Origin of the sequence: Paenibacillus sp. Soil787, assembly GCF_001429545.1 — a bacterium.
GTDB lineage: Bacteria > Bacillota > Bacilli > Paenibacillales > NBRC-103111 > Paenibacillus_E.
Map to the genome: position 1 here is coordinate 57672 of NZ_LMSP01000002.1, position 115016 is coordinate 172687.

Below are 115016 nucleotides of genomic sequence, written 5' to 3' on the forward strand. Positions count from 1 at the left end.
CGTCTGTATCCTTGGCCCAAGCGGCTCAGGCAAAACGACGCTGCTTCGCTGCATCAATTACTTGGAGAAGCCGAATCAGGGTGAGGTAACGATTGGGGATTTCACCATCAATTGCAAGCGTCCGAGCAAACAGGATATTCATACGCTGCGCAAGAAAACGGCGATGGTATTTCAACATTACAATTTATTTAAGCATAAAACGGTGTTGGAAAATGTGATGGAAGGCCTTGTCATTGTGCAGAAGCAATCCAAGGAGACTGCACGGCAAACAAGCATTCAAATGCTGGAGAAAGTAGGGCTGGGCAGTAAGCTGGACGCTTATCCAAGCCAACTGTCAGGCGGACAGCAGCAGAGGGTGGGGATCGCCCGTGCGCTGGCCCTCAATCCAGAAGTGATTTTGTTCGATGAACCAACCTCCGCACTTGATCCTGAGCTGGTCGGTGAGGTGCTGGAGGTTATCCGGAAAATCGCCAAAGAAGGTATTACGATGATCGTTGTTACGCATGAAATGGGCTTTGCTCGAGAAGTTTCGAATCATGTTGTTTTCATGGACCAAGGTGTGATTGTGGAAGAAGGAAGGCCTCAGGATATTTTTGGCGATGCGAAAGAAGAGCGTACAAGACAATTCCTGAAACGAATTACGCCGGAGTACACGTATAACATTTAAATTTACAGCGAATACGGAGTGGATGATATGGGGATCAAACTTAGTATTTTGGATCAAAGCGTTATTTTCCCGGGGGAGAATGCGGAAGCCGCTCTGCGGCATACAATTGAACTTGTGCAATTAGCGGAAAAGCTTGACTATCACCGCTTTTGGGTATCGGAGCATCACGATTCCGATCAATTGGCCGGTTCTTCACCCGAGGTGCTAATCTCTCATTTATTAGCGAAAACAGCGCGCATTCGCATTGGCTCTGGCGGCATCATGCTGCAGCACTACAGCCCGTACAAAGTAGCCGAAAACTTTAATGTCCTTGCAACATTAGCACCTGGAAGAGTAGATCTCGGTATCGGAAGAGCGCCAGGCGGGCTTCCTCGTTCTACGAAAGCTCTACAGCAAGGCATCACGGAGCCAGCTACTTTATCGGAGAAATTGAAGGAACTCAAACAATTTGTTCATAATCGCTTGGATGCTGATCATCCGCTTACAGGACTTCGGGTATCTCCGATTCCAACGCAACCAGCGGATATCTATCTGCTTGGCGCCACTGCGGCCAGTGCAGAATTAGCTGCTGAATTAGGGCTTCCCTATGTATTTGCCCAATTCATTAATGGTGATCATGCTGTGGCAGCTGCTGCTTTTAAAGCGTATCACAATGGATTTAATCGAGAACATGGCGGACAGCCGAAGGCGATCCTGGCACTGTCCTTAATTGTGGCTGACACAGAAGAAGAGGCCAAAGTGCTGGCTGGCGAGTATAAGAATGTCAAAATTCATTTGGAAAACGGTAAAACACTGACGGTTGGAACGCTTGAACAGGCCGAGGAGTATGGACGGCAAACACAAGCTAAATTCACCGTAGAAGAGAAGGAAGCGGAGATAACGAAAGGGACCAAAGAATCCGTCCGCCAAAAGCTGCTGGACATCCAGCAAACGTATGGGGTAAATGAGTTTATTGTTACCACGTCGGTGAAAGATTTCGCCAAGCGTTTGCGGTCATTCGAATTGCTTAGTGAGGCGTTCTCGGAGCTGCTTGTGTAGCTAAAAAGCCATACGTTTTTTTGAGGGGGGAATAAGCATGAGCGAAGTGCTGTCGGAACAATCACAGTCGGCATTTGAGCAGAAGCTGATCGCGATTCGGCGCCATCTGCACCAAAATCCGGAATTATCGAACGAAGAAGTTCAAACCACTGCATCGATCCGAGGCTGGCTGCAGGAAGCGGGTATCCGAGTGGCTAACTTTCCGCTGAAAACAGGTCTTATCGCGGAGGTTGGAGGTCTGCACGAAGGCCCCGTTATTGCGCTCCGAGCCGATATAGATGCTTTGCCTGTCCAGGAAGCTACTGGACTGGCTTATGCCTCATTGGTTCTGGGCACCATGCATGCTTGCGGACATGATTTTCATACCGCAGCCATTCTGGGCGCCGCTTTCTTATTAAAGCAGCAAGAGAAGGAGCTGCGGGGTACGGTTCGCTTCATTTTCCAACCGGCAGAGGAGAAAGCGCAAGGAGCGGAGCAGGTCATCAGAAGTGGAGCCTTAGAGGGGGTTCGTGCGGTATTTGGGATGCACAATAAACCCGATCTTCCTGTGGGCACAATCGGTATTAAACCGGGACCTCTCATGGCTTCTGCAGACGGGTTCGTTGTTGAAATCGAAGGAAAGGGTACACATGCTGCGATGCCTGAAGCGGGGATAGATCCCATTGTAACCGGCGCACATATCGTCACAGCACTCCAAGCGATTGTAAGCCGGAATGTTAGTGCGCTGCAAAGCGCTGTGATAAGCGTCACCAAGATGCACAGTGGAACAGCTTGGAATGTCATTCCGGATAAAGCTGTCTTAGATGGAACAGTTAGGACATTCGATGAGGAGGTTCGAGCCACGGTTCTGAACAGGTTCGATCAAGTGGTTCATGGTGTAGCGGCTGCTTATGGGACGAAGGCATCTGTCCGATGGATCAAGGGTCCGCCAGCCGTGCAGAACGATGCGGGGTTAGCGGAATTAGCAGCACGAGCTGCGGATTTTGCAGGCTTGAAAGTCTTCGCGCCTACACCATCTCTAGCAGGGGAAGACTTTGCTTTCTATCAGAAGAAGGTGCCAGGTATCTTCTTATTCATGGGCACATCGGGTACGCAGGAGTGGCATCATCCTGCTTTTGATCTCGATGAGCGCGCGCTGCCAATCAGTGCCAACTATTTTGCCATATTAGCGGAGCAAGCTCTTAAGCAAATAAGCTCTGAATTCGAAGTGGAGGTTTCAGGATGAGCCAACTTGTAATCGATATTGGGCCTTATTTAGATACGAATAAACAGTTGAGATCAGCGATTGAAGGTCTTACGGAAGAGCAGTTGAAATGGAAGGAGAACGCGGATAAATGGAGTGTGACGGAAGTTCTATCTCATTTGACCGATCACAACATCGTTGTTTCCTTTCGCATTCGCGAGATCATTTCTGGATCCACGGTCCAATTGCCTGCCTTTGGGCAAGATGCTTGGGTAAGCAGTGCCAAGGCGAATGAAGGCACAGCGGAAGATATTTTGGACGCTTTCCAAGCGTTGTTGAATTATAACAGCCTATTATTGCGAAGATTATCCCCCCAAGACTGGGAGAAAACGGGTGTTAACTTCAAAGGACAGACGTTAGCATTGACGGATGTCGTTCAATCTTTTACCGCGCATGTTCAGGTGCATCTTGCCCAAATTGAGCGGATTAAACAAGCTAAGCAAGCAGCGGATCTTTAATGATATAAAACCGACTGAACCTATATGGGATAGAAAGAGGTGTAGGGAAATGAGTACAAATAGGATTGGGATTCGTGAAGCTCGTACGGAAGACCGTGAGGTGATCAGACAGCTTCTTATTGATGCCTACAGTCAGTACGAAGATGATCTTACTGCCGAAGGATGGCAGCAGTACAAAGACAACATTCTTGCCTCTGTAGATGGCGACGCTCCTACTGTACGACTAATTGCCGAAATCAATGGGGAAATCGTGGGCAGCTCCCTTTTGTTTCTGTCTTCCCAGGTTGCCTATGGACTTCCTGAATTAGATATCCATACGCCGATTATTCGCTTATTGGCTGTTTCCCCGCAAGCTAGAGGCAAGGGAATCGCTACTGAGCTTATTAAAGAAAGCGCCCGCCGAGCGCTGGAATTGGGCGCGTATACGCTGCATCTGCACACTTCCGATATGATGGAATCTGCCGTGAAGCTTTATGAGCGTTTAGGCTTCGAACGGGCATTTGATAAGGATATTCTTAAGGGCGAAAACCTAGTAAAAAGCTATCGTCTGCAGCTCAAAGAAGCAGCGATTCTTCAATAATAATCATAAGGACGTGATGACGATGTCAAAACAAAAGCAATTGAAGCTTGGAGCTATCATTCATGGAGTCGGTGGAAACATATCAGGCTGGCGCCATCCTGAGGCGATTACAGATGCCAGCGTCAACTTTGGCTTTTATAAACAGCAGGCCCAGAAAGCTGAAGCCGGTAAATTCGATCTGGTTTTCATTGCGGATGGTTTGTACATTACTGAGAAATCCATCCCTCATTTTTTGAATCGGTTTGAACCGATTACGATTCTTTCGGCGCTGGCTGCTGTCACTTCCAAAATCGGTCTCGTTGGTACGCTTTCGACCTCCTACAGCGAGCCCTTTACAGTGTCCAGACAATTCGGCTCGATTGATCTGATCAGTGATGGGCGTGCAGGCTGGAATATCGTGACTTCTCCTCTAGAGGGATCGGCTAGAAATTATAGCAAAGACCAGCACCCTACACATCCAGAACGATATAGAATCGCGAATGAATTCTTGGAAGTGGCGCGTGGACTTTGGGATTCCTGGGAAGACGATGCCTTCGTCCGCGATAAAGAAAGCGGCGTATTCTTTGATCCGAGCAAGCTGCATACGTTGAACCACAAAGGGGAGTTTTTCTCTGTGCAAGGGCCACTCAATATCGCGCGTTCGAAGCAAGGTCAGCCAGTTATCTTCCAAGCCGGAGCCTCTGAGGATGGTCGGGCTTTCGCGGCTAAAGTCGCTGATGCCATATTTGCCGGACACGAAACGATTGGGGAAGCGAAGGCTTATTATCAGGATATTAAAAGCAGAGCGGTGGCTTATGGCCGTTCTGCTGAACATGTCGTTATTCTTCCTGGGATTAGCCCGATTATCGGACACACGGAAGAAGAAGCGGAGAGCAAATATCAAGAGATTGCTAATTTAGTTACGATTGATAAAGCACTGGATTTTCTGGGGCGCTTCTTTGAGCACCATGATTTCTCTCAATATCCGATTGATGAACCGTTCCCGGATCTCGGTGATTTCGGCAGCAACAGTTTCCGCAGCGGTACGGATAAAATCAAGCAAACAGCGAAAGAGAAAAACCTCACGCTTCGTCAAGTTGCGCTTAGTGTGGCAACTCCCCGCAATGAATTTACAGGAACACCTGAACAAGTGGCGGATCGTGTCGAGCTCTGGTTCAAAGAAGAAGCGGCAGACGGCTTTATTATTGCTGCAGCTCTACCCAGAGGATTGGACGATTTCGTTGACCTCGTTGTGCCGATCCTGCAAGCGCGGGGTATATACCGGAAAGAGTATGAATCTGACACGCTAAGGGGAAATCTAGGTGTACCGATTCCGGTGAATCGCTACTCGAAGGTAGAGGCTACTATTTAATAGTTAGAGAGTATTTGTACTCATTTTCATTTTATATATTCAGTCTATCCAGCCGCCCGGTTCGGGCGGTTTTATGGCGTTTTGGTTGAATGATTTCCCAAAGTATCTTCGAAATTCCAATATTTGAAAACATATGTCTAATCGTTTAAACTGTGAACATAGACTATTGTGGAGAAAAATGTAGCCTATAGTCAAAATGTGTTACTAAATCTTATAGGTGGTGCTGAAATGAGTACGTTTAAATCATGGTTTTCAAGTGCAAAATCAGGCTTGTCCGACCAAGTCAAAAAATTTCAAAACAAAGATTTTCTGGATGCCGTTGTAGCGGGTTGTGCGATTGTAGCGGCAGCTGATGGCAGCATTGGTAATTCCGAAAAAGAAAAGATGATTGGTTACATCAGCCGTAGCGAAGAGCTTAAAGTATTTGATGTTAGTAATGTCATCGCTCGCTTCAACCACTTTGCCGGCAACTTTGAATTTTCAAACATTGTAGGCAAGCAGGAAGCGCTTAAAGTTATTTCCAAGTTCAACAATAAGCCTGAAGTTGGACGAATCATCATTGCGGTATGCTGCGCAATTGGTGCTGCAGACGGAGATTTTGATGAGCAAGAGAAGAAGGTTGTCAGAGATATTTGTACAGCGCTGAACCTCAATCCTGGCGAATTTAGTCTTTGATCGTCGATTTACAAAACATTTAATTGGAAAAATGAAACGTGTTCGAAACTCATCCGTATCAAATGAAAGAGTACAAATACAGGATATGAGAGGAGGTGACCTCGTTGACAATTAGTTTGGTCAAAGGTCAAAAAATTGATTTAACCAAAGGGAATGCAGGTCTTTCCAAGGTTGTAGTTGGACTAGGTTGGGATCCTGCGGTTGTTGAGAAGAAAGGTTTCTTCGGATCCAAAAAAACAACTGTTGAAATTGATTGCGACGCTTCCGTCATCTTACTAGATGAGAATGGGAAATTGACGAAAGAGAAGAATGTTGTTTTCTTTGCTAACTTGCAAAGTCCTGATGGCTCGGTCGTTCACTCCGGTGATAACCGCACAGGTGAAGGTGATGGCGATGACGAGCAAGTATCTGTGAATTTAGGACAAGTTCCTGCGGATGTTAGTAAAATCGTCTTCGTTGTTAATATCTACGACTGTGTGAATAGAAAACAAGACTTCGGTCTCGTTCAATCCGCTTATATCCGTTTAGTGAATGATTCGAATAACCAAGAATTAATTAAATTTAATTTGACTGAAGATTATTCCGGTAAAACGTCCCTGATTGTTGGTGAACTTTATCGTCATAGCGGCGAATGGAAATTCAACGCGATTGGTGAAGGCAGCACGGATACAACAATTGGACAGTTAGTTAAACGATATCAATAACAGCTACACCAAATCCCCTAAAAAGCGAGGTTATTTCAATGGCAATTTCACTATCCAAAGGTCAAAAAGTAGATTTAACAAAAACAAACCCAGGTTTAACTAAAGTTATTGTTGGTTTAGGTTGGGACACGAATAAATATGATGGCGGTAAAGATTTCGATCTAGACGCTTCCATTTTCGCTGTTAATGCTTCAGGTAAAGTAGGAACTGAATCTGATTTCATCTTCTACAACAACCCGAAGAATGCGAACGGTTCTATCGTACATACCGGCGACAATCGCACCGGTGCAGGTGATGGAGACGATGAGCAAATCAATGTTGATCTGAGTGCAGTTCCAGCAGAAACGGAAAAAATTGCTTTCTGCATTACCATTCATGATGCTGAAGCAAGAGCGCAAAACTTTGGACAAGTTTCCAACGCTTACGTTCGAATTCTTAATGAAGACTCCGGTGCAGAATTGATCCGTTTTGATCTTGGAGAAGACTTCTCCATTGAAACAGGCGTAGTCATCGGTGAATTGTACCGTCACGCCGGCGAATGGAAATTCAGCGCGATCGGCAGCGGCTATAAAGACGGTCTTGCAGGATTAGCTCGCGATTACGGTTTGCAAACTTCCTAAGTTTTTAATTAAAATGCTAGTTTTCTTGCAAAAACTCTAAGGTTATGCTTACGATGCTAGTTTTCTTGCGAAAACTCTAAGGTTATGCTTACGATGCTAGTTTTCTTGCGAAAACTCTAAGGAGATGCAGCAATGTCAATCAGCTTGTCAAAAGGTCAAAGAATTGACTTAACGAAGTCGAACCCTGGTCTCAGTAAGGCTATTATCGGTTTAGGTTGGGATACGAACAAATATAGTGGCGGGCATGCATTCGATTTGGATGCGTCAGCCTTCCTGCTGCATGCTGAAGGTAAAGCCAAAGGCCTTGAGGACTTCATTTTTTACAACAACTTGGTTGGTGTAAATGGTTGCGTACAGCATACTGGCGATAATCGTACAGGTGATGGCGATGGGGATGACGAGCAAATCAAAGTTGATTTCTCCAAAATCCCTGCGCATATTCACCGAGTAGGAATAGCTGTTACGATTCATGATGGAGCGAATCGCAACCAAAATTTCGGACAAGTATCGAATGCGTTCGTTCGCCTTGTTGATGAAGTAACGAATCGGGAGATTCTACGTTATGACTTGGGCGAGGACTTTTCGGTAGAAACGGCCGTAGTCATATGTGAATTGTACCGAGACAGCCAAGGTCAAGAATGGAAGTTCCAAGCTGTTGGAAGTGGTTTTCAAGGCGGTCTTCAAGCCCTATGTAAAAACTACGGACTGGATGCCCAGTAAAATTCAGAAACAGGTGGGTGATGCAAGTAAGGCATCACCCTTCAATTATGAAGTATGGAAGGGACAGCCCTTATGCATATATCTCTTGTCAAAGGCCAAAAGACGGATGTTACAAAAACAAATCCGGGACTCTCACAGATTGGTATTGGACTCGGATGGAACTCTCCTGCGAACATAGATCTGGATACTTCAGCATTCTTGTTAGGCGCTAATGGGAAGGCAGATAACGACGAACAGTTGGTATTCTACAACAATCCTACAAAAAGCGGTGTGAATTTCATCGATCAACCCTCTCAAGGGATTGATAAGAAGCAATTTACTATTCAATTTTTGGGCGTTCCAGCCAATGTTGAGAAAGTTGCTATCACACTAACCATCCATGAGGGTGAGAAGCTTAAGCAGCAATTCAGCCAAGTGACTCAAGCTTATTTACGGATTTTTCATCCTAGCACAGGGCAAGATATGTTGCGATATGATTTAGGAAATCAATTCTCCGTTGAGACAGCTATTGTTGTAGGGGAATTATATAGATACGGCACTGAATGGAAATTCAGTGCGGTTGGATCTGGCTTTTCCGGCGGGCTGAAAGCGCTGTGCGGTAATTTCGGAATCGAGGTTAAGGATGAACCTACACCTAGCCCTATACCTAATCCAATACCGACGCCTCCCCCTGTTTCAACTCCGGCGCAAGCGAGTAAACCTCCTCTTATCCCTCCAGCTCCAATTAATCTGAATAAGATTGAATTGAAGAAGAAGGGCGATCGCATTAGTCTTGAGAAGAAGACAACAGGAAATCTCGGGGAAATTGTCATTAATTTAAACTGGAATCAGAAGAAATCCGGTGGATTTTTTGGTAAAAGCAAAGTGATCGATCTGGATCTAGCTTGTTTATATGAATTAAAGAACGGTGAGAAGGGCGTTATTCAAGCGCTTGGCAACCGATTCGGATCACTCCATAGAGAGCCGTATATCGCCTTAGACGGCGATGATCGTACGGGCTCGGTAACAACAGGAGAGAACATTCGAATTAACGGGAATAAGCTTTCTGAATTTGAACGCATTCTAATTTTCACTTTCATTTACGAAGGTGCAACAACTTGGTCCGAAGCAGATGGCGTAGTGTCCATCAAGCAAGATAGCGGACCCGACATCGAAGTGAAATTGAATGAACACGATAATCGCCAGGGCATGTGTGCTATTGCATTAATTCGTAACCAAAATAATGAAACATTCAGCATTGAGCGGCTTGTTCAATATTTCTCCGGTCACAAGGCGCTAGATGAAGCCTTTGGATGGGGAATGAGATGGGTTGCAGGAAATAAGTAAATAATTAGCGAAATATTCAGGAGGGTCAAGGCATGTCAGATTTTCTTCAAAGTTTTATTAACAACTTCCTTAACTTTTTCGACTGGGAAGTGCTTTCAACAACACTTTCTGATCCGGTTAGCTGGGGAATTATCGGGACATTAGTTATCTTAGAAGGTCTTTTATCCGCTGACAACGCATTAGTATTGGCAGTTATGGTAAAGCATTTACCGAAGGAGCAGCAGAAAAAAGCTTTATTCTACGGACTTCTAGGTGCCTACATTTTCAGGTTCTTAGCTATTGGTGTAGGTACGTTCCTTGTTCAAATTACTTGGATTAAAGTGCTCGGCGGCGCCTATCTCCTTTGGATTGCCATCAGTAATCTTTTCTTCAAGAAGCATGAAGAGGAAGGGGAGGTTCAGAATAAAGGACTTTCCTTCTGGCGTACTGTTCTTGCCGTAGAAGTCATGGATATTGCTTTTAGTGTCGATAGTGTACTAGCTGCCTTTGGTGTGAGTGACAAGGTTTGGGTATTGTTCCTTGGTGGTATCATCGGTGTACTTATGATGAGAGGCGTGGCGCAAGTCTTCTTAAAGCTCATTGACAAGATTCCAGAGTTGGAGAAAGCGGCTTTCATCCTTATTATCATTATTGGTCTTAAGATGATTGCCGGCGCATTCGGTGTTCATATTTCACATGTTCTCTTCTTCTCAACCCTTATTGTCATATTTGGAGGCACGATTGTTCTTAGTTTACTTCGCAAAAAGGACAAGCAAGAATCAGCTAACTAATAGTACCGACTATACAATGACAATCCCCCCCTTTACGGGGGGATTTGTTTCTTAAACGAAAGAGGGAGGAATCGGGAATGAGATATTTTAATTATTTAACAGCGGATGAAGAGAAAGCTCTATTTTATTTACCTCCGACTTCCTTCCATAATCATTCGCGCAAAGAAATCCTTGCTTATTCCATTGGTGCTGCTCTTTATATGCCGGCTACACGTCCCACGTTCGCGGAAGATATCGCTTTTGGTAAAATTGAAGGTCTTGTTTCCGTTATTCTTGATTTGGAAGATGCCGTTGGTGAAAATGAGGTTCATGACGCAGAAGAATCCTTAGTGAATCAAATGAATAAGTTAGCTACCTTCATCGAGGTCGGAATTCTTCATTCGGACAATCTTCCGCTTTTATTCGTACGAGTAAGAAGTGTGAATCAGTTAAATTATTTGATCGAAAGATTAGAAGAGAATGTAACCCTTTTAACGGGATTTGTATTTCCGAAATTTACTGCAGACAATGGCGGAGCTTATTTTCAAATACTAGAAAATTATAATGATGAGAAACCGCCTTCCGCCCCAATGCTATATGGTCTGCCAATTCTAGAATCTGGACCTGTTATTTATAAGGAAAGCCGTAGCTATACGCTTCAAACGATTAAAGAGATTCTAGAGCAGTATAAGAATTTGGTCCTCAATGTAAGAATTGGTGCTACGGATTTCTCCAGCTTATTTGGTTTGAGACGCAGCTCTGACATGACCATTTATGATATAACGCCGATTCGAGATTGTTTAGCTGACATTATTAATATATTTGGGCGTGTTGACGCCTCTTACGTTATTTCCGGACCCGTATGGGAATATTTCCCTCAAAAGGGTTTGGTTCGCGAAGTGATTATGGATAAAGAGAACGGCATGATTGGCAAGACAATTATTCATCCCACACATATTAAACCCGTTCAATCGCTATACGCGGTGACTCATGAAGAGTATACCGATGCTACAAGCATCATTACGAATAATAATGGCGATCATGGCGTTATTAAGAGCGCATATGCCAATAAAATGAATGAAATCAAACCTCATTTAAGCTGGGCTAGACGTATTCTCTTACGATCACAAATTTATGGGGTGCTGCATGAACAACAACAATATGACGGATTATTGCTCAAGCATAATCGAGCATACGTATAGGATCGCGGGTGATTTAGAGCTTCAAGTGAAGTTGACCTCTAATCCCTTTGAGATTCCCCTCGACTCTCTATTCGCCATGGCGGCAAGAATCAATAAGAAACGATCGTTTCTGTTTGTTAGCAAAGTGTTGGGTAAGCATATCCCTGTAAACCCGTATTCCTCCTTATTAAGCGGGGCTTCATTGGGACTACTTTTACAACAAGCCTTAAAAGGTACTATGCCGCAGCAGTTAATCCCTCAAGCCATTCAGAGCATTATAGATCCTTCTCAGGCCGAGGCGGCCTACAAAGAAATTATGTCCAATCGTCTAAGTTTACCGAACTCCGTTGCTTTTATAGGGTTTGCAGAAACAGCTACAGCCATCGGACATGCCGTTTATGAAACCTTTGGTCAGGGTGGCAGCTACATTCATACCACTCGTGAAGTGATCGAAGGATCGGAATCCATCATTAATTTCAGTGAGGAACATTCTCATGCGGAAGCTCATTATTGTTACGCGAAGGATCCTCAGATGCTTACGCATCCTGAGATTGTTGTCCTTGTAGATGATGAAATTACGACAGGCAAGACCTCTTTGAACATTATTCGAGATATGCAGGGGAAATTTCCGAAGAAAACCTATTACATCCTTGCTCTGCTTGATTGGAGAACCCCAGAGGATCAGCAGCAGTTTCTGAAGCTAGAACTGGAGTTAGGTATCTCCATTCATGTGCTTTCCTTAGTCAAAGGTGAGGTAAAAGTAACGGGTTCATCTGAAAGTTTAACTCCCCAAGTGCCTGTCCTTCCTATTCCAAATCAAATGGGACCCATTCACTTCACGTATATAGATCATCTATTCGCTCATGCACCTTACGAGTGCCAACATCCTTATTTACAGCATAGTGGAAGATTTGGTCTTACGCCGGAGGAAAGCGAACAATCCGATCATTCGATATCTCAAGCCGCCAAACAATTGAAACTTACTCGTACAGGTAAGAAGACGTTGTGCGTCGGCACAGGTGAGTTTATGTATATCCCTATGCGAATTGCCGCTGAAATGGGAGAAGGTGTGTCTTACCAATCGACGACGCGGAGTCCAATTCATACCATCGATACAGAGGATTACGCAGTCAAGGTAGGCTATCTGTACTCATCTCCGGAGGATCCGGGCGTAACTCATTTCCTATACAACATTCCAGTAGGTTTGTATGATGATCTCTATTTATTTATGGAAAGAGAAGCAGATCCAGCTTCAATACAGCCATTGCTTCAAATTCTTCAAACGCGAGGGCTGAAACAGATTCATATTGTCATTTTCTCTCCACAAACGGTTGAATGGAAGGAGAATGCAGCATGGAAGATTGGCGAGCTAAACCAATAGAGGAGCCTGTGCGCTTGGGCAGTTATCCAGCTTCCGATGTGACATTTCTGCTTAAGGATTTGAGTGAGGTTAAGCTGGAAAAGTCGCTGGATGCGAGAGAATTAGCCATTCAATCTGGTACTCATTATTCAGAAATGCTGCCGCAAGAGCATCTGCCAACGTCCGATTATTTACAATTATATCGAGAGACGCTGAAGATGTCGGCCAAGAAGGTTGCATTCGCAGTCGCTGCAACGGCAGAGCTTATTCGAACTAAGAAAGGACCGAACACGGTGCTGGTCTCTCTTGCGAGAGCGGGCACGCCGGTCGGTATTCTAATAAGACGTTACCTGCAAGAAGTACATCAGCTAGACTTGCCCCATTACAGCATCTCGATTATTCGAGGTAAAGGAATTGACGAGAACGCTTTGTTTTATATCCTGCAAAAGCATCCAGACGCGAAGCTGCAATTCGTCGACGGGTGGACCGGCAAGGGAGCAATCCGTAAAGGGCTTATAGAGGCTTGCAGCAAGCTAGAACGAGATTACGGGGTCAAGCTGGACGATGATCTTGCTGTGCTTGCTGATCCTGGCCATTGCACGGATATGTTTGGAACGAGAGAGGATTTCTTGATTCCGAGTGCATGCTTGAATGCGGTGGTATCCGGTTTAATGAGTCGAACGGTGCTGCGTGAGGATCTCATTGGGCCTCATGACTTTCATGGTTCCAAATATTATAAAGAGTGGTTGGACCAGGATCTCTCCAATCATTTTATTGCGGAGATTGTGCCTTTTTTTGGGGAAGTAGTGAAAGAAGCACAGCATAGTGCCTGGGAAACACTCCAGCATCCTCCAACGATTTCATGGAAGGGTTTGCGAGATATTCAAGCGATTCAAAGCGAGTATCAGATTGCGGATATCAACTTGATCAAACCCGGTGTTGGAGAAACGACCCGCGTACTGCTCCGTAGAGTACCATGGCGGATATTAGTAGACCGATTAGACAATCCGAATATACGTCATATCATCCTATTAGCTGAAGCCAGGGACGTACCAATAGAAGTGTACCCAGGTCTCACTTATTCCTGTTGTGGTATTATCAAATCCGTGAAAGGAGATGCCGAATGATATTTGCAAGCGATTTAGATCAAACGTTAATCTATTCACAGCCTTTAGAGCGCGCCGAAGAATTAGGCGATCAGATTATTACAGCAGAACTCATTGACGGTAAAGTAAGATCGTATATGTCTTCAAGTTCTTATCAGCTGCTTCAAAAGTTGATGACTGAGCTCCTTTTCATCCCGGTAACGACACGAACCATGCTGCAGTACAAACGTATACATTTAATTAGTCAAATGTTGAAGCCCGCCTATGCCGTTACAAGCAACGGCGGAAATATTCTGATAGATGGGCAACCCGATCTGGAGTGGCAAGCCTCTGTTGTTGCTCGCGTTAGTGAATCAAGTGAGCATGTGCAGGACGTCAGGATACTGCTAGATCGTGTCCTTAGTCCGGAATGGGTCATCAGCTCTAGCTATTGCGACGAGCTATTTTTTTCCCATATTATTGACCGAGCAAAGATGCCGCTGGAGGAAGTTACTCAGATGAGTGCAGAACTTCAGCGTATGGGCTGGAGCACTTCCGTTCAAGGAAGAAAGGTCTATGTCGTTCCGCAAGTCGTTAATAAAAGAGATGCCGTTCAGCATCTCAAGCAATTAACAGGAGAGAGACAAGTTGTGGCATCTGGCGATTCCCTCTTGGATCAGATCTTGATTGATTTCGCTGATTTCTCTATCGTCCCTAGGCACGGAGAATTATTTCGACAAGAGCAGCTTCAACCGACGGGGAACTATTCATTTACCGAGGAATCCGGGATTTTCGCTACGGACGAAATACTTAAGTATGTGGAATCCGTAAACATAGAGCAAACGAATCTATTTGTCATAAAGGAGTCCTCATGAAAAAAGTATGGTTTAACCGTTGGTTTTCGGTAGCTTTTCATTACATGAATAGCATTCGCAATAATGAAGATGGCGTCCAATTCAAAATGTACGCTACTCATCCGGACCGTACTCATATGGCTCTGCAAGCGGCTGATTACGCGGATACCGAACCTGTTTTAGGCGATGATGATTATGTGGAGTTTGCCCTGGATTTTTGCAAAAAGCATGGCATTGATGTATTCATTCCCAGATTGCATATGTATGCCATTGCGAAGCAGATTGATTTGTTCGAAAAAGTTGGAACGAAAGTAACGGTTTGTCGCGACCTTGAGCTTTTAGAGAACTTATTGGAGAAACAAAAGTTTTATGAAGCCATCAGGGAAAAGAACATTATTGCAATCCCTGATTATCATGTGGTCAATACGGCAGATGAATTTATGACTGCCTATGAGGCGCTCGTAAGAGCAGGCCATCAGGTTTGTATGAAGCCAACGAATGCTGAGGGCGGTATGGGCTTCAGAATCATCAGTAATGGGCGGGATACATTAAGTGACCTATTCGGCACAGTTACTCCCTATCTCACTACGGAACAGGTCTACAAGACCTTATCATCCGTAGATCGTTTCGATGACTTGATGGTAATGGAACTATTAAACGGCTTTGAGTACAGCATCGATTGCTTAGCATCGGCTTCTGGGGAATTACTTGCCGCTGTGCCGCGTCGCAAAGCGGACGGACGGTTAAGGCTGCTGGAGGAAGTGCCTGAGCTGATCGAGATCGCACATCAGGTTGCTGCCACTTACAGGATCCCGTTTAATTACAACATTCAAGTGAAGTACAATCAGGGTGTGCCTAAATTACTTGAGATTAATCCGAGAATGTCTGGCGGTCTGCATGTGACTTGTCTATCTGGCATTAATTTCCCCTATTTAGCAGTGAAATCAATTTTGGGTGAACATGTGGACATCCAAAAACCTAATTTTGGCACTCTGGCCAGTCATATTGAGAAATACGTTATTATGGATTTAAGCGAATAAAAGGAACCGTGCATCATATCTTTGAATATAGATGAACAAATCAGTCAAAGAAGGTGCACAGGATGATCATAAGCGGGATTATACTTTCTGGAATAATCATTGTGCTCATTGTCGTAGCAAGCGCTGAAAAAGCAGAATTTGTGTCTAAATTCATTGAAAAATAGTCTTCTATGAAACCTGAAAAGGTTTCTTTTTTTTGTTATGATTTGGTAGAATATAAGAATAGATTCGTAAGCTGGTGAGGGGGCTGTACGTTGCTGGATTTTACATTTGAGATTGTTGACGAGTCCACAATTAATACCAGAATTTTGTATGCCAACGAATGGTTCACTTTCAATATATATGAGAAAGATCATGTTTGGACACTTCATCCCTTTGATGGTATGTTAATACGGAATAAAGATATGTGTCAGCTTGTGATTAATGAGCTGCTCAAAAATAAATACTTTCATGTCATGTGCGCGAAAGAGAATATCCTATTGTCAGAGCTGCGGACGACGGTTGATTTAAGTAATAGAACGAGCACATCTACACCTATTCCTTCACCTAGAGATGATCGACTGGATGAAGAGCTTCCAGACGATATAAAGTCATTTATGGATTATCATACCTTGGATGAAATTATAGACATGGAGAAACAAATTATTCTTAAACGAATGACTTTTTACAAACAAATGCTAGAAGCCATGTTCATGCAAGGGGCCGGACCGGCGGACGAGGAATTTATCCAGATTCAATCCATTTATGTGATGTGGAAAGGATCGTATGAGAAAATGAGTGGGTTAAGCGATCAAGATTTGTCTGGTGGGAAGAAGAGATGGTAGTATAGAGGAAGCCCTAAATACCAAAGAGTAAATGTTCAAAAAGCCGTAAGGCTTATTTTTTTGTAGATAAGAAAGTATAAGTTTTATACTTTTGCTTCGCATCTACCTTGACAAACGCGCTCGTCCTAGAAGAACGACGGAGTCGTTTATCCTTGGCCCTATCACTTGATATAAAGGAGTACCAGATGAGCATTCCCAAAATAGAAACACCGAAGATCCCCAAAGAAATACCTGCCATTACACTGCCGAATGTGGAACTACAGCCGGAAGATAGTTTTCATACAGGCCTAATAAGTGATTGTATCATTGACAATCAGTCCGCATATAAAGTCGCGTTTGATAAAGTGATATTTCGGAATGTCACATTTACTCGGATATCGATGAAAGACATAGAGCTGACAGATGTTATTTTCGAGAAATGCGATCTATCCAACGTTGATTTTGGTGAAGCTACAATCCATCGGACTGAATTTAGAAACTGCAAAATCATGGGCATTGACCTGACAGAAGCAACCATCCGAAACGTCTTATTCCATACTTGCTTGGCCGACTATGCGACCTTTCGTATGGCTAATTTTAAGCAGATTATTTTTCAGGAGTGTTCGCTTTTAAGTGCCGATTTCTACGAATCCACGCTGCAAAAAGTGTATTTCGATAATTGTCAGCTGGACCGGGCACAATTCACGGGTGTGAAGCTTGCAGGAATTGATATCAGCAGCTGTGAATTCACATGTTTAGGTGTGAGCATAGAGGATTTGCGCGGCTGCATCATTTCGAGGGGACAAGCCTCAGTTTTTGCAAGTCTTTTTGGACTTATATTGAAGGAATAAGGGGAAATAATAAAGGAAATTGCTCCGGCAGCCAAGTATATCCGTGAAATGAGGAGTTAACCTTGAAATTCGGCTTTGATATCGATGATACACTTATTAATTTAAGAGAACATGCCTTTCATATTTATAACCATAAGTTAAAGCATAATATTGGCTTGGACGCGTTCCATGCCTTAACGACGATGGAAATCCACAGTGCCTTCGGTTTGACGAAAGAAGAAGGTGGCAAGCTGTGGTCTAGCCTCCGCGATGACATTTATTATTCTCAGTGTCCTTCTTTTCCACACGCCGTTGACATCTTGCAGGAACTAGTGCATCAAGGTCATGAGGTGTACTATATCACGGCAAGGGCCAAAGAGCATACTGACCGAACGAAAAACTGGTTAATAACCAATGGTTTCCCAGTGGTTGAGGGACATTTTTATTGTGGGATGAGTGATTCCGAGAAAGTACATATTATTGAAAAACTGAACTTGGATTATTATTTTGATGATAAACCGGCCGTTCTGGAAACCTTGTCTCACCTCCCATTGAACATATACGTGAAAGATAGATCGTATAATCAGCACTTGAAATTGCCTAGGATTGTATCTTGGGATGAACTTCGAGAAATTATAAAATGAAACACTCAAAGCTGAACTCCTTATTGTCAAGGGGTTCAGCTTTTTACCCCTTTTACTTGATTTACAATAAATACATGCGTAGATAATCATCCAAAGACATTCTTTCCTTATTGTCAGTCTATGAGGGAAAACTTTCCACAAGAGTAGAGGAGATAGATTAATGTTAAAGAAAAATGCAATGATGGTCGTCCTTATGGCCGTAGTAGGAACTAGTTTACTTGCTAGTCTAGGCGGAACACCCCAGCCTGTAGCAGCTGCAAGCAACATGGTACCGAATTATGAAGTTAAGCTTCTCCTTAATCCAAGTGAAGTTCTTGGGTCAGACTTTAAACTTACAAGCAGCGTTAAGAGTGCATTTGGCATGCCTGATAGCGTGACCAAGATGAACGTCCAGTTCATGGACACGAACGCCAAGGATATTTATAACAATGGGTGGAGTCCAAGGATTCGTAAGACAGAGGGAGAAAACGACTTCGAGCTTACCTACAAAAAGCGCTATGCAGTTATTGGCAACGATATTAATGGTGCCTTAACACTCGCTAACCAACAAGGCTTTGATTCCAGCGATACAGGTTATGAAGCGCAAGTCGAGTGGGGATATCAGAAGAAAACACTAAGTATCACACGTCCAAAGACAGGTAGTAAATCAGGTTATAGCGGTATGGATCTCCCTAACCTGGCCGATTCCCGCAGTCTTCTGATTAATAATGCACCTGATAAATTTAATAATTGGCTTTACAGTGGTTGGGGGACTAGCAAGCTTGCCTCTTCTCGTGTCTACGGTCCGGTTCTAGCCAAACGTTCAATCGGAACATGGAGCGGCCAACAGCTTTATATCGAAGTATGGCCAATTCTTAACGCAGCTGGTACAGGAATTGAATACATTGTTGAAGCTTCATTTAAAACAAATAGTGAATCGACGGCATCTACTAAGCACGATGAATTAATTACCTATCTACAAAATAAAGGCTGGTTCCTCGCTCAAGATTCACTAAAAACACAACTAATTATGGATCGGTATTAAAAACATTGCAATAGACGCCGAACATAAAACGAACCAAGATCAAGAATAATGAACAAGGACAAATGAATCCGAGAACCAGAACCATAACCAGAACCAGAACGAAGAACGAGGAACAGAGAACCGAAAACCGAAAACCGAAAACCGAAAACCGAAAACCCAAGATTAAAGAACCGATCCGAGAACTAAGAAGCAAGAAGCAAGAAGGAATAACCTACGAAACATGGAACAAGAATCAATGATCAAGCACCGAACATCAAGCACTATGATTCAAAATCCATGAATCGATTGCCCTGACCACCTTTCAACAAAGGTGGTCTTTCTCTTCTAGTCGCCTATATCCACTATCCCTTTAACTCAGAATGAATGAAGTCATGACTAAACGAATGAAAATATGAATGAAAATATGAACGAAAATATGAATGAAAATATGAACGAAAATATGAACGAAAATATGAACGGAAATATGAACGAAAATATGAATGAAAATATAAATGTAAGTAAGTAAGTAAGTAAGTAAGTAAGTAAGTATGTTTCTAAGTATGTAATACATGTGTAATATGATCATGTTGTTTTCAATTGAAACTAGAGTTTCTATGAACTACTTAATTGATAGCCTGCGGGTTTGATGCAGAGATGCACTAAACGGGAAAAAATAGGTATGTTTTTTGAAGAAAGGTTTAGTCGATAACTAAATTCGTCTAAGTACTTTTGTAAATGTTTGGGTCCGAGGCCATGGAAGGTATTATTTATCCATTTACTAGCTTGTTTAGCGAATACGAGCAATGGGCGAAGTCGTGCGGGGGTGTAAAAACCTGTGACAATCTCAATTTTTTGGGTATCGGATTCAATGTGCTGTTGATGGAAGGCTTTTGTTTCAAAACGGGGAATATGTTTTTCTTTTGGATTCGCAAGAAGAACGTGCTTTATTTTGAGGTAATTAGATTCATTCCATTCATTAACTGAAGAGCCAATGAGAAGAAGGTGCTCTTGCGGATGTTTGTGAACAGAAGGATTATAAGGCCGTCCATAGATAGCCGAATTAATACAAACTGAGCCCGAAAGCAAAGTTTGATTATCGGAGCTATGAATCATAGATCGGATTTTGTGTAAAATTAGCCAGGCAGTTTTATAAGTTACCTTAATAAGTTTAGAAAGTTCGGTTGCGGTTATACCTTTATTTGTGCGAGAGAAAAGAAAAAGAGCCAGCATCCATTTACTTAGTTCAGTTCGGCTTCCCTCCATAATAGTCCCGGAAATAAGAGACGTTTGATGTCGACAGTAACAGCATTCGTAAAGAGGAAGACGACGGGTAGTTGTCACATAAGCATGATTGTGTTTACAAGCGGGCAGCTAAAACCTTCAGGCCACTTAGTATGGAAAATATACTCGATGCAAGCACTATCAGTTGAAAAATGATTTTGAAATTGATCAAGTGACATACTTGCAAAATTCATATGCACCTCTCCATAGCACCAATATGGGAATATATGTTCTTATCTATATCATACCAAACATATGATCTTATATCAAGGGGAAATGGAAAATATTTGTTTGGAGATCGGATTATTTTTGATTTCTGAGTGATTGGGATAGTGTCCATAGAAGTGGAGAAAAGTGGGGTTGGATGCAAAGTGAGGTGACGGCATATGAGAGGAAGTTGAGAACGATGTGTAGCGGGAGTGAGTTTATACGAATTAGGCGCATATGTGAAGAAGCTGAGATTATGGGTCGCAGATATGAGAAGACGCGGAGACGATACGATCCAGATTTGAGAGGATACTAAATGAAGGGGATAATTTAAAAGAGGATAAGCAGGTTAGGGATTTGGATTCAGATAAGATAATGTTCAGACGATATGGGATGCGCATGGATCAGGCACAAATGGAATGGGGACGGAGAATAGATAGGTTAACAAAGGAACTGAACGTATGAGCGTTGATAGGACTTGCTGTAGGGAACGTGTCTTCTTTTTCACTCCATGTCCGCATAAGGTAGTACTAATTGATTTAAGTGGCTAGGGGAGGGAATGGGATGCTGTTAAGGAGACGCTGGAGAAGCAGACCTACAGGGAAAACAAACCGCAAAAAGGTGCTGTTGATCGGTCTTCTCATCTTTGTCTTATTTACTGTGCAGTTTTTTATTTTCGTAGAACGCAATCTTAGACCTCCCCTGATGAATTTGGCAAAGGTGCGTATCAAGCAGATAGCGACACAAGCGATAAATAGTGCTATTGCGGATCATGTGGCTGAAAGCACGAATGCGGAGCAATTAATCGATTGGAAAATGGATAAAAACGGTAAAATAACAGGCTTCATGCTTAATTATAATGAACATATGCGTATAACCGCGGATACGATTAAAACTGTGCAAGGTGAACTGAATGATTTGCAAAGTATTTCTGAGCATATTCCAGTTGGGCAAGCGATGAATAGTGCGATTCTTTCCTCATTTGGCCCTGATATTCCGATTCGGCTGCTGCCAGTTGGGACTGTAAAGGTTGATCTGAATACACGTTCTCAAAATGCGGGAATCAATATGGTTATGTTTGAAGTGTATGTTCGCATTATTGCTGAAGTATCGGTGATTATTCCCTTTGATTCTGATACTGAAATTGTGGAAACAGAAATTCCTATTTCGTATTCTCTCGTGGTTGGGGATGTCCCTACCTATTATTATGATAATAAGGGAAAACCTGTGGGGAGTAATAAGGATGCGGGTCCACCGAGTTTATCGCTGCCTAGCATACCGAATGTTGGAACTACAATAACACCAAAGACAGAGGGAATTTCAACGCAAGAAAGCAAGACACAAAAAGAACCGCCCCAATAATGGAGCGGTTTTATTTTTTCTTTTTCATCCGGTCTTCTCGTTCCCATTTGCGAAGGGATGGGTAAGGATCAAAGCTCCATTCGGTTAGCCCATTATCACGATATAGCCCAAAATGAAGATGAGGTGGAAATTTACCTGATGTACCTTGCCTACCATAACCCGAACTACCCACCCAGCCTATGGTTTGTCCAGGCTTTACGATATCGTTTTCTTTGATTCCTTTTTGATAACCAGAGAGATGGGCGTAGTAGTGATAAATATTGTTCACATCTCGAATACCAATTCGCCAGCCTCCGTAAGGATTCCAGCCTTTAATCTCGACTATGCCATAGCAAGTGCTTCGTACAGGAACACCATAACCCGCAAATAAATCTGTTCCTTCATGGGAACGATGCCCGCCCCATCCGCGACTGTCCCCCCATGTGCTGCGGTAGGAGTAGTCTGCGTTCACCGGCAATGGAAAAGCATGCTCATAAACATCGAGGGTACCTAGTGTGGCATAAATTGTAGCGAATTGTTTGATACGTTCAACACTGCGCGAGTTTTGATAATAATTCCATAAGTTAATTTGTAAGTTTTCTTCTTGGTTGCCATTATTGCTCATTAGTGTGGCCATTGCTGCCAGTACGTCTAAATCGTTGTTTCGATCTGCGAATCCATCACCTGAACCATCGCGCCCGAAACCATGAAAGAAGGAGATGCTTTTTGGATTCGTATCTTGCTGGTCTGGATTTAATAAGCCTACCCAATCTGCTTCTGGGAAGTAAATGCTGGTAATTCCTTGATGCACGGGTCTTTTTTTCGCGATATTCATCGTTCTTTCGTACTGATCAACTGCGGCAAGGTATGCCCATGGAATGCCCGACAAGATGCTTGTTTTTTCAAATAGCTCTTTCCTCTCAGCGTTCAAATTCGGGTTAACCTTAGACGGAGCTGCGGTAAAGAATTGGTCAGAAGCAGCGGCATGGGATTCCGTACTGAATGAAAGGGTCCCGGATTCGGTTGCTGATAGGAGAAGGCTAAGAACAAGAACCCGCGACCAAAACGGTCTGCTTTTCATCTCTATCATCCTTCCTTAAATGTTAGTTCTTAGGATGTACTCTTCTGCGAATGTTTATGCCTGCATCTTTCGTTGTTGTTCGATTTTTGCTATGATGCCTGTAGAGGTGAGGATCGTGAGTTTTAATCATAGGGATGAGCATGTAGATGATAGTATGCTGTTAATTCAGGCTAACTTGGATGATATGAACCCGGAGTGGGTTTCTTATATAATGGATAAGCTTTTTGAAGTAGGTGCGAACGATGTATTTGTAGTGTCGATTATTATGAAGAAAGGCAGACCAGGGATTATGCTGAATGTGCTGGTTGAAGATGAGCGGCTCTCTGATGTAGAGGAGGTTATTTTTAGCGAGACAACGACACTTGGCATCCGCTATATGCATGCTTCCTGCCATAGATTGGCTAGAGAATTCGAGCAAGTGCTAACACGATGGGGACTTTTAACGGTAAAAGTCGGTTATCACCAAGGGGAATTGGTACAATATGCACCAGAATTCAAAGAATGCGAACAAATTGCTAAGGAGCATCAAGTCCCTTTGAAGCAGGTATACGAGGAAGTTAGGATGCAATTTATACAACAAAAACAAAAAAACGTCTCCTCCTGATTTGAAGGAAGAGGCGTTTTTGGCCATTTTATTAATGGGTTCATTGGAGGCTCATGTATGGTGAGGGTGTGTATGTGTATGTTCATGTTGATGATGATGATGATCATCATGTGTATGTCCATGACCATGCTCGTGTGCAAGGTGTTCGTGGCTTACTTGCCATTTCCCAATATAAGGATCAACTTTACCAACTACAACGCGAAGCACATTAGGTTGATTAGGTAAATCTCTTGTTCCTGCACCGTAACCGATGGTGTCTACGATCATAGGAGGAAAGCTTTTGGAGAACTCGTCCACGATTCCGGAAATAATACCGGCACCAGTTGGCGTCGTCATCTCTAGGTTATAGTTGGTTGAAGCTATGGGTAAACCTCGCATCATTTCCAGTGTTGCCGGAGCCGGTACGGGATATATACCATGATCGATGTGTATCGTTCCTGAACCAAGTGGTACTGGGGAGGCAAAGATCCGCTCGACTTGCAAGGAGTCAATGGCTAAGGCCACACCTACGATATCGACAATGGAGTCTATAGCTCCGACTTCGTGGAAATGTACTTTTTGGACGGGAATGCCGTGGATTTTGGCTTCAGCAATACCGATCTTTTCGAAGATTGCTAAGCTGAGAGCTGTTACACGCTCATTGAATCCTGCCTGTTGAATGACTTGTACGATTTCCGAGTAGTGACGATGGTGTTTTGGTGGATGTTCTGGATCTAGAATGACATCTAGCTTCATGGCGGAAATACCGCGCTTAACAACACGCTTCCATTCCAAAATGTAAGGCTCTAGCTTGATTTTGGTAAGCTCATCTTCAATGTAAGCTCGATCTGCTCCCGCATCTACTAAAGCTCCAAGGGTCATATCGCCGCTGATTCCGGAGAAGCAGTCTAAATATAAAATGCGCATTGTAGGATCTCACGCTCGTTTCGACATATTTTTGTTAATGAGCCCTGCGTAGTAGCCAGCTCCGAAGCCGTTGTCGATGTTCACTACGGAGATTCCTGGTGAGCAGCTGTTTAGCATCGACAACAAAGGGGCGATACCTGCAAGGTTCGCGCCATAACCGATGCTTGTCGGCACAGCCACGATCGGTTTGGCTACTAGCCCGCCGACGACGCTGGCGAGCGCGCCTTCCATGCCGGCAACGACCACAATCGCGTTTGCACCGCGAATGAGCTCCAACCGGCGGAAGAGCCGGTGAATGCCGGCTACACCCACGTCGAATATACGTTCAACGTGGCTGCCTAGGCATTCTGCCGTAAGTGCCGCCTCCTCCGCCACGGGGAGGTCGGAGGTGCCTGCGCAGACGACGGCGATATAGCCGTCGTGCACTTTAAGCATGGGCCGCTTGAACCAGGTTAGCGACCTCGCCGTTTCGTGGTAGGTGACACCTTCCACGGCAGCGGTAACATGGACGGCTTTGGCCGCGTCTACGCGCGTAGCGAGCACGCGGTCGGTGTGCTCCATCAGCCGCCGGAAAATCGCCTCGATCTGCTCGGCGGTCTTGCCTTCCCCGAAAATGACCTCGGGGAAGCCCGTACGCTTCTCGCGATCGATGTCGAGCTGAGCAAATCCAAGATCAAGGTTAGCTGGGCCCGCGGCGCTGCCTTCCTTGATGATTTGCTTCTTGGCTTCTTCTACGTCCAGATCGCCCGCCTGGACGAGCTTTAAGATTTTCTCTAGGTCCATCATATGGATGCTTCTTTCACCTTGTCTTTCGTCTCCTTGGACAGGACTTCGTTCATGCTGCCCGTGCGGTAACCTTGTAAATCGAGTGTCACGTAGGTGAAGCCGAGCTTGCTGAACTTTTCATAGATCGCATCACGGTGTTCAACGACTTTATGAATCTCATCCGGCATAACTTCGATCCGGGCAATTTTTTCATGGTGACGTACGCGCACCTGATATAATCCAAGCTGGGACAAGAAGTATTCGCCTTCGTCCAGTTGGTCGATTTTCCATTTCTCGATTTGCATCCCGTAAGGGATGCGAGAAGACAAGCAAGCAAAAGACGGTTTATTCCAAGTACGCAGTCCTAGCTCTTTGGAAAGCTGTCTGATCTCATCTTTGGTCATGCCGGACTCCTGTAAAGTACTACGGACGCCTTGCTCGTTCTTGGCTTGTAGACCGGGTCTATAATCACCGAGATCGTCCATGTTCGAACCATCCAGAATATAGGGGTACCCTAACTCTTTGGCTAGTTGCTGCAAATGTGAATAAAGTCCCGTTTTGCAATGGTAACAGCGATCTGGATTGTTCGCGACGAAATTCGCGTTCTCCAGTTCCTTGACCTCTGTTTTGTACAGTGGGACACCAATTTGTTCTGCGAGTTCAACGGCTGCATCGAATTCCCGAGAAGGAAATGTTTCGGATGCTGCAGTGACGGCTAAGACTTGATCTCCGAGCTCCTGCTGCGCGCGTTTGAGGACGAAGGTACTGTCAACCCCTCCGGAGAAGGCGATTAATACTCGGCCCATACCTCTTAAAATTTCTCCAAGCTTGCGGTCTTTCTCCCGTGTTACTTCTGGTATGCTCATGTTTCTTCCCTCCCATACAGCCTTTACGTGATAAGGTTAAGCTGTTTTGGCCATCTTGATAAGTGTATCACAACTGACTGGCAAAGTGGATTGTTTTGTCAGTCATTCATGTTATAATAACAAGAACGAGAAACCAATTAAAAGGCGGGAAACATAATGCCTACAAAGCCATTAGAAAGAAAACCAGATTGGTTAAAAATCAATCTCAAGACAGATGAGAATTTTAAAGAAATAAAGTCAATGATGCGTTCAAAGACGCTGCATACGGTTTGTGAAGAAGCTAAATGTCCGAACATTCATGAGTGCTGGGCCAATCGTACAGCCACTTTTATGATTTTGGGCGATATTTGTACCCGTGCCTGCCGTTTCTGTGCGGTCAAAACAGGGCTGCCTACCGAGCTGGATCTTGAAGAGCCAGAACGTGTAGCTGACGCCGCTTTACAAATGGGACTGCGTCACTGTGTCGTTACTTCCGTAGCGCGTGATGATTTGGCAGATGGCGGCGCCATGATATTCGCTGAGACTATCAAAGCGATTCGCCGCAAATTGCCAATGTGCACAGTCGAAGTTCTGATCCCCGATTTTTTGGGGCGGGAAGAGTCGCTGGCCACGGTTCTAGAGGCTAAGCCTGATATCTTGAACCATAATATGGAGACAGTTGAGCGCATGTCAGACCGCGTTCGCTCCAAAGCGAAATACCGCCGTTCTCTTGAACTACTGGAGCGTTCGAAGCGTATTGCTCCGAACATCCCAACCAAATCCAGCGTCATGATTGGTGTGGGCGAAGAGTGGGACGAGCTGCTGCAAACGATGGCGGATTTACGTGCAGTTGGCTGCGACATTATGACGATTGGGCAGTACCTGCAGCCGTCTACAACGCATTTGGCTGTAGCTAAGTATTATACGCCTGAGCAGTTTGCTATGCTCAAAGAAGAAGGCATGAAGCGTGGCTTTAAGCACGTAGAATCGGGGCCATTGGTACGCAGCTCATACCATGCCCATGAACAGGTTCAAGCTGCATCGAACGTTTAAATTAACGAACGGATCATAGAAAGGAGAGCTTCCTACCATCATGATTCATATTGCAAATAAAACATACGAGCTCGTTACAGACCATAAGAATGGCTGGAATTTCGAAGTTTTTAAAGAACGTTTTAGCGAAGTGTTGGAGCGATACGATTATATTGTCGGCGATTGGGGTTACAGCCAGTTAAGGCTGAGAGGTTTTTTTAAAGAAATCCATCCTAAAGCGACAAAGGAATCATCTATTGCGGCTCTTCAAGATTACTTAAATGAGTACTGCAACTTCGGCTGCGCTTATTTCATTATCGAAAAAGTGAATGGCACCAAGCTGCAAGTGCCTTCTGAAGTGATTACAACCACTTCATAATGTAGTTAAACCCAAAAGACGCCTCTCATTCTTTAGCGGAGTGAGGGGCGTCTTCTTATTGTTTATTTTACTTCTAACCCAACAAAAGCTTCCCGAACCCTATTCCAGAAAGGAAAAGGACGGAACCTGGCAAACTTAACTTTCACGTTGGCTGCTACACGGCAGCGGATAGAAACAACGTCGTCTCGCTGCAAGTACAAGTGGTCAAGTGATAATAGCATATTCTGCTGCGCTTTAGGATAAATGTCACAGTGATGATGCTTCGGTAAAATCATGGAAGAGCCGAGTGTGCGGTAGACTCTATTGTTAATTGAAGCAATCTCGGCAATTTGAATCGCTTCAAGCGAAGGGTGGACCATTGCTCCGCCTAAGCTTTTGTTGTAAGCTGTGCTGCCGGAAGGCGAAGAGATACAGATTCCGTCGCCGCGGAACATTTCGAACATTTCATCGTTAACATGAAGTCGCGCGACAAGCGATACTTCGATTCCTCGTATGGTAAATTCGTTGAGCGCCAGATGCGTCTCGGAGCCCTTTTCTGTCGTAATTTCAATCTCAACGACGGGGTAATGCACAACACGGAGCTCCTCGGGGGTAGTGACGCTGAACATCAATGAAGCAAGATGATCCAGCTCATCTGGTTTCCAATCTGCGAAGAAACCTAAGTGTCCTGTATGGATACCAACGAAAGCGATTGTGTCAAGCTGCTGCACATATTTATGAAAAGCCTGCAGCATCGTGCCATCTCCGCCAATAGAAAGGACAATGTCGGGATTTTCTTCATCCCTTGGCATGCCTTGCTTTGCGGCGAGTTTATGGAACCGCTCTGTCAGCCCCTTGGAGATGTCATCGCCTCGTTCAATGACGTTGTATTTCAATTGGTTTCCTCCTAAGAGTTTTCGTAAGAAAACTTGCATCGTAAGCATAATCTGAGTTTTGCTTTAGCAAAACTTTCTTCGTAAGCATTAGCTAATTATCGAGCAATATTTATCAATGTCCTGAAGCATCGATTCAGGTGTATGTCGGAATTCGGCGGCGACTCGATAAGAATCATTACTGAAATTCGTCACCCTAATAATTTCACCATAGGCAGTAATTGGATGGGGGTACCCAGGGAGAATGAAGCTGAATTCCAGAAATAAGGGAAAGAAAAGCCGGTTTGTCGTAACGAAAGAAAGACCACTGGCACTAATATCAAGCAGTTGTCCGGAAAAGGCGACTCCCTTGCTTGCGGATATGCCGCGAATGCCAACAATACGCAAGGTGATCGGTGTTCGAAGCGAGAGCTTAGCTCGGCTGTATCTTCTATTCTGATGATAATGAATTTCTTCGGGAATGGATAGCGAAAGGTAACATATCGTCTTCTTTAATTCAAGTTGAATTAAATCGACATAGGCGTAATATAAAATTCCTTGGTCTTTAAAAGAAAACTCAATGAAAGAAATATGCTCTAATTTGTCGAATGGAAAAATTCCGGACAGCTCTAAACAAACGGTGAATGAAGCTTCACCTATTTTATCAATGTAGAAATTTTCTTCATAGCAAAAAGGCTGACCATCTTTACATTCTCCGACAATGATCAAATGACAATCCGTATTCGGTGCGATATATGCCAATTCCAGTGCCTTATTCCAATCCATAGCATCACCAAGTGGTTAGATTTGCATTCACGAACACATGCACATACCGTTAAGTTCTCTATTCATAATAATTTATAAAAGAAAATAAGAAAAGCCCCAAACGGGGCTTTATCTAGGAATTCACCTATTTACTGCCATGATAATGTACTGGTAACTAAGGAAAGTTCAAAGGAATGTGCGAAGTTAGATGAGATGGGGCGAACGCGAATAGAGAAGTGAGGTCCATGAATGAGATGCGATGGAATGGTCGCTTTATAGCTCTGCATCTGTTCAATCAATTCGCCTATAGGTTCCATTGGAATGATTTTTTGCTCCCATTTTTCGCCATATTCCTCGTAATAAATGACTTCTACTGCCGTATCTTGCGGCCAAATGGGGCCGAAGTGAACTTGCGTCGTAATTTCCTTCGTAGAAGGTTTTATCTCGTTTAACGGTACTTTCGATGATAATTTGGCAGAGCGGTCATCGATGCCAATGATTTTCACGTGATACCAGTTCGTACGGATGAATTGTTTGTAATCGGCAACTTTAGTTGCAACATCATAGTGATTAGAAACAAAGAGGCGGGCTCGCTGAGCTGTTGGCAGATAGGTGAGCTCTGTATAGTCTTGCACCATACGATGCGTGTTATAGACCGGGCTAAGCGATTGGATAGAACGCTTCATGCGGCTGATCCATTGATGCGGGAGTGCTCCTTGATTGTAATACAGTGGAATAATTTCTTTCTCTAAAATGTGATAGATAGCTTGTGTATTTTCTTTCTCTTGAGCAGCCCAGTCCGCTGCTCCTGTGGAACCGATAGACCAGCCGTTCGCGCCGTTGTAGCCTTCCTCCCACCAGCCATCGAGTACGCTAAAATTAAGTACCCCGTTCATGGCGGCCTTTTGTCCGCTAGTTCCACTAGCCTCAAGAGGTCTGCGAGGGTTATTTAACCAGACGTCTACGCCTTGAACGAGGTAACGGGCCATATTCATGTCATAGTTTTCGAGAATAACGATTTTCCCGACGAATTCTTTCATTTGCGAAACGCGATAAATTTCACGGATAAGCTCTTGACCTGGGTAATCTGCAGGGTGAGCCTTACCAGCAAAAATAAATTGCACGGGTCTCTCGGGATCATTGATGATCTTCTTAAGCCGGTACAAATCATTGAAAATGAGATTAGCTCGCTTATAGGTCGCGAACCTTCTGGCGAATCCAATGGTTAAAGCCTTCGGATTCAAATACTGTCTGACTTCCTCGATCCGCTCTTCTGAGTCTCCGTTGCGCTTTCGCTGCTCGAATAAATTTCGCCTCGCGTAACGAACCAAATCTTCTTTCAGTTGTTGATGCACTTTCCAGATGGATTCGTCTGGAATGGCCTCGATTTGCGCCCACTGATGCTTATTGGCTTGTTCTTCCCGCCATGAACCAGGCAGGAAACGATCAAGCAGTTCCTTCCATTGCGGCGCTGTCCAAGTATCCAGGTGTACACCATTCGTTATGGAGCTAATGGGAACTTCGCTCGCATCGATATGACCGTGAAATTCTTTGAACATTTCTCTGGATACTTGACCGTGCAGTTTACTGACCCCATTGCGCAGTCCGGCCGTATTCATGGCCAAATGGGTCATATTGAATTGCCCCGTATGGTGATCGAGCCCAAGTGCTACAATGTCCTGTTTGTGCCGCGACAGCTCACACAGGAGAGGCCCGAGATAGTGTTCCACCATCTCGATGGAGAATGTGTCATGCCCCGCAGGTACAGGCGTATGGGTCGTAAATACAGTGGCTGAGCGAACGGTTTCAACCGCCACATGAAAGGGAAGACCTAGATGCAGAAGCTCCTTCAGTCGCTCCAGCGTTAGGAAAGCCGCATGCCCTTCGTTGATATGGTACACGTTAGGGTAAATATTAAGCTGCCGAAGCGCCTTAACGCCTCCAATGCCAAGAACCATTTCCTGAGCAATCCGGGTATCTTGATTGCCTCCATACAGCTGAGCGGTCAGCTCTTTGTCCGCTGGATTGTTGGCTTCATGATCGGCATCCAGCAAATAGATCGCATTACGGCCGACACGCACACGCCAAACCTGTAAGGTGATAGCGCGACCAGGCATATCAATGGTAACGGCGAGCTGCTGGCCATTTTGCAGCATAGGTTCGATCGGCAGCTTGGTGAAATCATACGGGTATAATTCACTTTGCTGACCACCGGAGGCATCGATTTTCTGCGTGAAATAACCTTTTTTATAAAGAAGGCCAACGCCGATCAATGGAATACCCAAATCACTTGCAGATTTCGTATGGTCACCAGCTAATATTCCCAGTCCTCCTGAATAAATCGGCAATGATTCATGAAAGCCGAACTCCGCGGAGAAGTAAGCAATTTTTACATAACCTTGATCTGGATGCTTCTCTTGAAACCAAGTGGTGCCATTCATATAAGCATCGAATTTGGCTATTACTTGTTGATAATTTGCTATAAAATCTTGGTTTCCGCTGAGGACTTCGATCTGTGAATTGTCCAACAGGTGAAGTAAAAGAACAGGATTATGGCCGCATTGATCCCATTTTACAGGATCCATTTGTGCAAAAAGCTGCAAGGCGTCATGGTTCCAACTGAACCATAAGTTGAATGATAGCTCATTCAAACGCTCAATCGCAGGAGGCAAATGTTTCGCTACTTGGGGGAAGGCTATTTGCATATCTGGATGTTCTCTCCCTTTATAATCATGATCGTGATTATCCATATTATCTTGTTCCACCAACCTTTTCATACACCAGTTTAAGTAAGGAATATGCAGCAAAGAGTCCGGCAATGACAGAAAAAGCACCAAGGAAGACCGTTCCGCTGATTGGCAGCATTAACCTTAGATAGCTGAGAACAGGAGAAGCCGAATCATATTGAGGTAAGAAAACGGTTTTGGATTCTCGAAAAATTTGCATAGGCTCCCAAAAAATGAGAACAATAGCAGCGGAGAGCAAGGCATGGATGAAGCGAGCGGTAACAAATGGCAAGTAACGCAGATTCGTATGACTTAATAAGCTAACAATTTGAGCATGAACGGACATGCCGCCCCATGATAAAATAAAAGCGCCGATAGCTACTTTGCTGGAGAGAGCCAGCGCTCCGGGAGCATTCCCGGCAGCCTTCGCCCCGAGTGTTACCTCAAACAAACCATTCATAACAGCTTGTGATAACTCATGGGGGAGACCTGTTATTTGCAGGATGGAGGATATAAGCAGGTAAATAGCATTCATGACCTTAGCTGCTGTTAAGACTTCTAAAACAACAGAGAAGAAAACTACTAATCCACCTACTACGAAAATCAAGCTAACCGACTGTAGGATGGATTGACTCAGTAATGTGCCTATGGATCTGCCGTCGTTGGTTCGAGCGTTGTGCATCGCTTCAAAAGCACGCTTCCAGACCCAGCCCTTTCCCTTGGTCTCCTGCCCTGTAGGCAGGCTCTTCCTGCCATGAAATCGCATCATTAAACCTATAAGCACGGAGCCTCCATAATGAGCAATAGCCAAGATCATAGCCAAAGAAGCATCATGGAAGAAGCCTATCGAAACGGCTCCGATTAAGAAAATCGGATCGGAGCTTGTTGTGAACGCTACGAGTCGTTCACCTTCCTCCCGGTTGACAAGCTTCTGCTCCCACAGCTGGGAGGTAAGCTTAGCTCCTACCGGATAACCGGCTGCGAAGCCCATTGCCATTACGAAGCCACCGATGCCAGGGATACGGAAGACGGGACGCATCATCGGATCGAGCAGCGTACCGAAGAAATGAACGATACCGAAGCCAAGCATAATTTCGGATAGGACGAAGAAAGGGAAAAGTGCGGGAAAGAGCACATCCCACCAAATGGAAACGCCGCGCAAGGCTGCTTGAAGACCGTCATGAGGGAACGCAAATAAGCATAGAATAATAGCAACAACAACAAAAGCCATGAGTAACGCAGCCGTGAAATTTCGTTTCTGCATGGATTGGATACCTCCTCCTATTCAACTATATGAACAGGATGGGACATACATGCCGTCCCAAAATACTTAGACTTTGGTACTGTTCACAGCCTGGTTTTATGGTAAAATAGAACTAGTAAGGTCTTATATCCTAGGCAGCGGGAGTGATTCAAATGACAGGTGTCATTGCTGGTTTGGTTGTATGTATGTTCGTATTTGTCATTCGAGAAACGCTCATGCATGCAGGGGATGAGGATTTAGAAAACTATTAAAGTAATACGAATAGCGAGGTTTACCCTAATGTCAGAAAGTGATCGCAGCACGTTGTACGAATTGATGGGGGGAGCGGAGACGGTACGCCGACTCGTGGAGGCCTTTTATCCAAAAGTTCAGCAAAATCCACTACTATCGCCTCTGTTCCCTTCTGATATTGGACCCGTTATAGATAAACAGTTCATGTTTTTAAGTCAGTTTTTCGGTGGTCCAACCTTGTATTCAGATATGCATGGACATCCGATGATGAGAGCTAGACATATGGCCTTTCCAATTACAGTAGAACGTGCAGATGCATGGTTAGGCTGTATGTCGGAAGCCATGGTGGAAGTAGGATTACCGACTGATTTGCGAGATTTCTTACTTGAGCGGTTGAAAGGCTCTGCCTATCATTTTATAAACACAACTGAAGAAGGATAGTTCTTCTTTCCTACATACAACGTTAGTGAAGGCGGGGTTTCAATGATGGTCGAACCTTTATATGAAATTTCAGTGAAGTGCACGTATTGCGAGAATACCTACAAAACCATGAAGGTTCGCCCAAGCTTCAAAAAGGCTAGCAAAACAGACACGGATTTCTGTGTTCATTATAAAGAGATCAACCCCGACTTCTATGTTGTGAGGGCTTGCCCGTTTTGCGGGTATGCGCATACGGAGAACTTTTCGGATAAATGGAAACCAGCACAGAGGAAAGTCTTCTACGAGAGAGTGGCTCAAAACTGGTCCATGCGCAATTATTGCGGGGAAAGAACTTGGGAAGATACGCTTCTGATTTACAAACTGGCCCTTTTCAGTGCGCAGATTAAAGATGAGAAATCCCGCGTTGTAGCAGGTCTTCTACATCATTTGGCGTGGTTGTATCGTTCCAAAGGGGATTGGGAGCAAGAGGAGCGCTTCCTAACATTTGCATTGGAAGCCTATGTCAGTGTGTATGAAACAGAAGGCATGGATCTCAATAATGCTCGACTCATGTACTTAATAGGAGAGCTGAATCGCAGATTAAGCCGCTTCAATGAGGCGGTCAAATGGTTTTCACGTATTATTAATGACCGCAAGATTATGGATGCTGGCATGATTAGAGCAAGTCGTGAACAATGGATAGCAACCCGTGAAGATATGCTTGCCATTCGTATGGAGCTCCCAGACGAAATGAAACAAGCAACATAATGAATATTGCCGTATAAATCAAATGAACGCTTATCTATTCTAGGAGTTGACTTCAACCCCTTGAATGGTTAAGCGTTCATTTTTTGATTGAAAGCTACGATTCATTTGCGTATTGCGGTGTCCGCCAATAAATAATCGCGATCTGTGTCGACGAGCGTCAGCTTATTATGGCAGCAAGGAAACACAAGCAGCTTTTTTTTACCTTCGTGAATAGATGCCAGTTCGTGGATTTTGAGTGGCAGCAGCACATTGGGGCTATGGCAAAAGGGACACTCAGCCACATAAATGTCCTTCATAATAATGTCATAAGGCCAAGTGTTAGCGAAAGGGATCAAAGCTTACTTCGATTCTGGATCGCTATTTTCCGTTGAGGAAGCTTTAGCGAGCTCCGCTAATTTTTGCAGTAAAATATGTTGTGGCATATGCATGAGATGTTCTAAAGGCACCTTAAGTTGTTCAGCTAGCTTAACAGCCGTTTCTGGAGAAATTTGTAACGGTTTCATAATTGAAATCACCCATCCTGTTCCGAATATATGGTGTGGGAACTACCTATCATTGAATCATACTTTTTACCTATAAGCAATGAGCAAGATGAGTATGATTGGCGATCAGGTGGCGTTTATGATTTAATAAAAGATGGAAAGGAAAGGTGATAGCTTTGCTTAATTTACCTCTTAATCAAACATGGAATTTAGAAACCTTTTTTCCTGGGGGAAGCGAGTCTCCTTCATTCGCAGCTCATCTGAAGGAGCTTCAAGCATCGATTGCTGCTTTTCAAGAACAAGTACGAAATACCCCTTCACCTGGGCAGGTAGAAGATACAGATTCGTTAGTGAGACTGATTGAATTGTTTCAGCATAATTTGAAGCATATCCATGAGGCGGATTCTTTCGTAGGCTGCTTGTTAGCGGATAATCAGAAGGATAAGAAGGCACCTGTACTTAGCGGACAGGTCAAAAGCTTGTTTGCAGAGCATTTGTCATCGCTCACTCATTTTGATCAAGTTCTGACGGGGATCCCAGATGATGTTTGGTCAGCTCTGCTGCAGAAAGAGCCGTTCAAAGACATAGCTTTTCCGCTCGATGAGCGACGTGCCTTGGCCCAAGAGAAGCTGCCGCCAGAGCAGGAAGCCTTAATTAATGATTTGGCCGTAGATGGCTATCATGGGTGGGGAGATCTGTATAATACGACCGTTGGTCAATTCCGCATGCCTATAGAGGTTGACGGTGAAATGGTGGAGCTATCCGCCGGTCAAGCATTTAATAAACTGCATACAGAGAATCGTGAAGAACGACTGGAACTGTTTGATAAATGGGAACAAGCATGGACAGATAAAGAGGAATATTGTGCCGAAGCTTTAAATCATTTGGCAGGTTTCCGTCTTCAGGTTTATAAATACAGAGGTTGGAAAAACATACATAAAGAGCCGCTAGCTATTAATCGCATGGAAGAGAAAACGCTGAATGTCATGTGGGAAGTGATCGACCGCAACAAAGACATTTTCGTTGACTATTTGAACCGTAAAGCGAAACTGCTTGGTGTTGATAAGTTGGCTTGGGTTGACGTTGATGCGCCACTGGGCGATTCCTCAAAGAAAATTTCTTATGACGAAGGCGCTACTCTGATTGTCGATCAATTTAAAAGGTTCAGTCCGAAGCTGGCAGCCTTTTCGCAAGAAGCCTTTGAGAAGCGCTGGATCGAAGCTGAGGATCGAGCAGGGAAGCGACCTGGAGGCTTCTGTACCTCTTTCCCGATTGCGGGTGAGACGCGTATCTTCATGACCTACGGCGGAACGCTCAACAATGTTTCTACATTAGCGCATGAGCTGGGCCACGGTTACCATCAGCATGTCATGACGGATATGCCTGCATTAGCGCAGGAGTACGCGATGAATGTCGCTGAGACAGCCTCTACCTTCGCTGAAATGATTGTAGCGGACGCTGTTGTGAAGAGTGCCTCAACAGATGAAGAGCGCATCATTTTACTCGAAGATAAGATCCAGCGCGCTATCGCTTTCTTCATGAACATCCATGCCAGATTCATCTTCGAAACGAACTTTTACGAAGCGCGAAGTCAAGGTTTAGTTAGTGTTGAACGCTTGAACGAGCTCATGGCGGATGCGCAGAAGCTTGCTTACAAAGATGCTTTGAGCAGCTATCACCCGCATTTCTGGGCGGCTAAGCTGCATTTCTATGCGACGGATGTACCTTTCTATAATTTCCCTTACACGTTCGGTTACCTGTTTAGTGCAGGTATTTACGCGAGAGCGGTGCAGGAAGGCGCAGCATTCGAAGACAAGTACATCTCTCTGCTCAGAGACACTGGCAGCATGAACGTGGAGGAGCTTGCTCAGAAGCATCTCGGCGTTGATCTGACAGAGCCGGATTTCTGGCAAAGCGCTGTCGATATGGCAGCTCAAGATGTGAAGCAGTTCATGGAACTGACAGAAGCTAAAGTTCAAATGTAAGTTAAAAAAAGGCTTTCCCACGGTCGAAGTGGGAAAGCCTTAAAGCTTATATTTTGAAAATCTGAATCGTCTGTTGTAATTGTGTGACAACACGCGTCATCTCTTCGGCTTGGGTGACGATCCCTTGTACCGTAGCAATCTGCTCATTCATAGAAGCGGAAACTTCTTGCGTACCAGCCGCTGATTCCTCCGTAATCGCCGATATGTTCTCCATCGCCGCAGCAATTTGTTCGGAGCTTGTCAGCATTTGCTCGCTTTCTTCCGCGAAGCGGGTAATCTCTTCCGAAATAAAGCCTACGCTTCCGACAATCTCAGCGAAGACAATTTCGGTTTGCTCGATTAACACGGTTTGTTTCTTTACGACATCTTCGTTCACTTGAATACTGCGAATGGCTTCTTGAATGCCTTGCTCGATGCTTTTCACGAAACCGAATACTTCACGTGTAAGAGAGGTTGACTCTTCAGCTAACTTGCGCACTTCCTGCGCGACGACTGCAAAGCCCCGACCATGTTCGCCAGCTCTAGCAGCTTCGATGGAAGCGTTGAGGGACAAGAGGTTCGTTTGCTCAGCAATCTCGGATATGGAATGAGTAACGCTGCTGATGCCTTCTGCTTGACGAGCCAGCATGTCGATGGTATCAGAAACCTGCTGAGTAACTTCTACATTTCGTTTCATACCGATGCCTTGGCTCTCAACGGACGTGCGTCCTTTTTCAACAAGGGTCATCATCTGATCCGAACGCTCTTTCATTTCTTTCGCAGATCCGGCATAATTGACGATTCTCACTTCAATATCTTTGGAGGTGATTGATACACCTGAGACTTCTTCTGAAATTTGCCCGGCACCCGAGGCCAGCTCATGGGCCGAAATGCTCACTTGTTCTAGGACAGTACGGAAACTTTCATTTTTAACATAAATATCGCGGCTTGTTTGAAAAACCTGTTTCGAGATGTTTCCTGTGTCGCGAAGAATATCGCGGAGTTTATCAATCATTTTGTTAAAAGATTGGCCAAGCTGTCCAAGGGTATCATCAGAGGTAACGGTTACTTTTTGAGAGAAGTCCCCTTTGGAAATGTTGAGCGCTATTCGGGATAAATCAGCAATGGGTTCCGTTAACTGATTCTCGAACCATCGAATGAACGGATAGCTGCCTCCAAGGATAATGGCTAGGAAGATAATACCAAGTAAGCGATTCCAACCCGAGGCGAAAGTAACAATTAACATAAAGATTGAGTTCAAACCAATAAGTGCATAACAACCAAGTTGTAGTTTCTTTCTGAACGATAAGGATGATACTTTATCCAATCCGACCGACTCCTCTGCGAAATTTGTTTTATTGTGTTGGAATCCATGATGTATGCTTGCAAATTATAACATTCAATCTGGAAATATTCTACATCATTTCGACAAATATCGTTCGTTTCTTACAACTGAAATGGGGTTAATATAAACATTCCATAAAAAATAGTAAGAATTGTGTGAATAATGTAAATAAACTGTTGAATTATGTATATGGTGTGAGTATAATAGGTCTACAGTCGCATAAATTACATAATAAGTAAAAAAATAAAACTTAAGGAGGGAAATAATGAATTTGGATCAAATACCACTCGCTAGACAAATCGATTTGGTGTTTAGAAAGATCAAAGAAGAATTATCCCATGTGAATTCAGGTACTGTGTTTGTTCACATTCGTAACAACGAAATTGGTAAATTCGGTATTAAGCACCTTCCGTTTGAAAGTAAGGACGGCGTATTGCCTGCAACCACGACCAAAGGTTTGACGGAGCAGCAATATCAATCCTTTCGGCAGATGGCTATTGAATCTTTGAAACGGAAGAAAAGCTGGACGCATGGTGAAATATTGTTCGATTTCACCATTAGGCAAAACATGGTGTCTGCAAGTATTATGTTCGAGAGTAATTACAATATGGCGAGTTTTGCAAGAACGATTTAGCGCTCATCCCTTTTATAACAAACAACCCCGGTCACGTAGATGAACGGGGTTGTCATTATTTATGGGGAAGAACACGGCCTTTTCCATAAGGGATACACATGGGTGTACGGAAGATAGGATCAGGCGCAACGTTGCATTTCATATCGAACACATCTAGAAGCAGCTGCTCGTTCACAATGTCTTCCGGCTTGCCTTCCGCATAAACCGAACTATCCTTAATGGCAACGATGTGATGGGCATAACGGCAGGCCAAATTGATGTCATGCAGCACCATCACGATCGTGCGTTGTTCGTTCTCATTCAGCTCGAAGAGTAAGTCCAGAACTTCAATCTGATGGGTTAAGTCCAGATAGGTCGTAGGCTCATCCAAAAGCAGTGTAGGTGTGTCCTGCGCCAGTGTCATGGCGATCCATGCTCTTTGGCGCTGCCCGCCAGATAAGGAATCCACACTGCGGTCTGCGTATGTGAGCATATTTGTAAGCTCGAGGGCCTGCATCACTTTGCTCTCATCTTCCGATGACCACTGCTGCAGCCAACTTTGATAAGGGTAGCGTCCTTGCTTCACGAGCTGTCGTACGGTAAGCCCTTCGGGCACGGAAGGTCCTTGTGGGAGGATGGCCATTTTCCGTGCTACCTCTTTGGTTGAGAGCTTGGCGATTTCCGTGCTATCCAGTAGGATTGCGCCCGATTTCGGTTTCAGCAGTCTAGCAAGGGAGCGCAGAAGTGTTGATTTCCCACAACCATTGCTGCCAATAAATACGGTGATTTTGCCTTTAGGTATTTGTAAATTCAAGCTGTGGAAGATGGTCGTCTCTCCATATGTTAATTGAAGGGATTGTGCTTCCAGTGCTTTTTCCAGAGTGGGCATAGGTCTGTTCTCCTTTAAGTAAAACCGCTGTTGTTAACCGCGATTTCTACTGCGATATAGCACATAGATGAAGATAGGGGCTCCGATAGCTGCTGTGAAAACACCTGCTGGAATATCGAGCGGTTTGAATAAGAAGCGTCCTGCTAGATCAGCTAACAGCAAAAGCAGGGAACCAGTCAAAGCGGACACAGGGATAAGCGCGCCGAAGCTTGGACCTACGAATTTACGGGAAATGTGCGGAGCCATGAGACCAATGAAATTGATCGCACCTCCGAAAGCAACAGCAGCTCCAGATAGCGCAACGCTAAGGATGATCAATAAGAAGCGTTGACGCCCAACGTTGCTCCCAACACTACGGGCTATATCTTCACCCAACGACTGAATCGTAATGTGCCGTGCATACAAGAAAATGATAGGAATTAACAGCGAGACCCATGGTAAGAGCGGGTAAACCGCTTTTTTCCAGGAAACTCCGTAAATACTGCCTGTCATAAAGGTCAGAGATTGATTGGCCAGAATAATCGGTCCGGAAAGCAGCATGAGATAGGAGAGAGCACTCATCGCAGCTGTAAGTCCCGTCCCAATCAGGACAAGCCGCAGAGGTGTGATCCCATTTTTCCATGAGAGTGAATAGACCAGTAATGTTGCGGCGAAAGCGCCAATAATAGCGGCAACTGGCAGCCAGTGAATACTGATTTTATCTGAGAAAAAAAAGAAAAAAGAAACAGCTCCAAGCGTAGCCCCGCCTGTTGTGCCAATCGTATCCGGTGAGGTTAATGGATTTCGTACAATGCCTTGCAGGATAGCTCCTGCTACACCAAGCGATGCACCAATCAAGACAGCAACAATGACTCTGGGTAGACGCAAAGTCCTGACGATCATCGTGTTTGGATCAGTCCCGAAACCAAAAACAGCGCGAATAACTTCAGCAGGTTTGATATAGATACTTCCTATTCCTGTACTCAGAGTCATCACGATGATGACGGCAAGGAGCAGAAAAAGTGAAACAATCAGAGATTTCTTACTGATCAGATATGAGAAGCCTTTGTTTCGAAAGGTCAAATAACGATGGGAATGACTCATTTCAGAAGCCCCCCTTTGCGAGCGATGTAGATGAAGAAGGGTACTCCGAGAATGGCTGTCGCTACACCGACATGAACTTCCTTAGGCATAACAATGAAACGAGCTATGATGTCAGCTCCAACTAAAAGAATGCCGCCTAGAACCGCGCAATACGGAATGACCCAGCGATAATCGATTCCAACAAGAAAGCGAACGATATGCGGAATGATGATGCCTACGAAAACAATCGGTCCCGCAACAGCAACAGAGCCTCCGGCAAGAATGACAATCACAACTGTGGCAATGAATTTCACATATACAGTCCGTTGTCCAAGCCCTTTGGCTACATCATCCCCCATAGATAATATGTTGACGTGCGGCGATAAGAAGATAGCACCAATCCAAGCGATTAGTATATAAGGGTAAACAGATTGGAACATGGCCATGGTCCGTCCTTCGACAGAACCGACAAGCCAGTATAAGACCTGGTCAAAGGCTTTACCGTTTCCAAGCAAAATGCCTTGTGTTAGTGAAGCGAAAAATGCCGTCATTGCTGAGCCTGCTAGTGTAATTTTCATTGGCGTTAAGCCGTCGCGGCCTAAGGAACCGAGTCCATAAACAAGGGCAGAGCTGAATGCAGCACCAAGAAATGCAATCCAAGTAAACTGTGTAAGGCTGGAAACATTAAAAAATCCAACGGATAACACGATGGCAAAGGCAGCGCCTGAATTAATGCCGAACATACTTGGAGAAGCCAGTGGATTCCGTGTAATAGCTTGCATAAGTGCGCCTGCAATAGCCAAGCTTCCTCCTACAAGAGCGGCTATTAAGGCTCTTGGGATGCGTACAGTTTGGATGATGATAGCCTCGTTTGTTGGATTGGCGGCTTGCGCAAAGGAGGAGGTAATTTGAGCCCATGAATACGTATGTAGTCCGAACATAACGCTGCTGATCATCATTGCAGCCAGCATGCAGCAAGCTGCGAGTAATCCAAAACTTTTATAGAAATGGTGGAGACGTTCTTTGCTTGAATAGCTTGAATTGTTCATGAATGAGTGCCTGCTTCCTTAAGTGCTGCTTCATTTATTTTAATGAGTCTGATTAGCGAAGTCAACGAATATGATAATCATTATCAACTTAGATTGACATCCAGGAGATATATTTAGTAGTATGTGATAGGTAATGATAATCGTTATCATCAATTGACTGCTTGGAGGGAACTCATTTATATGTTTGGAAAAAGAAATCGTCAACAAGGAAGAGCCTGGGCTCTTATTGCAATTATGTTTGTTTTATCTGTTGTTTTGACAGCTTGTGGAGAGAAGCCAAGTTCACAGCCTTCGGCATCTGCAGCACCTCAAGTATCAACGAAGGCGGATAGCCCTCGAACTATTAAACATGCTATGGGAGAAACGGCCGTACCGGCGAACCCGAAGCGTGTTGTCATTTTGACCAATGAAGGAACGGAAGCGCTTCTTGCGTTAGGCATCAAACCGGTTGGTGCGGTTGAGTCTTATTATGGAACATGGTTTGATCATATTAAAGCTGATATGCAGGGTGTGACGACAGTCGGCGGTGAATCACAGCCGAATTTGGAGTTGATCGCATCGCTTAAACCCGATTTAATCATTGGCAATAAGATGCGTCATGAGAAAGTCTACGATCAATTAAAAGCCATTGCTCCAACGGTCTACTCGGAGACACTGCGCGGTGAGTGGAAAAATAACTTCAGCTTATATGCCGATACGTTAAATAAAAAAGCCGAGGGTGATAAAGTCATCGCAGCTTTCGATAAACGCATTGAGGATTTCAAAAGCAAAGCCGGCGATAAGCTGAAAGAGAAAGTGGCTGTTGTCCGTTTTATGGGTGGCAAAACCAGATACTATTACGGCAATATGTTCTCGGGTGTTATTTTTAAACAAATCGGTATCGTTCGTTCAGATGCAAAGAGTGATGAGAAATCATTCGAGGACATTACCAAGGAGCGTCTAACGGAGCTTGATGCTGCGGATAAAGTGTTTTATTTTACCTATGAGACCGGTGATGGCAAGGGGACCAAGCAAGAGCAGGAATGGATGAATGACCCCCTCTGGAAAAATCTTAAAGTGGTTAAAGAAAATAAGTTAATCAAAGTGAACGATGCGACTTGGAATACAGCCGGCGGTGTCAAAGCGGCTAACATTATGCTGGATGATTTGTATAATTTATATCAAGTGAAGCCTTAAAATGAAGGGACTGCTTATTATGAGCAGTCCTTTATGTTTTTTTGGGGAGCTGTTTTTTGATGAAATGGAGAACTAGAAAGGCATGTAGCATATATGACATTTTTTGCAAGATTCGCGTGGATACCTCAGATTAGCATTTGATATAGAGCTGAGAGCGCCGAAGTGGCGCTTAAAGCTGTTATTTCGTATAAACGTTGAGTGCGAGGACAGGTAGATAATCAAGAATAGGTTCACTGGTGAGTGAACATTAATTGTTTGATCTGTTGTAAACCATGTGACGTGCTCTGTTATTGGAGGGTATAGTGAAAAGTTTGGTGCGAGGGCAGGTAAATAGAAAATAGGAATCTGTTCAAAATACTGATAAACAGCTGGTCAAATCCAACTCTGTGGAGTGATTTCGGACATATAAGCTGCTAAACTGCGGATCATAGGGAACGAGCAGCCGCTATTTCGGTGATTATGCCGATGCCGGACTAATACGCGGAACGTGGGAGCGTTATTTTGGTGTTTTTCCGGTTTTTACACCTCGAAAGCGGGAAATAGAGGCTCCTCGTTCCGCGAAAACGTGAAATACACGGTTTTGAGCAAAATAAGGCTTCTACGTTCCGCGAAAATCTGGTGATACCAGTTGCGGGTTATGCTGTTTATACTCATCCATTAGCATAAAAATAAAAGGCATCTTCAAGTAGATAACTACTTTAAAGAGGCCCTTTTTTAAACGTAAGTATAGGGGAAACTGTTATCTGCTGAATTTACCGGCTGCGCCGCCAGCAAGTTGCTGTTCAGCAATTTGCACGAGACGACGAGTGATGTTACCACCGATTGCTCCTGTATCACGAGAAGCCATGTAGCCGTAGTATCCGTCTTGAGGAATTTGGATGCCCAATTCTTGAGCAACTTCAAATTTCAATTGGTCTAGTGCTTGGTTAGCTTGTGGAACAACGAGTTGGTTGCTGCTACGAGATTGTCCTGATGCCATCTGATATCACCTCCAGTAATGGTAGTATAATCTTCTTTAGGAATTATACTCATCTTTCGAACTGGAAATTATCGCCAAAATAAAAAACCTTAAAAGCAGGAACTCACAGTCTTTGCTATAATGAGAAAACCGAATAAATGGGAGCGGAGGCAGGAGTTATGTTGGATATATCCATAAAGGGCTGGTCCCTAGATAAGGATTTACAAATTATTCAGGCAGATGTCCTCATGGCGGTGGACGATAGTATCATTATTGAAGAGCCACTGTGTGTAGATGTGGGGCTACCAGCGTTCCTGTACAGTGCCCTGCATGATACGGCACCGAATCGTTTTGCGCCAGCAGATCAATGGGAGCGAATGCCGTTCTTTGTATGCGGCTGCGGAGATCCGGAATGCAGAGGTTTTTCGTTCGTTGTCCGTCATTTGGCGGATGAACAAGTGGAACTCGCATCCGTTGAGGAGCGTTCTAATGGAACGTACCGCGAGCTTGAAACGCATGTGATTCCAAGCTTGGAGTACAGCAAGAAGGTTTTGGCGGTAGGGGAGACTTATCTTGCATTTATTAAAGATTTGGACTATCGGCCTTATTTCGGTGATACAGTAAAAGTTGTCGAAGATCTTGTACATCAAATACATCAACAATTACGGAGTGAATAAGATGGCAGCAGTGAAATATTATGTTGTTTGGGTGGGACATCAACCGGGAATCTACCGGACGTGGGCAGATTGTCAGGCGCAGACCAAAGGTTATCCGCAAGCTAGATTTAAATCGTATGAATCAGAGCTGGAAGCACGTCAGGCCCTAGAGAAGGGGTGGCAGAAGTCGCTGAATTTCTCTGGAAATGGGGGGACATCCGCGACTTCTAAGGGGAAGTCTGCTACCCCTGAGACAGCTCCAGAAGTCGACTATAACAGTATCTCTGTCGATGTTGGCTGTTCCGGGAATCCAGGAATTGTTGAATATAAGGGTGTCGACACGAAGACTGGCGAGATTATTTTCTATCAAGGTCCAATCTCCAAAGGAACGAATAATTTAGGTGAGTTTCTTGCTATCGTTCACGGGCTCGCTTATTTGCAGAAGCAAGGCAGTAACAAAACCATTTATACGGATTCGGTCACAGCTTTGAGCTGGATACGTAAAAAGGAGGTTTCCACGAATCTGGTTAGGGATGCTTCCACAGAAGAAATTTGGACATTAGTGGATCGGGCGTTGAAATGGCTCAAAACGAACACGTATACCAATAAAATTGTAAAGTGGGATACGCGGAAATGGGGAGAAATCAAGGCTGATTTTGGGCGGAAATGAGTGAATGTGCCTTATTTCGGATTTGATATTGTCAAAGGCGGAGTGTTAGTGCTGGCTTTGGCCATTACTTTCGTTCATTTGAATCGACGTAAAGCCTAAAGAGGTAAGTATTGGTATTACATTGACGCGTTATCACACTAAAGAAAGAAATTTTACGAGAAGTGTGGTATGATAGATTCATTATTTTCATATATGAAATGAAATCTAGGAGGAATATAGAATGGCACATCCGAAACAGCGCAGTGACATGATTAAAAAAGGATTCGACCGCGCTCCACACCGCAGCTTGCTGCGTGCAGCCGGCGTTAAAGAAGAAGATTTCGGCAAGCCGTTTATTGCGGTTTGTAACTCTTATATAGACATTATTCCTGGACACGTTCACTTGCAAGAATTTGGTAAGCTCGTGAAGGAAGCGATTCGCGAAGCTGGCGGTGTTCCTTTCGAATTCAACACCATTGGTGTTGACGATGGTATTGCGATGGGGCATATTGGTATGCGTTATTCCTTGCCAAGCCGTGAGATTATTGCGGATTCCTTGGAAACGGTTGTTAATGCACACTGGTTCGACGGAATGGTCTGTATTCCTAACTGTGATAAAATTACACCTGGAATGATCATGGGGGCCCTCCGCGTTAACATCCCAACGATGTTAGTAAGCGGCGGTCCGATGAAAGCCGGTAAAGATAAAAACGGTAAATCGATTTCCCTTTCCTCCGTATTCGAAGGCGTAGGTGCTTTCCAAGCTGGTAAATTAGATGAAGCTGGCTTAGAAGAGTTAGAGCAATACGGTTGTCCGACATGCGGATCTTGTTCCGGTATGTTTACAGCGAACTCCATGAACTGTTTGGCTGAAGGCCTTGGCCTGGCTATGCCGGGTAACGGGACAATTCTGGCTGTTGCGGAAGAGCGTAAGCAATTCGTGAAAGATTGTGCGAAACAACTGATGGTCCTGATTGAAAAAGACATCAAGCCTCGTGATATCGTTACGATCGAAGCGATCGATAACGCATTTGCTCTCGACATGGCAATGGGTGGTTCCACGAACACAGTTCTTCACACACTTGCTATTGCGCACGAAGCTGGTATACACTATCCGATTTACCGTATTAATGAAGTGGCAGAACGCGTACCTCACCTAGCTAAAATCGCTCCGGCTTCCGATTACCATATTGAAGATGTGCACTTGGCAGGCGGTGTGAGCGCGGTAATTAATGAGCTGCTCAAAAAACCGGGCGCTTTCAACGGTGACTGTCTTTCCGTAACAGCGCAGACGCTTCGCGAGAATGTAGCTGGCCGCGAAATCCAAAACACAGACGTGATCCGACCGCTTAGCAACCCGCATAGTGAAAGAGGCGGACTTGCTGTTCTGTTTGGTAACCTCGCTCCTGAAGGCAGTATCGTTAAAGTTGGCGCTGTTGATAAATCCGTTGGCGGACGTCACGTTGGTCCAGCTATTTGCTTCAACTCGCAAGATGAAGCTCTATACGGCATTGCCAATGGCCAAGTGAAAGAAGGCCACGTTGTGGTCATCCGATATGAAGGTCCGAAGGGTGGACCTGGTATGCCAGAAATGCTAGCTCCTACTTCCCAAATTGTAGGTATGGGTCTTGGCGCGAAGGTTGCGTTAATTACGGACGGACGTTTCTCCGGCGCATCCCGCGGAATTTCGATCGGTCATATCTCGCCGGAAGCGGCTGAGGGCGGACCTCTTGCTTTCGTACAAGATGGCGACATCATTGATGTGGACATGGACGGCCGCAAAATCGAACTGCAAATCAGCGATGAAGAATTCGCGAAACGCCACGAGAGTTGGACAGAGTTCCAACCGAAAATCCAAACCGGATATTTGGCGCGTTATACGAAAATGGTGACAAATGCTAGCGCAGGCGCCATTCTGAAATTTTAATTTATATGAAAAAGGAGTCTTGCCATAAGTGGCGAGACTCTTTTTTTGTTTGGGGAAAATTGCTGTTGTTTGCTCAATTTTTGTGTACGACCAATACGCAAAGTAGCAAGTGCAAAATGTGCAGCAAATTATGTTTTGCATCCCATTTTGAGTAGAAGAGATGCATTTCATACATCAAATTTTTATGATTTTGCTCAAAACGGCAAGTGTTGGAAGATTTAACTGCACTTTTTACATGATCTTACCTGAAATCGTCAATTTGACAGGAATTAGCTGCACTTTTTACATCAAACCATAATTTTCTCCAATCGATGGGTTCCAAAATCTCCTTTTAAGCTATAAAGAAATGCATGATTAGCAACGAACCCGCCAGTACCGTAACAGCGACGACGATAGAGAGAGTCAGCACGAAGCGGGCTTTAAAGATGGAGAGCATCATCAGTGTACTTTTGACGTCGATCATCGGGCCGAACACAAGGAAAGCCAGTAAGGATCCTGGAGAGAAGGAATTGGCGAAGGAGGCCGCCACGAAAGCATCTGTTGTGGAGCACAGGGAGAGCAGGTAGGCAAAGCCCATCATGAACACATGTGAAATGAAAGGTCCCTGACCGATCGCAGATAAGCTGTCTTGGGAGACGAATGTTTGGATAAGAGCGGTCAGGAAAGCGCCCAGCATTAAGTATTTGCTCATTTCGAACAGCTCCGTCGTACCGTGGCTGAACATAATCATCATGCGACCATCACCATGGGAGTGGTTGTGGCCGTGGTGATCATCGTGTTCATGTACATGATCATGGTTATGGTTATGGTTATGGATGTTGCTGTGGCCATGTTGATGATCATGGTCATGGATGTTGCTGTGGCCATGTTGATGATCACGGTCACGGCCGTGCTCGTCAGCATGAAGGTGTTCGGCACGATGTCCAGGGCCGGAACCCCCATTCTTGTGGTGGTTGTGATCGTGGTGGTGCGTGTTTGTCTCATTTTCGATAGGATGACGCAAAGGACTGCCTTTCAGGAAACGTGTCAGCAGCAGACCTACGATGAGGGCAACGCCAAATGTAAGTCCCATTCGCGAATAGGCCATCGATGGCTCGCCACGGAAAGCCATGAACGTCGAAGCGAAGACGATGGGATTCAGAATTGGACCGACTAGAATGAAGATAACGGCTATGTATACAGGCATTCCTTTCCGCATGAGCCGACGAACGAAAGGAATCATTCCGCATTCACAGAGCGGGAACATGATGCCAAGAACGCAGGCAAATAAGATGCCTCCTAGCGGGTGCCGCGGCGTCATGCGTCTGATGAACGCTTCAGGAATGAAGTTTTCAACAACTGTAGATAGAAGGACGCCCAGTAACATAAAAGGCAAAGCGTCGAGAAAGATACCCATGAAGGCTGAAAAGACGTGCTTGGTTTCATAAATCACCAAACCCATAGGAGGAAGCTCTCTCGTTGTCACGATTAAGATGAGGAGAAACGCACAAATCACGGTGGAGATCGGAAGGCTCCAGCGGTATAGAGTCGTTGGCAATTCGTTGACACCCCTTTGTCCGTTGATGCGTCCTCGAAGGACGCGGAGTTTTTTATCCATAGAAAGGCTAGTATGATCTATCCTATGTACATGCAGGTTCAGATAGGACAATGTCCTTGATTGACAATGGATTGTAAGGGTGTATAATTATATAAAATCAATTCGCGATGATAGGAACAAGTAAGTTTGTCATCTGTTTCTCAGAGAGCCGGTGGTTGGTGTGAACCGGTGAAACAAGCAAACCGAATGGATCCTTGAGCATGAGGCTGAACACAGTATGCAGGTTGCCGGAACCTAGGCCGGAGAACATCCTCATCTGTCCAAGTATGCCGAACGGCAGCTCCCCGTTATCAGAGCCTGAAGGTCTTATTGAACAATTGTTCACGGACAAATTAGGGTGGTACCACGGTCTCTCGTCCCTTGCGGGGAGAGGCCTTTTTGTTGTTTTTTTAGACGATAAGAAATTAAGAATTCTGGAGGGATTATCCAATGAAACGAGTATTATCCGGTATGCAGTCCAGCGGACAGCTGACGATTGGCAACTATATTGGCGCACTTCGCAATTATGTGAAGCTGCAGCATTTGCATCGCTGTTATTTTATGGTTGTCGATATGCACGCTATCACGGTTCCTCAGGATCCGGCAGCTTTGAAGGAGCAAACAGAGTCTATAGCCTCGCTTTATATTGCTGCGGGACTAGATCCTAGTAAAGCATCCATTTTCCTGCAATCCCATGTTCATGCGCACGCGGAGCTCGGCTGGATCATGACGACGCTGACACACATGGGAGAGCTGGAGCGTATGACACAGTTCAAGGACAAATCCGAAGGCAAGGATTCCGTCGGTGCCGGCCTATTTACGTATCCATCTCTGATGGCAGCAGACATCCTTTTATACAATGCGGACCTTATTCCAGTCGGAGATGATCAGAAGCAGCATCTGGAGTTGACGCGCGACTTGGCGAACCGCTTTAATAACCGGTTTGGTGAAATGTTTGTCATGCCGCAGCCTTATATGCCAGAGATCGGTGCGAGAATTATGTCTTTGGATGATGCATCCAAAAAGATGAGTAAAAGCAATCCGAATGCCGGCAGTTACATTGCCATGCTGGATGAGCCCGATGTCATCCGTAAGAAGCTTAGTCGAGCAGTCACAGATTCTGGCCGTGAGGTAAAGTATGATCCTCAGAACAAGCCGGAGGTTAGTAATTTAATGTCGATCTACTCACACTTTGCAGAGATGAGTTTAGTTGAGATTGAAGCCAAATACGATGGGCAAGGCTATGGACCTTTCAAAAAGGATCTAGCTGAGCACCTCGTTGCTGTTCTCGAGCCGATCCAACAACGTTATAGTGAAATTCGCAAATCAGGCGAAATTTTCGATATTTTGAAAAAAGGTGCGCAGGAAGCTGCTGAGGTAGCTGATCAAACCCTGCTCGAAGTGAAGAAGCGGATGGGCTTCGTCGTTATCTAAAAAGCAAAAAGAGCTCAAACAGCTAGTATAGCTGATTGGGCTCTTTCTCTTAATCGTGCTGCTTCCTTCGTTAAGACCGCGTATTCTTCTTGCGAATCTTCGCTTTAACCGCAAATCCATATCCGATAAAGCCTAAGGAGATGATGGAACAGGCAAGGATCATCCAAGGCTGCCTGAGGGCAATGAATAAACTGATGGAGGCGAGCAGCAGGGTGCCAACAACAGCGAAAAGAAGAGCGAGTGGTTTGCTCATGAATGTGGCCTACTTTCTAGAAGATTGAACAGTGTCTTCTTATTTTAAACTTTTTTGATCGCTGTGCATATAAATTCATTTCCTCCACATACTATCTTTGCAAGCTTGCAAATACATCAAAGATTATAGCTGACTGAAAGGAGTCTGAATCCTTATGGCACAAAATCGTAGCAGTAACACATTGGTAGTTCCACAAGCCAACCAAGCTTTAGATCAATTGAAATATGAGGTAGCTCAAGAACTGGGCATCCAAATTCCTCAAGATGGTTACATGGGTTATATGGCTACTCGCGATGCTGGTGCAATCGGTGGTAACATTACTCGCCGTTTGGTACAAATCGCTGAGCAAACGCTAGCAGGACAATCTGGCTTCCGCAGCTAGTTAGCCCTGACTTCGGCAATAGCTTTCCCAATTACGTAACAATAAAGCCCAGGGGCCTAAAAACCCTTTGGGCTTTTTGTGTAGAAAGTATAAGTTTTATACTTTTGCTTCGCATCTACCTTGACAAACGCGCTCGTCCCTGAAGGACGACGGAGTCGTTTATCCTTGATGACTTTTTTAAACGTAAAAAAGACGCGTTTGGTTAACGCGCCTCTTTTCTAATAAAGATCCACTTTTAGCTTTTTTTCCAGCCTAGTGTCACTTACCCAGCCCACATAAGAATCGAGTGTTTGGAAATTGTGATCCATCCGGATAACACCTACGAAAGGATACTGCTTGCGGTGGCGATAACGCACATCAGCCCATCTTACTTCATATCCGAAGCGGTGTTCTTTTACTTCCGCACAAGTGAAGGAGGAGAAGTAGAGTAAGGCTTGGATGTCTTCGTGACTCTTAGACGCCTCGATAGCTGGATGGTCTTCACATTTGACGGTGTCAATCCACCTGAGCTTTGAATTCTTCATTTCACCCAACTGGAAGGTGCCGTCTGTTCTGCGTTTCACTACGTTCCATACGTAGAGGCTGAATGTTACAATAAGTGTGTATTTATCCCCAGGCATATAGGTGGGGTCTTTGCGATAAAGCCCTTTTTCTAAGATATAATGGTCGAGTGAGCGCCAGATGTAATATAGGGCGATAACCCCGTACAAAGTCGGGAATACCAGCTTTGGGCTAGCGACATGGAAAGACCACATGAAGATAGCTGCGATATGGCTTGAAAAGATAAAGGGATCAAAGATGTGTATAATGTTCCATGACACCCACTTTTCAGAGAATGGCCGAAACGCTTGTGTACCATATGTGTTGAAACAATCTGTAAAGACGTGAAAACAAACGGCGATTCCTACCCACATACCAAGGTGCAGCAGGGGGATTCCATGGAAGAAAAGAGCAAGAGCTCCAGTGATCAGCAGCGTCCATAAAAGTAGTGCCGGCAAAGAGTGAGAGCGACCACGATGATTACGAATGTAAGCGGCGTTCCCTTTAAAACGAAGCAGCCCGTCCACATCCGGAATCTGTGAGCCAATAACCGTTCCGATGAAGACCGCAGTGGTTGCCGCTGTGTCCGCAGAAACGCTAGGGTCAATTTGTGACAGTCCCGCTAACCCTAAACCAATTACGAGATGAGTACCTGTGTCCAAATGGGTTTCCTCCTAAGAATTTTCCGTATGGAAAATTTTCTTCGTAAGCATGGGCTGAGTTTTCCGTAGGAAAACTTAATTCAGTTGATAAGAAAGTATAAGTTTTATACTTTTGCTTCGCATCAACCTTGATAAACGCGCTCGTCTTATAAGTCGACGGAATCATTTCTCCTTGTAAGCATGGTCATTTTTCCGTCTTTTTATTAGTTTACCATTTTGGAGCAAAAAATAAATCAGAGGGAGATCTAAAAATGTCCAAAGTTTTTGTAGAGTATGCCATAAAACCCGCTTTTCGGGAGTCTTTTCTCATCTATATGCAGGAATGGCAGCGGCGGGAAGGGCGATTTGAACTGCTGGAGGGAACGGATCAGGAAGGACTTTTTGTGGAAATTTGGAAGGAAGTTACTTATGAAGAGTATCTCTCTTTGAAACGAGGACGTTTGCACGGAATCGAAAATGATTCCTATCAAGCCGAATGGGAAGAGTGGATTGAAGGCGGCCTGCGCAAACTGCATATGTGGCATTTCACGGAAGTGACTTCTTCATGACAAAAAAGCCGCTGCTCTAACGAAAAGAGCAAGCGGCTTACTATGTGATCTAACCATTATCTCTGCGGGCCAACTCCACCTGTGTATGGATACATGTAATTGAGTTCCTCGTCGAAGGTAATGTAATCTAGATTGACCATGAGCAATAAGAAACGCATGCCGGTAGCTGGATCGCTGATGATGATATGATCGCGTCCTGCTGCCTCCAGTTTGCCTTTGAAAATTTTGGCATTCCATTGCGAATTATTTTCGTATGTCATGTAGATCGTTGCTATCTTACCGAGGTTTAAACGGAGAATATTTTCGATATAGGATTGTTCCATGGGGAGTTGACCAGGTACATTTACACCGGTTTGCGGACCGCCAGCAGGTGGAAATTGAGTTCCACTTGGCATAGGCACAGGCATAGGCATAGGTTTATTAGTACTCATTGGTGGAACGGGATAAGCCGGATACGGAGATCCGTAAGGGACTTGCGGGGTCATGCCTGGGTTTCCTAGGTTACCGATTCTGTAAGGGCTGTTCAACATGTTGGTATTTCCTCCTTGAGCTTTCCTTTGGAAAGCTTTCTTCATAATTGTAATGCAAAGCAGAGTCTAAGTACGTGTCATTTTCCATAATCATCATATTGTGCATCAGCCCATTTGGTGACTGGTTTTGCTGAATTATCCCAAACAAAAAAAAGCCCCATTGGGAGCTCACGTGAGTAGAAATTTATAACCGACACCCCAAACCGTCTTAATATATTTCGGTTCTTTGGGATCAACTTCTATTTTTTTGCGAAGGTTTGCGATATGTACATCGATTGCACGTTCGGTTACATAGGAATCGAAACCACGGACCCGGTTTAGAAGTTCCTCCCGGCTGTATACTCGTCCTTGATTTTGCCAAAAAAGTTTCATAATTTCAAATTCAGAGAAAGTGGTCTCTATTATTTTGCTATGTACAATAAGGTAGCGCTTCTCTAGGTCCAGATGAACGACTTGCTCGGACGTATCGGTAGATGGAACTGGCGGAGGAAAGGCATGTGAACGTCGCAGTAAAGCTTGTATTCTTGCTGACAGTTCCCTCATGGAGAATGGTTTACATAGGTAATCATCAGCACCAGTCTGCAGGCCTTTGACGCGATCGGAGACCTCATTTTTGGCGGATATCATAAGAATGGGGATGGTTGACGAATTGCGGAAGTCTGTGCATAGCTGAATCCCGTCAACATCAGGCAGCATAATATCAAGCACGATGACATCAGGTTCGAAATCTCGGAATAGCACTTCGCCTTGACGTCCAGTTTCCGCACGCATAACTTGATAGCCTTCTTCGTACAAATAAATCGACATCATCTCACCAATGCTTAAATCATCTTCAATAATTAAAATCTTAGACATAAACGTTCCCCCTCCTTTTCCTTCAAAAGGTTCGGTGCTAGATATGCCGGCCGCAACATTCGATCCTATATATGCATGTTATCATTATACATTTTGTGACGTCCAGTTTAACTTTATAATTAGTTCCTTCGTATGAAAAAAAAGAAGCTGGACGGTACTTGACGCCTAGTTGCATAGGTCAAGTCATCCAGCTTCCTTTTATAAAGCGGGTCCGTGAAATCATAATCATACCGTTAAATGCTTTCGGACTTGATCTTCGCTCAAATGCTCGGCATGGCCTTCGGCGGCTATTGTCCCTCGGTCCAATACGTAATAGTAATCGGCGATGCTTGTAGCGAACTCTAAGCTTTGTTCGACCAGCAATACGGCAATTTCTCGACTGCGTTTGATTGATTCAATGATGGCTTCAATCTCCATGACGATAGAAGGCTGGATACCCTCCATCGGCTCATCCAGCAGCAGCAGCTTAGGGCCAGGGGCAAGGGCACGGGCTATCGCTAATTGCTGCTGCTGCCCGCCGCTGAGGTCGCCTCCTTTGCGGTGAAGCATTTGACGAAGCACGGGGAAGGTGTCAAAGAGAGAATCAGGGAGCTTCTTTCTTCCATCTATTGCAGCTTCAAGGCCAAGCAGCAGGTTTTCCTCGACAGTAAGCTGCGGGAAAATCTCACGGCCTTGCGGCACGTAGCCGATCCCTAATTTGGCTCGTCGATCCGGCGGGAAGGACGTTATATTCCGTTCGTTATAGTGGATCGTGCCGGACTTCGGCTGAATGAGTCCCATTATGCTCCTCATGAGTGTGGATTTCCCAACACCGTTGCGGCCCATTAGACAAACGATTTGGCCAGGTTTCACCTGAAGATTGACATGGCGAACAACCATACTCTCACCGTAACCGGCTTCTATCTTCTGAAGGTTAAGCACCTCGCTCCACTCTCCTTCCGAGATAAACTTCAGCAACTTTTTCATCATTCTGAATATCCTGCATGGTGCCTTCCCGAAGCACGGTTCCTTCATGAAGTACCGTGACTGTTCTAGCGAACTTACGAACAAATTCCATATCATGTTCAACTACGATGATCGTCTGATTAGACGCAATTTCGTGCAGCAGCTCGCCTGTTTTCTCGGTTTCGCTATCTGTCATGCCGGCGGCAGGCTCATCCAGCAGCAGCAGATCGGGTTCCTGCATGAGCAGCATCCCGATTTCAAGCCACTGCTTCTCGCCGTGAGAGAGTGACCCTGCGCGTTCTTTGACTTTGCTTTGCAGGCCAATCATCTCGAGTCGGAGATGCAAGCGGTCTCGTTGTTCACTTGTCGTCTTGGTCCATAGTGCGCTGAGGAGGCCGCGCTGCTGTTTCATAGAAAGAGCCAAATTTTCAAAAACGGTTAATGTTGAAAAGACGGAAGGTGCTTGGAATTTACGTCCAATGCCAAGCTCGGCAATTTGGTGTTCTTGGTGCTTGGAGAGATCAATTAATTCTTTGAAATACACGTGACCTTGTGAAGGTTTCACTTTCCCGCAAATGACATCCAAGAGCGTTGTTTTCCCTGCTCCGTTCGGCCCGATGAGAAACCGAAGCTCTCCATATTGCAAGGATAGATCCAGGTTACGCAAGGCTTTGAATCCGTCAAAGTTCACTTCAAGCCCTTTAACGCTAAGGATGTTCTCGCCGGCTACAGGCTGTTGTTTCGCTAATTGTCCTAGCATTGGGATGTTCCTCCTTCAAATTTCATAACATTAAGGATTGGGTTTATGGTCAGCTTGCTTCTTGCGATGAAGAAATCGGCTTTGGAAGCACGGGTTTTTTCCAATTGGAGGTGTAGTGTGTAATCGTACCGACGATACCTTTGGGCAGCAGCAGTACAACAATAATGAACATGGCTCCGAGCATGATAGGCCACCAAGCCGGGTAAGCTTCGCTAAACGTTGTTTTGGCAGCGTTGGTGATTAACGCTCCAAGAACGGCGCCTCCGATTGTTGCGCGCCCTCCAATAGCTACCCAAAGAACCATCTCGATAGAAGGGACGATGCCCATTTGTGCAGGTGAGATAATGCCTTCCTGAAGGACGAAGAGCACACCGGCAAGTCCGGCTAATCCTGCTGAAGCGCAGTAAATGAATACTTTAAAAGTGACTGGATTGTAGCCAATAAAGCGAACCCGATTTTCCCCATCACGAATGGCTGTAAGAATGTTCCCCATCCGACTGGTGACGAGCAGACTACATAGAATAAGTACGACAACAACAACAGCTAAGGTGAGATAGAAAAATAATAATTTCGTTGATTGTGATTGCAGGTTTAAGCCAAGAAAGGTGGTGAAATTGGTTAACCCGTTAGTTCCACCTGTATAGCCTTGTTGACCAACGAATAAAGTGACGGTAATAATGACCAGCGCCTGAGACAATATGGAGAAAAAAGCACCTTTAATGCGGTTGCGGAATGTAAAATATCCCAAAATGAACGCGACGATCATTGGAACGATAAGTGCAAGAAGGAATGCAGCGCCTGCATTGTGGAAAGGAACCCAGAACCAGGGGAGGCTTTCAACGCCGCTCCATGACATGAAATCGGGCAGTTGGTCTGGCGACGCGGCGAGCTTAAGATGCATGGCCATGCAATAAGCCCCAAGTCCAAAGTAGACGCCATGGCCTAGGCTAAGAATCCCGGTATAGCCCCAAATTAGATCAATTCCCATGGCAATGATGGCATAAGCGAGAAACTTGCCAAGAAGGGAAAGTCGGAAGTCTGACATGAACAGAGGTGCCAGAGCGATAGCGATCAAAAAAATGGCATAAACGATCAATTTAAGCTTGGATTGTCCCGCTAAGAGCATGGAAGATGCCACATCCTTTCTTCAATCTAAGGATCTTGAACGGATCGTCACAAGTCCCATCGGTTTCCATTGCAAGAAGGCGATTATGAGTGTAAAAACAAGTACTTTACCGAGTGTAGCACTTGTTGTGTATTCCAAAGCTGTATTGAAAACCCCAATGCCTAATGCTCCTGCTACGGTGCCAATCAGCTTGCCAATTCCACCAAGTACAACAACCATGAACGCATCCACAATATAGTAAGTGCCTATAGTTGGTCCAATAGGCCCTAGCAGCGTTAAGGCGCATCCGGCAATACCTGCCATTGCGGAGCCAAAAGCGAAGGATTGAGCATCTACTCTGCGTGTGGAAATGCCGAGACAAGCAGCCATTTCACGATTCTGCATAACAGCTCTCATTCGTCTTCCTCCGGCAGAGTGATACAGATACATATAAATGACCAAGATACACAGCGCAACCAGAGCAATAATAAAGAGGCGCTTGTAAGGGAGAATGAGGTCGGCTGATAGATGAAGTCCGCCTTCCAACCATTCGGGTGCTTTAACAGCCACATTAGGAGCACCAAAGATGGTGCGTGCAAGCTGCTGCAAGGCAAGGCTCACTCCCCATGTAGCAAGCAGGCTGTCTAGCGGTCTGCCGTACATGAATCGAATGAGAAACACTTCGAGCAGCCAGCCAACGAAGAAGGCAACTGCAAAGGCAACACCTAACGACACGATGAAATACCATCCGAAAGCGGAGGCAGGTAGAAACTTCTGAAACCACTGCTGGACTAGATAAGCCATATAGGCGCCAATCATGATGAATTCGCCATGGGCCATATTCATAACATTCATCAAGCCAAATGTAATCGCAAGACCGATGGCGATCAGCAGCAGAATGGAGCTGAGGCTTAGACCGTTAAATAATTGAAGAAGCAGCAGACTCATGGCATTCCCTCCCAGTAAACCCCAAAATGGTGAAATCCAGGACTGCCGTTAGGCAATCCTGGCTCCAATAATTAACTTTATTTTTTCGTTACTTCGCCGCCCCAAGGGTATGTTTTGAGGAAAGGATCTGGTTTGAGAGGTTGGCCGGAGTTCCATATTTCTTTGATTTGGCCATCAGCCGTAATTTGACCGATACGTGCCGTTTTGGAAATATGTTGGTTCTCTCCATCAATAACCACTTTACCTTCAGGTGCGTCAAACTCGATCCCTTTGGCAGCAGCTTTCACTTTGTCAACCTCAAAGGATCCTGCTTTCTTAACAGCTGCAGCCCATAAGTAAACGGCCGTGTAACCAGCTTCAATCGGGTCGTCCGTAACGCGGTCTTTCCCATATTTGGCTTTGTAAGCTTCCACGAATTTTTTGTTCTCAGGAACATCCGTTGTTTGGTAGTAGTTCCAAGCTGTGTAGTGTCCTTCTAGGACAGAAGCTCCAATACCGCGAACCTCTTCCTCAGCGATACTTACGGACATTGTTGTTAGATCTTTGGATGAAATGCCTGCATCTTTCAATTGCTTGAAGAAGGCTACGTTACTGTCGCCGTTCAGCGTATTGAAAATGACATCCGGTTTCTCCTTTTTGATTTTACTAATGATTGTATTGTAGTCGGTGTGTCCAAGTGGTGTGTATTCTTCGGCAACAAGTGTTCCGCCATCAGCTTTCAACTGTTCTTTAATAATTTTGTTGGCTGTTCTTGGGAAGACATAATCGGAGCCGAGAAGGTAGAATTTCTTGCCTTTGTTTTGCAGCAGCCAAGTCACCGCAGGGATAATTTGTTGGTTCGTTGTCGCTCCTATGTAGAAAATATTAGGTGATGATTCCACGCCTTCATACTGTACCGGATACCACAGTAAACCTTTGTTTTGTTCGACGACCGGAAGCACCGCTTTGCGGCTGGCAGATGTCCAGCAGCCAAAGATCGTTACAACGCTGTCTTTTTGCAGTAACTTCTTAGTTTTCTCTGCAAAGGTCGGCCAATCGGATGCCCCGTCTTCAATCACGGGCTTGATTTTTTTACCTAAGAGTCCCCCAGCTGCATTAATTTCGTCAATCGCCATAAGCTCAGCATCTCTTACAGATACTTCACTAATGGACATGGTGCCTGTGAGTGAGTGAAGAATCCCAACAGGTACAGTTTCATCCTTCGTCTCCGCCTTAGCTTCAGCGGCTTTGGTCGCCATAGGTGTAGTTGTCGTGGATGTAGTTGGCTCTGATTTTGCACAGCCAGCCATGACCATCATCAAAGCCATACTCAAAGCGACTGTGAGCTTACCTTTGTTTCTTATCTCTCTCATTCACGTCCCACTCCCTTTGCTTACAAGATTTGGATTACAAGGCTTATGATAAAGTGCAAAACAAGTTAGTGTCAACATAGATGACACGCATTAATTGTTTTTTGTTAACAACGCACAAAAACCAGCTATTTCTTTGTGAAAATCACATAAAATACGAAGGATGACATCAGAAATTGTTGTCTACATGTCATGATATCTAACATTAATGATTTACAATCATGAAATACACGAATATAATAAAGATAAAGAATTACCATTATTCGGATTTTAATGAGGTGAAGATGTGCATTTAACGGAGAGAGAAAAAGAAAAGCTGCTCATTACAGTCGCTGCTGATCTAGCGCGCCGAAGACTTGCCAGAGGCTTGAAACTGAATTATCCCGAAAGCATAGCGCTGCTAACATCCGAAATTATGGAAGGAGCCAGGGATGGATTGACCGTTGCTCAATTGATGGCATTCGGTACAACGATTCTGAGAGCAGAGCAAGTCATGGAAGGTGTACCTCAAATGATTCATGAAGTACAGGTAGAGGCTACGTTTCCCGATGGGACCAAATTAGTTACCGTACATGAACCAATAACCTAACCATACAAATGATGAATCGAAAGGGGCGAGAAGATGGTTCCAGGCGAATATCGAACAGTCAAGGGATATATTGAAATCAATATAGGAAGACAAACGGTTAATTTGATCGTTACGAATACAGGAGATCGTCCCGTTCAGGTGGGGTCGCATTTTCATTTTTTTGAAGTGAACAGAGCGTTGGACTTCTCGAGAGAACAAGCCTATGGCATGCGTTTGGACATTCCCGCGGGAACCGCTGTCCGTTTTGAGCCGGGGGAACAGAAACCTATACAGCTCGTTGAACTTGGTGGAGCCAAACTTTCTTATGGACTAAATAACTTGAGTAATGGCTTAGCGGCTAATGGGAATATGTCAAGTGCTGCGAGAGAAAGATGGCAAGCATGGGAGGAAAAGTCCGGTGAATCGAATAGATCGTAAAAGTTATGCGCTAATGTTCGGGCCTACAACGGGAGATGCCATTCGTTTGGCTGATACTGAGCTTTGGGCACAAATCGAGCATGATTACACCGTATACGGTGATGAATGTAAATTTGGCGGCGGTAAGGTCATTCGTGACGGGATGGGGCAGTCCAGTGGAGCTACCCGTGACCAAGGTGTTCTCGATACCCTGATTACGAATGCGGTCATTATCGACCACTGGGGTATTGTCAAAGGTGACATCGGCATTAAGGATGGTCATATCGTAGGGATCGGTAAAGCGGGGAACCCAGACATTATGGATGGTGTGCATCCCAATATGATTGTGGGCGCGAGCACGGAAGTCATTGCAGGTGAAGGTAAAATTGTGACTGCGGGCGGAATCGACGCGCACATTCATTTTATTTGTCCCCAGCAAATTGAAACGGCGCTTTCCTCTGGCGTGACGACGATGATTGGTGGAGGAACAGGACCTGCTACAGGGACGAATGCCACAACTTGTACGCCTGGTGCATGGCACATGCAGCGAATGCTGGAGGCTGCTGAAGCTTTTCCTATGAACTTGGGCTTTACGGGTAAAGGCAATGCTTCTTTTCTAGCTCCGTTGACGGAGCAAATTGAAGCGGGAGCTATTGGATTGAAGCTTCATGAAGATTGGGGAACGACGCCGGCAGCAATCGACACTTGTCTCGAAGCAGCAGATCAATATGACGTACAAGTAGCCATTCATACCGATACATTAAATGAAGCGGGATTTCTCGAGGATACGCTCGCAGCTATCAAGGGCCGTACGATTCATACGTATCATACCGAAGGAGCAGGCGGGGGGCACGCGCCGGATATTATCCGTGCGGCTGCTGAGCCTAACGTACTACCGTCTTCGACAAACCCGACCCGTCCATATACGATCAATACCATTGAAGAGCATTTGGATATGCTCATGGTGTGTCATCATTTGGACAGCCGTATTCCCGAGGATGTTGCTTTTGCGGATTCTCGGATTCGTCCGGAAACGATTGCTGCGGAAGATATTCTTCACGATCTTGGCGTATTCAGCATGCTAAGCTCGGATTCTCAGGCAATGGGGCGGGTTGGCGAGGTCATTATTCGTACATGGCAAACCGCCGATAAAATGAAGAAACAGCGCGGCCCGCTAGCTCCCGATACGGAAGATGGCGACAATTTCCGAATTAAACGTTACATCGCCAAATATACGATTAATCCAGCGATTACGCATGGGATTTCGCACCTTGTCGGTTCCATTGAGCCTGGCAAATTTGCGGATCTTGTCATATGGAGCCCGATGTTCTTCGGGGTTAAGCCAGATCTGGTACTCAAAGGCGGAAGTATCGCTTATGCGCAAATGGGAGATCCGAACGCGTCCATTCCAACCCCGCAGCCTGTATTTGGGCGTCCGATGTTTGCTGCTTTTGGTAAAGCTTTGACGCAAAGCTCGATTACCTTCGTTTCTCAAGCCGCCTATGATCGCGGCATTGCTGAGAAATTAGGGCTGCAAAAGCGTGTCGAGCCTGTGAAAGGGTGTCGCCATATATCGAAGAAAGACATGATTCATAATAACGGTACACCTTCTATAGAAGTAAACCCTGAAACCTATGAAGTGAAAGTTGATGGGGAAGCCATTACTTGTGAGCCGGCGACCGAGCTGCCGATGGCGCAGTTATATTTCTTATTCTAAAAGAGTGGGAAGTCCCCAATCGAGGTGACGACATAAAAGCGATGACAACAAAGACAACGACATTCATGGAAGAGATGACGCCGAGGTTTCACTGGCTCGCTTATCAACAGCTTCTGGATTCAGCCTTGCCCATTGGCGGATTCTCTCATTCCTTTGGTTTGGAAACGCTCGTTCAACAAGAGCGATTAACAACGATTGAAGAGCTCGAAGCTTATATTCGCACGATGCTCGCAAATAGCTGGGCATCAACAGACACAATGGTAATCAAAGCTGCCTATACCCATATTCCAAGGCAGGAATGGGATCAGCTCTGGGAGATTGACCGCATGCTGCATGTGCAGCGTGTATCGAGTGAAGCGAGGAGCGGCGTTCAAAAGATGGGCCGCAGGCTGCTCCAGCTATCACGATCGATGTATCCCGCGCTGAACTGGCTGCCTCTGGACGAAGCTGTGAAAGCAGACCGCTGCAGCTCCAATCATCCGATTGTCCACGGATGGGTAAGCTATCACCTCGGTGTGCCGCTCAATCAAGCGGCAGAAGGCTATCTGTACAGCTGTATCATGACCTGTATCAACAGTGCGCTTAGACTTATGTCCATGGGTCAAACTCAAGGGCAAATTCTTCTTGCGAAGCTGCTTCCTTTGACCGGGAGCGAGTGGCAGCGAGTAGCGCATTTAGATCCCTTGGATGCGTATACGAATGCACCGGCCGCAGATCTCGCCATGATGCAGCACGAAACGCTGTATTCACGATTATTCATGTCTTAATCATAAATTTTAGGAGGAATGACTATGTGTCAAGGTCAAGGTCATCATCACCACCACTGGGAGAAACCAGCTGTGGATCGGAGTCGCCCTATGCGTATTGGAATCGGCGGGCCTGTTGGCTCAGGCAAAACAGCGCTAGTAGAGCGTCTAGCGCGGAAACTCAACAACCGCTACAGTATTGCGGTGATTACCAATGATATCTATACGAAGGAAGATGCCCGTATTTTGATTAGCTCTGAAGCACTGCCTGAGGAGCGCATTATTGGGGTAGAAACAGGCGGATGCCCGCATACAGCGATCCGTGAGGATGCTTCGATGAATTTCGAAGCCATTGAAGAGCTGGAGAAGCGGTTCGAGAATCTCGATATTATTTTCATCGAGAGCGGCGGCGATAACTTGGCTGCAGCGTTTAGCCCAGAGCTGGTAGATCGCTTCATCTATATTATAGATGTCGCTCAAGGGGAAAAAATACCGCGCAAAGGCGGTCCTGGCATTATGCGTTCCGATATGCTCATTATCAACAAGATCGATCTAGCCCCGTATGTAGGTGCCAGCCTGGAAGTGATGGATTCGGACACGAAGAAGATGCGCGGCGACCGTCCGTACATATTCTCCAACCTGATGGGCGGCACAGGGCTGGACGATATTGTCACATGGGTGGAACAGGAGTTCAGCCATGCCTAGCGTGACCGGGGAGATTAAGGCGGAATTTGCAGTACGCAGCGGCTTGACGCAGCTCGTCCGCAAATACCATGCCTCCCCGCTCAAAATCGCCAAAACGTTTCGTTATGAGAACGAAACGCTCATCCAAGGCGCCCATCCTATGGATCAATTGGGTGTCTATATGATGGACTGCTCCCCAGGACTCATGTCGGGGGATCATTATGAAATCAGCGTGCGCCTTGGAGAGGGCGCACGTGTTTTTCTAACGAACCAATCGTTCACGAAGGTTCATCCGTCTGAGGCTGGCCACGGAAGCACGCAGCGCCAGACGCTTCATTTGGAAGCTGACGCGATGCTGGAATACATCCCAGAGCCCTTAATGCTCTATAAAGATGCCAGCCTAGCCGCAGAAATGGATGTTCATTTAGCAGCTGGGTCCGCGTTGATTTTCTCGGATATATGTTGTCCGGGACGAACGCAGCGAGGCGAAATATTTCAGTATTCACGTTATATGAATCGAATGAAAGTCTGGCACGGCAAGGAATTGATCTTTTATCAGAATCAAAGAATTGAACCACAGATCATGCAGCTATCAGCTCCAGGTTGCTGGGGGCGGGAAACACATCTCGGTAATCTGTACATTTTCTCGGATCGCCTTAAACAGCGTCATCTCGATGAAGTATTGGAGAGTCTTGAAGAGCTTGAGGGTGTAGAAGTCCGTATTGGAGCCAGTCTTACGCATAAATACGGTTTAGTTGTCACAGTCATGGGAAGACATGCTTGGGAATTGCAGTTAGCTCTGACGAAAGCATGGCAGGATATTCGCCGCAGCTTATTAGCATTAACGCCATTAATGGTTAATAAATAGTAAGATTAAACATAGATGGGAGCCCTTGAGGGCTCCTTTTTCCATGGAATCGAATGCTCCGATCATTTTCCACGCATACTGGAAGGAGAATCGACAATATGATGACAACTGCCTGCACTTCATTGTCAAACGATGTAGGGGTTGGTATGATGGGAGTGTTCATGATTAAGGTTGCTCGGAAATTCGACATAGAGGAGGACGTTTTACGTGGAAAATCAAGTTAGCTACGAAAGCGTTTCGAACGGTTCGTCACAAGGGTCCATTGGGGCAGAAACCATAGAAGCTAGCAATATGCAAGCATCGGCTGAGCCGGTGACCATGAAAGATTTCTATCGCTTGGTAAAACCAGGCATTATTTATTCCAATTTAATGACAGCTTTTGCTGGCTATTGGATGGCCGCACATTGGGATGTAAGCTGGGTACACCTTATTATGACCATGCTAGGAACAGCTCTTGTGATGGCAGGAGGAACGGTGCTCAACAATTATTTGGACCGTGAAATGGATGCGAAGATGGAACGGACGCAGAATAGAGCTCTTCCAAGTGGGAGAATGAGTGCGAATGTTGTTCTATGGTACGGTATTATTCTAGGAACGATCGGTCTGGGAGTCCTATATTTTGGAGCGGAATCGCCTCTAGCAACGTTGATCGGACTGATTGGCCTGTTCTTGTATGTTTGGCTCTATACCGCATGGTTTAAAAGAACTTCAGTATGGAGTACATTCGTTGGGGCATTCTCTGGCGCTACACCTCCCGTTATAGGATACTGTGCCGTAAGTGGTACGGTTGATCTAGGTGCTATTCTTCTTTTTGCTTTCTTATTCCTCTGGCAGCCTCCGCACTTCTGGGCTCTTGGGATTCGCCGTATGGAAGAATATCGCGCTGCAGGATTCCCGCTTTTACCCGTAGTCAAAGGGACATACGTGACCAAGATCAGCATGGTGCGTTATGTAGTTTTACTTGTTCCTGTAACCGTGATGTTAACAGCTTATGGATACGTAGGTTACTTGTTTTTATTCGCATCAACCATCTTAGGATTGATTTGGGCATTCATGAGTATCAAAGGCTTTAAGGCAACAGGTGAGGCCGAAGTGGTATGGGCTAAACGCATGTTCCTGTTCTCTCTGTTGTATTTAACTCTCCTATCGTTCCTCATGGTCATTGATACAGTGAAAATTAGTTAGAATTGAGGGCTGAAGTAATGAATACGTTTATCGGGAAAAATTGGTTTAAGCTAGCGCTGGGCGCTATTTTAATTGCCATGATTGCATCATTTGCTTATAAATTATGGGCTAACGGCAGTGAACCGGACCCACGCTTGACAGCAATGAAACAAGCTCCTTCGTTCCAACTGCAGGACTTAGACGGTAAAACTGTTTCCTCTCAGGATATGGATGGTAAGGTTAGACTCGTATACTTCTTTTATTCGTTTTGTCCGGATGTTTGCATGCCGACGACTTTCTTGCTCTCTCAGGTTCAGGAATCTTTGAAGAAAAAAGACTTGCTGGGTACTAAAGCGGAAATTGTATCGATAACCGTCGATCCAAATCGTGATACACCGGAAGTGCTTAAAGAATTCGGTAACCGTTTTGAATCGAAGCCAGTTCCAGGCGGGTGGACGTTTCTCCGCGGAGAGGAATCCAAAATTCACAAGCTTGCTGAAGATTTCGGCATTATGGTGGTTAAAGAGAAGGATGGCAATTTCTCGCATTCCAATGCTATTCTGCTGGTTGACCCAAAAGGAAAACTCCGGAATTATTATGATGCGAGCAATCCAGAGTTGGATGTTGACCATATTATCAAAGATGTCGTGACTTTATCTAAAGGCAAGTAAGTCCATTATTCATCCTATTAACTATTCAAAAGCAGGGTCTGGAGCAGGGTATTTGATATACTCTTCCAGCCCTGCTTTTTCTAATTGCTGAATGATGTATTCTTCAGGTGTACCTTCCACGCCGGCATACCCTCTGCGCGTATAGATATGTTCTGCGTCTGGAAACATTTCTCGCAATAGAAAACGTATTTTTTTGCCGGAAGCATCATTATCCGTAAAGATGAAAACAGGATTGTCATCCGCTTTTTTTCTCAGTTCTTCGAGCGTTAACGAGCTTGGGGTGCCGAAAGTGCAGAGGATCATGATACTTTCATCAACCACACGTTTTAATCGGCTTTTATCATTTTTACCTTCTACAATGATGACAATCGACATGGGATTTCCTCGCTTTAGGTTTTTTTGTAGTATAACCCGTTTTCGCAAGTGATCCAAGGATTTCATTCGACGATTAGCCAAATATGATGCTGTCATTTCCCGGGAAATGACAGGGATTGACAGCGCAAAAGACGGCTTGATGAGCTCAAGCCGCCATTTTATCGGGAAATTACGTTGTGATAGGCGTTTTTAATGTGCGGAGCGGTAAGAGGGAAAGTGCCAGCATTAAGACGAAAAATGCGATGAAATAAGAGGAAATGTGGTCGCGAAGCTGTCCGGCCATCATGGGACCGATAAAGGCGCCAATGGAATAGGAGATGGAAAGAAGGGAAAAGACGCGTCCGTATCGATTGCTGCTTGTTATACCGGCAAGTAGGGCAGCGAGAGCGGGATAAATGACACCTTTCGCCATTCCGATTAAGAAAAGGGAAACCGTGAGCGGTATCGGCCACTGAATGGCTAAACCGAAGAAAATGACCGCAAGCGATATACTCCCACAGACCGTTCGAATAAACGGAGGGATCTTATTTAAGAACCAGAAGCTGATGCTTAACAGGGCGCCTAAACTGATTAAAGTGAAAAAAACGCCGGACGTTAAGATTGAGTCTCTGGCCGACTTCATAAGTGGAAGCTCAAAGAAAAGAATGCCTTGCGAGCAGGAGAGTGCCATCGGAATGAGAAAGAATAACCATGGAATCGTTACGGCGGCGGGTAGGTCTGATTCATCTCTCAGAATGCCATGACCATGATGATCTAAGATAGGGGATTTGCTCCCTGTTTGGGCTAAGAGCTGCTTTTCTTTCACGCCGAAGATGGCAAGAATGCCTGTGATAATAAGAATCCAACCTAAAACGGAGAAAGCTGTTGTAAACCCGATTTTGGCAACTAATACAGCACCTGCTGCTGGAGATACCACGGAAGCAAGGGTATGTATGAGACCGTTGCCAGCCATCAGTTTGCTTTGATGGATGCGATCCTTGGCTATGCGTGCAAGCAGCGATAAGCAGGCAGGCGATAAGAAGGCGAGTACGAATCCGCTAATCGAACGAATGTATAGCAAGTGCCAAGGATCTTTCACATTGGATTGAAAAAGTAAGATGATCCCTGCTACAATCAGGCTAAAGACAATAAAGATTTTACTTCCGTATTTGTCTACGCCATAGCCGGCAATTAGATTCCCAGGCAAATGGGTAATTGAGTATACGCCCATAATTAGCCCTATAAATGAAGGAGCTGCTCCTAAAGATAAGGCGAAGGGAGAAAGAATCGGGTACTGCGCGTGTAAATCAAAAAAAGCAACAAACATAAATAAGTACAACCAAATAGCTGTTCGCATGTTCTCACCACCTCAATCATTTAGACTTGTCTCTTCTTAAGATGTACGCCGCTCGTCCTATAGATATGACCTTTCCATACAAATGACACAATTCTGTTTTTAGGAGGCTTTATGGACGCATATGTGATTGTTTTACTAGCTGGCGCGGCTATTTTCCTGGTTTTTCGGTTGAGGCAGTCTTTTCGAAAGACGAGAAGCAGAATCGATCAAACAGAGGAGATCGAACGAAAGTTAGCCCTGTTAAGGAAAAAAAGAGATGAAGATTAAGGAGTCCCTGTAGTATGATAGGAAAGGACTTTTGGATAATTAGGAGGGGTTAGTTTGGATCAGTGGATTTCCTTTGCGCAGGATCGTTGGTACTTAATTGTAGCTGCTATTATTGTGCTTTTTATCGTGGTCGGTATTGTGAAAACTGTGGTTAAATGGATTCTGGTCATCGCGATTGTTGGGGCTCTTGTCGTTTATGGAGCGAGCTATAAGGATAAAATAAGGGATATTGGGGCAAGCGTAGTCTCACAAGTTGGCGATGAAATCAAAGATAAGGCTGTCAGTACGTTGACCTCGGAAGCTAAAGATGCACAATTTAAAGCGAATCCAGATGGTTCCTTTCTTATTACGACGAAGAGTTTAAAGGTGGAAGGCAAAGCCGGGACGGATGAAGTACAAGTCACCTTCCTTGGTAAAACGTTTAAGATGAACGCGAACGCAGCCGTTAATGCTTTCATCGAGCAAGCAAGGAAAAACGCAAAGCAGTAAGTTGAGTCATATTTTTATTAAAATAGGATGGTGAGAAATGATGACGGATATGACGTGGTTACAATCAACTTCGATAAATTTAATATCCATTGTGATCGTTCTCACATTTGCAGGCTCTGTCGTTCAAGGATTTTTCCGGGGAGGCTCAGGTTCAGCCAAACATCTTCTGTCTATGCTCGTGGAGGCAGTTATCGTCATTCTGTCCATGATTATCGCGTGGAAGGGGGTCCAGTGGGCATCGCCTGTGATTCAAACCTGGTTGAAAGGGCAGAATTTACAAATTCCATCCGTAGAGATCAGCATGCTTAAACAAACTTATTATACAGCGATGACGAGTATCCGTGATTTCCCGCTGCTGCGTTTCGGTGTATTGTTTTTACTTGGCTATATGATCGTGAAGCAATTGCTGAATCTATTGGTTGATCCCTTGTTAGGAAGTTGGTTGGCTAATCGAGATCCTTACAGGGAGCGCAGCAACTCTTTTATTAGTTCTGTCTCGGGTGGAGCCATTGGTTCTGTCGCAGGACTCGCTAGGGCACTCATTCTTATCGCTGTTCTTTTCATTTATGTAACGTTATTCCCGCACTCCTTGATTACACCTTACATTGAATCGTCACAAATGTATCAAAAGGGTGCCAAAGAAGTCATTTCACCCTTCACAGGTGACTTCATTGCTGACAAAGTACCCGTGTTCACACGTGCTGTCGAACAGGAATTTACGAATATCCTGCAGCGTAAGTATGAAGTTCTAGACGCAAAAGTTCCAGGCAATATTGCAGATGCGGCCAAAGAAGTAACCGCCAGCGGGAAAACGGATGAAGAGAAGGCCAAGTTGTTGTATAAATGGGTAGGCAACTACGTCAAATATGATTGGAATAAGGTAACTCTTTATGAAGAGAAACGAATCTGGAAGGAACAGACGCCGGAGGATACCTTCAACACCCATGAAGGGGTTTGTATAGACTACTCTAGGTTGTATGCTCAGATGGCTAGATCTATCGGCCTTGATGTGAAAGTTGTTACGGGGCTAGGCTATGACGGGCAGGGCAGCTACGGGCCTCACGCTTGGAATGAGGTTTACCTGAAAGAGTCTGATCGCTGGGTACCGCTAGATTCCACCTGGGTGGCAAGCGGAGGCAACTGGTTCAATCCGCCTAACTTCGATCAAACACATGTTAAGGACGCTTAGTAAGTATCAAGATGAAGCCTTTCCTTTGGATATCAAAGGAAGGCTTCTTTATGTTTAAGGAAGCTGTTCCCTCTAGAAAATCATGGGTAGTTCCGAAGGTTTTCTCATATGATGATTAAATGTGGTACACTACTAAGATAGCATTGTTTATAGAATGAGGGAGATTGTATGCGGAAACCACTTCAGGAATATAAGATGATTTACTTAGATGCTGGGGACACTTTACTTACGATTCCAGCAGCCCAGACGATACTCAAACAGTATTTACAATTGCGATTTGTGGATCGTGATGAAGCTCATATTAGTGAACTATTTACGGAAGCTTTTCGTCTTTTTTATTATGTGAATAAGCAGGACAATTTCGCGGTTTGCAGTCCAGAGTCAGATCGTGAGTTCTGGGTTAACTTATATAAATATGTGCTTCATAAATTGGGCATTCATGAAGAGTGGACAGAGGAAGAGATTTATGCCTGCTGCCACGAGCTTTATGACATTTATACGGCACCAGAGTATTATGAATTGTTTGATGATGTTAAGCCGTTCTTAGATGGATTGAAGGCCCGAGGTTTTCGAATAGGGATTATCAGCAATTTTGCTCCTACCTTGAAAGCCATATTGGAGGATAAGGGGATTTTGCAAGATTTCGACCCTGTCATTGTTTCAACAGAAGTGGGTCTAGAGAAGCCGGATCCGGCGATTTTCCAGCTTGCCTTGGATAGGGCGGGGTTAGAGGCTAAGGATATTCTTTATATCGGCGACCATGAAACGAATGATATTTGGGCGCCAAATCAAGTCGGTATCGATGCTGTACGAATTATCCGTTATTCCTATCATACAGGAGAGGGTATTCATTCCCTGCTTGAGCTGTTTCATGAACAAGCCATTGCGTAAGAAAGGATCTGAGAAGCGATGAAGTCATCCATTATGGATGATCCGAAGAAAAAAGAAGTTACCAAAAAGCGGCACTTTTCGTTTCGGATCAATATATTTTTCTTTTTAACATTTTTATTATTTTCGATCTTAATCGTGCGATTGGCAATCTTACAATTCGTTCAAGCCAAAGATCTTAAAGCGGCAGAAAATACAAACACGAATCAGACCACGAGTATCGCTCCCATTCGAGGCAATATCTACGACTCTACAAAATCTCCTCTGGCCTATACGATTCCTGTTCAGTCCTTGTTTTTCCGTATTGAACCAGGTCAACAAAATAAAGATGAAGTGATTACTCTTGCTCAGCGGTTAAAGGTTGATGTTTTTGATAAATATGCCAAACCGAATACAGTCAGCCCTACTCCAGAAGAGATCGTTTTAGCGATGGATTTGGGTTACGATATTAATAAAAATAAGGTAAAAGACCCTAGTTATTATTGGGTTCCGCGGCGGATTAAAGCAGATCTATCCAAAGGGGAAATGGCCTATTTGCTTGAGCATCGAGATGAATTTAAATGGCTGGAAGTGACGGAGGAAAGTATCCGTACTTATGAAATGGACGATGACAACAAGACCACGATAGCCACGCATTTGGTTGGATATTTGAAATCATTTTCTACGCAAACGGCCAAAGATATTTATAAAGACAGCCCAAATAGCGAAGAGTACCTGAACTCAGAAAATGTAGGATTTGACGGCATTGAACGCATGTATCAAGATGACCTGCGCGGTAAAAATGGGAGCAGGAAATATCCCGTCAATGCGGCTATGAAAATTATCGGAAGAGCCGAAGTGACAGCGCCTGTCAAAGGGAATAATCTCTATCTTTCGATTAATAAAGATATCCAGAAGGCAACAGAGAGAATGCTGGAGGATCATATCAAATATTTACGCAGCCCCACTCATGCCAATGATATGTATATGAAAACCGGGATGAAGGCCTCCTCTGGTTTTGCCGTTGCGATGGAAGTGGATACGGGGCGCGTTGTTACTATGGCAAACTATCCGGATTACGATGCTAACGCTTGGACCGGAGGGATTTCGCCGGATATTTATAAAGAGATTGGTACGTATATTTCCAATGGCTCCATCATGACAGCTAAGTCCAAATATCCAGATGAAAAAGAGAATGCGAAGCATCCGTCTTCCATTGTTTTTATGGGTTCAACCATTAAGCCTTTGTCGGTATTAATTGGACTGAAGGAAAATCTATTGGCAGATGATTCCTATTATGATACAGGATCATTTAGCTTTGGTAAGGGAGGCACCAGCACAATATCAAACTCTGGTAAGGCTGCTTATGGACCCCTCAATGCTTCGTCTGCTATTGAACACTCGTCTAACACGTACATGTCCGCAAAAATAGGTATTCCTTTTTATTTGAAATATGGCGGAGAATCACCAAAGGTTACAGCCAAATGGGCAGAATACCTTGCGAAATTCGGTATGGGAGTGAAAACAGGAAGCGGTCTTCCAGGTGAATTTGCAGGTTCCAACGATTTTATTAAAAATGCTCAAAAAGACAGTTACCAATCCGCAATGGTCTATGCTTCATGGGGACAAAATGAAAAAACGACAACGCTGCAGCTCGCTCAATATACGGCGACATTGGCCAGCCGCGGGAAACGTATGAAGCCACTCTTTGTAGATGAAATTCAAGACTACCAAGGTAAATTAGTTAAAAAAATTGAGCCAGAGGTTATTGAGGATTTTTCCTCTGAATTCGATAAAGAAGATTGGAATATCATTATTCATGGGATGAAAAGCGGTGCCGAAGGCATAGATGAATTACCTTTTAATGTAGCACGCAAAACAGGTACGTCGACACAAGCTGTATCAGGAGGCTCGGTAGAAAACGCGGTGTTTATCGCATTCGCTCCTGTAGAGAATCCGAAGTTAGCCGTTGCGGTTGTTGTGCCAGAAGGCGGATTCGGACGCTACGGGGCATCCCCGATTGCAGCCAAAATCTTTCAGGCTTATGACGCCGCGAATGACGGCATTCTAACGAAGCTCGGGGGCGGGAAAAGGCCGTGGTAAGTGATTAGGATTACAGGAAAAAAAGTGATTATAAAAGGGGACCTGCAGAAGCAGGTCCTTTCTTCATATGTTTTGGGTTAAAGGGTAAGCGAAACTTACCCCTTATTTATAGGGCTGCTGTGGATACGGATGTATGCATCGCTAAAGTGCGGGAGCGCGTGGAAGTGACTTGATAGTGAGAAAACACGCTTAAAATCGGAGGATAAGTCCGGAGCCTCCGTAATGTCTGCTGAAGCGATGAAATTCAATACTAAAGTGTGAGAAAGCAGCTAAAGTGGCGCGAGACGTCTGAAAAGGACCTCTCAGCTGCAGAGAATAGGCGAGTTAGCTGATTTGCAGCCTGAGAAGGCAGAAATGGTCGTCTTGGGGGCCTGAATGTCGATTCATCGTCCATTCTTGCTCTACATGGAGGTGTCTTAAATCGGGATCAATCATAGAAAATGCAACATTGGTAACCGCTATTGCTTATCTGCCCTTACGAATGACTCTAAAATCGAATTTTGGAGTTATGAATATCGTTTTGCGCAGCATTAATTGATTCGTGCAGCACTCAACCGCAGGAACCGTTTCGCATCCTTGAGCATATCCTAATGTAGGGGAAAGAACATCTTTCATCCTAAAAGTTGCACAAGGTAAACTTTTATGCATAGAGGAAAGGTGGAGAATTGTATGAAAAAAACCAGGTTATCAGCTTCATTAAAGCGACTTCTGATTTCCATCATTTTTCTATAGGATACAGCGCTTTCACGTACTTTCATCGCATTTCCAGAATGACGGACAGATATGGTATACTTATATATCGGTTGTCGAAGAGAAAGATTGATGAATGGTACGGAGGAGTGAGTTTCACCATGTGTGGTATTACGGGAGTAATGTATTTTGAAGATAGAGAACCAACCACTGCAATGTTGCAGCAAATGACAGATGTTATTGTTCATCGGGGTCCGAACGATTCCGGTTTTTGGACGGATAATCGGATTGGACTCGGCTTTCGCCGTTTGTCCGTTATTGATCTAAAAGAAGGGCATCAGCCATTGGCTAACGAGGATGATTCCGTATGGATCATTTTCAACGGGGAGATTTATAACTATAAGGCTTTACGCAGTATGCTGCAGGAGCGTGGGCATCAATTCCGCACGCAAAGTGATACGGAGGTTATCGTTCACCTCTATGAGGAGTATGGAGAGGAATGCGTCAAATACATGCGCGGCATGTTTGGCTTCGTTATTTGGGACAAGAAAAAGAAGCAGCTGTTCGGAGCGAGAGACCACTTCGGCATTAAGCCGTTTTACTATCATTTCAATGACCGCCAGTTCTTGTTCGGCTCCGAAATTAAGAGCTTGCTGGCTGCGGACGGCATGAACCGGTTGATCCACACGGACAGCTTGCTGAACTATCTGACCTTTCAATATGTGCCAGAACCTAATACCATGTTCCATGGCATACACAAGCTTCCCCCAGGGCATACGGTCAAAATAACGTTTGACGGAGAAATGTCGATACATAAGTATTGGGATCCCATGTTTGAGCCGGAGGATCGTCCGTTTGACTATTATGTGGAGCAAATTCGGGAAACATTGAAGGATTCGGTCAAGCTCCACATGGTTAGTGATGTGGATCGCGGCTGTTTCTTGTCGAGCGGGATTGACTCGACGGCGATTGCTACACATATGCGGAATATCGAACCGATCCGCACGTTCTCCGTTGGCTTCGAAGGCGCCAACAATGAAACGCCGATTGCCGCCCAAACGGCTGCGACACTCGGCACAGAGCATTACGACAAAATCATCACGCAGGATGATTTCTTCGGCACGATGCCGAAGGCGATCTGGCACCAGGACGAGCCTGTCGCCGATCCTTCGGCCATTGCTCTTTATCACGTGGCGAAGCTTGCGCGCGAGCAGGTGACGGTTGTGCTGTCCGGCGAAGGCGCGGACGAGCTTTTCGGCGGCTACCGCATTTATCGCGAGCCGCAATCCTTGCGACCGATTGACCAGCTGCCGCCACCCTTGAAACGCATGCTGAACCGCTTTGCCCGGATGCTGCCAAGCAGTATGAAGGGCCGCAACTATTTGCTGCGCGGCACGACACCGCTTGAGGAGCGTTTCCTCGGCAACGCCAAAATTTTCTCCGAGGATATGAAAGCGGAGGTGCTGCGTCTTGATAATGAGATGCTGCGCGCCTATAAGAATCCCGTGCAAATTGCTGGCGATTATTACAGCAAGACGAAGCATCTTGATCCAGTGAGCCGGATGCAGTATATCGACATGAATCTATGGATGCCTGGCGATATTCTGATGAAGGCTGACAAGATGACGATGGCACACTCACTCGAGCTGCGTGTTCCTTTCCTAGATAAGGAGCTGTTCGAAGTGGCACGACGCATTCCGGCAAAGTACCGAATCGCGAATGGAACGACGAAGTACATTTTCCGCAAGGCCATGGAAGGTATCATCCCTGATCCGATCCTGAACCGTCCGAAGCTGGGCTTCCCAGTGCCATTGCGCGATTGGATGAAAGGTTCGATGGGCGATATGGTCCTGGAGCAAATTAAGTCCAGCGGGATTGAAGATTATATTAACATCAACGCTGTCGAGCGCATGCTGCATAAGCATCGTAATAATCAGGGCGATTTTGCTCGCCGCATATGGACTATCTATATATTTGCCCTCTGGCATGTGACATTCATGGAAGAACTGCCTAAGAAAGTGCTCGCTGCTTACTAGGTCTACTAATGACGTAGAGACAGGGGATGGGAAACCGTGGGATCTTATAAATTACTTGCCCTCGATATGGATGGCACCTTGCTGGACGATGACAAAAAAATATCAGTTGAAAACCGAGAAGCGATTCAGGAAGCGACTAAAGCGGGGAAGATTGTTATTATGTCTACAGGACGCGGAGCTGCAAGCGCTATGCCTTATATTCAGGAGCTTGAACTAACCTCACCGCTTGTCGTGGTAAATGGTAGTGAAGTATGGGAGTCTCCGTCTAAATTACTTAAGCGGACCCTGCTTCCTGCTGAGACGGTACGCAATTTGCATAGTTTGGCTCAAACGTATGATTGTTGGTGGTGGGCTTATTCTGTTGAAGGTGTGTTCAATCGCGAGAGCGAAGCCATGGACTTTGACAGCCAAGAGTGGCTAAAATTCGGTTATTTCACCGAAAATATGGAGAAACTGCAGCAAATCCGGGAGATCGTGGAGGGATGGGGAACACTTGAAATAACGAATTCCCATCCATCTAATATTGAACTTAATCCATTAGGCATTAGTAAGGCGAGCGGCGTGGAGACGGTATGTCAGCTTCTAGGCATTAGCATGTCCGAAGTCATTGCAATGGGGGATAGTGAGAACGACATCGCGATGATTCGTGAAGTAGGTCTTGGTGTAGCTATGGGCAATGCACAGGATGAAGTGAAGCGTATTGCGGATATTACGACCGTGACCAACAATGAACATGCCATTGCTAAAGTGATTCGCACTTATATGCTGTAGGAGTAGAAGTGATAAACCGCTTGGATTGGAGGAGATGCGATCTATGATCACCTTAGGCTGGACATTAGTTATCCTTTTATTTGTAGTGGGCATGATCGGTGCGGTTTATCCGGTGCTGCCTGGTGTGTTAGCAATTTATGGAGCTTTTTTCATCTATGGTTGGTTGATCAGCTTTGAGCCGTTCGGATTCTGGTTTTGGCTTATTCAATCCTTGATTGTTATTATCATTATGGTGGCTGATTACGCAGTAGGTGCGCTTGGGGTAAAGAAGTTTGGAGGCTCTAAGGCGGCTATCATTGGTAGTACAATTGGTCTTATCATTGGACCTTTTGTTATTCCAGCTTTCGGTTTAATCATTGGCCCCTTCTTAGGCGCAGTGATTGGTGAAATCATCATTGGTACGTCGTGGAAAAAGGCGATAAGTGCCGGTGTCGGCTTTGTACTTGGTTTCTTTGCAAGCAGTGCAGTGAAAATTGCGCTGCAGCTGGCGATGATTATTATCTTTTTTATCTGGGTCTTTTAATGGAATGAATATTGTAAGAGAGTAGGAACGGACTTGACGAAGGAAACCAAAGATTCTCTAGTAAAAGGGACGCTCATTCTCACCGTGGCCGCGCTAATAGCGCGGTTTCTCGGCGTTTTTCAGCGAATTCCGCTGGTGCATTTGCTTCATGAGGAAGGAATGGGCAGTTATTCCATAGCTTTTAATCTATATTCGATCTTGCTTGTTGTGGCAACAGCCGGTATCCCAAGCGCTCTAAGTAAAATGGTCTCGGAGAAATATGCGATAGGAAGACCAGCAGAAGCACAGCGGATTTATCACGCGGCCATATGGTTTGCAATCGTTGCAGGAGTTGTGATGACGGCGATTCTGTATGTCTTTGCTCCGATCTATGCCGAACAGATCTCACATGGTGGACCGGATGCCACACTAGCTACCCGCGCTATTGCGCCAGCCATGCTGTTCTTTCCGCTTATTGCCATTATGCGGGGGTATTTCCAAGGCAGACAAAACATGATGCCTAACGGGATTTCACAGGTTGTGGAACAAGTATTCAGACTCGTAACCTCAATTGGACTTGCATTTATTTTATTGAACATTAGCTTAGGTTGGGGAGTTGCGGGTGCATCTTTTGGAGGAGTTATGGGAGGGATAGCGGCACTTGCCGTTATGCTTTACTATGCCTTCAAGCTTAAGCGTAGAGATGTGCAGTCAAACATAACGGCCGAACAGATAGCTGCGGGAAGCACCCAATCGCCACAATCACATACACCAGTTCGTTATAGTGAAATCTATCGCAGCTTACTGAAGCTGTCGATTCCGATCGTTATTTTCTCAGTAACGGTTACACTTGTATATGCAATCGATACTTCGATCATCATACCGCTCTTAGAAGGGACTATTGGCAGAAGCGAAGCACTTGGTCTTGTTGGTATTATAGGAGGACGTGCCCAGTCCTTAGCGGGGATTCCCATTATTTTGGCCATCGCGCTTAGTCAATCCGTCGTTCCCATCATCTCAGCGGCCTACTCACGTAAAGATCTGAAACAGGTTGGCCACCAGACAACAAGGGTGCTTCAACTCTCGATTCTTTCCGGGTTGCCGGCCGTACTGGTAATCGCCATTGCTGCCCGTCCATTAGACTTCTTCATGTTCGGGCATGAGGATACCGCATTTGGCATGAGTCACGGACCTTATATGATTTCACTCCTCACCTTAGGTGCTATGTTTCAAATTGTGATGCAAACATCGGGCGCTGTCCTAATGGGCATGGGCCGGATGAAACCGCTGATGACGCACGTTGCTGCTGGTATTGCGGTCAAGCTAGCAGGTAGCTTCATACTTGCACAGTGGTTTGGCATCTATGGAATCATCGGCTCAACGGGTCTTTGTTTTATTGTTATGTCTTGGCTCAATTTACGCTCGCTTCGTCAAGAAGTCGAGTTTACGATCCTCGGACGTCGGTTCATCGGATTACTGTTTTCTATCATTGTCATCGTCATCCTCGGTCTAGGGGCAGAATGGCTTACACATACGTATGTGCATCCAACTCGCTGGTATCGACTAAATGAAGGAATAAATGCTGTACTTGTTTGTGGCTTCACGGCTGCCTTGTATCCATTGATGCTGATGGTAACACGCGTTGTAACGAAGGACGATGTGAAAAACTTCCCATCGCCAGTGCAAAAGCTTATCGGCAAAGCAAGTCGACTTATCAAACGTTCTTAGCCGTAGCCAAGCTGAGTCACCGAATCACTTTCTTAATCGCTTGGGCTGCTACTATGCCTAACTCAATCTTGCTTAAACCAAAGTACACTTCTTTCGTTAAATCATAAGGAATCGGTACAGGAATGGAGCGCATATGCACCAGTGGCTCCTTCACATTGTTGAACCAGTCACCGGGCTCTACAGGGGCCAAGCTCCTGTCAGGCCATACCGATGTAAGCTTAGGACTATAAAACGGCTGTGTCTCTTTCTTAAGGGCGCAGCCATCCAGCCTCTCCTGATATTTCATATCGGGAGGGGTTTTTCTTATTTGGGCAAACAGGTGAGGCCAGTAATCAGAACGTGATCCAGTGTGTGGAGTTGCGGCCGCAAATCGAAGCACACCTTGTAGTACTTCCGGTGCTCCGAAAAGTATCGCATACAAGCTTTTTCCGAATTCGATACGTTCTGTTAAGTTAGCGAAATTCTCAAGTATAAGTCCAGCCAGATGCGGCGGAGGTGCTTGGGTTTCGCTGGAAGCGTGAAAAAAGGGAAACCCGATTTGATTCAATTGCAGCCAGGCTTGTGTTTTGAATAAAGGCGTATTCAATACGTTTTGCTGAAATTGTTTATTCTTTACGATTCGTTTTTCGATGTAGTTTTGCTCATTAACAATAAGTGCAATGGTAAGCGCGGCCGATTCTTGATTCGTCCAGAAGTCGTTCCAAACAGGGACCATCCAGGACGAGATGTCCATATGCGGAAGGAGATGAAACAAACTCATCTTTCGTTTCTTGCTTTCGTGGTAGAGCAGCAGCTGAGGATAAGCATCTTGAAAAATAAGACCGTTCGCTCGTTCCAGAAAAGCAAATAGATGCTGGGCTAATTCATTGTTTATCAAATGCGGCAGCAGCTCCCCGCGAAGATCGGTCATGCACCAACCCCCGTTCCGGGAAACCATATGGGCAAGCAGTGCCCAGTGAAGCTCCGGGTGATCCTGGTAGCATAACCAATACGCGTTAGTTCGTGTCACATTATTTCTGTTTTCCCGCTGGGTTCGTTCCTTGATTCGATGCACAATCGCGTTTTCGTCTGTGGTGAGAGGAGAGCAGACGACACCGCTTTGAAGCAGATCTACTTGATGTTTTAACCCCTTTTCCAGCCGTTCTACGAATGCTGTCGTGACAGGAATTGCCTCCAAAGGGTCAACTAGTTTAGCAGAGGAATCCAAAAGCACCGATGCTTGCTGTTTGAACAGCTGTGCGACTGCGTTCGGCAGTCCTCTCATTTTGCTTAGAACACCTTTCCTGTTCTTACCACTTGGTTTGACTGTTCCTCCCAACACCAATTACCTCCCAACCTTCACCGAATCCTTGCCTCTAGTGTTTGCTTATTCACTTACAGGTATGTGGGAACAGGGCCAAATATGGCTATGGCTTCCAATCTGTTATTACCTAGAGGAATTAGAAAGGTTAGTTGTACAGCGTACAACAATTGGATAAGCAACCGAATTCCTAAAGCCACTCAGTCGATACTTAGAAACTTATAAATAGAAAAACCTTGCGATAATTAATCGCAAGGTCATATTACTCACTCATCCGTCTTTTCGGAAGTGGCTTGTTCTGTTCCAGGTTTAATCAAACGTCCGGTTCGATGAAGCGCTTCGCGCAGCAAATACTCGATATGACCGTTAACACTGCGGAATTCATCCTCCGCCCAACGCTCCAAAGCCTCGTACAGCTTAGGATCAAGTCGGAGCGGGAAATTTTTCTTAGGAGCCATAGTCGGTCCCGTTAGTACAACGAACCGGTATTAATGACCGGACTCGCTGAGCGGTCCGATACAATCGCAACAAGGAGATTGTTAATCATGGCCGCTTTCCTCTCTTCATCCAAGTGAAGACCTTCGGATTCCAAACGAGCGATAGCCAACTGAACCATACCGACAGCGCCATCAACAATAATTTGGCGAGCGGATAAAATAGCAGAAGCCTGTTGGCGTTGAAGCATGCTACTTGCAATTTCAGTCGAATAAGCAAGATGCGTCAGGCGGGACTCGATGACCTCTACACCTGCTACAGACAGACGCTGCTGCAGTTCAAGGCTGAGCTCAGCGGCAACTTCATCCGCATTGCCCCTAAGTGAGTAGCCTTCGCTTTCAAAACGGTCATAAGGATATTTGCTGGCGACATGACGCAGAGCCGTTTCACTTTGGATTTCAACGAACTTTTCGTAGCTATCCACATCAAAGAGGGCCTTGTAGGTATCGACTACTTTGAACACGATAACGGCCGCGATCTCGATAGGATTTCCTTCAATATCGTTTACTTTGAGTTTCACACTGTTAAAATTGCGCACGCGCAATGAAATTTTCTTTCTGGTTGAAAAAGGGACAATTAACCATAGGCCGCTCTTCCGAATTGTACCCAAGTAGCTGCCGAAGAAGGTGATGACAGAAGCTTCATTCGGATTAACAGCAGTGATCGTTGAGACGAATATTAGCCCCAGAATAATAAGGATGATACCCGGCATAATTCGTTCTTGCGTAAGAAGGAAAACGCCAATTCCACCGCCGATAATAAATAACAATAAACCGAGAAAACCGTTCAACGACCAAGCATTCGTTTCTTTCATTCTTGCACACACCCTTTCAAAAATTATATCTTTTTGATATTCATATGATATCACTTTTTACTTTTAATGTAAATCCACTCCTTCCAAAGTGATGTTATTTTCTAATCTTGAAGTCCAAGGAAAATAAAGATCGTTAGTGGAAAATAGAGTTCGTTAGTGGATGTTTACTTTTGTGAACATCCACTTTTTCGCGTTTAAGGGGTCAGGAAATACGTGCGGCCTGCCGGATTCAGATCTTTCACGGCGATGGAGCTTTCTTTGACTCCTAGAGCCAGGACATTATATCCTTTATCAAAATTGTACGGCGAACTGCTGCTCCAGGTAATGCGCACATCACCGTTCTGCGCTGCGCCAAGCTGCAGCTCAACTTGATCGTGCCGTCCGTCAGCCGCTCCGCTCTAGCGGATACGGGGCTGAGCTGCTGCTGTATGAGCTTCGTTCCATTCTCCTGCCGTCTGAATCATAGTCATGCCCAGCATGACCGTCGCTGCTTGTACCGCTAACCATTTTTTCATTGGAAGTCTCCTGTCTTTTGTTAAGGATTTGGTGCAATACTTCAGTCAGTAGCGTTAGGGCGGAATTGTTTTTGGAATATTTCGAGTGTGTAAACGTTCTGTTAATCTTTGAAAATTCAATCTGCGATCAAATCGCTGCAAAACCTATAAAGTCGGGCAAAAACCCAGCTAATACGCACTCAAGCGCCTTTACTGATCTCAACAATTTCTTATCATTCGATTGATATTCAGCTTACATACAACCTACATAATAGATCTTGTCAGCAATCCCATATTGGAGAAAAAGGAGCAGACCATGCAAACCAAACTACCTATCGAATCGCAGTGCGCAATGTTGGAGGATCCCCGTTTTATTACAAGCAAACGGCCATGGTTCGGCCGGCTGCCGGAACAATTAACCGGCGATTACTCATTTGCCGTCGTGGGCGACCGCTGTGGCATGGCTACAGAGGGCGTATTTGAAAAAGCGCTTGAGCTGCTCAAGGACTTGAAGCCGTCGTTTGTTCTGGCGGTCGGCGATTTGATTGAAGGTTACTGGGCGAGTTCAGGGCCTGCGCATGAGGAATGGGATGAGTTGGATGCAAAGGTTCAGGCGACGGGCCTGCCGTTTTTCCCAACTGTCGGCAATCATGACTACGGCAACACCGTGATGGCGGATGTGTGGAGTGAGCGCAAGGGAATGGATTACTACGCTTTTCGAGCTGGCGATGCCCTGTACATCACAATCAATACTGAACATACGCCGGATGAGCTGCCTGAAGCGTTCGTAGATGTCATCAAAACCGTAACGGAGCAAATCAAGCGCGACCCAGCGGGGGCGAAAACGTATTTGAAAGCGTTCGGCGAGGCGCTCACGCCGGAGCAACTGCAAGGCATGTCGCAGATCAAGATGACGATCGGCGAAGAGCAATTTGCGTTTATCGAAGATGTGCTCAAAGAGCATCATGATGTATCTTGGACGTTTATCAATATGCATAAGCCGGGCTGGAAAACAGGCAGCGAAGAGTTCTGTCGATTAGAACAAATGCTGGCCGACCGCCCGTACACGATATTTGCGGGGCATCTGCATGAGATGGAATATACCCGCGAGGGGAACCGTGAGCTGATTCAATTGGGCCGCACTGGCGGACTACCGCACGGGGAAGAGGAGGTTGGTGCCAATGCCAACTTGCTGCTGTGGGTTACGATGCGAGCAGGCGTTCCGACGTACCGCGTCGTTCATCTGGACAGCGTACAAGACATAGCGGGATACCCGCCAAATACAGCCAAACACACAAAGGAGTAGATAATCATGGAATCCGTTTTCTTCTTACATATTACCGACATTCATATTAATAAGGCTGACAAGCAGCCGCTTTTCGGACTCAACATGGCAGACAAGCTCCACAGCATTTTTGCAGACATCGGCAAGCTGGAGGTGAAGCCGGCGTTTGTCGTCATCAGCGGGGATTTAACGCATGACGGCGATACGGAAGATTATCGTTATCTGAAAAACTTCCTGGAAACGGAAGCGCGTGCGCTTGGCGTACCGATTCATGTAGCGCTCGGTAACCACGATACCCGTGAAGCATTTCGCGAAGGATATCTGGAAGAGGAACCCTCGGACGCTTCGTATTACTACAGCTTTATGAGCGGCGGACTTCGCGTGGTCGTCCTGAATACGCAGGTACCGGGCAGTCATTACGGGTTTGTGGACGCTGATCAGCTGGCTTGGTTGAAGCAATTGCTTGCCGAACCGGCGCCAATCGGCACGATCCTCGTGCACCATCACCCGGTTGTGCTGACGCCGACCGCGATGATGGACAGCCATCTGCTGCAGAACCCGCAGGAGCTTGCGGCGGCAATTGAGGGCAGCGATGTGATCGGCTTGCTGTCGGGCCATATTCACTTTCACAATATCGGCGTACTAAATGGCATACCTTGCGCTTCGGCGGACGGATCCGCCTTCGGTCTGGATCCAATGGCAGAAGGCTGCATGCGGATGCTGGAGCGTTCCGGCTTTAACTACGTCCTCGTGAAAAACAGACATATGATCGTCCAGCCGATGACGATGCCGGGCGAGCAGCGCGTGCTCGCCGAGTACGACTTGAAGAAACTGCAAGCCGCTCACAGTTAATTAATCGAAGAGAGGGAGAAACAATCATGTCTAGAAAAATAAAATTAGCCGGTATGGTAACACTGGCGATGCTGACGACAGCGGCCTGCGGGACCGCGAATCAGGAGACGACCGGTTCGGCCAATGCCGGATCGGAGAAGGCCTCAGGTCAACCAACGAAAATTACGTTCTACAGCTACAACCTGGCGATTGCGAGCCAGAAAGAAGGCGTGCTGCAGCTGATCTCTGAATTCGAAGCGGCTCACCCTGACATTAAGATCGATCCGATCGCGATTGCCTCGAACGAAATTAACACCAAAGTGCAGGCCGATATTGCCGCGGGCTCGCGCCCGGACGTCGCGCAGCTCGTCTTTGACGGGCTGGACTATGCCGTGCAAAACTACGGTGCGAAGGCGCTTGAAGATGTTGTGCCTGCCGATGAGCTCAAGAAGAACTTCGAAGGCTTCTCACCGAACGGTCTGAAGCTCGGACAGCTGAAAGGCAAAACGTACGGCATGCCGTACACGTTCAGCACTCCGGTTCTGTTCTATAACGTGAAAATTTTCCAGGAAGCGGGGCTCGATCCGAACCAACCGCCAAAGACATGGGACGAGGTTAAGCAAGCTGCTTTGCAAATCACATCTAAGTCAAAAGCTGCGGGCGTTCATATTCAGGGCATGGCAGGCGCAGACTGGGTCGCACAAGCGCTGGTTGGCAGCAACGGCGGCAAGGTACTCTCCAATGACCGCAAAACGATTCAGTTCGGCGAGCCGGAAGCTGTAGGCGCGATTAAAATGTGGCAGGATCTTATTCAGAGCGGCGCCCACGATAAATTGAATGACGGCGAAGTAACGCAATCGTTCAGTGAAGGGAAGCTCGGCATGCTGCTTACGACCAGTGCGCTGCAGAGCGGCTTTATCGCCGCGGCGAAAGCAGGAGGCTGGGAGCTGAAAAACGCAGCGATGCCGTCCTTTGGCAGTAAGCCGACGACGCCGGTAAATTCCGGCAGTGCCCTGTTTATTTTGTCGGACGATAAGGCGAAGCAGAAGGCATCCTGGGAATTCGTTAAATTTGCAACCAGCGAACGCGGTTATACGATTATCACGACTAAAATGGGCTATCTGCCGCTGCGTCCAGCTATTGTTGATGATGCCAAATATTTAAAGGATTGGGTTACGCAAAATCCGCTCGTAAAGCCGAACCTGGAGCAGCTTACGCGTCTGCAGCCTTGGGTGGCGTACCCTGGCGCTAAATTCAGCCAGGTTGAGTCCACTTTCTTGGACGCCGTGCAGAAATCACTTCAAACAACTGGTGATATTACGCAAATCATGCAGGATGCGCAGAAGCGTGCGCAAACGCTGATTCAATAGCCGTGAAGGGAGATGCAGAGCCGCTTCGCGAAGCGGCTCCATCCCTTTTCCAGCTTGAGAAAGGAGCAAAGAACATATGAATAATTCTTTAGCGGGAATTGCGCTGAAAGAGCGGTCCAAACCCGTTCAGCGGGTTCGCCGAAAGCGCTCGCTGCGCTGGACCATGCCGTGGCTCTACCTGCTGCCGGCCATCCTGTCGATTGGCTTCTGGGTCTACCGTCCGCTGCTGCAAACGGTTCGCCTCAGCTTCTATGAGTGGAACATGCTGCCGACCTCGCCGCAAGTCTGGATGGGGCTGAAAAATTACCGGCTTCTGTTTCAACTACCGGATATGAGCCAAGCTCTGCTCAACACGCTGATTTATACGGTAGGCGTCATCCCTTTCGCGCTTGTTATCCCTCTGGCGATTGCGATTGCTACGGATAACATCGGCAAGAGGTCGCGTACCCTTTATCGAGCGCTTGTTTTTGTGCCGATGATTATGGCGCCGGTCGCCGTATCTGCGATCTGGAGCTGGCTGATGAACCCGATGGGCGGCTTGATCAATAAGATGCTGATGGCGTTGCACCTCGTGCAGGACCCGATTCGTTTCTTTTCCGATTCGCACTGGGCGATCTGGTCGGTCACCTTTATTACCGGTTGGAAACTGATCGGCTTCAGCACCTTAATTTTCTCGGCTGCGCTATCCGGGCTTAACAAGGAATACATCGAAGCGGCAAGGATAGACCGCGCAGGGCGATGGCAAATTATTTGGCACGTGCTGCTGCCGCTGCTGTCGCCAACGATTATGTTCATGGCGATGCTTAGCACGCTGTTCGCTGCCGAATGGAGCTTCTCGTACATCAATGTCTTGACGCAAGGCGGCCCGATGAATTCCACGACTAATATTTACTACCTGCTGTGGACGTACGGCTTCAAGACGTTCTCCGTCGGATCGAGCTCGGCGGCGGCGGTCGTTGTCGTACTCGGTTCGAGCCTGATCGCGCTTGGTTTTATGAAGCTGTCGAACAAGCTGTCGTTCTACGATAACTAAGGAGGAACCGAAGTGAAGAAAGCGTCTCTGACCGTTTCCCGCAAAGCGCTGACCGGCAAGCATATTCCGCTTATTGCGCTGAGCCTGCTGGCTGTCTTTCCGTTCTACTGGATGCTGAATACATCGTTCAAAACGGCCGGCGATATTTATTCCACCTCGCTGCTGCCGAAGCACTGGACCTTCGACAATTACATCTATGCCTGGAAAGCGATCCCGATGGCACGCATGATGGCGAATTCGCTGACTGTAGCCGTCGTACAAACCGCTACACAACTGCTAACGAGCGTGCTGGCCGCCTATGCATTTACCCGCTGGCAATTCCGCGGGCAGACGATCGTATTTGCACTCATTTCCTTGACATGGCTGGTGCCGTTTCAGGTAATCATGATTCCAAACTATGTTGTCATCAGCGGCTGGGGGCTGCGCAACCATTTGCTGGGTCTCATCATCCCGAACATTGTCTCGGCCTTCGCCGTACTGCAGATGTATCATGCTTTTAAAACGTTTCCCAAAACGCTGATCGAAGCGGCCCGCCTGGACGGCGCTTCCGATTGGAGTGTGCTGTGGCGCACGTTATTTCCCAATTTGAAGGCGACGATCGCCTCAACCGGCGTGCTGCTGTTCATCTCAGCGTGGAACGATTATTTCTGGCCACTGCTCGTGACGAATAAACCGCAATTTTCAACTCTGCAGATCGGTCTGCAATCCTTCATGTCAACGGAAGCCAATCAATGGGGCCCGATGATGGCGGCAACCACCATGGCTAGCTTACCAATTCTTGTGATTTACCTGGCATTGCAGCGACATATTATCGATTCTTTCATAAAAGGCGGCTTGCGTTAATGAACTCATTTCTACCCGATGCACGGGATGCATCAAACCTATTGGGCTTGGCTAAGCCTTCACTTGAAAAATTAGCCTATCAACAAATTCGCGAGAATATTATCAATGGGCACTTTCTGCCGGGCACGCTGCTATCGGAAAATGAGATGGCCGAGCATCTCGGCATGAGCCGTACGCCGATTCGGGCGGCGATTTCCTTGCTGGAGACCGAAGGATTCGTGGAATCGATCCGGGGACGGGGTGTTTTCGTAAAAGAGATCTCGTTTCGGGAGTTTCACGACATGTTTGAGTTACTAGCTTCTATGCAGTTGTACAGCCTTGATATCGCGGCGATTCGGAAGCTCAGCTTCGATCTGCCTGAGTTGGAATACCATCTCATGCGGCAGTTGCGCGCTTCGGAAGAAGACGACTACCGTACCTATTATGAAAGCGGGCTTCTTTTCATTGAAACCATGCTGCTTCTGATAAAGAATGCGAGCATGCTGCAAATTCTCGAAAAAATTAAAGGCAAGTATATGTTCAAAATTATTTCGTACCGAAAGCTGCATGTCCACACGCTGCCGAAGCCGCAGCAAGCGGGGCATTTCAATAAACGCATCTATCAGGCGCTTTCGTCCGGAGATATCGACGAGGCTAAGCGGATCGTCCATGAATTAATTGAGCAGATGCGCCAGCAGTTTCAGTCTTTATACATTTAGAATGGTAGTCAGTCCATTATCCTACTACAGAAATGGTGGTTATACGAGATGAATCCAATCGTCAAGGCAGGTGAGCGCGTTCTTTCGGTTGAAGGCGCCTATAATGTACGTGATCTAGGCGGTTACGCCACGAAGGACGGCAGAACAACGAACTGGGGAACGTTCTATCGTGCGGACGGCTTGCACCGGCTCTCGGAGGAAAGCCGCACAGATTTGACGGGCAGAGGCATTGTCAACGTTATTGATCTGCGGCATGCCAAAGAAGTGGAAGAGAAGAAGAACGTATTTGCAGAAGACGAGCGTGTCAGCTATCACCACATCTCCCTTATGAATCCGACGAAGTTGGCAAACAGCCAGGTGTACAGCCTAGGTGACCTGTATGTCAGCTTGCTGGAAAGCTCGCAAGCCGAATTGCAGCAAATTTTCGCCATACTGGCGGAGAGCAGTGACTCAGCGGTGCTCTATCACTGCACGGCCGGCAAGGACAGAACCGGCGTTGTTTCTGCGCTCTTGCTGGAGCTGGCCGGCGTGTCTCAAGAGACGATCCTCGAGGACTACAGCTTGACGGCCGTCTGTTTGACGCCGCTTATGGAAGAGCTGCGCCGCGATCGTCCGGAAGGAATGCCTGCTGAGATGTATGAGCATTTTATCGGCTGCGACCCTGCCAATATGGTGAAGATGCTTGGGCACCTCGCGGAGAAATATACGAACGCCGAGCATTATTTGCGCGGCATCGGGATTACCGAGGTGCAGCTTCAAGCGCTCAAGGCACGCTTGATCGGCTAAAGTACAATACCCGGTAGTTGCCCGGGCATGATAATAGTTAGGCACACTGTAAGGCTGTCGAATTTCGGCAGCCTTTCATACACCTATTTATTTTAACACGACACCGCGTTAATGTTTTATGGTAAAAAGATGCAAAGAGAACTAACAAACTTTATTTTCCAGATTTATCGACACTAGTGCTCAAATGTGTTCCTCAGTAATAAACTTACCCTAGGCAATTTCATTTATAACGAAATCAAATAAGCCGCGGAAATATTGAGTTATCATTAACAAACTTTATTTTCCTGCATCAAAAACTCTAATCTTGACACAAATCATAGGACGTGCTATAAGTTAATAAATTCTAAGCAGTGAGGTGCTCGTCATGAATAAAGTATCCAATGAACAAGCTTTTCAAGAACAAATCTCGCAGCCCACGTTGACCATTGCTGTATTCAAAGCAAGTTGGTGCAAAGACTGCCACTATATCGAACCCTTCATGCCGGCAGTGGAACAAGCTTATGCTGGGCGTATCACTTTCATCGAGCTAGACCGCGACGAAGTATCTGATCTTTGTGAACAGTTGAACATCCTTGGCATACCAAGCTTTATCGCTTTCCGTGGAGGCCAAGAGTTGGTTCGTTTCGTCAGTAAACTACGCAAAACGCGAGAAGAAATTGAAGAGTTCCTGGGCCGTGCAATCGAAGTATCTGATGCTTTAAAATCATAAGCACAAAATCGTAAGCTCAAAAATCTCTCTTCTGTAAAATGGGGCCAAATTTGACCCTATTTTACAGAAGAGAGATTTTTTTAACCCAAGTATATATCTAGGATTGATCCAAAAGTTGAAACATTGAATGTCTTATGAACTTCTGGGCGGCCTTCCGCGTGGTTTCGGAGCTTTGTAACAATTGCGAATGGATTTGCCTACTTAATAAAGCTATAATTGAGAGCGGAACAACATCATTCGACATGATTAACAGAAGTCACGACATAAAAGTAGGTGCAATCATGCAAAAATTGATTCAAAGATTAGCGAATCTTTCGGCCATCGGCATGTTTCTTATTCTTGCAATGGGTGCCTTAGTTACGAAGGCTGACGCAGGTAGAGGGTGCGGAGATGAGTGGCCCCTGTGTCATGGGAAATTCGTCCCGGCACATACGATTTCATCATTCATTGAGTACAGCCATCGATTGGTTGTCGGCATTGTGACGTTAATTCTGGTTGCTACATTCATCCTTGTATTTCGTTATGTAAAACGTAGAGATGCCAAATTTTTCATCTCTGCTACGGTATTGATGACGCTAATTCAAGCAGCAATGGGAGCTATGGCTGTCGTTTGGCCGCAATCCTCACTCGTGTTGGCACTGCATTTTGGTTTATCTTTATTGGCCTTTGCTTTTTCATTGCTATTAGCCATTGTTTTTACACCATGGGGGCAATTCCAACGTGATACGGCCATTCGGAGCAGCTTTAAAGCCCTTGTATGGATCACGACGATTTACAGCTATGTCGTTGTTTATCTGGGTGCATTCGTTCGTCACACCGTTTCATCAGGTGGATGTTCGGGCTGGCCTTTATGCAATGGGGAAGTAGTCCCTGAACTCAGCGGGGCAACGGGTATTGTCTTTACCCACCGTGTAGCAGCATTGCTGCTTTTTATATGTATTTTGTTTCTTTACTTACAAGCCAAACGCTATTATCATGACTCAGACAAGCTGAGGTTTGGCAGCAAATGGGCGCTAATTTTAGTGTCTCTTCAAGTGATTAGCGGAGCCGTTGTGACCTGGTCAATGGGGAATGAAGTCGCTTATTTATTTACCGGCATGATTCACGCGGTTATTGTTTCTTGCATGTTTGGATTCTTATGTTATCTATGCGTACTTACGCTATATGACCGCAAAGCTTACTAGGCGAGCTCCTTAGAAGCACGGCTGAGCAGCTTTTGCGGAAGAGGAGGCCTTCTGACGCGGAAGGCTATTTCCTTTTTACTTACTGATACTCATCTACAATCTCACAGTTAAAGGTGGAACAGACATTACATGGTACCAACGAATCTACGAGTTTTTCTAGACATTTTGCGCCGCGAAAATCAACTGATTGAAATCTCTGCTCCCGTAGACCCGAATCTAGAACTTGCCGAGATTCATCGCAGAGTCATCGATGAGCAAGGTCCAGCCTTGCTGTTCACGAATGTCAAAGGAAGTTCATTCCCTGTCGTCTCGAATCTGTTCGGGACAACACGACGTGTTGATCTTGCCTTTGGTCCAAAACCGGAACAATTCATGAAAGCGGTTATTAACGCTACAAGCACGTTAATGCCTCCAACACCGCAAGCACTCTGGGGCGAACGTGCCCTCATTATGGATCTGCTGAAGGTTGGAACGAAGAAAGTACAGCAGCACCAAGCGCCGATTCTCGGCGGCTTGAAGCAGGATAACCCACTCGCAGGACTGCCTGTCCTGACGAGCTGGCAAGATGACGGCGGCCCGTTCGTCACGCTGCCGCTCGTCTACACCGAGCATCCGGACGGCGGTCATCATAACCTCGGCATGTACCGCATGCAGGTTTATGATGACTTCACTACCGGGATGCACTGGCAAATACATAAAGGCGGCGGCTTCCATTACCACGAAGCCGAGAAACGCAACAAGCCGCTGCCCGTTACGGTGTTCCTGGGCGGCCCGCCTGCGCTCATCGCCTCGGCGATTGCGCCGGTGCCCGAGCACCTGCCCGAGCTGATGCTCGCTTCGCTCATCCTCGGCCAGAAGCTCCCCATGGTGGAGAACCCCCATGGGGGGCACCGCCTCGTGGCCGAGGCGGAGTTCGCGATATGCGGCTCCGTACCGCCGCATACGAGACGTGCCGAAGGGCCGTTCGGCGACCACTTCGGGTATTACTCACTCATACATGATTTCCCGGTTTTCAACGTGAATCATGTATGGCACCGCAAAGACGCGATCTACCCGGCGACGATCGTGGGTAAACCGCGCCAAGAGGATTACTTCCTTGGCGAATTCCTGCAAAGACTGCTCGAGCCCGCGTTTCCGATGGCGATGCCGGGGGTTAAAGACCTCTGGACGTATGCAGAGACCGGGTTCCACCCGCTCGCAGCTGCCGTCGTCCGCGAGAGCTATAGCCGTGAGGCGCTTGGCACGGCATTCCGCATCTTAGGCGAGGGTCAGCTGTCACTCACCAAGTTCTTGATCGTCACGGACAAGCCGACGGTCTTAGCCAACTTCACAGAGCTGCTTGAAACGGTGCTGGAGCGTTTTGACCCGGGTCGTGACCTATTCATTTTCAACAAAACATCGCATGATACGCTTGATTATACTGGTGGCCAGCTTAATCACGGAAGCAAAGCAGTCCTTCTCGGTACAGGCGACCCTGTACGCGAGCTGCCAAGAGCCTACACCGCCGGAGAGCTGCCCGAGATTCACGATATCGCCGTTTACTGCGGCGGATGTCTGCTTGTCTCAGGGGCATCTTACGAGGCGGAGCCGGAGCTGCCACAGCGTCTGCTGGCGAATGCAGCCAGCCGCTTAACCGAATGGCCGCTAGTCATCTTAGTGGATGACGCTAACGGCATCGCGCACGACCAAACCAAGTTCTTATGGACCGTATTCACTCGTTTCAATCCGGCAAGTGACATGTACGCGCAGTCCAGCGTGAATCGTCATCACATCGCTTACGAGGTTCCGATTGTCATTGATGCTCGTATGAAACCGGGATACCCAGATGAGCTGTTCCCGCGGGAAGATATCGTGGAACTCGTGGATCGCCGCTGGAAGGAATATTTCGCATGAATGCGGATCGGTTCCGTTCCTTTTATCCACATGCAGGGTTTGTTCTGGTGTATATCCTTTGGGGCATTAATTTAGCTTCTCTAAAGATTGGGGGAAGAGAGTGGGACGCCCTCGTTTTTAACGGGTTACGCTTCGCGAGTATGATTCCGATGCTGTGGGTCTATACTTACTTTTATTATCGATCGCGTTCGCTGAAGATACAGATGGCTGGTAGAGATCTTCTCCTAATATGTGGATTAGGCATTCTCAATGCTATTGGCATGGAAGCCCTTCTGCAGTATGCCTTGCAGTTTTCTAACTCCGCGAATGGCGCTGTATTAGGGCGCGGCTTCATGCCTGTCATAACCGTTCTTTTCGCTTTAATAGCCGGTCAAGTGAGGCTCACATGGCGCATCCTAATAGGCATTCCATTAGCACTATGCAGTGTAATCGTCATTGTCTCAGGCGGGGTTGATGGATTCCATCTTGGAGGAGAAACGTTCCGTGGGGATATTCTATTACTGATGCGCAGTGTTATGGGAGCCATTTATCTCATCGGTATGAATCGACTTGTACTGCGCTATCCGCTGCCGCTGTTGATTTCGCTCGAAATGACAGCGGGGGCGCTTTCGCTGCTGCCCTTCGTGCTCTGGCGTGCAGACGCCGCCTATTATGCGGCCATCTCTTCGACAGGCTGGATCAGCTTAATTTACACTTCCTTGTTGGCTACTGCCTTAGGATTTTCAATACACAACTGGAGCTTAGCGAAGCTAGGGCCGTTCAAATCCTCCGCTTATGGATACTTACTTCCTGTAACAGCCGCGATTGCAGGCTACATCTTTTTGCACGAGTCTATTTCTCTGTATCAATGTATGGGTGGTGTTGGGGTTTTGGTAGCTATGTATTTGGTACAACGGGATCGTTCACAGAAGGTGAAACAGACTCAGCTAAGCGATCCAGCAGCAAGTCTATAACCGAACAAATTTGCTAGGATGAAAAAGGGGTGTGCCCGTGCTGCGAGTATTGTTCAATGAACCGAAACGAATCGAAAGCGGACTTCTTCTAGACGCCGGCAACGCGGTGAGAACGTATATTCAGCTGTTGGAATCTAAAGAGAATAGCCGCTTAGCTACAGAGTACCCCAAGTATCATAGACGGGCGATCTGGAGCAAAGGGTTTATCGATGCCCTGGATGAGCTGGAGCAGAGCAAATATTGCTGTGAGCGATACGCGGAGCATATCAGTAAGGCATTCTTGGAGGAAATGAATCTGCAAGAGATCGAAGAATATCATCGTTTTGTGTATTTTTATAAAAATGCCTTCATTCGCTTGTTTTCGATCTTGGACAAATTGGGCACGTTTATGAATGATCTATTTGAGCTGAAAACAGAGACGCTTAAGTCTAGGTTCTCATACTTTACCGTACTGCGCCGCATGCATGAAAAGCATATTCACGGATCCTTAGAGATCCAGCTTTATAATCTCAAAATGGACTATAAATCCGCATTAGATCGCCTGCGCAATCAGCGCAATATGGAGATTCATTATATTAACGCTGAAATGCTGGATGATCTTATGCAAAAAGAACCAATTCCAGGTGAACGTATTCACGTTGAAAATGTGAAATCCAATATCGCCGATTTGCAGCAGGGATTTGAAATGGTTTGCCGAACCTTAACAATAGCTTTCTCTTATATTACGGCAAGTATTGCAAAGGGGTAAGAGGACCATGGAATTAAGAGGCCGAACGGTTCTGATTACAGGCAGCGCCAAAGGCTTGGGCAAAATGACTGCGATCTCCCTAGCACAGCGGGGCTGCCAGGTAGCTGTCAATTATGTACATAGTGAAAAGGAAGCCGCTGAGCTCGTCCTTCGATTGGAAGATCTGGGTGTTCGCTGCGTGGCCGTCCAAGGCGATGTCGCCAAACGCGAAGATATTATACGTATGGTGGAACTAACGACCTCTAAGCTCGGTCCGATTGATATTCTCGTGAATAATGCCGGACCTTTCTTCAGAGAGCGGCGCTTTTTCGCTGATTATAACGTCGATGAGATTGAGTATCTGATGCGCGGCAATTTGCTCGGCGTCATGGAGCTTGATCACCTGGTTCTGCCTATGATGCGGGAGAGACGCTGGGGACGAATCATCCATTTTGGATTCGGCAAGGCGGCTGAAGCTAGGGGCTGGACACATCGCGCTGTATACGCGGCGGCTAAGGTAGGCTTAGTTTCCTTCACGAAGACATTGGCCGAAGAAGAAGCGAGTCATGGAATCACTGTCAATATGATATGCCCTGGCGATATTCGAGGTAAGAACAAAGAACGGACGATGCAAGAAGCACGTCTGGAGGCTGATGGGGAAACACCGGTGGGCAGACCGGGTACGGGTGAAGATGTGGCTAGAGTTATTGATTTCCTTTGTTTACCTGCCTCCGATTTCATTACTGGGAATATTATGGATATTTCTGGGGGCCTCGATCCGATTCAGCCATTGCCAGTACTTAATCAGCGTAAAAACTAGTCCTTATCACATAGGCAAAAAGAGCTTACCATAGAGGTAAGCTCTTTCTTATGATATAGTCGTATTTAGAATACCTGTACGACTTCTGTTATGCCTTCCACCTCTTCAACCAATGCGCGTTCAATACCAGCTTTCAACGTGATTGTTGAGCTTGGGCAGCTGCCGCAGGCACCCATAAGTTTCAGCTTCACAATACCGTCTTCTACATCAACGAGATCTACGTCACCGCCATCGCGTTGTAAAAAAGGACGGAGTTTATCTAAAACCTCAAGGACTTCATCATAAATTACTTCTTTTGTTTTTTCAGTCATTTGATTCATCTCCTTTCTTCTATTATTATATTACAATAATGTTTAAATGAAAATGGTTTTCAATTTGAATATCAACATAAGGTGGAATTTATATAATGAGACCAATCATTGAGTTTTGTGCCAGTAATATGCACCATGGAACCGATAAAGTCATGAAAGCTTTAGAACAAAACCCTGACTTCGACGTCATGGAATACGGCTGTCTAGGCAATTGCGGGCAGTGCTATATGGAACCTTATGCGCTTGTGAATGGCGAAATCATTGCAGCTGAAAGCGCTGATGCTCTCCACGAGCGCATTTTAGACCGTATTAAAGAAATAGAAGCGATGTACGAATTACTTGGAGACTAATCTTATCCGAAGTGACGCTTAGACTTCCAGAGTACACCGCTTTTGAGAACGCGAGCGATTTTACCAGTCATTAAGGTACGTTTACCCATGATGCCGAAGCCGGCCTTTTTACCAAGTGAACCCAGCGTACCTCTGAGTTTAATTTTACCAAGACGAGGCGTATCGCCTTTCCAAATCGCCAGCATGGCTTCGGCAATTTGCTTGCCTTGGGCTTGCGCTGCTTGCGCACTTGGAGAGAACGGCAGGGAAGCACAATCCCCTACAACGAACACGTCTTGATAATCTGGAATTTGATGATATTCATTAAGCAGGATACGGCCTTGGCGGTCTTTGGGCACATTCAAAGCCTCAACGATTGGATTGGGCTGAATGCCTGCTGTCCAGATTGTAGCATCGGTTTTAATAATTTTATCCCCGTTGTACAAATCTCCACCATCTAGTCGGACTAACGATACCTCCGGACGGAGTTCAATATGATGTTCTGTCATCCATTCACGGACGTACTGCTGCAGATTGCTCGGGAAAGCCGAAAGTAAGCTCGGACCACGATCAATTAATCGAATGTTCAAATCAGCACGGCTTTCACGGAGCTCAGCTGCCATTTCAACACCGCTTAGACCTCCTCCAATAATGGAGACTTGTCCATATGGCGCAATGTCGTTAATGCGCTGGTAGGTAGCACGTGTTTGGCAAAGAGTCTGAATGCTGGAAGAGTACTCTTTAGCACCGACAATTCCGTGATAACTATCCACACAGCCCAAACCGATAACTAACCAGTCATAGGAAAGCGGTTCTTGGTCTTCAAAAAGAATTTGCTTGTTGTTCAAATCGACTCTGGATACCTCACCGAATGTTAGAAGCAACCTTGGGTCGTTCGGGTAGGCAACACGAATATGTGTTTCAGCAATCGTACCTGAAGCTAGTGCGTAATATTCTGTTTTTAACCCTTGAAAAGGGCTTCGGTCAATTAGTACGAGCAGTGTATCTTCTGGTAAATCTTTCTCCAGCATGTTTAAGGCTATGGTCAAACCGCCATAACCTCCTCCAAGAATCACGAACTTTTTCATTCCATCCAATATCCCTTCTGAACAATATCTCTTCTCTAGTATGACTAATATACTCTGATTTCATTATAAAAGGTGTCGCGTTCAACAGGAACTCGTCCTGCGCCTTTAATAAGATAAACGAGCTCATCACGTGTAAGACCTTCTGGTGATAATGCTCCAGCAGCATGAGAAATCTTCTCTTTCACGATCGTACCATGTGCGTCAGAAGCACCGAAAGCGAAGGATAGCTGGGTCAATTTCGTACCAATATTGATGAAATAAGCCTTAATATGAGGGAAATTATCCAGCATCAAACGGCTAATCGCAATGGTTTTTAGTTCATCCCATGCAGGTACGCGTTGCTTGAGGCCAGCGTTTTTGCTTGCCGGTTGAATGGAGTTAGGAATGAATACTAAGAAGCCGCCTGTTTCATCTTGAAGCTCACGCAGCAGCATCATATGACGAATGCGTTCCTCTTTCGTTTCAATTGAACCATACAGCATCGTTGCGTGAGTTTTCATACCGAGTAAATGTGCGTTACGATGTACGTCGATCCATTCCTCCGAGGACGCTTTTTCTACTTTCATTTTAGTCCGGTAGCGCTCAGTCAGAATTTCGGCTCCTCCTCCTGGAAGAGTGGACAAACCTGCATCCATTAACGTTTTGAGGACATCTCGGAAACTAAGTCCACTGATACGCGAGAAAAACTCAATTTCAGCCGCTGTATGAGCTTTGATCGTAACGGCAGGATAGGCTTGCTTCAGTTGGCGGATACAATCCACATAGTATTCAAAAGGCAAATGCGGGTTATGCCCTTGGCTAATATGAAATTCTTTAATTTCTGGATTAAAATTCTCAGCTACATAATCTAACATTTGACTAGGTGTTAGAGTGTATGAGCCTTCTTCACCTTCGTCGCGGCGGAAGTGACAAAAAGCACAATGCTCCTCGCAAACATTCGTAAAGTACAAACTCATATTTTGGACAAAATAAACCTTGTTTCCGTTCATTCGCGTATTCACTTTGTTTGCTAATTGACCAATGGTTAGCAAATCGTCTGATTCATACAAAAATAGCCCATCTTCCATAGATAGACGTTGATTGTTCTCAACTTTGTCAGCAATTTCGGCCATCCGTTTGACCGGGTCTGTCGTCACAACACTCATCATTATTCCTCCTCTGAATAGTAAATAAAGCCCATACTGAATTGACGCATTCAGCTAGACAAGGACCAAATGCGTTAAGCGGTGTGAGACGCTCGCGTACCTGTTCATCCAGTTCGGTTCAGGAATTCACACCTAATATAGGGATCTTTGGGCGTAGCTCAAAGTCTCTCTGCTCTGTGTATCTTTGAGCTTTGTTTCATCTATAACGTGCAATCCATCCATCCCATTATAAACCTACGTGTTGGGAGGGGCAATATCATTTAGATGGAGATAAATTGACAATATACAAAAAGTACATCATTTTTCCTATTATATTAGGAAATGTTATTCCCAATATTAACAAATTCCTGTATACTGTTGCAATGTGATTACGTAGGGCTAAAGGTGATTATATCGTGATACCAGTATTCGTGACCGAACCACAGGAACGATTAAATATAAAAATAGAACAGCTTCGAGGCCAAATGGTTTCCTTAGGTACGGCATACGGCTTCCTTCATCCTGAAGTGCAGCAATGCAGTCGAGAACTCGATCAATTGCTGCTGCAATATTACGCGATAGGACATAATCGTAAAGTTTATGGCTGAAATGGCTATGAATGACTGAGCAGCTGCCCTTGAGCAATGCGCCAGATAGGAGTATACTTGTTAGTAAGCATTACGAAAACTTAGTATAATGCCAGTTTTCCATAAGGAGAACTTTAGGGAGGGATTTCCGTTATGATTAACATTAGTGAATCAGCGTCAGATAAGATTAAAGAGCTTCTATCTTCTGAAGAATCACCAAACCTGTTCTTGCGCCTAGGTGTCAAAGCCGGAGGCTGCAGCGGTTTCTCTTACGGCATGGGCTTCGATGATGAGCAGAAGGATGACGATAAAGTATTCACCATTCATGGCCTCAAGGTCGTAGTGGACGAAGATAGCTCCAAATATTTATACGGTGTTGAAATTGACTACACAGACGCAGGCATGGGCGGCGGGTTCTCCATTAACAACCCGAACGCAGTAGCTTCCTGTGGATGCGGCTCTTCCTTCAAAGTGAAGGACGAAGAGGGCTTAGTCGAGAAGTGCGACGATAAAGTCGAGGCTTAATGAACAAAATGAACCAATCCTTCCGAGCATGTGTATTTTTTAATACACTTGTCCTGGGAGGATTTTTTGTTTTCATCTTTGTATTTTCACCTTAGTAAAGACAAACCATCAAGTGATACAATATACATAAAAAGGAATTCCTTCAGTTGGTGAGAGGAGTTGAATCCTATAAGTGAATTGGAATTTTAATATTTCAATCATCTCTACAATTGTTATCATTTTCGTATTAATGCTGTTCTACAGAAATAGGGAAGAGGACGAAGGATATTTAGGGTTGAAATTAGTCGGCTATTACTTTTTAGGTACATTCAATTTAAAAGTTGGTATTGTAATTCCTATTGGGTTTATTATTTGGCTGCTGCTGTTTTACCCGAAGACGAACCGAACGATAAAGAGATATTCGGCTATTTTTGGATTACTTATGATGTTGATTGGTTATTGGATTCATTAGCTCCCCGGGTGCAGGATAGTTGCACTTGCGGAGCCTTTTTTACATTATTTAAATAAAAATATAAAACTAGCGGAACCCTTTTAAGCATTGAGAGAATAGAATAGATTGAAAGGTTTAGTTTACTAGTGATAGAAGAAGGAGGTGTGTCCATGGCAACTAGACAGGAATTTATTGAGATCATTGCACCTATTGCAGTGAAGCTTCGCCTAGAGAACTCACCGATCTATCCTTCAGTAAGAATCGCGCAAGCCATGCAGGAGACAGGGGGCAATTTGAACGCGTGGAACAATCTAGTCGGTTATAAGGTTGGTAATGGGATTCTGACGCCTTATTGGCAGGGGGATCGCGTTTCAACAACGACATGGGAAGTCATTGGAGGTATACGTTATGATAACGTACCGGGAGATTTTCGCGTATATCCTACGATTGAGGCAGGGTTTCGTGATCAGGATTTACTTTTTGGATTCCCTCGTTATGCTAGTGTCAGGGCGGCGGGAAGTCCTAGTGAGCAAGCGAAAGCATTGCAAAGCAGTGGATATGCAACGGATCCCTCTTATGCAAGTAAGCTGAATACGATTATTCAAACCTTTGGTTTAACTCAATTTGATGAGGAGGTCGTTCGTATGTTAGAGAAGTTGCAGGAACAAATCGTAGATTTACAAAATAGAGTTAGATCCTTAGAGGAGCAAGCAGCATTGGATGTTGTTCCGCAATGGGCAAAAGCTGCTGTAGACGCTGCGGTCAAAGCAGCTTTAATCGATACTCCGGAGAAAGGGAGCTATGATTTCTATCGATTATTAACGGTTCTGCATCGCAAAGGGATCATCTAATGGCATGGAAGAAAAAAGGCCGCTAGTGTATAACGGGTTATTTATCCCTAATACACCATGCGGCCTTTAATTTTAACATTATCACCATATTTGGCTTTCATGAGCTTACTTTGCTCTAGCATAAACGCGTAAATTTCTTTCAAACGGTTCTTGCGAGGTTTAATCGTTTCTTTAATTTCACCATTTAGTACAATATCGTAGACGATCATGTCTTTCGCTCCTTTTGTTTTGCTTTCTACTATCATTGTAGGCTATGAATATTAAGTGACGATTAAAATTTCTTTTCAATTGTGTGAACAAGCTTAAAGTTTTGTTAAGTGAGCGTAAAATATTTCCGATATTTCGATCAATTTTTTTTATCGGCAGACCGACAGTTTAGCGTGTGCATAACTTTATACACAGTATCCCCTATCCATACAGCGCGTTTATGGGACATATTAACAATCTACCCACAGGATATACACAGGTATCTGTGGATAACGGAACGCTTGTTCTAATTTTGCCCCCATGATAATATAATTACAAATTATAGAATAAAGGTGATTTCAGTGAGACAAATTAGTGACGAAACATTGATCGACTCTTATTACAAAGCATTGGATTTGAGATTGGAATCAGATTTTGTTGACCTGTTGCTTGCAGAAATACAGAGACGTAATTTAAAATTGCACGTCTACATCAAGGATGAGACCCCGCTAAACTAGGGCGTTTCTTCATGAAGTTATTTGGATGGTAAAATTCTGGTGGCAGTCGGCGCAGTTTACCAGATGAAGGCATTGATTATTCTGTGATTCTGGTGTCCCATCGGACATGGAGATATCATCAATCTCTCGATAAGGAGAGTAAGGGCCTAGATAGTCACTCCATTTCCCGCAATCATTCATCTGTTGTAAACAAACAGGACACTCGGCATTCAACTCCTGTAGACCGTTGCAAACCGGACATATATATGACAAAGGGGTATTCCTCCTAATCCGTAGATTAGGTTTAGAATACCCCATTTTATTTAAGAAGATTAAAATTTTAAGTTACTGCTGTGTCCTGGTGAAAGCTTTGCATTAGGATCGATATAGACTTTAGCGTTATTAATCGCAGTAGGTGCTTCACCGAAGCCAACAGCAATCAGTTTCAATTTCCCCGGATAAGTTGTGATATCTCCGGCAGCGAAGATGCCTGGAATGTTTGTTTCCATTCTGGAGTCAACAACGATAGAGCCGTTTTCAATCTCAAGTCCCCACTCGGAGATCGGTCCAAGGGAAGAAACGAAGCCGAAATTAATGATAACAGCATCAACATTATGTACAGTTTCTTCGCCTGATTTGATATCTTTAAGCGTTACTTGCTCGATGCGGTCACTACCGTGAAGTTTAGTGATTTCCGTAGGAGTTACAACGTTTACTTTGGAGTTCATCAGGTTTTCTACACTGTGTTCATGTGCACGGAATTTATCTCTACGGTGGATAAGCGTGACTTTCTCCGCGATAGGCTCAAGCATTAATGCCCAGTCAACAGCTGAGTCGCCGCCACCGCTGATTAATACTTTTTGGCCAGCGAAAGCATTCAAATCGCTAACGAAGTAATGCAAGTTTTTCTTCTCGAATTGTGCAGCTTCCGGTAACTCAAGACGGCGTGGCTCGAATGCGCCAACCCCACCCGAAATAATAACGGCGCGGCTGAAGTGTGTGCCTTTGTCTGTTGTTATTTCGAAAAGACGTTCTTCTTTTTTGATCACTTGGTGTACTTTCTCTTCCAAGCAAGTGTTGATTTGAAAGTGTTTCATTTGTGCTAACAAGTTGTCCACTAGTTCTTGTGCAGTTACTTTCGGAAAGCCAGCTACATCATAAATGTATTTCTCAGGATATAAAGCTGCAAGCTGACCACCAAGCTGCGGCATACTTTCGATAATTTTAACTGATGCTTGGCGCATACCCGCATAGAATGATGCGAACATGCCAGCAGGGCCTCCGCCAATTACAATGATATCTACGATATCTTGATTTGTTTCTATCTCGTTCATTGTTTAAACTCCTCCGATTCATTTCCTTTGATGTGTGTGATTCTCCTGAGTACAGTCACAATCATTATTCCATTATAAACGTCTCTTCTATTGAAGGAAACAGAAAAGTGAGATTTCTTTATATAAATCGCTTATATATATGATAAATAATGCTTGCAGTGGTTGGTCAGGCTAGAAGGGCCTGTACGCCTTATTTTAAAGGAAAATAGCACTTGATATTTACTTATGAAAATTATATTATATCATGAGAATCGGTTTATGCATGTTGTGACTAATTTCATCCTGTTTCATCATAATTCGCTGCGACTGTGTGCAAACTAGGTGCAGTATACTACTTTTGAAGCTGTTTGTGTAATTTTTCACAAGATAGAGAAATCATAGGACAATAAATACGGATATGGAAGTGAGAGAGAAATGAGTAGAATACCAAGAATCGTTATTTTAGGAGCAGGCTATGGCGGGATCCTTTCAGCAATTCGTTTGCAAAAAGAGTTAAATTACAATGAAGCAGATGTAACACTTGTAAACAAACATGACTATCATTACATTACTACCCATCTTCACATGCCAGCTGCAGGAACGGATAATCCTGAAAATGCACGCGTGAACATTTTGAAATTGATTGATGAATTTAAAGTTGATTTCGTGAAATCCACAGTTACCCAAATCCGTCCGCACGAGAAAAAGGTTATTCTCGAAGATGGTACGCTTTCCTACGACTACCTGGTTATTGGTCTTGGTGGCGAAGCTGAAACTTTCGGAATTCCTGGGCTTAAAGAAAACGCATTGAACATTCGCAGTATTAACAGCGTTCGCTTTATTCGTGAACATATTGAGTATCAATTCGCGAAGTACAAGCGTGAACCAGACCGCAAAGATTACCTGACATTCGTTATCGGTGGAGCAGGATTTACTGGAATCGAGTTCATTGGTGAGCTTGCTGACCGTATTCCACAGCTTTGCAAAGAATTTGACGTAGATCCTTCCCTTGTGAAGATTTATAATATTGAAGCAGCTCCAACGGCACTTCCAGGATTCGATCCTGAGCTTGTTGAGTATGCGATGAAAGTTTTGACTGACAAAGGCATTACTTTCAAAATCGGTACAGCGATTAAAGAATGTACGCCTGAAGGCGTTCTGATCGCTGGCGATGAGTTCATCAAAGCTGCTACCGTTGTTTGGACAGGCGGTATCCGCGGTAACCATATGCTTGATGAAGCTGGCTTCGAAACGATGCGCGGCAGAATTAAAGTCGATGAGCACCTGCTTGCGCCAGGGTTCGATAACATCTATGTCGTTGGTGACTGTTCCATCGTGATGAACGATGAAGGCAGACCATACCCTCCAACAGCTCAAATCGCGATGCAGCAAGGTGAAGCTGTTGCGCACAACCTGATTGCTTCCATTCGCGGTTCGCAAATGAAAACTTTCAAATACTCCAACAAGGGTACAGTCGCTTCCTTAGGTAAAGGTCAAGCTATTGGTATCGTTGGTTCCCGTAAGCTTAAAGGTAATGTTGCTGCCATGATGAAAAAAGTGGTTGATATGAGATACCTCTACATTATCGGCGGTATTCCGCTAGTTATACGTAAGGGACGTTTCTAGTCATCATTAGTTAACGGGGGGATCGCCATGCGGCACTGCAGTGTCCAAGTAAGAGGACTTCTTACCCGGGATGAACTGGATCGTTATCATGCCCTGATCGAGGTCGGTCGCTTTCTAGAAACTGAGAAACGTTATGATCATGTGGCTGTTGTGCAAAAGGAAATTGATATCCTCATTCTTCCTGCGATTGAACGCTTGAAGGAAAAAGGTCGTCAGCGTGACCGTGATACGGAAGCGTATCTGGCTCGTAAAGCGCAGATGGAAGCTGAATTAGAGGCTGCCCTGCGTGACGACGATGATGAGGATTAAAAGACGAAGAAGCTTTGCTCTTATGAGCGAAGCTTCTTTATTTCAGTTCGCTGATGCCATTAGTGGCTAGCCAGTGGGAGTTTTAACACCAATTTACAGAAATAAGAGTCCTCGGGGACTCTTATTTTACCGAAAGGGTCGCATTTTGCAGAAATAGAAGCTGCTAAAGACTTCTATTTTGCTAATCCATGGGGGTCTTAGCCCTAATTTACAGAAATAAGAGTCCCTAAGGACTCTTATTTTACCGAAAAGGCTGTTAGAGGCTTCTATTTTATGCGCCACTGGGGCTTATATGATTATCTTAAATTTGAATTAATTTCGCAAATTTATCAGGTGTCAGCAGGTTGCCGACGTAGAAGTCGCCGAACTCACCGAAACGTGCGCTCACTTCGTCGAAACGCATTTCATACACAAGTTTTTTGAAATGAAGAGGATCATCGGAGAACAGGGTTACGCCCCACTCCCAATCATCTAATCCTACGGAACCCGTAATGATTTGTTTGACTTTACCTGCGTATGTGCGTCCAATCATGCCGTGGCTGCGCATCATCGTTTTGCGGTCTTCGGCAGGGAGCATGTACCAGTTGTCATTGCCATCGCGACGCTTATTCATCGGATAGAAGCAGATATGCTTCGATTTAGGCAGAATAGGCTTCAAGCGGGCTTGAATTTCCGGATCTTCCGAAGGATCCACGCCTGGCTTAGCAAGATAACTGCTTAATTCTACGATAGATACATAGGAATAGACCGGGATTGTAAAAGCGGCGAAGCTTGATTTATTAAACGTATTTTCCAATTCATTCAGTTCTTCAAGCGTTTCGCGCATTTGCATGAATACAAAGTCGGCTTTCTGACCAACGATGCTATAAACGGCAGTACTGCCTAGTTTATCGTTCTCGAATTGCTGCCACTGGGACAGAAATGTATTCAGCTCGTCCGTTGCATGCTTACGCTCCTGTGGGGTTGCGGCATGCCATGCGTTCCAGTCAATCAGACGGAAATCATGGAGCGCATACCAGCCTTCAAGGGTTTGTACGGCTTCACTCATTGGTTTTCCTCCATTCAAGGGCTAATATCCCCTACATTGTATCCAATTCATGGGGAAAGGGCAAATGAACAAAGGGTGAAGAGGGAAATGTTCAATTTGTGTACACTTTACCTGTGACATTTCGTGGATTACAATTATAAGGAAGTCAGCTAGATGAACGGGCTTCTTCATATTGCTAAGGGGGAACATACATTGTTACAAATGGTCATTGCCACTGTCTTAATGGTAGTGTTATTTTTTGGGATCGGGTTTATTTTGAATATGCTAATGAAAACAACATGGTTTCCTCTTTATGCTTTTATAGCTTTGGTTATCGGTGTTGTTATTTATGGTTCAATTGGTGAGGCGTCTTTTCTTTCCAGCGGGGAAAGCTTTACAATTGTTGATATTGTTCCGGCTATCGGTGGTTTGGTTGGCGCCATTTTAAGTGGATCAGCCATTAAAGCACTGCGGATAAGAGGCTTCAAAATGTTTTAAGGTTCTCATAGAAATAGGCAGAAGTGGTCATTCTAAGGTTGAGTTGCCTAAATTGACCTTCGGAGGAGACTATTTTGCCTTTGGCCCATGTGAACGGAACCATTTTGAATTATGAGATTACGGGGACTGGTACCCCAATCGTCTTTATTCATCCACCTTTATTAACTTTACAGACTTTTGCTTATCAAAAAGAGCAGTTATCGAATCAATTCCAGATTATCACCTTCGATATCAGGGGGCACGGTGCTAGTAGCTCTTCAGATCGAACATTGAGCTATGCGCTGATCGCCCAAGATATCATTCAGCTATTGGACTATTTAGGTATCGAAAAAGTGTTCCTATGCGGTTATTCAACAGGTGGTGCGTTGGTGTTGGAAGCGCTGCTTACATTTCCAAAACGGTTCCTTGGGGGGATCGTGGTATGCGGGATGTCTGAAATGACAGATTCTTATAACATAAGCAGACTGTGGCTCGCTGCGCAGATGGCCAGTTCAAGAATATTTATGAAGCTGCTCCGAAGAGTGATCACATTCGGAAATGCGGATAAGGATAAGACCTATCTCAATCTGTATGAGAGCTCACTAAGCGATGCTGCGGATGATGTGAAATCCTATTACGAGCAGTCACTCACGTATACATGCACACGTCATCTCCGAAGAATCCAGCATCCGATCTTATTAATTTATGGTCAGATGAATCGCTCTTTTCATCGGTACGCAAATTTACTTCATACTGAACTGCCGCATAGCTCCTTATATTTCATCAAGGGTGCTAAGCATCAAATTCCGATTAAAAACTCTTCAAAGATGAATGACTTGATCCGCCTCTGGGTGAACAGCCTGGAAGATATTCAGACACAGCGCGTACTGCTGGACTTAGCGATTGCAAAGAAGCTGAATCCGGACATGTATGGCGAGGAGATCCAGGGAAGTCAGCTGTCGCTACATTAAACTAGACGATAAGTTGAAGAGCTTGTCCCAGAGTTATTTTGGCAGGTTATGCCTCTTTAGCTATAATGCACATGCTATGATAACCAGAAATTATAGGGGGAACGTCGATTCGCTAATCGGAAGAAAAACACCCGAAATCATGAGGAAGAGGAACGACGATGCGTTATTTCACTATTTTTCGCATATGGATCGTTCATTTGACCAATTAGCGTACTCACGTTCCCTTAATTCGATTTCTGGCGGAAATTTTCCTAAATAACGAATCCACGTTCCGTCAACTAAAGATCAGCATAAAAAACGAGGACAGTTGGGGTAAGTATGGTCTTGAAGTTCAGTTGTATCTTCCAATTTAATTAAAGAGAGCTGTCCTCATGTAGAGTTATCTACTTTTTAGGACAAGCTCTTTTTTAGTAGAAAGTATAAGTATTATACTTTTGCTTCGTATCTACCTTGACAAACGCGCTCGTCCCAGAAGGACGACGGAGTCGTTTATCCTTGTATCCGACATTAAAAATGTTCCAAAACAACCTTTCCAATTGTGTTACCTGCTTCAATCATGGCGTGGGCCTTCCGCAAATTTGTTGCATCGATAGGCGTAAGCTTTACGGTCAAAGTGGTACGGATAATGCCAGAATCGATTAGTTGGCCTACTTCATTCAGCAGCTTATGTTGTTCGACCATATCTGCCGTTTGGAACATCGAGCGGGTGAACATTAATTCCCATACAAACGTGACGCTTTTATTTTTAAGCAAAGTTAAATTGAGTGGCTGGTCCGTTTCAACAATTGAGCAAATTTTACATTGCGGCGCAATCGCTTCGGCCATGTTCTGCCAGTGCTGCCCCGTACTATTCAAACACAAGATATAGTCGGTATGCTGTAAGCCGAGAGCGTTCAATTGAGGAACGAAAGAACTGTAGTGGTTGATGATATGATCTGCTCCCATTGATTTCACCCAATCGATCGATGCGGGCCGGGAAGCCGTACCGATCACTGTCAGGCCGGCATACTTCGCCAGTTGTGTTGCAATGGATCCTACACCTCCAGCAGCACCTATGATCAGAATAACCTTACCTGCGTTCATGTCTTTATTGTGGGACACACCTAGCCGGTCAAACAGTGCCTCCCAAGCTGTGATGGCAGTTAACGGAAGTGCTGCCGATTGAGCGAAATCAAGCGTTGAAGGTTTCGTTCCGACGATACGTTCATCGACAAGATGAAACTCGCTGTTTCCGCCTGGGCGTGTAATGCTGCCTGCATAATAAACCTCATCGCCTGGTTGAAACAATGTGCATTCCGGTCCTGTTTGTTCCACTACTCCCGCGACGTCCCACCCCAGGATTCTTGGTGATACTTCAGTCTTATCTTTTGGAGCTCTAACCTTGGTATCGACTGGATTTACTGAAATAGCCCTAACTTTAACAAGGAGATCTTTACCTAAAGGAAGCGGCTTTTCAATCTCGACATCAATCAAGCTTTCCGAATGCTCCACATTTAAATACTTATATAGACCTACCGCTTTCATTGTCTTTTTTGCAATCATATTCCCATTTCCTCCATTCAAATAATTGTTGCTATGTTGTTAGTTTAATCGATCCGTTTTAAAATAGTAAGTACACACAATCGTGTTATGAAGGCTGTCCAGTTGAATATTCGCTGACGAACTTCGGACAAACATTGATCTCTATTATTTTTCTGATGAAAGATTGGGGCAATGCTTACAAAAACAAGTCGGGTGTCGCGTCTAACAGCTAATTTGTCGGAATCTAACCATCCGAAAGGTTGGTTTTTTCATTTTAGGTAATATTATCTTTCTCTCGTAGATACCAAGATTGTCGATTTTTGTGGTAGACTAATAGATAGAAACCGAGAAGCTTACATAGTTGAAATCGGTTGAGGCAGGATGGTGCTGTAACGGAATGAGAATGACGAATATGCTGCATTTCACTGAGAACCATAGGTTTTGTGTGAACCGTGAGTTTTCTTTGAGCAGTCTGGATTATAAAATGTTAGCAATGATGTATCAACCTATGATCGGCGGTTTGGCTATTAGTCTCTATCAAGCACTTTATCTGCAGATGAGTGCAGAAAAAGTCGGATATTCTTCTCTGGAACAACAGCGAAAGCTGTTTCTGCTGCTCGAGCTTGAGCAGGGGGAGCGAGGACGTAAATATCTAATAGAGCAATCTTCGAAGCTTGAAGCCATAGGGCTCCTGCAAACAACTCGCAAGTTTCTGCCGGGCGAAGAAGATTATGTCTTCGTGTACACCTTGTTCCCTCCGCTTGGCCCCAATGAGTTTTTCCGCAATCAGCATTTGACCCTGCTGCTCCGCGATAAAGTCGGTAAGTTCATGCTCCTGTCCCTTCGGGAAGAGCTGCTCTCGCCTGAGCCGGAAGAGTGCCGTGACGCGAGTGAAGAGAACCTGTCTGTTCCGTTCTATGATCTATTCCGCCTCAATACCCAGGTGGTTGACTACGAGCTGGAGCAAGCCCTATATGAGGCCTCGGCCAGTAAACAGGGAGACGCTCGGATGGACGTGACAACCAAGGGCTTCCAGTATGCGGATATCATTATGAGGTTCCCGCGAGGGGCGAGCAATCGTATTTTCGTTGAGGCTCTCAAACATAAACCGGATCAGATGGCTGCGATTAATATTGTGGCGAAGAAGTACAACCTTTCACTTCAGGAAACATGCCGTTTGCTGGACGAGGATGGCGCATTCACCGAGGAGGGCGAGCTGCAGATGGATCTCATGCAGTATAATGCGAATCTGTTCTACAGACAGAGCAAGAAGCGGGATGAGGAACGAGAGCGCACGTTGTCCAGGTCGGAAGAGAAGTCGCAAGGCGAAGCGCATGAGGATATGCTGGATACCTCTGGAGACAAGTCAGTTGAAATGGCTTATTACTTAGAAGTGCCGCAGCAGCTGCGCGGTGAATGCACAGATCATCAATACAATTACATTATGCGAAATGAGCCGTACACGGCAGTTCTGAAAATGTTCTTCACTCAGGGCTCCATCCCGGACGGTGTACTTAATATATTTGAGAAGATTGATTTGAATTATAGATTGAAAGAGGAAGTCATTAATGTCTTGATCCACTTCCTACATATTGACCGCCGCTCGTGGGCCAAGTCTTCGATTGAAGCGGTCGCATCGGATCTGCTGGGCAAGCAAATTGTTACTTACGAACAAGCGGTGGAATATGTGCGTGAGAAAATCAGCTACAAACAGAAGGCCGCTTCCAAGGTGGAGGCCGCTAAAGCTAGCGGCGGCTCTGTCACGAGAGGCCGACAAGGCAAGACGCAGAAGCCTCATATTCCGATCGTGGTGCCGGATGCCGGTACAGCGGCGGCTTCGAGGCTGACGGATGAAGAGCTGGAAGCCGCGAGAAGGATGGCGCAGAAGCTGGACGAGCGCTTTAATCGGAAGAGCTGACGGTTACGGCCGATGGAACAAAGTACAAGAGAATTATAAGGAGGTGCAGGAAGCATGGATTCCCTGTCTCACTTACTCAAATCAATGCCGCAATCCGAATGGAGACGGAAGGCAGAAGCGAAAATTAAAGTTGTCATGGACGACGTCTTAGTTCACAAATTTCGCCAAAAGTATCCATTCGTCGATGACTATACCATTAAGATTAATATGAACAAGCTTTATCAGTATGTGTCCGAGTACAAAAACTGTTCCAACTGTCCAGGTTTAGAAAACTGTCCAAATGATATGACGGGGCATTATACGATGTTAACAGCCGATTCCGTCAATGAAAAGCCGTTTGTTCATGAGGAAAAGGTGGCATGCAAGAAGTTTGGCGCCAAGCAGCTGCAGGATGCCATAAGCAGCCGAATCCGCACCTTTCACGTGGATCCGCGGATGATTTCGCGCAGCTACTCGTTTGGAGATATCCTTGAAACGGATCTGGATCGGGCGAAAGCTGTTATGCAAATTAACGACTATGTCAGCCTGACGATGGAAGAAGGACTTCAGACGAGAGGACTCTACTTGTCCGGATCATTTGGGACGGGGAAGACGTTCCTGATGGGCTATATGCTGCACCAGCTGGCCAAAGTCGGAATGACAGGTGCAATCGTCTATATGCCGGATTTTGCCGAGGACTTGAAGGGTATGTTCCAGGAGCCCTCCAAGCTGAAGGAGACGATTGATCTGTTGAAGGAAACGGATCTATTAGTTTTCGATGATATTGGCGCGGAGAATTTGAATCCGTGGCTGCGAGATCATGTTATTGGCGCTATCGTGAATCATCGGATGAATCGTAAGCCGACCTTTTTCACGTCCAATTATGCGCTCTCTGACTTGGAGAAGCATTTCAGCTTCACGAATAAAGATGGTGACGAAGAGTACAAGGGACAGCGGATTATGGACCGTATTCGTCCTTTTGTCGATGTGGTTGTGGTAACAGGTACGAACAAGCGTGGGAAATAATAAAAAGCTGTGCAGATGCGTTCATCTGTACAGCTTTTTTGAGTAGATAAGAAAGTATAAGTTTTATACTTTTGCTTCGCATCTACCTTGACAAATGCGCTCGTCCCTGAAAGACAACGGAGTCGTTTATCCTTGCTTGTTACTTACCGCTTATAAAAAAGCATGAAAAAACCGCTTCGCATCGAGTGCTAAGCGGTCCTCTTCCAGGCTTGGACATTCTTATTTCATAACTTGAATCACAGTTGCAATAGCTGCAATTAGAAACAATACGCCAAAGAATGCGCCAAAGCCAATGCCTACATCCATGAAATCATTACGCGGTTCTTCATACACGTGAAGCTCAGGGTGTTTAGGATCGCTCATGTGGTTACCCCCCAACGTCCGACATTCGTATGTTTAAGCTTAGTATACCCAAATTCGTCGAAAGTTGTAAAGCTTATCAAAGTGACAATTATGCAAACAATAGCAGATAGCAGCGGAAAGTTTAAAATAAGACTTGACTCTAACATTAGTGTCATGGTTTACAATGAGAACATCCTTACTTGATCAAGGAAAAGGAAAAAGGTGAAGGCCATGCGGATTAGTGAATTATCCAAGCTTACCGGAGCCAGTATTCGTTCTTTACGGTACTATGAGGCGAAAGGGCTAATCGCGACACAGCGTGAAGAAAATGGATATCGGGTATTCAACCAGATGGCTGTCGAGCGCGTGAAGACCATTCAGTTTTATTTGAGCTTAGGCTTTACGACCGAACAAATTGAAAGCTTTCTGAACTGCGTCATGAAAAATCAGGAGTCGATGTGCGATGATTTGCTGCCACTCTACACAGAGAAGCTCCAAGAAATCGAACAACAGATGACAATGCTGCAGCAGCTGCAAGCTAATTTGAAGGATCGTATTGCTTATATCGAGCAGCAAAGACTTCAGGGGCTGCCTGTAGGATTACCTGCTAAGTAGATCCAATTCCACCTTTTTGCTAACTTATGGCTTGGTTGAAATGACCCACTGGTGTGGTATACTTTACATGTTGACGTTCATCGGTAGCTAGGTACTAGGATAAACGTCTTACGCCGTCCTTTAAGACGAGCGCTTTTGTCAAGGTTGATGCGAAGCGAGTTAAGTTGCAAACTTATACTCTCTTTTCAACTTATAAATCAAATCCATTCTTAGAAGGAGGAACTATCATGTCAATCGTGAATGTTTCTGATAACAGCTTTAAAGGCGAAGTTGAAGGAGAAGGTACAGTACTTGTAGACTTCTGGGCACCTTGGTGCGGACCTTGTAAAATGATCGCTCCCGTTTTGGAAGAGCTTGATAAAGAAATTGAGTCCTTGAAAATTGCAAAAGTAAACGTGGATGACAATCCAGAGTCCGCTGCTCGCTTTGGTGTTATGAGCATCCCAACTCTTATCGTATTCAAAGATGGACAGCCAGTTGATAAAGTGGTTGGCTTCCAATCCAAAGAAGCGCTGAAAAATGTTGTTTCTCGTCATCAATAATTTGTTGCAAACTAGAAACAATTGTTCGTGAGAAAAAGCTCTTTTTCTGCTATGCTGAAAAGGAGCTTTTTTTTGTTTTCTGAAAATAGTGAGCGTCTATAATTGGTGGCTACTGCGACGATTATGTTGTAAGTAGAATTTAGGAACTTTTAAGATTTGGAAGTTAGAGGGGAAATATGGGGAAGTTTTTGTGTGAGAGGAGATTGGATGCATGACCGAGCATGAGCATGGGCATGAGGACGCTGGAGTCCGCGAACAGAGTTTGGAAGTAATTAAACATAAGCTGAGCTTATTACCGGATAAGCCAGGCTGTTATATCATGAAAAACCGTGAAGGTACCATCATCTATGTGGGAAAAGCGAAAGTGCTGAAGAATCGTGTGCGCTCCTATTTCACAGGGAGCCACAGCGCGAAGACGCAAAAACTAGTCAGCGAAATCCGCGACTTTGAATATATAATTACCTCCTCGAACATGGAGGCTTTGATTCTTGAGTGTAATCTAATTAAGCAGCATCATCCGCGGTACAACGTACTGTTGAAGGATGATAAGACGTTCCCGTACATCAAGATTACACATGAAGAGCAGCCGCGCTTAGAAGTCACGCGGCGCGTATTTAAAGATAAGGGCAAGTACTTCGGCCCTTATCCGAACGCCTTTGCGGCCCAGCAGACGAAGAAGCTGCTGGACCGGCTTTATCCGCTGCGCAAGTGCAAGACCATGCCCGAGAAAGTATGCCTATACTATCATATCGGGCAGTGTCTTGCGCCTTGCGAATTCGATGTATCCGCTGCGACGAACGAGCGGATGGTGCAAGAGATCAGCCGTTTCCTGAACGGGGGACACGACGTTATTAAGGAAGAGCTGACGGCCAAAATGCTGGCCGCAGCGGAGGAACTGAATTTCGAGCGCGCCAAGGAGCTGCGCGATCATATCATGAACATCGACGCCGTGATGGAGAAGCAGAAGATCACGACGGCAGATGCGCTAGACCGCGATGTGTTCGGGTACGCGGTCGACAAGGGCTGGATGGCTGTGCACATCCAATACATGCGGCAGGGCAAGCTCATCGAGCGGCACGTTTCGCTGTTTCCGTATTACGGTGATGAGTACAATGACTTCATAACCTACGTTACTCAGGTCTACAGCGACAATCCGGCGCTGCCGAAGGAGATCTTCCTGCCGACAATGCCGGTACAGGCGGCAATTGCCCCTACTATTGCTTCAACCGAAGCTCTTTCTGAAGCCGCCGTTGAAGTCTCAATAGACGCCTCTGCCGAAGTACCAGCAGAAGTTGCGGCTCAAGTTGAGGCGGAAGAGAAGGATGTCCGCGAAGCTCTGGAATCCTGGCTCAAGGTCAAGGTGCACATCCCGCAGCGAGGGCTGAAGAAGCAAATGGTCGATATGGCCAAAGACAATGCCCGCAATGCGTTGGATGAGAAATTCCGCTTGGTAGAGCGTGATGAGCGCCGTACGACCAAAGCGGTTGAGAATCTTGGAGAATGGCTCGGCACGGGAACAATTCGCCGTATCGAAGCATTCGATAACTCGAACATACAAGGGACGAATCCGGTTTCTGCGATGGTCGTCTTCGTGGACGGCAAGCCCGATCGTAAGGAATACCGCAAGTACAAAGTCAAGACGGTCGTTGGTCCGGATGACTACGAAACAATGCGCGAGGTGATTCGCCGAAGGTACGAACGTGTGCTTAAGGACAATCTTACGATGCCTGACCTGATCGTCGTGGACGGAGGGAAGGGACAAATCTCAGCCGCAGTCGATGTGCTGGAGAATGAACTAGGCCTGTTCATTCCGATCTGTGGACTTGTGAAAGATGCCAAGCACAAAACAGCGCAGCTCATGATCGGAGATCCCGCAGAAGTTGTGCCGCTTCCGCGTGACAGCCAAGAGTTTTACCTGCTGCAGCGGATCCAAGACGAGGTTCACCGTTTCGCGATTACGTTCCACCGTGAAACAAGGGCGAAGTCGATGGTCGTCTCCCAGCTGGACGCGATTCCCGGCATCGGGGAGAAGCGCCGGAAGGCATTGCTTAAGCACTTTGGCTCCGTACGCAAAATAAAAGAGGCTGAAGTCCAAGACTTCAAGCCTCTGGGTATAGGTGAGAAATTGGCTATCGAAATTCTCAAAGCGCTTCAAGGCGAGGCGGCGGCTCCCCAGGAATAAGGGGACCCCGCCTTTTTCCATGCAGCCAGGCTAGCAGCAAGCCTATCAAACCAGGCAGCAGGATGTAGAAAATGCCAGCAAGCACATCGCTTACATGTCCGAGAGAGAAGAGGGACATCCCCATGAGGATGCTGTCCATGCAAGCATGAGCGAAAACGGCGGTAATGAAACCATATTTGAGGAAGACATAACCTAGAATAATGCCTATGATGGTGACCTCGATTAGCCGAGTGTAGACGGGATAAATGGGATACTGGGTATGACTGGCTGCCCAAATCACGCTGGGAATGACAATTGCAATAAAGTTTGAGCGAAACAGCTTCTTGAATAGAATGATGCCGAGCAGTCGGTAGGTTGCCTCTTCAGAAATGGCAGCAACCCAGGCCATAAGCGGGAAGAAGCGGGGTTCCACCATATTGAGAACAGAATCGGACGGATCATTCACAGACCAAACATCAAAATTCACTTCACCTGCGTAAAATAGTACCTGCTGAACGCCCAAGATAAAAAGAGCCAGCAAATAACCGCGCCCCATGCCGCTATAAACCTCAGTCCCAAATGAGGACTCCTTCCAAGCCGGCCATTTTCGCTCCCCGATTGAATTCCACAATCCATTACCTGCTACCAAAGCTAAGTATAGAGATATGCCGAGCAGCACAGTCACTACATTCATGAAAATAATAGCTGCCCATGTTGCGAATTCTTCGTTCAGAACTCCACTCATAGACCTAAAAGCAGGGTACATATTAAAGTTATTGGTGAT

121 protein-coding genes, 1 pseudogene and 1 other annotated feature (2 of these 123 cut by a window edge) are annotated in these 115016 nt (G+C 45.5%); of the genes and pseudogenes, 82 read left to right on the top strand and 40 right to left on the bottom strand.

Annotated features, from left to right (window positions below; genetic code table 11):
* From ASG93_RS04895 to ASG93_RS04995, 21 genes are all read left to right on the top strand, one after another.
* Positions 1-667, top strand: the 3' portion of a protein-coding gene (locus tag ASG93_RS04895) for an amino acid ABC transporter ATP-binding protein (protein WP_056829436.1). The gene continues 86 nt to the left of window position 1, outside the view; only the last 667 of its 753 coding nucleotides appear in the window; its start codon lies off the left edge, out of view; its stop codon occupies positions 665-667.
* 27 nt (positions 668-694) lie between these two features.
* Positions 695-1705 carry an LLM class flavin-dependent oxidoreductase gene (locus tag ASG93_RS04900; protein ID WP_056829438.1) on the top strand — a complete coding sequence of 337 codons (1011 nt, stop codon included), beginning with the start codon at positions 695-697 and terminating at the stop codon, positions 1703-1705.
* 37 nt (positions 1706-1742) lie between these two features.
* Positions 1743-2930, top strand: a complete 1188-nt coding sequence (locus ASG93_RS04905; RefSeq protein WP_056829440.1) for a M20 peptidase aminoacylase family protein — start codon at positions 1743-1745, stop codon at positions 2928-2930.
* Complete coding sequence (locus tag ASG93_RS04910) at positions 2927-3406, top strand: DinB family protein (protein WP_056829442.1); 480 nt, start codon at positions 2927-2929, stop codon at positions 3404-3406. The genes ASG93_RS04905 and ASG93_RS04910 overlap by 4 nt, the downstream gene beginning before the upstream one ends.
* 49 nt (positions 3407-3455) lie before the next feature.
* The gene (locus ASG93_RS04915; protein ID WP_056829445.1) at positions 3456-3986 is read left to right on the top strand and encodes a GNAT family N-acetyltransferase; all 531 of its coding nucleotides are present in this window, start codon (positions 3456-3458) and stop codon (positions 3984-3986) included.
* A gap of 22 nt (positions 3987-4008) precedes the next feature.
* On the top strand, positions 4009-5337 hold the full coding sequence (locus ASG93_RS04920) for an LLM class flavin-dependent oxidoreductase (protein WP_056829447.1): 1329 nt from the start codon (positions 4009-4011) through the stop codon (positions 5335-5337).
* Between the two features lie 228 nt (positions 5338-5565).
* Entirely contained in the window at positions 5566-6012 is a 447-nt protein-coding gene (locus tag ASG93_RS04925) for a tellurite resistance TerB family protein (protein WP_056829449.1), read from the top strand.
* Between the two features lie 104 nt (positions 6013-6116).
* The gene (locus ASG93_RS04930) at positions 6117-6716 is read left to right on the top strand and encodes a TerD family protein (RefSeq protein WP_056829451.1); all 600 of its coding nucleotides are present in this window, start codon (positions 6117-6119) and stop codon (positions 6714-6716) included.
* Positions 6717-6754: 38 nt separating this feature from the next.
* On the top strand, positions 6755-7336 hold the full coding sequence (locus ASG93_RS04935) for a TerD family protein (protein ID WP_056829456.1): 582 nt from the start codon (positions 6755-6757) through the stop codon (positions 7334-7336).
* Between the two features lie 132 nt (positions 7337-7468).
* On the top strand, positions 7469-8056 hold the full coding sequence (locus tag ASG93_RS04940) for a TerD family protein (RefSeq protein ID WP_056829458.1): 588 nt from the start codon (positions 7469-7471) through the stop codon (positions 8054-8056).
* 72 nt (positions 8057-8128) lie between these two features.
* Positions 8129-9382 (top strand): TerD family protein, encoded by a 1254-nt coding sequence (locus tag ASG93_RS04945; RefSeq protein ID WP_056829460.1) that lies wholly within the window; start codon positions 8129-8131, stop codon positions 9380-9382.
* A gap of 32 nt (positions 9383-9414) precedes the next feature.
* Positions 9415-10152, top strand: coding sequence for a TerC family protein (locus ASG93_RS04950; protein WP_056829462.1), 738 nt, complete (start codon positions 9415-9417; stop codon positions 10150-10152).
* Between the two features lie 77 nt (positions 10153-10229).
* Entirely contained in the window at positions 10230-11333 is a 1104-nt protein-coding gene (locus ASG93_RS04955; protein ID WP_056829464.1) for an HpcH/HpaI aldolase/citrate lyase family protein, read from the top strand.
* Positions 11278-12693 (top strand): phosphoribosyltransferase family protein, encoded by a 1416-nt coding sequence (locus ASG93_RS04960; RefSeq protein ID WP_056829466.1) that lies wholly within the window; start codon positions 11278-11280, stop codon positions 12691-12693. Before ASG93_RS04955 ends, ASG93_RS04960 begins: the two co-directional genes overlap by 56 nt.
* Positions 12666-13799, top strand: coding sequence for a cysteine protease StiP family protein (locus tag ASG93_RS04965; RefSeq protein ID WP_235550742.1), 1134 nt, complete (start codon positions 12666-12668; stop codon positions 13797-13799). Before ASG93_RS04960 ends, ASG93_RS04965 begins: the two co-directional genes overlap by 28 nt.
* Positions 13796-14632 carry an HAD family hydrolase gene (locus tag ASG93_RS04970; protein ID WP_056829470.1) on the top strand — a complete coding sequence of 279 codons (837 nt, stop codon included), beginning with the start codon at positions 13796-13798 and terminating at the stop codon, positions 14630-14632. The genes ASG93_RS04965 and ASG93_RS04970 overlap by 4 nt, the downstream gene beginning before the upstream one ends.
* Positions 14629-15651 carry an ATP-grasp domain-containing protein gene (locus tag ASG93_RS04975; RefSeq protein ID WP_056829471.1) on the top strand — a complete coding sequence of 341 codons (1023 nt, stop codon included), beginning with the start codon at positions 14629-14631 and terminating at the stop codon, positions 15649-15651. Before ASG93_RS04970 ends, ASG93_RS04975 begins: the two co-directional genes overlap by 4 nt.
* Positions 15652-15905: 254 nt before the next feature.
* Complete coding sequence (locus ASG93_RS04980) at positions 15906-16475, top strand: hypothetical protein (RefSeq protein WP_056829473.1); 570 nt, start codon at positions 15906-15908, stop codon at positions 16473-16475.
* A gap of 185 nt (positions 16476-16660) precedes the next feature.
* Entirely contained in the window at positions 16661-17305 is a 645-nt protein-coding gene (locus tag ASG93_RS04985; RefSeq protein ID WP_056829475.1) for a pentapeptide repeat-containing protein, read from the top strand.
* 62 nt (positions 17306-17367) lie between these two features.
* Positions 17368-17928 carry a 5' nucleotidase, NT5C type gene (locus ASG93_RS04990; protein WP_056829477.1) on the top strand — a complete coding sequence of 187 codons (561 nt, stop codon included), beginning with the start codon at positions 17368-17370 and terminating at the stop codon, positions 17926-17928.
* Between the two features lie 160 nt (positions 17929-18088).
* A complete protein-coding gene (locus ASG93_RS04995; RefSeq protein ID WP_056829480.1) occupies positions 18089-18952 on the top strand; it encodes a hypothetical protein in 864 nt (287 codons plus the stop codon).
* A gap of 591 nt (positions 18953-19543) precedes the next feature.
* On the opposite strand, the gene ASG93_RS05000 is transcribed toward ASG93_RS04995, so the two are convergent.
* Complete coding sequence (locus tag ASG93_RS05000) at positions 19544-20194, bottom strand: transposase (RefSeq protein ID WP_156410800.1); 651 nt, start codon at positions 20192-20194, stop codon at positions 19544-19546.
* Positions 20195-20983: 789 nt separating this feature from the next.
* On the opposite strand from ASG93_RS05000, the gene yunB reads away from it, so the two are divergent.
* Positions 20984-21781 carry a sporulation protein YunB gene (yunB, locus tag ASG93_RS05005; protein WP_235550743.1) on the top strand — a complete coding sequence of 266 codons (798 nt, stop codon included), beginning with the start codon at positions 20984-20986 and terminating at the stop codon, positions 21779-21781.
* Positions 21782-21791: 10 nt separating this feature from the next.
* On the opposite strand, the gene ASG93_RS05010 is transcribed toward yunB, so the two are convergent.
* Positions 21792-22841 (bottom strand): M23 family metallopeptidase, encoded by a 1050-nt coding sequence (locus tag ASG93_RS05010; protein WP_056829483.1) that lies wholly within the window; start codon positions 22839-22841, stop codon positions 21792-21794.
* Positions 22842-22956: 115 nt separating this feature from the next.
* Here ASG93_RS05010 and larC (ASG93_RS05015) point away from each other — a divergent pair, with 115 nt between their 5' ends.
* Positions 22957-23445, top strand: a complete 489-nt coding sequence (gene larC, locus ASG93_RS05015; protein ID WP_056829485.1) for a nickel insertion protein — start codon at positions 22957-22959, stop codon at positions 23443-23445.
* A gap of 51 nt (positions 23446-23496) precedes the next feature.
* Here larC (ASG93_RS05015) and larC (ASG93_RS05020) read toward each other — a convergent pair whose 3' ends face one another.
* From larC (ASG93_RS05020) to larE, 3 genes are read right to left on the bottom strand one after another with little or no spacing between them, the layout of a single operon-like run.
* Positions 23497-24351 carry a nickel pincer cofactor biosynthesis protein LarC gene (larC, locus tag ASG93_RS05020; RefSeq protein ID WP_056829486.1) on the bottom strand — a complete coding sequence of 285 codons (855 nt, stop codon included), beginning with the start codon at positions 24349-24351 and terminating at the stop codon, positions 23497-23499.
* Between the two features lie 9 nt (positions 24352-24360).
* Positions 24361-25137, bottom strand: a complete 777-nt coding sequence (larB, locus tag ASG93_RS05025) for a nickel pincer cofactor biosynthesis protein LarB (RefSeq protein WP_056829489.1) — start codon at positions 25135-25137, stop codon at positions 24361-24363.
* Positions 25134-25982, bottom strand: coding sequence for an ATP-dependent sacrificial sulfur transferase LarE (larE, locus tag ASG93_RS05030; RefSeq protein ID WP_056829491.1), 849 nt, complete (start codon positions 25980-25982; stop codon positions 25134-25136). The genes larB and larE overlap by 4 nt, the downstream gene beginning before the upstream one ends.
* A gap of 156 nt (positions 25983-26138) precedes the next feature.
* Here larE and lipA point away from each other — a divergent pair, with 156 nt between their 5' ends.
* Both lipA and ASG93_RS05040 read left to right on the top strand, forming a co-directional pair.
* Positions 26139-27014 (top strand): lipoyl synthase, encoded by an 876-nt coding sequence (gene lipA / locus ASG93_RS05035; RefSeq protein WP_056829495.1) that lies wholly within the window; start codon positions 26139-26141, stop codon positions 27012-27014.
* A gap of 40 nt (positions 27015-27054) precedes the next feature.
* Complete coding sequence (locus tag ASG93_RS05040; RefSeq protein ID WP_056829497.1) at positions 27055-27372, top strand: YutD family protein; 318 nt, start codon at positions 27055-27057, stop codon at positions 27370-27372.
* Positions 27373-27434: 62 nt separating this feature from the next.
* Here ASG93_RS05040 and ASG93_RS05045 read toward each other — a convergent pair whose 3' ends face one another.
* The 4 genes from ASG93_RS05045 to ylbJ form a co-directional block, all read right to left on the bottom strand.
* On the bottom strand, positions 27435-28247 hold the full coding sequence (locus ASG93_RS05045; protein WP_056829499.1) for an NAD kinase: 813 nt from the start codon (positions 28245-28247) through the stop codon (positions 27435-27437).
* 87 nt (positions 28248-28334) lie between these two features.
* Complete coding sequence (locus tag ASG93_RS05050) at positions 28335-29009, bottom strand: flagellar brake protein (RefSeq protein WP_056829501.1); 675 nt, start codon at positions 29007-29009, stop codon at positions 28335-28337.
* A gap of 128 nt (positions 29010-29137) precedes the next feature.
* On the bottom strand, positions 29138-31738 hold the full coding sequence (glgP, locus tag ASG93_RS05055; RefSeq protein ID WP_235550744.1) for an alpha-glucan family phosphorylase: 2601 nt from the start codon (positions 31736-31738) through the stop codon (positions 29138-29140).
* Between the two features lies 1 nt (position 31739).
* A complete protein-coding gene (gene ylbJ, locus ASG93_RS05060) occupies positions 31740-32978 on the bottom strand; it encodes a sporulation integral membrane protein YlbJ (protein WP_056829504.1) in 1239 nt (412 codons plus the stop codon).
* 279 nt (positions 32979-33257) lie between these two features.
* Between ylbJ and ASG93_RS05065 the strand changes: the two genes are divergently transcribed.
* Together ASG93_RS05065 and ASG93_RS05070 are read left to right on the top strand one after the other, a co-directional pair.
* Positions 33258-33650, top strand: a complete 393-nt coding sequence (locus tag ASG93_RS05065) for a globin (protein WP_056829506.1) — start codon at positions 33258-33260, stop codon at positions 33648-33650.
* Positions 33651-33692: 42 nt separating this feature from the next.
* Entirely contained in the window at positions 33693-34397 is a 705-nt protein-coding gene (locus ASG93_RS05070) for a DUF2225 domain-containing protein (RefSeq protein WP_200984451.1), read from the top strand.
* 101 nt (positions 34398-34498) lie between these two features.
* Here the strand turns inward: ASG93_RS05070 and ASG93_RS36160 are convergent, their stop codons facing one another.
* Together ASG93_RS36160 and ASG93_RS33845 are read right to left on the bottom strand one after the other, a co-directional pair.
* Entirely contained in the window at positions 34499-34732 is a 234-nt protein-coding gene (locus tag ASG93_RS36160) for a hypothetical protein (RefSeq protein WP_082614705.1), read from the bottom strand.
* Between the two features lie 3 nt (positions 34733-34735).
* On the bottom strand, positions 34736-34900 hold the full coding sequence (locus tag ASG93_RS33845; protein WP_082562639.1) for a YycC family protein: 165 nt from the start codon (positions 34898-34900) through the stop codon (positions 34736-34738).
* A gap of 155 nt (positions 34901-35055) precedes the next feature.
* Here ASG93_RS33845 and ASG93_RS05075 point away from each other — a divergent pair, with 155 nt between their 5' ends.
* Positions 35056-36864, top strand: coding sequence for a M3 family oligoendopeptidase (locus ASG93_RS05075; RefSeq protein ID WP_056829946.1), 1809 nt, complete (start codon positions 35056-35058; stop codon positions 36862-36864).
* A gap of 46 nt (positions 36865-36910) precedes the next feature.
* Here ASG93_RS05075 and ASG93_RS05080 read toward each other — a convergent pair whose 3' ends face one another.
* The gene (locus ASG93_RS05080; protein ID WP_056829508.1) at positions 36911-38170 is read right to left on the bottom strand and encodes a methyl-accepting chemotaxis protein; all 1260 of its coding nucleotides are present in this window, start codon (positions 38168-38170) and stop codon (positions 36911-36913) included.
* A 283-nt stretch (positions 38171-38453) separates the two neighbouring features.
* Here ASG93_RS05080 and ASG93_RS05085 point away from each other — a divergent pair, with 283 nt between their 5' ends.
* Complete coding sequence (locus ASG93_RS05085; RefSeq protein ID WP_056829510.1) at positions 38454-38822, top strand: hypothetical protein; 369 nt, start codon at positions 38454-38456, stop codon at positions 38820-38822.
* 55 nt (positions 38823-38877) lie between these two features.
* Here ASG93_RS05085 and ASG93_RS05090 read toward each other — a convergent pair whose 3' ends face one another.
* From ASG93_RS05090 to ASG93_RS05100, 3 genes are read right to left on the bottom strand one after another with little or no spacing between them, the layout of a single operon-like run.
* Positions 38878-39690 carry an ABC transporter ATP-binding protein gene (locus ASG93_RS05090; protein ID WP_056829512.1) on the bottom strand — a complete coding sequence of 271 codons (813 nt, stop codon included), beginning with the start codon at positions 39688-39690 and terminating at the stop codon, positions 38878-38880.
* A gap of 33 nt (positions 39691-39723) precedes the next feature.
* On the bottom strand, positions 39724-40773 hold the full coding sequence (locus ASG93_RS05095; RefSeq protein ID WP_056829514.1) for a FecCD family ABC transporter permease: 1050 nt from the start codon (positions 40771-40773) through the stop codon (positions 39724-39726).
* Entirely contained in the window at positions 40770-41801 is a 1032-nt protein-coding gene (locus tag ASG93_RS05100) for a FecCD family ABC transporter permease (protein WP_056829516.1), read from the bottom strand. Before ASG93_RS05100 ends, ASG93_RS05095 begins: the two co-directional genes overlap by 4 nt.
* A gap of 180 nt (positions 41802-41981) precedes the next feature.
* On the opposite strand from ASG93_RS05100, the gene ASG93_RS05105 reads away from it, so the two are divergent.
* Positions 41982-42977 (top strand): ABC transporter substrate-binding protein, encoded by a 996-nt coding sequence (locus ASG93_RS05105; RefSeq protein ID WP_056829518.1) that lies wholly within the window; start codon positions 41982-41984, stop codon positions 42975-42977.
* A 739-nt stretch (positions 42978-43716) separates the two neighbouring features.
* On the opposite strand, the gene ASG93_RS05110 is transcribed toward ASG93_RS05105, so the two are convergent.
* On the bottom strand, positions 43717-43956 hold the full coding sequence (locus ASG93_RS05110) for an alpha/beta-type small acid-soluble spore protein (protein ID WP_056829520.1): 240 nt from the start codon (positions 43954-43956) through the stop codon (positions 43717-43719).
* 158 nt (positions 43957-44114) lie between these two features.
* Here ASG93_RS05110 and ASG93_RS05115 point away from each other — a divergent pair, with 158 nt between their 5' ends.
* The 3 genes from ASG93_RS05115 to ilvD all read left to right on the top strand — a co-directional run bounded on the left by ASG93_RS05115 (position 44115) and on the right by ilvD (position 47167).
* On the top strand, positions 44115-44612 hold the full coding sequence (locus tag ASG93_RS05115; protein WP_056829522.1) for a hypothetical protein: 498 nt from the start codon (positions 44115-44117) through the stop codon (positions 44610-44612).
* 1 nt (position 44613) lies between these two features.
* Positions 44614-45261, top strand: a complete 648-nt coding sequence (rnhA, locus tag ASG93_RS05120; RefSeq protein ID WP_056829523.1) for a ribonuclease H — start codon at positions 44614-44616, stop codon at positions 45259-45261.
* 220 nt (positions 45262-45481) lie between these two features.
* Entirely contained in the window at positions 45482-47167 is a 1686-nt protein-coding gene (gene ilvD / locus ASG93_RS05125; RefSeq protein WP_056829525.1) for a dihydroxy-acid dehydratase, read from the top strand.
* A 331-nt stretch (positions 47168-47498) separates the two neighbouring features.
* Here the strand turns inward: ilvD and ASG93_RS05130 are convergent, their stop codons facing one another.
* Complete coding sequence (locus ASG93_RS05130) at positions 47499-48608, bottom strand: permease (RefSeq protein WP_235550745.1); 1110 nt, start codon at positions 48606-48608, stop codon at positions 47499-47501.
* A gap of 254 nt (positions 48609-48862) precedes the next feature.
* Positions 48863-49128, top strand: a binding site (T-box leader).
* Positions 49129-49193: 65 nt separating this feature from the next.
* On the opposite strand from ASG93_RS05130, the gene trpS reads away from it, so the two are divergent.
* The gene (gene trpS / locus ASG93_RS05135) at positions 49194-50177 is read left to right on the top strand and encodes a tryptophan--tRNA ligase (RefSeq protein ID WP_056829530.1); all 984 of its coding nucleotides are present in this window, start codon (positions 49194-49196) and stop codon (positions 50175-50177) included.
* 70 nt (positions 50178-50247) lie between these two features.
* Here trpS and ASG93_RS05140 read toward each other — a convergent pair whose 3' ends face one another.
* The gene (locus ASG93_RS05140; protein WP_029194821.1) at positions 50248-50430 is read right to left on the bottom strand and encodes a DUF5325 family protein; all 183 of its coding nucleotides are present in this window, start codon (positions 50428-50430) and stop codon (positions 50248-50250) included.
* Positions 50431-50584: 154 nt separating this feature from the next.
* Here ASG93_RS05140 and ASG93_RS05145 point away from each other — a divergent pair, with 154 nt between their 5' ends.
* The gene (locus tag ASG93_RS05145) at positions 50585-50812 is read left to right on the top strand and encodes an alpha/beta-type small acid-soluble spore protein (RefSeq protein WP_056829533.1); all 228 of its coding nucleotides are present in this window, start codon (positions 50585-50587) and stop codon (positions 50810-50812) included.
* 218 nt (positions 50813-51030) lie between these two features.
* Here the strand turns inward: ASG93_RS05145 and ASG93_RS05150 are convergent, their stop codons facing one another.
* Complete coding sequence (locus ASG93_RS05150) at positions 51031-52014, bottom strand: metal-dependent hydrolase (RefSeq protein ID WP_056829535.1); 984 nt, start codon at positions 52012-52014, stop codon at positions 51031-51033.
* Positions 52015-52265: 251 nt separating this feature from the next.
* On the opposite strand from ASG93_RS05150, the gene ASG93_RS05155 reads away from it, so the two are divergent.
* Positions 52266-52562 (top strand): hypothetical protein, encoded by a 297-nt coding sequence (locus ASG93_RS05155; protein ID WP_056829537.1) that lies wholly within the window; start codon positions 52266-52268, stop codon positions 52560-52562.
* Positions 52563-52618: 56 nt separating this feature from the next.
* Here the strand turns inward: ASG93_RS05155 and gerQ are convergent, their stop codons facing one another.
* The 7 genes from gerQ to urtA all read right to left on the bottom strand — a co-directional run bounded on the left by gerQ (position 52619) and on the right by urtA (position 59057).
* The gene (gene gerQ, locus ASG93_RS05160) at positions 52619-53092 is read right to left on the bottom strand and encodes a spore coat protein GerQ (RefSeq protein ID WP_235550746.1); all 474 of its coding nucleotides are present in this window, start codon (positions 53090-53092) and stop codon (positions 52619-52621) included.
* Positions 53093-53260: 168 nt separating this feature from the next.
* Entirely contained in the window at positions 53261-53947 is a 687-nt protein-coding gene (locus tag ASG93_RS05165) for a response regulator transcription factor (protein ID WP_056829539.1), read from the bottom strand.
* Positions 53948-54172: 225 nt separating this feature from the next.
* Positions 54173-54916, bottom strand: coding sequence for an urea ABC transporter ATP-binding subunit UrtE (urtE, locus tag ASG93_RS05170; protein ID WP_082614706.1), 744 nt, complete (start codon positions 54914-54916; stop codon positions 54173-54175).
* Positions 54861-55652 (bottom strand): urea ABC transporter ATP-binding protein UrtD, encoded by a 792-nt coding sequence (gene urtD / locus ASG93_RS05175; RefSeq protein ID WP_056829542.1) that lies wholly within the window; start codon positions 55650-55652, stop codon positions 54861-54863. Before urtD ends, urtE begins: the two co-directional genes overlap by 56 nt.
* 49 nt (positions 55653-55701) lie before the next feature.
* Complete coding sequence (gene urtC / locus ASG93_RS05180; RefSeq protein ID WP_056829545.1) at positions 55702-56778, bottom strand: urea ABC transporter permease subunit UrtC; 1077 nt, start codon at positions 56776-56778, stop codon at positions 55702-55704.
* Positions 56779-56799: 21 nt separating this feature from the next.
* Complete coding sequence (urtB, locus tag ASG93_RS05185) at positions 56800-57705, bottom strand: urea ABC transporter permease subunit UrtB (protein WP_047681504.1); 906 nt, start codon at positions 57703-57705, stop codon at positions 56800-56802.
* Positions 57706-57782: 77 nt separating this feature from the next.
* On the bottom strand, positions 57783-59057 hold the full coding sequence (urtA, locus tag ASG93_RS05190; protein ID WP_056829546.1) for an urea ABC transporter substrate-binding protein: 1275 nt from the start codon (positions 59055-59057) through the stop codon (positions 57783-57785).
* A gap of 283 nt (positions 59058-59340) precedes the next feature.
* Between urtA and ASG93_RS05195 the strand changes: the two genes are divergently transcribed.
* The 8 genes from ASG93_RS05195 (at position 59341) to ASG93_RS05230 (ending at position 65889) form a co-directional block, all read left to right on the top strand.
* Positions 59341-59643 (top strand): urease subunit gamma, encoded by a 303-nt coding sequence (locus ASG93_RS05195; protein WP_029194808.1) that lies wholly within the window; start codon positions 59341-59343, stop codon positions 59641-59643.
* Between the two features lie 33 nt (positions 59644-59676).
* Positions 59677-60060, top strand: a complete 384-nt coding sequence (gene ureB / locus ASG93_RS05200) for an urease subunit beta (protein WP_056829548.1) — start codon at positions 59677-59679, stop codon at positions 60058-60060.
* A 13-nt stretch (positions 60061-60073) separates the two neighbouring features.
* Complete coding sequence (gene ureC / locus ASG93_RS05205; protein WP_056829948.1) at positions 60074-61756, top strand: urease subunit alpha; 1683 nt, start codon at positions 60074-60076, stop codon at positions 61754-61756.
* A 41-nt stretch (positions 61757-61797) separates the two neighbouring features.
* On the top strand, positions 61798-62523 hold the full coding sequence (locus ASG93_RS05210; RefSeq protein ID WP_235550747.1) for an urease accessory protein UreF: 726 nt from the start codon (positions 61798-61800) through the stop codon (positions 62521-62523).
* 24 nt (positions 62524-62547) lie between these two features.
* Positions 62548-63207: an urease accessory protein UreG gene (gene ureG, locus ASG93_RS05215; protein ID WP_056829550.1), complete on the top strand. Its 660-nt coding sequence runs from the start codon at positions 62548-62550 to the stop codon at positions 63205-63207.
* A complete protein-coding gene (locus ASG93_RS05220; protein WP_056829552.1) occupies positions 63200-64054 on the top strand; it encodes an urease accessory protein UreD in 855 nt (284 codons plus the stop codon). Before ureG ends, ASG93_RS05220 begins: the two co-directional genes overlap by 8 nt.
* A 207-nt stretch (positions 64055-64261) precedes the next feature.
* Positions 64262-65239 (top strand): heme o synthase, encoded by a 978-nt coding sequence (cyoE, locus tag ASG93_RS05225; RefSeq protein WP_235550748.1) that lies wholly within the window; start codon positions 64262-64264, stop codon positions 65237-65239.
* Between the two features lie 17 nt (positions 65240-65256).
* The gene (locus ASG93_RS05230; RefSeq protein ID WP_056829554.1) at positions 65257-65889 is read left to right on the top strand and encodes an SCO family protein; all 633 of its coding nucleotides are present in this window, start codon (positions 65257-65259) and stop codon (positions 65887-65889) included.
* A 21-nt stretch (positions 65890-65910) separates the two neighbouring features.
* Here ASG93_RS05230 and ASG93_RS05235 read toward each other — a convergent pair whose 3' ends face one another.
* A complete protein-coding gene (locus tag ASG93_RS05235) occupies positions 65911-66264 on the bottom strand; it encodes a toprim domain-containing protein (protein WP_056829556.1) in 354 nt (117 codons plus the stop codon).
* A 169-nt stretch (positions 66265-66433) separates the two neighbouring features.
* Positions 66434-67600: an MFS transporter gene (locus ASG93_RS05240; protein ID WP_056829558.1), complete on the bottom strand. Its 1167-nt coding sequence runs from the start codon at positions 67598-67600 to the stop codon at positions 66434-66436.
* 111 nt (positions 67601-67711) lie between these two features.
* On the opposite strand from ASG93_RS05240, the gene ASG93_RS34825 reads away from it, so the two are divergent.
* From ASG93_RS34825 to ASG93_RS05280, 9 genes are all read left to right on the top strand, one after another.
* On the top strand, positions 67712-67867 hold the full coding sequence (locus ASG93_RS34825) for a hypothetical protein (protein WP_156410803.1): 156 nt from the start codon (positions 67712-67714) through the stop codon (positions 67865-67867).
* Positions 67868-67921: 54 nt separating this feature from the next.
* Positions 67922-68356, top strand: a complete 435-nt coding sequence (locus ASG93_RS05245; RefSeq protein WP_056829560.1) for a hypothetical protein — start codon at positions 67922-67924, stop codon at positions 68354-68356.
* 37 nt (positions 68357-68393) lie between these two features.
* A complete protein-coding gene (locus ASG93_RS05250; RefSeq protein WP_056829563.1) occupies positions 68394-69545 on the top strand; it encodes a transglutaminase domain-containing protein in 1152 nt (383 codons plus the stop codon).
* 168 nt (positions 69546-69713) lie between these two features.
* A complete protein-coding gene (locus ASG93_RS05255; protein WP_056829565.1) occupies positions 69714-70436 on the top strand; it encodes an HAD-IA family hydrolase in 723 nt (240 codons plus the stop codon).
* An 18-nt stretch (positions 70437-70454) separates the two neighbouring features.
* The gene (locus ASG93_RS05260) at positions 70455-72515 is read left to right on the top strand and encodes a peptidoglycan D,D-transpeptidase FtsI family protein (RefSeq protein WP_056829568.1); all 2061 of its coding nucleotides are present in this window, start codon (positions 70455-70457) and stop codon (positions 72513-72515) included.
* A gap of 851 nt (positions 72516-73366) precedes the next feature.
* Complete coding sequence (gene asnB, locus ASG93_RS05265; protein ID WP_056829570.1) at positions 73367-75241, top strand: asparagine synthase (glutamine-hydrolyzing); 1875 nt, start codon at positions 73367-73369, stop codon at positions 75239-75241.
* A 36-nt stretch (positions 75242-75277) separates the two neighbouring features.
* Complete coding sequence (locus ASG93_RS05270) at positions 75278-76012, top strand: Cof-type HAD-IIB family hydrolase (RefSeq protein WP_056829573.1); 735 nt, start codon at positions 75278-75280, stop codon at positions 76010-76012.
* 43 nt (positions 76013-76055) lie between these two features.
* Entirely contained in the window at positions 76056-76535 is a 480-nt protein-coding gene (locus ASG93_RS05275; protein ID WP_056829574.1) for a DUF456 domain-containing protein, read from the top strand.
* A 33-nt stretch (positions 76536-76568) separates the two neighbouring features.
* Positions 76569-78242 (top strand): polysaccharide biosynthesis protein, encoded by a 1674-nt coding sequence (locus ASG93_RS05280; RefSeq protein WP_056829576.1) that lies wholly within the window; start codon positions 76569-76571, stop codon positions 78240-78242.
* A 16-nt stretch (positions 78243-78258) separates the two neighbouring features.
* Here ASG93_RS05280 and ASG93_RS05285 read toward each other — a convergent pair whose 3' ends face one another.
* From ASG93_RS05285 to ASG93_RS05295, 3 genes are all read right to left on the bottom strand, one after another.
* On the bottom strand, positions 78259-79560 hold the full coding sequence (locus tag ASG93_RS05285) for a DUF2515 family protein (RefSeq protein ID WP_056829577.1): 1302 nt from the start codon (positions 79558-79560) through the stop codon (positions 78259-78261).
* Positions 79561-79808: 248 nt separating this feature from the next.
* Complete coding sequence (locus ASG93_RS05290; protein WP_056829579.1) at positions 79809-80000, bottom strand: hypothetical protein; 192 nt, start codon at positions 79998-80000, stop codon at positions 79809-79811.
* Positions 80001-80011: 11 nt separating this feature from the next.
* Complete coding sequence (locus ASG93_RS05295) at positions 80012-80851, bottom strand: SPFH domain-containing protein (protein ID WP_056829581.1); 840 nt, start codon at positions 80849-80851, stop codon at positions 80012-80014.
* An 846-nt stretch (positions 80852-81697) separates the two neighbouring features.
* Here ASG93_RS05295 and ASG93_RS05300 point away from each other — a divergent pair.
* From ASG93_RS05300 to ASG93_RS05360, 13 genes are all read left to right on the top strand, one after another.
* On the top strand, positions 81698-82651 hold the full coding sequence (locus tag ASG93_RS05300; RefSeq protein ID WP_414858841.1) for a metallophosphoesterase family protein: 954 nt from the start codon (positions 81698-81700) through the stop codon (positions 82649-82651).
* A gap of 6 nt (positions 82652-82657) precedes the next feature.
* Positions 82658-83482 (top strand): metallophosphoesterase family protein, encoded by an 825-nt coding sequence (locus ASG93_RS05305; protein WP_056829585.1) that lies wholly within the window; start codon positions 82658-82660, stop codon positions 83480-83482.
* Positions 83483-83508: 26 nt separating this feature from the next.
* Complete coding sequence (locus ASG93_RS05310; protein ID WP_056829587.1) at positions 83509-84831, top strand: ABC transporter substrate-binding protein; 1323 nt, start codon at positions 83509-83511, stop codon at positions 84829-84831.
* A 76-nt stretch (positions 84832-84907) separates the two neighbouring features.
* Positions 84908-85864, top strand: a complete 957-nt coding sequence (locus tag ASG93_RS05315) for a carbohydrate ABC transporter permease (RefSeq protein WP_056829589.1) — start codon at positions 84908-84910, stop codon at positions 85862-85864.
* 12 nt (positions 85865-85876) lie between these two features.
* Positions 85877-86707 (top strand): carbohydrate ABC transporter permease, encoded by an 831-nt coding sequence (locus tag ASG93_RS05320; RefSeq protein ID WP_056829591.1) that lies wholly within the window; start codon positions 85877-85879, stop codon positions 86705-86707.
* On the top strand, positions 86707-87405 hold the full coding sequence (locus ASG93_RS05325) for a GntR family transcriptional regulator (protein ID WP_056829593.1): 699 nt from the start codon (positions 86707-86709) through the stop codon (positions 87403-87405). The genes ASG93_RS05320 and ASG93_RS05325 overlap by 1 nt, the downstream gene beginning before the upstream one ends.
* Positions 87406-87453: 48 nt before the next feature.
* Entirely contained in the window at positions 87454-88191 is a 738-nt protein-coding gene (locus tag ASG93_RS05330; RefSeq protein ID WP_056829595.1) for a tyrosine-protein phosphatase, read from the top strand.
* Between the two features lie 364 nt (positions 88192-88555).
* Entirely contained in the window at positions 88556-88900 is a 345-nt protein-coding gene (locus tag ASG93_RS05335; protein WP_056829597.1) for a thioredoxin family protein, read from the top strand.
* Between the two features lie 281 nt (positions 88901-89181).
* Positions 89182-90084: a COX15/CtaA family protein gene (locus tag ASG93_RS05340; RefSeq protein ID WP_056829598.1), complete on the top strand. Its 903-nt coding sequence runs from the start codon at positions 89182-89184 to the stop codon at positions 90082-90084.
* A gap of 129 nt (positions 90085-90213) precedes the next feature.
* Complete coding sequence (locus ASG93_RS05345) at positions 90214-91977, top strand: UbiD family decarboxylase (protein WP_056829600.1); 1764 nt, start codon at positions 90214-90216, stop codon at positions 91975-91977.
* Complete coding sequence (locus ASG93_RS05350) at positions 91974-92930, top strand: DMT family transporter (RefSeq protein ID WP_056829602.1); 957 nt, start codon at positions 91974-91976, stop codon at positions 92928-92930. Before ASG93_RS05345 ends, ASG93_RS05350 begins: the two co-directional genes overlap by 4 nt.
* 37 nt (positions 92931-92967) lie before the next feature.
* Entirely contained in the window at positions 92968-93678 is a 711-nt protein-coding gene (locus ASG93_RS05355; protein ID WP_056829604.1) for a Cthe_2314 family HEPN domain-containing protein, read from the top strand.
* 7 nt (positions 93679-93685) lie between these two features.
* The gene (locus ASG93_RS05360; RefSeq protein ID WP_056829605.1) at positions 93686-94477 is read left to right on the top strand and encodes an SDR family oxidoreductase; all 792 of its coding nucleotides are present in this window, start codon (positions 93686-93688) and stop codon (positions 94475-94477) included.
* Positions 94478-94542: 65 nt separating this feature from the next.
* Here ASG93_RS05360 and ASG93_RS05365 read toward each other — a convergent pair whose 3' ends face one another.
* On the bottom strand, positions 94543-94788 hold the full coding sequence (locus ASG93_RS05365) for a NifU family protein (RefSeq protein ID WP_056829608.1): 246 nt from the start codon (positions 94786-94788) through the stop codon (positions 94543-94545).
* Between the two features lie 95 nt (positions 94789-94883).
* On the opposite strand from ASG93_RS05365, the gene ASG93_RS05370 reads away from it, so the two are divergent.
* Complete coding sequence (locus ASG93_RS05370; RefSeq protein WP_047681593.1) at positions 94884-95138, top strand: YuzB family protein; 255 nt, start codon at positions 94884-94886, stop codon at positions 95136-95138.
* A 2-nt stretch (positions 95139-95140) separates the two neighbouring features.
* Here the strand turns inward: ASG93_RS05370 and ASG93_RS05375 are convergent, their stop codons facing one another.
* Positions 95141-96205, bottom strand: coding sequence for an NAD(P)/FAD-dependent oxidoreductase (locus tag ASG93_RS05375; protein ID WP_056829610.1), 1065 nt, complete (start codon positions 96203-96205; stop codon positions 95141-95143).
* A 44-nt stretch (positions 96206-96249) separates the two neighbouring features.
* Positions 96250-97353 carry an aminofutalosine synthase MqnE gene (gene mqnE, locus ASG93_RS05380; protein ID WP_056829612.1) on the bottom strand — a complete coding sequence of 368 codons (1104 nt, stop codon included), beginning with the start codon at positions 97351-97353 and terminating at the stop codon, positions 96250-96252.
* A gap of 392 nt (positions 97354-97745) precedes the next feature.
* On the opposite strand from mqnE, the gene ASG93_RS05385 reads away from it, so the two are divergent.
* The 4 genes from ASG93_RS05385 to ASG93_RS05400 all read left to right on the top strand — a co-directional run bounded on the left by ASG93_RS05385 (position 97746) and on the right by ASG93_RS05400 (position 99722).
* Complete coding sequence (locus ASG93_RS05385) at positions 97746-97937, top strand: aspartyl-phosphate phosphatase Spo0E family protein (RefSeq protein WP_235550749.1); 192 nt, start codon at positions 97746-97748, stop codon at positions 97935-97937.
* A gap of 132 nt (positions 97938-98069) precedes the next feature.
* Positions 98070-98441, top strand: a complete 372-nt coding sequence (erpA, locus tag ASG93_RS05390) for an iron-sulfur cluster insertion protein ErpA (RefSeq protein WP_029194777.1) — start codon at positions 98070-98072, stop codon at positions 98439-98441.
* Positions 98442-98613: 172 nt separating this feature from the next.
* A complete protein-coding gene (locus ASG93_RS05395; RefSeq protein WP_056829616.1) occupies positions 98614-98892 on the top strand; it encodes a hypothetical protein in 279 nt (92 codons plus the stop codon).
* A 149-nt stretch (positions 98893-99041) separates the two neighbouring features.
* Positions 99042-99722: a glycoside hydrolase family 73 protein gene (locus ASG93_RS05400; RefSeq protein WP_056829618.1), complete on the top strand. Its 681-nt coding sequence runs from the start codon at positions 99042-99044 to the stop codon at positions 99720-99722.
* A 47-nt stretch (positions 99723-99769) separates the two neighbouring features.
* On the opposite strand, the gene ASG93_RS05405 is transcribed toward ASG93_RS05400, so the two are convergent.
* On the bottom strand, positions 99770-99931 hold the full coding sequence (locus tag ASG93_RS05405) for a hypothetical protein (RefSeq protein ID WP_029194774.1): 162 nt from the start codon (positions 99929-99931) through the stop codon (positions 99770-99772).
* A gap of 339 nt (positions 99932-100270) precedes the next feature.
* Between ASG93_RS05405 and ASG93_RS33850 the strand changes: the two genes are divergently transcribed.
* Positions 100271-100426 carry a sporulation histidine kinase inhibitor Sda gene (locus ASG93_RS33850; protein WP_082562636.1) on the top strand — a complete coding sequence of 52 codons (156 nt, stop codon included), beginning with the start codon at positions 100271-100273 and terminating at the stop codon, positions 100424-100426.
* Positions 100427-100737: 311 nt separating this feature from the next.
* Here the strand turns inward: ASG93_RS33850 and ASG93_RS05410 are convergent, their stop codons facing one another.
* Positions 100738-101739, bottom strand: a complete 1002-nt coding sequence (locus tag ASG93_RS05410) for an NAD(P)/FAD-dependent oxidoreductase (RefSeq protein WP_056829620.1) — start codon at positions 101737-101739, stop codon at positions 100738-100740.
* A gap of 414 nt (positions 101740-102153) precedes the next feature.
* Here ASG93_RS05410 and ASG93_RS05415 point away from each other — a divergent pair, with 414 nt between their 5' ends.
* Positions 102154-103344: an NAD(P)/FAD-dependent oxidoreductase gene (locus tag ASG93_RS05415; RefSeq protein ID WP_056829622.1), complete on the top strand. Its 1191-nt coding sequence runs from the start codon at positions 102154-102156 to the stop codon at positions 103342-103344.
* Positions 103345-103371: 27 nt separating this feature from the next.
* Positions 103372-103653: a hypothetical protein gene (locus ASG93_RS05420; RefSeq protein ID WP_056829625.1), complete on the top strand. Its 282-nt coding sequence runs from the start codon at positions 103372-103374 to the stop codon at positions 103651-103653.
* A 301-nt stretch (positions 103654-103954) separates the two neighbouring features.
* Here the strand turns inward: ASG93_RS05420 and hemQ are convergent, their stop codons facing one another.
* The gene (hemQ, locus tag ASG93_RS05425; protein ID WP_029194770.1) at positions 103955-104701 is read right to left on the bottom strand and encodes a hydrogen peroxide-dependent heme synthase; all 747 of its coding nucleotides are present in this window, start codon (positions 104699-104701) and stop codon (positions 103955-103957) included.
* Between the two features lie 192 nt (positions 104702-104893).
* On the opposite strand from hemQ, the gene ASG93_RS05430 reads away from it, so the two are divergent.
* Both ASG93_RS05430 and ASG93_RS05435 read left to right on the top strand, forming a co-directional pair.
* On the top strand, positions 104894-105178 hold the full coding sequence (locus tag ASG93_RS05430) for a YuiB family protein (RefSeq protein WP_056829954.1): 285 nt from the start codon (positions 104894-104896) through the stop codon (positions 105176-105178).
* A gap of 89 nt (positions 105179-105267) precedes the next feature.
* Complete coding sequence (locus tag ASG93_RS05435; protein ID WP_235550754.1) at positions 105268-106128, top strand: alpha/beta fold hydrolase; 861 nt, start codon at positions 105268-105270, stop codon at positions 106126-106128.
* A 507-nt stretch (positions 106129-106635) separates the two neighbouring features.
* Here the strand turns inward: ASG93_RS05435 and ASG93_RS05440 are convergent.
* Positions 106636-107670 carry a zinc-binding alcohol dehydrogenase family protein gene (locus tag ASG93_RS05440; RefSeq protein ID WP_235550750.1) on the bottom strand — a complete coding sequence of 345 codons (1035 nt, stop codon included), beginning with the start codon at positions 107668-107670 and terminating at the stop codon, positions 106636-106638.
* A gap of 110 nt (positions 107671-107780) precedes the next feature.
* Between ASG93_RS05440 and ASG93_RS33855 the strand changes: the two are divergent.
* The 3 genes and pseudogenes from ASG93_RS33855 to dnaI all read left to right on the top strand — a co-directional run.
* Positions 107781-107882: pseudogene (locus ASG93_RS33855) on the top strand (ArsR family transcriptional regulator); the annotation flags it as partial.
* Positions 107883-108046: 164 nt separating this feature from the next.
* A complete protein-coding gene (locus tag ASG93_RS05445; RefSeq protein WP_056829629.1) occupies positions 108047-109567 on the top strand; it encodes a hypothetical protein in 1521 nt (506 codons plus the stop codon).
* Positions 109568-109621: 54 nt separating this feature from the next.
* Positions 109622-110572, top strand: coding sequence for a primosomal protein DnaI (gene dnaI / locus ASG93_RS05450; RefSeq protein ID WP_056829631.1), 951 nt, complete (start codon positions 109622-109624; stop codon positions 110570-110572).
* Positions 110573-110791: 219 nt separating this feature from the next.
* Here the strand turns inward: dnaI and ASG93_RS34830 are convergent, their stop codons facing one another.
* Positions 110792-110935, bottom strand: coding sequence for a YqzM family protein (locus ASG93_RS34830; RefSeq protein ID WP_156410805.1), 144 nt, complete (start codon positions 110933-110935; stop codon positions 110792-110794).
* Between the two features lie 210 nt (positions 110936-111145).
* On the opposite strand from ASG93_RS34830, the gene ASG93_RS05455 reads away from it, so the two are divergent.
* From ASG93_RS05455 to uvrC, 3 genes are all read left to right on the top strand, one after another.
* Positions 111146-111529 carry a MerR family transcriptional regulator gene (locus ASG93_RS05455; protein ID WP_056829958.1) on the top strand — a complete coding sequence of 128 codons (384 nt, stop codon included), beginning with the start codon at positions 111146-111148 and terminating at the stop codon, positions 111527-111529.
* 227 nt (positions 111530-111756) lie between these two features.
* Positions 111757-112071 (top strand): thioredoxin, encoded by a 315-nt coding sequence (gene trxA / locus ASG93_RS05460; protein WP_056829633.1) that lies wholly within the window; start codon positions 111757-111759, stop codon positions 112069-112071.
* Between the two features lie 211 nt (positions 112072-112282).
* Positions 112283-114253 (top strand): excinuclease ABC subunit UvrC, encoded by a 1971-nt coding sequence (uvrC, locus tag ASG93_RS05465; RefSeq protein WP_056829635.1) that lies wholly within the window; start codon positions 112283-112285, stop codon positions 114251-114253.
* On the opposite strand, the gene ASG93_RS05470 is transcribed toward uvrC, so the two are convergent.
* Positions 114213-115016, bottom strand: partial view of a CPBP family intramembrane glutamic endopeptidase gene (locus ASG93_RS05470; protein ID WP_162262826.1) — the 3' portion only. The gene runs 768 nt beyond the window's last position; 804 of the gene's 1572 nt are visible here — the last part of the coding sequence; the start codon falls outside the window, past its right edge — the gene reads right to left on this strand; it ends in the stop codon at positions 114213-114215. The two genes, uvrC and ASG93_RS05470, sit on opposite strands and share 41 nt — an antisense overlap.

What these genes read in the sequence shown, in the direction of transcription:
- ASG93_RS04900 (WP_056829438.1), top strand. Translation starts at nt 695, where the DNA reads ATGGGGATCAAACTTAGTATTTTGGATCAAAGCGTTATTTTCCCGGGG.
- ASG93_RS04905 (WP_056829440.1), top strand. Translation starts at nt 1,743, where the DNA reads ATGAGCGAAGTGCTGTCGGAACAATCACAGTCGGCATTTGAGCAGAAG.
- ASG93_RS04910 (WP_056829442.1), top strand. Translation starts at nt 2,927, where the DNA reads ATGAGCCAACTTGTAATCGATATTGGGCCTTATTTAGATACGAATAAA.
- ASG93_RS04915 (WP_056829445.1), top strand. Translation starts at nt 3,456, where the DNA reads ATGAGTACAAATAGGATTGGGATTCGTGAAGCTCGTACGGAAGACCGT.
- ASG93_RS04920 (WP_056829447.1), top strand. Translation starts at nt 4,009, where the DNA reads ATGTCAAAACAAAAGCAATTGAAGCTTGGAGCTATCATTCATGGAGTC.
- ASG93_RS04925 (WP_056829449.1), top strand. Translation starts at nt 5,566, where the DNA reads ATGAGTACGTTTAAATCATGGTTTTCAAGTGCAAAATCAGGCTTGTCC.
- ASG93_RS04935 (WP_056829456.1), top strand. Translation starts at nt 6,755, where the DNA reads ATGGCAATTTCACTATCCAAAGGTCAAAAAGTAGATTTAACAAAAACA.
- ASG93_RS04940 (WP_056829458.1), top strand. Translation starts at nt 7,469, where the DNA reads ATGTCAATCAGCTTGTCAAAAGGTCAAAGAATTGACTTAACGAAGTCG.
- ASG93_RS04945 (WP_056829460.1), top strand. Translation starts at nt 8,129, where the DNA reads ATGCATATATCTCTTGTCAAAGGCCAAAAGACGGATGTTACAAAAACA.
- ASG93_RS04950 (WP_056829462.1), top strand. Translation starts at nt 9,415, where the DNA reads ATGTCAGATTTTCTTCAAAGTTTTATTAACAACTTCCTTAACTTTTTC.
- ASG93_RS04955 (WP_056829464.1), top strand. Translation starts at nt 10,230, where the DNA reads ATGAGATATTTTAATTATTTAACAGCGGATGAAGAGAAAGCTCTATTT.
- ASG93_RS04960 (WP_056829466.1), top strand. Translation starts at nt 11,278, where the DNA reads ATGAACAACAACAATATGACGGATTATTGCTCAAGCATAATCGAGCAT.
- ASG93_RS04965 (WP_235550742.1), top strand. Translation starts at nt 12,666, where the DNA reads ATGGAAGATTGGCGAGCTAAACCAATAGAGGAGCCTGTGCGCTTGGGC.
- ASG93_RS04970 (WP_056829470.1), top strand. Translation starts at nt 13,796, where the DNA reads ATGATATTTGCAAGCGATTTAGATCAAACGTTAATCTATTCACAGCCT.
- ASG93_RS04975 (WP_056829471.1), top strand. Translation starts at nt 14,629, where the DNA reads ATGAAAAAAGTATGGTTTAACCGTTGGTTTTCGGTAGCTTTTCATTAC.
- ASG93_RS04985 (WP_056829475.1), top strand. Translation starts at nt 16,661, where the DNA reads ATGAGCATTCCCAAAATAGAAACACCGAAGATCCCCAAAGAAATACCT.
- ASG93_RS04995 (WP_056829480.1), top strand. Translation starts at nt 18,089, where the DNA reads ATGTTAAAGAAAAATGCAATGATGGTCGTCCTTATGGCCGTAGTAGGA.
- ASG93_RS05000 (WP_156410800.1), bottom strand. Translation starts at nt 20,194, where the DNA reads ATGGAGGGAAGCCGAACTGAACTAAGTAAATGGATGCTGGCTCTTTTT.
- yunB (WP_235550743.1), top strand. Translation starts at nt 20,984, where the DNA reads ATGCTGTTAAGGAGACGCTGGAGAAGCAGACCTACAGGGAAAACAAAC.
- ASG93_RS05010 (WP_056829483.1), bottom strand. Translation starts at nt 22,841, where the DNA reads ATGAAAAGCAGACCGTTTTGGTCGCGGGTTCTTGTTCTTAGCCTTCTC.
- larC (WP_056829486.1), bottom strand. Translation starts at nt 24,351, where the DNA reads ATGCGCATTTTATATTTAGACTGCTTCTCCGGAATCAGCGGCGATATG.
- larB (WP_056829489.1), bottom strand. Translation starts at nt 25,137, where the DNA reads ATGATGGACCTAGAGAAAATCTTAAAGCTCGTCCAGGCGGGCGATCTG.
- larE (WP_056829491.1), bottom strand. Translation starts at nt 25,982, where the DNA reads ATGAGCATACCAGAAGTAACACGGGAGAAAGACCGCAAGCTTGGAGAA.
- lipA (WP_056829495.1), top strand. Translation starts at nt 26,139, where the DNA reads ATGCCTACAAAGCCATTAGAAAGAAAACCAGATTGGTTAAAAATCAAT.
- ASG93_RS05040 (WP_056829497.1), top strand. Translation starts at nt 27,055, where the DNA reads ATGATTCATATTGCAAATAAAACATACGAGCTCGTTACAGACCATAAG.
- ASG93_RS05050 (WP_056829501.1), bottom strand. Translation starts at nt 29,009, where the DNA reads ATGGATTGGAATAAGGCACTGGAATTGGCATATATCGCACCGAATACG.
- glgP (WP_235550744.1), bottom strand. Translation starts at nt 31,738, where the DNA reads ATGGATAATCACGATCATGATTATAAAGGGAGAGAACATCCAGATATG.
- ylbJ (WP_056829504.1), bottom strand. Translation starts at nt 32,978, where the DNA reads ATGCAGAAACGAAATTTCACGGCTGCGTTACTCATGGCTTTTGTTGTT.
- ASG93_RS05065 (WP_056829506.1), top strand. Translation starts at nt 33,258, where the DNA reads ATGTCAGAAAGTGATCGCAGCACGTTGTACGAATTGATGGGGGGAGCG.
- ASG93_RS05070 (WP_200984451.1), top strand. Translation starts at nt 33,693, where the DNA reads ATGATGGTCGAACCTTTATATGAAATTTCAGTGAAGTGCACGTATTGC.
- ASG93_RS33845 (WP_082562639.1), bottom strand. Translation starts at nt 34,900, where the DNA reads ATGAAACCGTTACAAATTTCTCCAGAAACGGCTGTTAAGCTAGCTGAA.
- ASG93_RS05085 (WP_056829510.1), top strand. Translation starts at nt 38,454, where the DNA reads ATGAATTTGGATCAAATACCACTCGCTAGACAAATCGATTTGGTGTTT.
- ASG93_RS05090 (WP_056829512.1), bottom strand. Translation starts at nt 39,690, where the DNA reads ATGCCCACTCTGGAAAAAGCACTGGAAGCACAATCCCTTCAATTAACA.
- ASG93_RS05095 (WP_056829514.1), bottom strand. Translation starts at nt 40,773, where the DNA reads ATGAGTCATTCCCATCGTTATTTGACCTTTCGAAACAAAGGCTTCTCA.
- ASG93_RS05100 (WP_056829516.1), bottom strand. Translation starts at nt 41,801, where the DNA reads ATGAACAATTCAAGCTATTCAAGCAAAGAACGTCTCCACCATTTCTAT.
- ASG93_RS05105 (WP_056829518.1), top strand. Translation starts at nt 41,982, where the DNA reads ATGTTTGGAAAAAGAAATCGTCAACAAGGAAGAGCCTGGGCTCTTATT.
- ASG93_RS05110 (WP_056829520.1), bottom strand. Translation starts at nt 43,956, where the DNA reads ATGGCATCAGGACAATCTCGTAGCAGCAACCAACTCGTTGTTCCACAA.
- ASG93_RS05115 (WP_056829522.1), top strand. Translation starts at nt 44,115, where the DNA reads ATGTTGGATATATCCATAAAGGGCTGGTCCCTAGATAAGGATTTACAA.
- rnhA (WP_056829523.1), top strand. Translation starts at nt 44,614, where the DNA reads ATGGCAGCAGTGAAATATTATGTTGTTTGGGTGGGACATCAACCGGGA.
- ilvD (WP_056829525.1), top strand. Translation starts at nt 45,482, where the DNA reads ATGGCACATCCGAAACAGCGCAGTGACATGATTAAAAAAGGATTCGAC.
- ASG93_RS05130 (WP_235550745.1), bottom strand. Translation starts at nt 48,608, where the DNA reads ATGGGTTTGGTGATTTATGAAACCAAGCACGTCTTTTCAGCCTTCATG.
- trpS (WP_056829530.1), top strand. Translation starts at nt 49,194, where the DNA reads ATGAAACGAGTATTATCCGGTATGCAGTCCAGCGGACAGCTGACGATT.
- ASG93_RS05140 (WP_029194821.1), bottom strand. Translation starts at nt 50,430, where the DNA reads ATGAGCAAACCACTCGCTCTTCTTTTCGCTGTTGTTGGCACCCTGCTG.
- ASG93_RS05145 (WP_056829533.1), top strand. Translation starts at nt 50,585, where the DNA reads ATGGCACAAAATCGTAGCAGTAACACATTGGTAGTTCCACAAGCCAAC.
- ASG93_RS05155 (WP_056829537.1), top strand. Translation starts at nt 52,266, where the DNA reads ATGTCCAAAGTTTTTGTAGAGTATGCCATAAAACCCGCTTTTCGGGAG.
- gerQ (WP_235550746.1), bottom strand. Translation starts at nt 53,092, where the DNA reads ATGTTGAACAGCCCTTACAGAATCGGTAACCTAGGAAACCCAGGCATG.
- ASG93_RS05165 (WP_056829539.1), bottom strand. Translation starts at nt 53,947, where the DNA reads ATGTCTAAGATTTTAATTATTGAAGATGATTTAAGCATTGGTGAGATG.
- urtE (WP_082614706.1), bottom strand. Translation starts at nt 54,916, where the DNA reads ATGATGAAAAAGTTGCTGAAGTTTATCTCGGAAGGAGAGTGGAGCGAG.
- urtD (WP_056829542.1), bottom strand. Translation starts at nt 55,652, where the DNA reads ATGCTAGGACAATTAGCGAAACAACAGCCTGTAGCCGGCGAGAACATC.
- urtC (WP_056829545.1), bottom strand. Translation starts at nt 56,778, where the DNA reads ATGCTCTTAGCGGGACAATCCAAGCTTAAATTGATCGTTTATGCCATT.
- urtB (WP_047681504.1), bottom strand. Translation starts at nt 57,705, where the DNA reads ATGAGTCTGCTGCTTCTTCAATTATTTAACGGTCTAAGCCTCAGCTCC.
- urtA (WP_056829546.1), bottom strand. Translation starts at nt 59,057, where the DNA reads ATGAGAGAGATAAGAAACAAAGGTAAGCTCACAGTCGCTTTGAGTATG.
- ureB (WP_056829548.1), top strand. Translation starts at nt 59,677, where the DNA reads ATGGTTCCAGGCGAATATCGAACAGTCAAGGGATATATTGAAATCAAT.
- ureC (WP_056829948.1), top strand. Translation starts at nt 60,074, where the DNA reads ATGTTCGGGCCTACAACGGGAGATGCCATTCGTTTGGCTGATACTGAG.
- ASG93_RS05210 (WP_235550747.1), top strand. Translation starts at nt 61,798, where the DNA reads ATGACAACAAAGACAACGACATTCATGGAAGAGATGACGCCGAGGTTT.
- ureG (WP_056829550.1), top strand. Translation starts at nt 62,548, where the DNA reads ATGTGTCAAGGTCAAGGTCATCATCACCACCACTGGGAGAAACCAGCT.
- ASG93_RS05220 (WP_056829552.1), top strand. Translation starts at nt 63,200, where the DNA reads ATGCCTAGCGTGACCGGGGAGATTAAGGCGGAATTTGCAGTACGCAGC.
- ASG93_RS05230 (WP_056829554.1), top strand. Translation starts at nt 65,257, where the DNA reads ATGAATACGTTTATCGGGAAAAATTGGTTTAAGCTAGCGCTGGGCGCT.
- ASG93_RS05235 (WP_056829556.1), bottom strand. Translation starts at nt 66,264, where the DNA reads ATGTCGATTGTCATCATTGTAGAAGGTAAAAATGATAAAAGCCGATTA.
- ASG93_RS05240 (WP_056829558.1), bottom strand. Translation starts at nt 67,600, where the DNA reads ATGCGAACAGCTATTTGGTTGTACTTATTTATGTTTGTTGCTTTTTTT.
- ASG93_RS34825 (WP_156410803.1), top strand. Translation starts at nt 67,712, where the DNA reads ATGGACGCATATGTGATTGTTTTACTAGCTGGCGCGGCTATTTTCCTG.
- ASG93_RS05250 (WP_056829563.1), top strand. Translation starts at nt 68,394, where the DNA reads ATGATGACGGATATGACGTGGTTACAATCAACTTCGATAAATTTAATA.
- ASG93_RS05255 (WP_056829565.1), top strand. Translation starts at nt 69,714, where the DNA reads ATGCGGAAACCACTTCAGGAATATAAGATGATTTACTTAGATGCTGGG.
- ASG93_RS05260 (WP_056829568.1), top strand. Translation starts at nt 70,455, where the DNA reads ATGAAGTCATCCATTATGGATGATCCGAAGAAAAAAGAAGTTACCAAA.
- asnB (WP_056829570.1), top strand. Translation starts at nt 73,367, where the DNA reads ATGTGTGGTATTACGGGAGTAATGTATTTTGAAGATAGAGAACCAACC.
- ASG93_RS05275 (WP_056829574.1), top strand. Translation starts at nt 76,056, where the DNA reads ATGATCACCTTAGGCTGGACATTAGTTATCCTTTTATTTGTAGTGGGC.
- ASG93_RS05290 (WP_056829579.1), bottom strand. Translation starts at nt 80,000, where the DNA reads ATGGCTCCTAAGAAAAATTTCCCGCTCCGACTTGATCCTAAGCTGTAC.
- ASG93_RS05295 (WP_056829581.1), bottom strand. Translation starts at nt 80,851, where the DNA reads ATGAAAGAAACGAATGCTTGGTCGTTGAACGGTTTTCTCGGTTTATTG.
- ASG93_RS05300 (WP_414858841.1), top strand. Translation starts at nt 81,698, where the DNA reads ATGTTGGAGGATCCCCGTTTTATTACAAGCAAACGGCCATGGTTCGGC.
- ASG93_RS05305 (WP_056829585.1), top strand. Translation starts at nt 82,658, where the DNA reads ATGGAATCCGTTTTCTTCTTACATATTACCGACATTCATATTAATAAG.
- ASG93_RS05310 (WP_056829587.1), top strand. Translation starts at nt 83,509, where the DNA reads ATGTCTAGAAAAATAAAATTAGCCGGTATGGTAACACTGGCGATGCTG.
- ASG93_RS05315 (WP_056829589.1), top strand. Translation starts at nt 84,908, where the DNA reads ATGAATAATTCTTTAGCGGGAATTGCGCTGAAAGAGCGGTCCAAACCC.
- ASG93_RS05325 (WP_056829593.1), top strand. Translation starts at nt 86,707, where the DNA reads ATGAACTCATTTCTACCCGATGCACGGGATGCATCAAACCTATTGGGC.
- ASG93_RS05330 (WP_056829595.1), top strand. Translation starts at nt 87,454, where the DNA reads ATGAATCCAATCGTCAAGGCAGGTGAGCGCGTTCTTTCGGTTGAAGGC.
- ASG93_RS05335 (WP_056829597.1), top strand. Translation starts at nt 88,556, where the DNA reads ATGAATAAAGTATCCAATGAACAAGCTTTTCAAGAACAAATCTCGCAG.
- ASG93_RS05340 (WP_056829598.1), top strand. Translation starts at nt 89,182, where the DNA reads ATGCAAAAATTGATTCAAAGATTAGCGAATCTTTCGGCCATCGGCATG.
- ASG93_RS05345 (WP_056829600.1), top strand. Translation starts at nt 90,214, where the DNA reads ATGGTACCAACGAATCTACGAGTTTTTCTAGACATTTTGCGCCGCGAA.
- ASG93_RS05350 (WP_056829602.1), top strand. Translation starts at nt 91,974, where the DNA reads ATGAATGCGGATCGGTTCCGTTCCTTTTATCCACATGCAGGGTTTGTT.
- ASG93_RS05360 (WP_056829605.1), top strand. Translation starts at nt 93,686, where the DNA reads ATGGAATTAAGAGGCCGAACGGTTCTGATTACAGGCAGCGCCAAAGGC.
- ASG93_RS05365 (WP_056829608.1), bottom strand. Translation starts at nt 94,788, where the DNA reads ATGACTGAAAAAACAAAAGAAGTAATTTATGATGAAGTCCTTGAGGTT.
- ASG93_RS05370 (WP_047681593.1), top strand. Translation starts at nt 94,884, where the DNA reads ATGAGACCAATCATTGAGTTTTGTGCCAGTAATATGCACCATGGAACC.
- ASG93_RS05375 (WP_056829610.1), bottom strand. Translation starts at nt 96,205, where the DNA reads ATGAAAAAGTTCGTGATTCTTGGAGGAGGTTATGGCGGTTTGACCATA.
- mqnE (WP_056829612.1), bottom strand. Translation starts at nt 97,353, where the DNA reads ATGATGAGTGTTGTGACGACAGACCCGGTCAAACGGATGGCCGAAATT.
- erpA (WP_029194777.1), top strand. Translation starts at nt 98,070, where the DNA reads ATGATTAACATTAGTGAATCAGCGTCAGATAAGATTAAAGAGCTTCTA.
- ASG93_RS05400 (WP_056829618.1), top strand. Translation starts at nt 99,042, where the DNA reads ATGGCAACTAGACAGGAATTTATTGAGATCATTGCACCTATTGCAGTG.
- ASG93_RS05405 (WP_029194774.1), bottom strand. Translation starts at nt 99,931, where the DNA reads ATGATCGTCTACGATATTGTACTAAATGGTGAAATTAAAGAAACGATT.
- ASG93_RS05410 (WP_056829620.1), bottom strand. Translation starts at nt 101,739, where the DNA reads ATGAACGAGATAGAAACAAATCAAGATATCGTAGATATCATTGTAATT.
- ASG93_RS05415 (WP_056829622.1), top strand. Translation starts at nt 102,154, where the DNA reads ATGAGTAGAATACCAAGAATCGTTATTTTAGGAGCAGGCTATGGCGGG.
- ASG93_RS05420 (WP_056829625.1), top strand. Translation starts at nt 103,372, where the DNA reads ATGCGGCACTGCAGTGTCCAAGTAAGAGGACTTCTTACCCGGGATGAA.
- hemQ (WP_029194770.1), bottom strand. Translation starts at nt 104,701, where the DNA reads ATGAGTGAAGCCGTACAAACCCTTGAAGGCTGGTATGCGCTCCATGAT.
- ASG93_RS05440 (WP_235550750.1), bottom strand. Translation starts at nt 107,670, where the DNA reads ATGATTGCAAAAAAGACAATGAAAGCGGTAGGTCTATATAAGTATTTA.
- ASG93_RS05445 (WP_056829629.1), top strand. Translation starts at nt 108,047, where the DNA reads ATGAGAATGACGAATATGCTGCATTTCACTGAGAACCATAGGTTTTGT.
- dnaI (WP_056829631.1), top strand. Translation starts at nt 109,622, where the DNA reads ATGGATTCCCTGTCTCACTTACTCAAATCAATGCCGCAATCCGAATGG.
- ASG93_RS34830 (WP_156410805.1), bottom strand. Translation starts at nt 110,935, where the DNA reads ATGAGCGATCCTAAACACCCTGAGCTTCACGTGTATGAAGAACCGCGT.
- ASG93_RS05455 (WP_056829958.1), top strand. Translation starts at nt 111,146, where the DNA reads ATGCGGATTAGTGAATTATCCAAGCTTACCGGAGCCAGTATTCGTTCT.
- trxA (WP_056829633.1), top strand. Translation starts at nt 111,757, where the DNA reads ATGTCAATCGTGAATGTTTCTGATAACAGCTTTAAAGGCGAAGTTGAA.
- uvrC (WP_056829635.1), top strand. Translation starts at nt 112,283, where the DNA reads ATGACCGAGCATGAGCATGGGCATGAGGACGCTGGAGTCCGCGAACAG.